This window comes from Maritalea mobilis, assembly GCF_019800885.1.
GTDB classification, from domain to species: domain Bacteria; phylum Pseudomonadota; class Alphaproteobacteria; order Rhodobacterales; family Rhodobacteraceae; genus Roseibacterium; species Roseibacterium beibuensis.
Genome location: NZ_JAHVKE010000002.1, coordinates 833084 through 946401, shown reverse-complemented (window position 1 = coordinate 946401; position 113318 = coordinate 833084). Strand labels below are relative to the sequence as shown.

The window sequence follows — 113318 nt, the reverse complement described above, 5'->3', positions numbered from 1 at the left end:
ATGAAGGCGCGCACACCGTCGGCGGCGATCTGGCCCCACATCTCGGGGTCGTAGGGCTCGCCCACCACCGGGTCGCGGTCGATCTTGAAATCGCCCGAATGCACCACGCGCCCCTCGGGCGTGTCGATCACCAGCGCCGAGGCTTCGGGGATCGAGTGGCTGACCGGCGCGAACTGCACCTTGAACGGCCCGGCCTCGATCACGGCGGGATAGGGGCCGGTGACATGCACCTGCAACGGGTCGTGGCCGGCCTCTTCCATCTTGCGCATGGCGTGAATGGCAGTGAATTTCCGCGCGTAGACCGGCGCGCGCAGACGGCCCCACAGATGCCCCAGCGCGCCGACATGATCTTCGTGAGCGTGGGTGATGAAGATCCCCTCGATCCGGTCGGCACGTTCTGCCAGCCAGTCGATATCGGGCAGGATCAGGTCCACACCGGGCTGTCCGTCCATGTCGGGAAAGGCCACGCCCGTATCGACGACGATCAAGCGTTCTGCGCCCTGCGGCCCGTAGCCGTAGACGTAGCAATTCATCCCGATCTCCCCCGCGCCGCCGAGGGGGAGGTAGATCAGCCTGTTGCGATCGGTCATTTCTGCGCGTGATCCTTGTTGTATTGATGGATGACCGTCAGGCCATGCATGGTCAGGTCATCTTCGATATCGTCAAATAGCACATCGCCCTGCGAGAACAACGAGGCCAGCCCCCCGGTGCCGACGATGCGCATGGGGCGCTCCACCTCTTCGCGGATGCGGTCGCAAATGCCGCGCACCAGCCCGACATAGCCCCAGAACACGCCCGATTGCATGCAGGCCACGGTGTTCGTGCCGACGACACGCTGCGGTTTCGTCACGTCCACATGCGGCAGGGCGGCGGCGGCATGGTGCAGCGCTTCGAGGCTGAGGTTCACGCCCGGCGCGATCACGCCACCGATATAGGCCCCGTCATGGTCGACCACGTCGAAGGTGGTGGCGGTGCCGAAATCGACCACGATCAGGTCTCCGCCATGGCGGTCGTAGGCCCCGGCGGTGTTGACCAGACGGTCAGGACCCACCTGCGTGCCCTCGTCCACGCGCGGGGGGTGCGGCAACAGGCAGTCCGGCTTGCCGACGACCAGCGGGCGCGTATCGAAATAGCGGTCGCAGAGAACGCGCAGGTTGAACACGACACGCGGCACGGTCGAAGACAGGATGACTTCGGTGATGTCGATATCGAGCTTGTTGTGCTCCATCAGGGTCGAGAACCAGACGTAATACTGGTCGGCTGTCCGCTGATGGTCTGTCGCGGTGCGCAGCGTGCACAGGAACCGCTCGCCGTCCCAGACGGAGAAGACGGTATTGGTGTTGCCGCAATCGATGCACAGAAGCATGGGCCGCGCCCTCCGTTGCCCGGGTCAGAAAAAGATGTCCGCCGCCGCGATGGTCCGCCGGCCTTTCAGCGTTTCCAACACGAGATTGCCGTCCATGTCCACGTCGGTGAAGGTGCCGGTGATCTCGTCGGTCGGCAGCCGCGCAGTTATGACCTCGCCCAAACGCGCGGCCTTCGAGAGCCACGCATTGCGGATCGGCGCGAAGCCGTAGGTCGTGAACTGCGCCTCCAGATCGGCATAAGCCGGCGCCAGGGCGTTCAGGACGTCCTCGGGGCCGACCTGCACCCCGGCATCGGCGGCAAGGCTGACCGGTGCAACAGCCGTCGCTTCCAGCGCCGATGGCTCGGGTGCGGCGGCCAGGTTCACGCCGATCCCGATCACCAGATGCGCCAGCCCCCCGCGCCCATCGCCCAGGCTTTCCAGCAGGATGCCCGCCAGCTTGCCGCCTTTGAGCAGCACGTCGTTCGGCCATTTCAGCGCCAGATCAGTTGCGGGCACCCCAAGCGCGACCAGTGCATCATGCAAGGCCAGAGCCGCCACGAAACTGCGCAGGGCCACCTGTTGCGGCGGTTCCTTGGGATGCAGGATCAGCGACGCGGCGAAATTGCCCGCGGGCATGGACCACGCCCGGCCCCGGCGACCGCGCCCTGCAGTCTGTTCAAACGCAAGCACCCATTCGGGGCCAAGCGCCGAGGGCGCGCGCCGGGCGGCCTCGGCCATGGTGCTGTCGGTGCTGGGCAGGACATGGCGCCCGACGCCTTCGGGCCAGGCCAAGGTCATTCAGCGCAGCAGGATTTCGGCAGCCTGCGCTGCGCTGGCTTCCAGACCGAACAGGTTGATCCCCGGAAGCCAAGCCAGCCCGATGATGGCCGCGCACGCGACGAGCGCGACATAGGGAACGAGGCTCATCTTGCCGTCGATATCCTCGCGGGTTTCGCCGAAATACATCAGGTAGACGATCCGCAGGTAGTAATAGGCGCCGATCACCGACGCGATCACACCGGCAATCGCAAGCCACGCCATGTCGGCCTCGATCGCGGCCAGAAGCACGGCGTATTTGCCGAAGAACCCGACCAGCGGCGGCACGCCTGCAAGGCTGAACATCAAGACCAGAAGCGCCAGCGCCTTGGCCGGTTCGCGGCTGGCGAAACTCGACAGCGCACTGATTTGCGTCACCGAGCGCCCGTCCTTGCCCATCGTCATGATGAAAGCGAAGGTGCCCATGTTCATGGTCACGTAGATCGCCATGTAGATCAGCATCGCCTCGACACCCTGCGCAGTGCCGGCCGCAAGGCCCATCAATGCAAAGCCCATGTGCGAGATCGAGGAGTAGGCCATCAGGCGCTTGATATCCGTCTGCCCGATGGCGGCGATGGCGCCCAGGAACATCGACAGCACGGCAAGGAAGGCCACGATCTGCTGCCATTGATCGACCACCCCACCGAAGGCGTCATGCACGACGCGGGCAAAGAGCGCCATGGCCGCCACCTTCGGCGCGGTCGAGAACAGCGCCGTGATCGCCGTGGGGGAGCCTTCGTACACGTCCGGCGTCCACATGTGGAACGGGGCGGCCGACACCTTGAAGGCCAGCGCCGAGATCACGAAGACCAGACCGAACAGAAGCCCAAGCGAGATGTCGTCGCCCGATGCCGCTGCAATGATGCCCTCGAAGGCCGTGGTGCCCGCGTAGCCATAGGTGAGCGATGCGCCATACAGGAACAGGCCCGAGGACAGCGCGCCTAGGACGAAATACTTCAGGCCCGCTTCGGTCGACCGCACGCTGTCGCGGCGCACGGCGGCCACCACGTAAAGGGCCAGCGATTGCAGCTCGAGCCCCATGTAAAGCGTGATCAGGTCGCCCGCCGAGACCATCACCATCATGCCCACGACGGCCAGAACCATCAGGATCGGGTATTCGAAACGCAGCAGGTCGTGTTTGACCATGTAGTCGAGGCCAATCAGCAGCACGGCTGCCGCGGCGAACAGGATCGTGACCTTGGCAAAGCGAGAGAAGGCGTCATCGACGAACATGCCGTCGAAGGCCGGGTTCTCCCCGCCCCCGGTCACGGCGATGTAGAAGCCCATGATCGCCAGGACCAGCGCCGTGGCCCAGGTCAGGGCCGGTGCCATCGCGTCCTTCGACGTGTAGACCGCCAGCATCATGGCCCCCATCGCGTAAAGCGACAGGACGATTTCGGGGATCAGGATGGAGAGATCGGCACCGATCATCGGATCACCTCAGTGGTTGGCGGCGACATGCGTGCCGGGGACGTGGTTGGCCACCGCGATGTCGTATTGCGTCAGGAGCGCCTCGACCGACGGTCCGATGATGTCGGTGACAAGGCTGGGATACACGCCGAGCAGGAGCGTCATGACCACGAGCGGCGCAAAGATCGCCTTCTCCCGGCGGGTCATGTCGGTGATCGACTTCAGGCTTTCCTTGATCAGGTCGCCAAAGACCACCCGGCGATAGAGCCAGAGCGCATAGGCTGCCGACAGGATCACGCCGGTCGTGGCGATCAGGCCCACCCAGGTGTTGACCTGGAACACACCCATCAGCGTCAGGAATTCACCGACGAAGCCCGAGGTGCCCGGCAGGCCGACATTGGCCATGGTGAAGAGCATGAAGATCAGCGCATAGGCCGGCATCCGCACGGCAAGCCCGCCATAGGCGTCGATCTCGCGCGTGTGCATCCGGTCGTAGATCACGCCGACGCACAGGAACAGCGCACCCGAAACGAAACCGTGGCTGATCATCTGGAAGATCGCGCCGTCCACGCCCTGCTGGTTGGCCGCGAAGATCCCCATCGTGACATAGCCCATATGGGCGACCGACGAATAGGCGATCAGCTTCTTCATGTCCTCCTGCACCATCGCGACAAGCGAGGTGTAGACGATGGCGATGACCGACAGCCACAGAACGAAGGGCGCCATCAGGTCCGAGGCGACGGGGAACATCGGCAGGCTGAAGCGCAGGAAGCCATAGCCCCCCATCTTCAGCAGGATCGCGGCCAGCACGACCGAGCCCGCCGTCGGCGCCTGCACGTGGGCGTCCGGCAACCAGGTGTGCACCGGCCACATCGGCATCTTGACCGCGAAGCTGGCGAAGAAGGCCACCCAAAGCAGTGTCTGCACACCGCCGGCCACCTGCCAGCCCATCACCGTGATCGGGCCCGCGTTGAACTGGTGGTTCAGCAAGCTCGGGATATCGGTCGTGCCCGCATCCACATACATCGCGATCATCGCGACCAGCATCAGGACCGAGCCGAGGAAGGTGTAGAGGAAGAACTTGAAGGCCGCGTAGATGCGGTCCTTGCCGCCCCAGATCCCGATGATCAGGAACATGGGGATCAGGCCGGCCTCGAAGAACAGGTAGAACAGCACAAGGTCCAGTGCCACGAACACGCCGAGCATCAGCGTTTCGAGCACCAGCATGGAGATCATGTATTCCTTCACGCGATGCGTCACGCCCCAGCAGGCCGCGATGGTCAGCGGCATCAGGAAGGTCGTCAGCATCACGAACAGGACCGAGATGCCATCGACCCCGACCTTGTAGGTCAGGCCGAACATCCACTCGGTTTCCTCGACCAGTTGGAAGCCGGTGTTCGAAGCATCGAACTGCACCAGGATGAAGATCGAGGTGATGAAGGTCGCCGTGGTCGCGGCCAGCGCCAGGCGCTTGGCGTTCAACTGCGCGGCCTCGTCCTCTCCGCGCAGGAACACGGCAAGGATCAGCGCCGCGACGAGCGGGAGGAAGGTGACGATGGAGAGAAGATTGTCCATGGATCCGACCTCAGCCTCCGACCGAAAGGGTGACCCAGGTGACCAGCACCACGATCCCCATCACCATCGCGAAGGCGTAGTGAAAGATGTAACCGGACTGCGCGCGGCCCGCGAGCCGGGTGAAGAAGGGGATGACCCCCATCGCAAGCCCGTTGATGCCGCCATCGATGATCTTGCCGTCCCCGCCCTTCCACAACAAGCGCCCAAGCGCGCGGGCGGGCCGGACGAAGAGGAAGTCGTAGATCTCGTCGAAATACCACTTGTTCAGCAGGAACTGGTAGAGCGGGCGCTGGCTCTGTGCCAGGCGGCGCGGCAGCGACGGGTTGACGATGTAGAACAGGAAGGCCGTCGCGAAGCCAAGCAGCATGGCGACGAAGGGCGAGACCTTGACCCATTTCGGCACTTCGTGGGCGTCATTGAGCACATGGTTGTCCGGGGCGTGGTGGATCGCCCCCTCGCCCGGTGCGCCGGTGAAGACGTAGTGATGCGTCTCACCATAGCCACCCTCGGCCCCGTGGGCCTCGTCCATCGCGACGGCGTCCTCGCCATGGGCTTCGTCGGCGGCGGTGTGCGTGTCTTCCTCGGCATGGGCCTCGTCGCCATGCTCGCCCTCCTCGGCATAGGGCACGCCGAAGAACCGGGCGACATCGTTGGTGTGCCCGAAGAAGGAGTTGTACCAGACCATCCCCGAGAACACGGCCCCGATGGCCAGAACCCCCAGCGGGATCAGCATGACCTTGGGGCTTTCATGGGCGTGGTCATGGGTGTGCTTGTTCCCGCGCGGCTCCCCCCAGAACGTCAGGAACATCAGACGCCAGCTGTAGAAACTGGTGAACAGCGCCGCGATGACCAGCGACCAGAAGGCGAACTGGCCGATATCGCCGCCAAAGGCAAAGGCGCTTTCGATGACCGCATCCTTGGAGGCGAAGCCGGCAAAGCCGATCCACCCGGTCAGCGGGATGCCGACACCGGTGATGGCCAATGTGCCGATCAGCATCGCGTAGAACGTGTAGGGCAGCTTCTTCCGCAGCCCGCCGTAGTTCCGCATATCCTGCTCGTGATGCATTCCGTGGATGACCGAACCGGCCCCGAGGAATAGCATCGCCTTGAAGAAAGCATGCGTCAGCAGGTGGAACATCGCGACCGAGTAGACGCCGACGCCAGCAGCCACGAACATGTAGCCCAGCTGTGAACAGGTCGAATAGGCGATGACGCGCTTGATGTCGTTTTGAACCAGGCCCACCGTCGCTGCGAAGAAGGCGGTGATCGCGCCAAGGATCACGACGAAATTCGTGGCGACCGGCGCATATTCCATGATCGGCGACATGCGGCAGACAAGGAACACGCCCGCCGTCACCATGGTGGCCGCGTGGATCAGGGCCGACACGGGCGTCGGGCCTTCCATCGCGTCCGGCAGCCAGGTGTGCAGCAGCAGTTGCGCCGATTTGCCCATCGCCCCGATGAACAGCAGGAAGGCGATGGTGTTCGCCGCATCCAGTTCCATCCCGAGGAAATTGATCGTCATCTCGGCGAATTCCGCACCCATGGGCAGGATCACGTCGAACTGGATCGAATCCGCCATCCAGAAGATCGCGAAGATCCCCAGCAGGAAGCCGAAATCGCCCACACGGTTGACGATGAAGGCCTTCATCGCGGCGGCCCCTGCCGACGGTTTGCGGTAATAGAACCCGATCAGAAGGTAGGAGGCGACGCCCACACCTTCCCAGCCGAAGAAGAGTTGCAGCAGGTTGTCGGCGGTCACCAGCATCAGCATGGTGAAGGTGAAGAACGACAGGTAGGCGAAGAAGCGCGGCTTGTAGCTTTCGCCTTCCTTGAAGTTGTCGTCATGGGCCATGTAGCCGAAGGAATACAGGTGCACGAGCGCCGAAACCGTCGTCACCACGATCAGCATGATGGTCGTCAGGCGGTCGACCCGGATGCCCCAGTCGGCAAAGAAGCTGCCGCTTTCGATCCAGGTGAACAGGCTGCGCGTCGTGGTCTCGCCGTCGAAGCCGAGGAAGACCACCCAGCTCAGCACGCAGGACAGAAACAGCAGCGCCGTCGCCGTGACGCAGGCCGCCTGTTCGCCGATCATCCGCCAGGTGAAGCCGCAGATCAGGGCGCCGACCAGGGGCGCGAATAGCAGGATCGTTTCCATCTGGTCAGCCCTTCATGTTCGAGACGTCTTCGACCGCGATGTCGCCGTGGTTCCGGAAGAAACACACGAGGATCGCAAGGCCGATCGCGGCCTCGGCCGCGGCCACGGTCAGGATGAACAGTGTGAAGATCTGCCCCGTCAGATCGCCCAGGTAGTGCGAAAAGGCGACGAGGTTGATGTTGACCGAAAGCAGTATCAATTCGATCGACATCAGGATGATGATGACGTTCTTCCGGTTCAGGAAGAGGCCAAAGATGCCGATGACGAACAACGCCGCGGCCACCGTCAGGTAGTGTTCAAGACCAATCGTCATGTCGTCCCTCCGCGAGGCCCCTGCCCCGCACCGTCAATCCACACATGCCACGTTCGCTCGTGGTCTTCGCATGTTCTCTGGGGATGCGCCCTACAGGCCCTGCCCCGGTTTCACGTCCTTCAGTTCCATCGCCTTGGCCGGGTCGCGGTACATCTGCGCCAGCACGTTCTGGCGCTTGACGTCGGCGCGGTGGCGCAGCGTCAGCACGATGGCGCCGATCATCGCCACCAGCAGCACCAGCCCCGAAAGCTGGAACGGCAGCATGTAGCGGTCATAGAGCAGCGCGCCGATTGCCTGCGTGTTATGGATCTCGTCAGGTGCCGGGGTCGGGTTGACCAGCCGGGCTTCCATCCCCTCGGAATAGGTCCAGGTGCCATAGGCCAGCACCAGCTGCATCAGCAAAACCACACCGATCAGCAAGGCGATCGGCAGGTATTTCGACATCTCCGCCCGAAGCTGGGCAAAGTCGACATCCAGCATCATGACCACGAACAGGAACAGCACCGCGACCGCGCCGATATAGACGATCACCAGCAGCATCGCGACGAACTCGGCACCAAGCAGGATGAACATGGTCGCCGCGCTGATGAAGCACAGGATCAGCCACAGCACCGAATGCACGGGGCTGCGCGACGTGACCGTCAACAGGCCCGCCACGATGATCGTGATCGAGTAGACATAGAAGGTGATATCAGCAACGTTCATCGCCCAGTCACTCCTTCTCTCCGTCGATGACCTCTTTCGCGAGGTCCATCGCCTTGTTCATCGCCGGAACACCGCCGAACAGCGCGGCCATCGCGATGGTTTCCGCGACTTCCTGGCTGGTCGCCCCGGCCTCGATCGCGTGGCGCACGGTCAGACGCACCTGCGCCTCGGCCTGCGCGCCCTGGATCGTCAGGCCCATCAGGGTCAGCAACAGGCGCGTCTTGGCGTCCAGCCCCTGCGGGTTGAACTGCTTGCCCATGAACATTTCCAGCATGTCGGCGGGCACGGTCGGCCAGGCCTTGTCAAAGCTGAGCGGGCTCATGTTGGCCAGCGCCGGGTTCACGGCCTTGACCCAGGTCTCGGCCATTTCCTGGGACTGGCGCATCATCGCTTCGAACGGGTTTGTGGGCTTGTCGGATGTCATCGGTAGGGCGCATCCATTTCAAGGTTGCGGGCGATCTCGGCTTCCCAGCGCTCCCCGTTCTCCAGAAGCTTGGCCTTGTCGTAGAACAGCTCTTCGCGGGTTTCGGTGGCGAACTCGAAATTCGGCCCTTCGACGATGGCATCGACCGGGCAGGCCTCCTGGCAGAAGCCGCAATAGATGCACTTGGTCATGTCGATGTCGTAGCGCGTCGTGCGGCGGCTGCCGTCGTCGCGCGGTTCGGCATCGATGGTGATCGCCTGCGCGGGGCACACGGCCTCGCACAGCTTGCAGGCGATGCAGCGTTCCTCGCCATTCGGGTAGCGGCGCAGGGCGTGCTCTCCGCGGAAACGAGGGGAAAGCGGCCCCTTTTCATGCGGGTAGTTCAGCGTGACCTTGGGCGCGAAGAAATACTTCAGGCCCAGCTTCATGCCTTTGAAGAAATCGGCCAGAAGGAAGTATTTCGCGGCGCGGGTATAGTCGATCTGGGTCATGTCAGCCCCCCACCATCCAGCGGGCATAGGCGCCGCCGAACATCTCGAATTTCGCGGCAAAGGCCACCAGCACCACCCACACCAGCGAGAAGGGCAGGAACACTTTCCAACCCAGCCGCATCAGCTGGTCATAGCGGTAGCGCGGCACGATCGCCTTCACCATCGCGAAGAGGAAGAAGAAGAAGGCCATCTTCGCCACCATCCACAACGGGCTGTCGGGAATGAAGGGGATGGGCGACAGCCAGCCGCCGAAGAACAGCAGCGTGATCAGCGCGCACATCAGGAAGATGGCGATGTATTCGCCCGCCATGAACAGCAGGAACGGCGTCGAGGAGTATTCCACCTGGTAGCCCGCGACCAGCTCCGATTCCGCCTCGGGCAGGTCGAAGGGCGGGCGGTTGGTCTCGGCCAGCGCCGAGATGAAGAACAGGAACACCATCGGCAGGTGCGGCAGCCAGTACCAGTTGAACAGGCCGAAATCCCCGTCCTGCGCGCGCACGATGTCACCGAAATTCATCGAGCCCGTGGAGATGATCACCCCGATTATGATCAGGCCGATCGACACCTCGTAGGAAATCATCTGCGCGGCCGAGCGCAGCGAGCCGAGGAACGGATATTTCGAGTTCGACGCCCAGCCCCCCATGATGACGCCATACACCTCCAGCGAGGAAACGGCGAAGACATAGAGGATGGCGACATTAATATCGGCCAGAACCCAGGTGTCGTTGAACGGAATCACCGCCCAGGCGATCAGCGCCAGTACGAAACTGGTGATCGGCGCGAGGATGAAGACGGGCCGGTCGGCACCCGCGGGCACCACGACCTCTTTCACCACGTATTTCAGGGCGTCGGCCACCGTCTGCAACAGGCCGAACGCGCCCACCACGTTCGGGCCCCGGCGCATCTGGACGGCAGCCCAGATCTTGCGGTCGCCGTAAACAAGGAACAACAGCGAGATCATCACGAACCCGACCACCAAGAGGCTTTGCGCCGCCATGATCAGGATCAGGCCCGGTGTCGTCGAAAAGAAGCCGTCCATTGGTCGTCCTCAAACCGTCGGTATGCCAAGCTCGGCGCAGTCGGCCGCCACGATCTCGGCGTCCAGTGTCTGCAACCCTCGCGGGAGCGCCGGCGAAACGGTGTAAACCGCATCTGCGACCCAAACGCCACCCTCTTCGTACACATTTGTGCGCAGATGTCGCGCGAATCCAAAACCCCGGATCAAAGTGTATTGCGCAGCGGCGCATCGGGCATAGGCGCTGAGGTCATCCCGCGTTGCCACACCTGTCATTTGCACCCTGAAATTCACCAGATCGTCATCCAGAAGCCGCGTCTCGACCCCGTCATAGGTCGCAGGCGGCTGCGTGCCGGGTTCCGGCCCTTCCGGCTGGCACGCAGCCAAGGCCAGTACGGCGGCCAACGCCGCCGAGGCCACGAACCCGGTCGTCTTGCTCAAGACCGGTTACTCCGCCGCCATCGGCGCGTTGGCGCGGGCCTTGGCGTTGGCGCTCAACTCGGCCATGACGGTCGAGGCCCGTGCGATCGGATTTACCAGGTAATGGTCGCTGATCGCGAGGACGAAATCCGCCTTGCCAAGCGGCTTGGCCGGAAGCGGAAGCCACTCGTTCTCGATCACTTCATCGACCAGTTCGAGGTAGGGCACGTCCGCGACCAGCTCGCGGCGGAGTTGCGCCAGCGTATTCCACGGCAGCGTCTTGCCGACCTCGGCCGAAAGGGCGCGCAGGATGGCCCAGTTCTCCTTGGCCTCGCCCGGCGGGAAACTGGCGCGGAAGGCCAGCTGCGGGCGGCCTTCGGTGTTCACGAACAGCCCCGCCTCTTCCGGGTAGGCGGCGGCAGGCAGAATCACGTCGGCGCGATGCGCCCCGCGATCGCCATGGCTGCCCTGGTAGATCACGAAGGCGCCCGGATCGATGTCGATCTCGTCCGCGCCCATGTTGTAGATCACGTCGGCCCCGTCGGTCGCGGCGGACATCCCGCCCTCGGTCACGGCATCGACATCCATGGCCCCGACGCGCCCGGCGGCGGTGTGCAGGATCAGCAGGCCCGAGCCGGTCTCCTCGGCCAGTTTCATCGCGGCGGCGAGAACCGCCTCGCCATCGGCCTCGCGCAGCGCGCCCTGGCCGACGATCACGATGGACGGCTTTTCGCGAATCTCGTCGCCATGCGACCCGCCCATAAGGCTTTCCAGCGCGGCGCGGTCGGTCCCGAGATGGTCGTAGTCATAGGTCAGGTCCACCGCCGGGCCGATCAGGCCGACCGAGGCGCCGGCCAACCATGCCTTGCGAATACGGGCGTTCAGAACCGGGGCCTCGACGCGCGGGTTGGTGCCGATCAGCATCACGGCCTTGGCGCTGTCGATATCCTCAATCGCCGCCGTCCCGACATAGCCCGAGCGGTTCCCGGCAGGCAGTTTCGCCCCATCGGTGCGGCATTCGACATTGCCGCCCTGGCCTTCGATCAGCTTCTTGAGGCTGAACGCCGCCTCGACCGGGGCCAGATCCCCGACCAAGCCCGCCAACTTGCTGGCACCGCGCATCGCGTCCGCGGCGGCCGACAGGGCCTCGGGCCAGCTGGCCGGGCGCAGTTTGCCGTTCTCGCGGATATAGGGGCGGTCGAGGCGCTGGCGGCGCAACCCGTCCCAGACATAGCGCGAGCGGTCGGCCAGCCATTCCTCGTTCACCCCGTCATTGTTGCGGGGCAGGATGCGCATGACCTCGCGGCCCTTGGTGTCGACGCGGATGTTCGACCCGAGCGCGTCCATCACGTCGATGGTTTCGGTCTTGGTCAGTTCCCAAGGCCGCGCGGTGAACGCGTAGGGCTTGTTCGTCAGCGCGCCGACCGGGCACAGGTCAACGATGTTGCCCTGCAATTCGCTGTCCAGCGTCTGGCCCAGGTAGCTGGTGATCTCGGCATCTTCGCCGCGACCGGTCTGGCCCATCTGGGTGATGCCCGCGACCTCGGTGGTGAAGCGGACGCAGCGCGTGCAGGAGATGCAGCGCGTCATGTGGGTTTCGACAAGCGGCCCGAGGTCCAGATCCTCGGTGGCGCGCTTGGGCTCGCGGTAGCGACTGAAATCAACGCCATAGGCCATGGCCTGGTCCTGTAGATCGCACTCTCCGCCCTGGTCGCAGATCGGGCAATCCAGCGGATGGTTGATGAGCAGGAACTCCATCACCCCTTCGCGCGCCTTCTTCACCATGGGCGAGTTCGTCTTGACGACGGGCGGCTGGCCTTCGGGCCCGGGGCGCAGGTCACGCACCTGCATGGCGCAGGACGCGGCGGGCTTGGGCGGGCCGCCGACCACCTCGACAAGGCACATGCGGCAGTTGCCAGCAATCGACAGGCGCTCGTGATAGCAGAAGCGGGGAATCTCGATCCCGGCCTCTTCACAGGCCTGAATCAGGGTCATGGCCGGATCGACCTCGATCTCGCGGTCGTCGATGATGATCTTGCGCAGGTCGCTCATGGGGTAGGTCCCTTCCTGGACCGCCGGGCGGGTGGTCTGGTCCTGTCCCGCCGACGGTATGCCACGATAGACCGCCTTCTAACCGCCTCGGAGCAGTCTGCCAATCTGCGAACCCGAAGAAATTTCGTCGCGCCCGACACGGCAGATCCCGTCATTGTCGCGCCAGTCCACGCCGCGTTCGGCGAAATAGGCGCGGGCGATCTCGGTATAGCGGTCCTGTTCGTCCTCGTCCTCGACGTAATCCTCGATTTCGTCGCGGGTGAAACCAAGGCCCTCGGCATGATTCACAAGGCCTTGAAGAAAGGCATAGGCCCGGATCGGGCGGGCCGAGATATCATCGCAGCGCCGGTCGATCCGGCGCCCCACGGCAAACACGGTCAGGCCGCTGCGCAGCGTCGGATCATCGCGCAGGACCTGCCAGCGATCCTCCTGGGCATGCCCGATCGTCGTGAAGAGGCCCGTCACCACCGCAAGGGCGCAGGCCATCATGATCTTCATTTCCGTCTTCATTCGTTCGCCTTAACTCGGGAAAAGCCCCGTTTCCGCGGTCGATCTGGACGCGGTCGGCCTTGTTATTCAATGACACGATGAAGTGAGCGCCCCACTGGGCGCGATTTCGCCGCCAGCGGCTGCGCGGTGCTCAGAGCCGCACTCCCCAGAAGGTGACGATCAGCCAGACCAGCGTAATCACGACCGCGATGGAGAGAAGCCCATAGACGGCCGCCTCCATCCGCTCGGGGGAATTCAGAATCAGCGCGACCGCGGCGGCCAGCATCGCACCCATCACGATCCCGAGGATCGATCCGCCCACGCCCCAGCCATAGCCGAGAATCATGCCCGTGACGCAGCACGACAAATAGATGAAGGTGAGCCCGTACCAGTAAAAACGAACCATGTTACCTGCCCTCGATTCAGCCTCGTGTCGGCGCTGTCGAGCTTGCCCCCGCGCCGAGCCTCTTTTTGTGGGCCAACCATAGGGAAACGCTGACAAATCGGCAACGCGCGGGGGCACGCGACAGCCAGCATTGCGCGAAAGCTGTGGCGCGAATGCCGCGGCAGACTGCAGGGGCGTCAGATACGGGCGCAGCGGCCGGTCACGACCAGGTCACCGTTTTCAAGGCGGCTGACCGCCCAGTCGCCGGTTGCCGGGTCAATCACCCAATCGATCTCGGAATTGCCGTAGCGGTCCACGCAGTGCGACGTGGCCGGATAACGCAGGCTTTCGCGCGCTTCGGCCAGAGAGGCGCCCGGTGCGCGGGCGGTGACGGTGAAATCGCGCGGCGTCTCGCCGGTTCTCAGCGACGCGGCAAAAGGCAGGTCGACCGATTGGTTCGAGCCTGTCCCGCCAACGAAGTTCGAAACCCGCTGGCCGATCCCGCAGCCCGCCAAGGGCACGGCGAGGCAAAAGACCAAACCGATGCGAAGCACTGACGACATGACCTTCCTCCGACGTCTTTTCATTCGTTGAACGGGTTTTGAGCCGTCGCCCCGTATCGGTAGCCAGCCGGCAGGGCCGCCCCTGCGCTCGGCAACGCCATCGCGATCAGGGCAGCAGCCCTCACCGGATCACTCGGCGGCGACCTGGACCGTGCCGTCCCGGCGCGTGCGGATCCGATCCTCGATCTCGTCGCGGAAATTGCGGATCAGGCCCTGGATCGGCCAGGCCGCCGCATCGCCGAGCGCGCAGATCGTGTGGCCCTCGACCTGCTTGGTCACCTCGAAGAGCATGTCGATTTCCTCGACCCGCGCCTCGCCGCGCACCAGGCGATCCATCACGCGCATCATCCAGCCCGTGCCTTCGCGACAGGGCGTGCACTGGCCGCAGCTTTCGTGCTTGTAGAATTTCGACAGGCGCCAGATCGCCTTGATGATGTCGGTCTGCTTGTCCATCACGATGACCGCCGCCGTGCCAAGGCCCGACTGCAACTCGCCGCGCAGGTAGTCGAAATCCATGATCGCGTCGCGCATGTTCTCGCCGCGCACGCAAGGCACCGACGAGCCGCCCGGGATCACCGCCTTGAGGTTGTCCCACCCGCCGCGAATCCCGCCGCAATGCCGGTCGATCAGTTCTTCGAAGGTGATCGACATCGCCTCTTCAACGACGCAGGGGTTGTTCACATGGCCCGAGATCGCGAACAGCTTGGTGCCCGCGTTGTTGGGGCGGCCAAAGCCCGCGAACCATTCCGCGCCCCGGCGCAGGATCGTCGGCACGACGGCAATCGATTCGACGTTGTTCACCGTGGTCGGGCAGCCATAAAGCCCCGCCCCCGCCGGAAACGGCGGCTTCATGCGCGGCATGCCCTTGCGCCCTTCGAGCGATTCGAGCAGCGCGGTTTCCTCGCCGCAGATATAGGCGCCCGCACCGTGATGCAGGTAGAGGTCGAAATCCCAGCCGGAATTCGCGGCGTTCTTGCCCAGCAGGCCCGCGTCATAGGCCTCGTCGATGGCGGCCTGAAGCGCCTCGCGCTCGCGGATGTATTCACCGCGGATGTAGATGTAGCAGGCATGGGCCTGCATCGCGAAAGACGCGATCAGGCAGCCCTCGATCAGCGCATGCGGATCATTGCGCATGATCTCGCGGTCCTTGCAGGTGCCCGGCTCGGATTCGTCGGCATTGACCACGAGGTAGCTGGGCCGACCGTCGGATTCCTTGGGCATGAAGGACCACTTGAGACCGGTCGGGAAGCCCGCGCCGCCCCGGCCGCGCAAGCCGCTGGCCTTCATGATCTCGATGATCTTGTCACGGCCAAGGCCGATCAAGTCCTTGGTGCCATCCCAATGGCCGCGCTTTTGCGCCCCGGCAAGGGTGCGCTCGTGCATGCCGTAGATATTGGTGAAGATCCGGTCTTTGTCCTGCAGCATATCCAGCTTTCCGTTCGCTCTTGTCCGTCGCGCGGGCCTTGGTCCGGTCAGGCCCCGGTGTCCTCCGGCCTACCCCCTGTCGGGATCGGACCGGCGCGCTTTCCATACCCAATACGTCACAACAAGCGCCCATACCAGTGCGGCAATCGCCGCAAGATCCATCAGGAAGGCATAGCGCAGCGGCCAGCCCATCTGCCCGCCGATGTATTGTCCGCCCATCCACAGCAGCATGGTCGCCGCGATCACCAGCGCCGCGCGCCGTCCCTGCCGGGCAAGCCGGCGGTCCCGGTCCATGACGGTGGTTTTCGATCGTGCGGGCATGGGCAGTGGTCTCGCGGTCCTTCGGGCCACGACCTAGCGTGCCGACAAGCGCGGAGCAATCCCCGCGCCTGTACGATCCTTTGCACCTCAGGCCGTCCGCGCCTGCGCCTGCGCGATCAGGTCATAGCGGGCGCAGGTCATCTTGAAGCCCGGCTGTTGATCGTTCAGCCACGCCACGCCGTCCTCGTCCAGGGTGGCAATCTGGTCGAAATGGAAAATGCCGAACTCGTTCAACGCCTCGGCCAGCTTGGCGCCGACACCCTTCAACTCGGTCAGGTCGTCAGCCGCACCGCCGCGTGGCCCGTCCAGCAGGTGCGGGCTTGGGCCAAGGGCCTCTTCCACGACCTCGGGCGTCTCGGCTACGGGCGCCGGGGCCTCATGCAACTGCACAACCGTCGCGACAGGTGAGGGATCGGATGTTTCGGACGCGAGATCGGCGCGGCCGACACGACCTATGGCCGACCAGAAGGTCGAGGGCGCCGTCAGCCCCAGTTCGATGGCCTGCACGGTCGCATTGCTCAGGAACGCGGCGTTATAGGCGGACAGTTCGAGAAAGGAACGCTGCGCGGCTTGACCGCGCAGCCAGATGTCTTCGGCAAGGTTCATGACCTACTCCTCGGGTTGTGTTCACACAGCCTCCCGAAGGTCAGTATACATCACCTTTATCGACTCGTTGCGAAAATTCCGTTTCTTCGCCAGAGGCGAGAAGCCGCGCCTGTTCGACCCAGTTGTCGCGGGTCACGCGCCCCTTGAACCCTTCGAGGTTCTGGTCGACCCAGGCGACCTCGTCTGCCGTCCAGTTGGCGATCTGGTCGAAATGGTAGAAGCCGAGGCTGTTGCACAGTTTCTCCAGTTTCGGACCGATCCCCTTGATACGCTTGAGGTCATCGGCGGCGCCACCGCGCGGAGCCGACAGCGCCTCGGGGCGGGTGCCCTCCCCCTCGACCGCCGCCGGGGCAGGCTCGGGTGCGGGGGCCGGTTCCGGAGCGGCGGGGGCGGGCGCGCTTGCCGCGGGCGCGGGTGCGGCGCTGGCCGGCGCAGGCGCTTTCGGAGCGGCAGCCGCGTCGATATCCCCCGGCGCGCGCCGCGCGGGCATCGGGCCGCACATCGTCACCATCAGCAGAACGCCGAGGACCAAGATCAAGATTACACCCACGTACAGCGCCTGGATCAGGGTCCAATCCCCCACGATCATCAGCATCGCCATGGCAATCAGCCCGACGAGGGCCGCAACCCCCCAGCTGACAGCCGCACAAATCAGACCTTGAACACTGTTCATGATCCACATCCCCCTGTCACTCGATTGTCAGTTCACCGATAGTTGTAACCCGAGAATTTCCGCCTGTCTGCAACGCTGTTAACCTGACGGAACAGTTCGTTGTCCGACGCGGCAGACACACAACAGGCCCGGACTGCAATGACCGGGCCTGTCACGCAAAGCAGGGATATGGCGCTCAGTCGTCTGCGACGTCGGCCTTGCGCGCGTCAAGGACGGCGTCGAAATCGGTCACCAGCGCAAATTGCAGCACCAGGCCGGTCGCAATGGCCGCGCCCACGGCGCCCACGACGCCCACGATCACCCAAAGGTGGAAAAAGCCCACAGCCACGAAGGCAACCGTGATCCCGACGATCGCGGCAATCGACCAGCTGGCAAGCGCGAGAAGGAATTGACGGCCGTTTCGGATCTTCAGCATTTTGGGCACCTTTCAAGATTATGCTACAAGCGCGAGGTCAAAGCGCGGGGCGATCCCCGCGCAGGAAAACTGGTGTTGGTCAGGGGAATGCCGTCGCCTGCACCTCAGCCTTCGGCGGCCAGGGCACGGGCCTGCGCGATCCAGTCGTCACGCTCGATCCGGCCCTTGAATTTCAGGCGATTGTCGACCCAGGCGATCTGTTCAGGCGTCCAGGCGGCGATCTGGTCGAAATGGTAAAAGCCCAGTTCGTTCAGCACGCCTTCCAGTTTCGGGCCGACCCCCGAAATCCGCTTCAGATCGTCGGCCCCACCTTCGCGCGGGCCGCTCAAAAGCTCCGGCTGTTCCTCGGGCCGATCCGCCACGCCTTCGGCCTCCGCTGCGGCGGCGGGCGCCCCGCTTGCGGGATGCGCCGTGCCCTGCACCGGGGCCTCGCGCTTGTCGATCCCGGTCTCGTCCGCCGGCACATCCTCGGCCAGCAAGGGTTTTTTCGGCGTCGGCTCCACATCCACGTCGCGGCCCGACTGCTTGCCCCAAGGCGCCAGCAGCGGCACCTCGGTGCCGTCGATCCGCTTGATCGTGTCCCCGATATCGGCCGCAAGACGCGCCGAAGCGTTCAGCGAGTCCCGCCCCGCCTCGTGCTCGGTCAGCGAGGTCAGCCCGTTCGCGGGCTCCGAGGCGTAGCGCCCGTTCTGCGGCCCCGGCGTGGGCACGCGACCGGCGGCCATCTCGTCGATGATCCAGGCCAGCTTCTCGGCGGTCAGATCCTCGTAGTAATCCTTGCCGATCTGCGCCATCGGCGCGTTGGCGCAGGCGCCGAGGCATTCCACCTCTTCCCAGCTGAACTTGCCATCGGCGGACAATTCATGCGCGTTGGCCGCGATCTTGTCCTTGCAGACGGCGACCAGGTCCTCGGCGCCGCAGATCATGCACGATGTCGTGCCGCAGATCTGCAGATGCGCCACCGATCCGACCGGCTGCAACTGGAACATGAAGTAGAAGGTCGCCACCTCCAGCGCCCGGATATAGGCCATGTCCAGCATATCGGCGACATATTCGATGGCCGGCCGCGTCAGCCAGCCTTCCTGTTCCTGGGCCCGCCACAACAGCGGAATGATCGCGCTGGCCTGCCGGCCCTCGGGATATTTCGTGATCTGCGCCTCGGCCCAGGCCCGGTTGGCGGGCGTGAAGGCGAAACTGTCAGGTTGGTCGGGGTGGAGGCGTCTGAGCATGGCGTCCTGTCCGTCGGTCGTCCGTTCGGGCGACGGGTTGCCACGTCGGGCCGGGAATGTCCATGCGCCGTTTTGTGCGCAGCCGCATACAGGCGCCGAAAATCCCGGCGACCGGGCTGCGGGCCCGCTGCTCAGTCCTGCGCCGCCGCCTCGCCTGCGCCCAGCAGCGCCGCCGCCTCTGCGCCGGTGCATGGCCCCCAGTTGACCAGTGTCAGCGTCCCGTTGCCCGTTGGGCGCAAGATGCCGTCCTGCATCAGCGCGATCGCCATGGGCGGGAAATCATCCGCCGTCAGCCCCGCTTCGAACAGGACCATGTTCGTCGCCTCTTCGTGCAGCACGCAGCCGAACTGCGCGATGGTTTCCGCCAAGGGAAAGCCGATATGCGCCTCGGGCGTTGGCGCATCCTCGGCCCAGGCGGGAACGGCAAGGCAGGCGCTGGCAAGAACCGGGGCAATCCGCATGGCAACACTCCTGTGATGGCGTCTGACACCATCGGTGCCAGAGGCCGCCGCGCTTGTCCATTGACGGAAAACCCCACCCGGGGCGGCCCATCCCCTCTTTATCCACTGAAAATGCCGGGGGAGCCGCGCAAAGCGCGGCGGGGGCAGAGCCCCCCGAACACGCGCCGAAGGCGCGCGGGTCGACGCGCGGCACGCGCGGCGAAGCCGACAACAAAAAAGGCCGCGCTCCGTCGCGGGCGCGGCCTTGATCAAATGCGGTGATGTCGGTGCTACCGGTCCACCTCGCCGAACACGATATCGAGCGAGCCGAGGATGGCCGACACATCCGCCAACTGGTGGCCGGTGCACATGTAATCCATCGCCTGCAGATGGGCGAAGCCAGGCGCGCGCAGCTTGGCGCGGTAGGGTTTGTTCGTGCCGTCCGCCACGAGGTAGACGCCGAACTCGCCCTTGGGCGCCTCGACCGCGGCATAGATCTCGCCCTCGGGGACGTGGAACCCCTCGGTATAAAGCTTGAAGTGATGGATGAGCGCTTCCATCGAGGTCTTCATGTCCGAGCGTTTCGGCGGCGTCAGCTTGCCCCGCGCCAACACATCGCCCTGGTTCTCCGGCATCCGCAGCTTCTCGATGGCCTGGTGGATGATGTGGATCGACTGGCGCATCTCCTCCATCCGGCAGAGATAGCGGTCATAGCAGTCGCCGTTCTTGCCGATGGGGATCTGGAACTCGAATTCGTCGTAGCATTCATAGGGCTGCGCGCGCCGCAGGTCCCAGGCAAAGCCCGACCCGCGCACCATCACGCCCGAGAACGCCCAGTTCTGGATGTCTTCCTCGGTGACGATGCCGATATCGACATTGCGCTGCTTGAAAATGCGGTTTTCCGTCAGCAGCCCATCGATGTCGTCGAGGACCTTGGGGAATTCCCTGGCCCATTCCTCGATATCGTCGATCAGCTTGGGCGGAAGGTCCTGGTGCACGCCGCCGGGACGGAAATAGGCAGCGTGCAGACGCGCGCCCGAGGCACGCTCGTAGAAGACCATCAGCTTCTCGCGTTCCTCGAACCCCCAGAGCGGCGGGGTCAGCGCGCCGACGTCCATCGCCTGGGTCGTCACGTTCAGCAGGTGGTTCAGGATGCGCCCGATCTCGCAATACAGCACGCGGATCAACTGCGCCCGGCGCGGCACCTCGACGCCGGTCAGCTTCTCGATGGCGAGGCACCAGGCATGTTCCTGGTTCATCGTGCCCACGTAATCGAGCCGGTCGAAATAGGGCAGGTTCTGCAGGTAGGTGCGGCTCTCCATCAGCTTTTCGGTGCCACGGTGCAGCAACCCGATATGCGGGTCGCAGCGCTCGCAGATCTCGCCGTCCAGCTCCAGCACAAGGCGCAACACGCCGTGGGCCGCCGGGTGCTGCGGCCCGAAGTTGATGTTGAAGTTCCGAATATGCTGTTCGTGCGTCTCCGCGTCGTGGAACCCGCGCGGATCGTCCATCGAGCCGTCCATCATGTCTCACATCTCATCGGTCGTTCGGCGCGCGACGGCGCCATTTCGGATGTAAGCCCCCTCTGCCATTGCCGGGCACTGGCATGCAAGGACTCGATTGCCGCAAGTATCGTCATGCGCCACCCCATCGGGCCGGAACGCGGTCTTTGAACCGATCATAGACCTGTTCGTAGCTGGAGGCAAAAACCTCGCGCGCTTGCGCGGCCAGATCCTCCGGCATCGCCACTTTGCCAAACCGGCTGGGGTTCGGATTCTCGACCGCGCCGATCGGCTCTCGCGCAAGGCCCGCGAAATCCAGCACCGCGTCGTAACTCTCCTGCGTGAACAGCGTCTCGAAGAAGGCGACATGCATCCGCCCCTTCCCCAACGCGGGCGCGGAGAGGAGCGCGGCATAGTCCGACCGGCGCCGGTGCGGATCATGCGGATCGGCGAGGGCGAGCCGCGCCAGGTGAACGAGGCTCTCCTCCGTCATCCCGTTGGCCAGTTGCACCCGGTGGGCGTGGCGAATCCCCGACCAGAACCGCGCCACGGGATCGCGCAGCAGCAACAGAAACCGCACATCAGCATGCAGGGCGCGCATCTCGTCGAAAACCTCTGGCGCCAGCAACCCGTAGGCGGGCGTGAACTCATGCAGCACTGGCTGCCCGCCATAGCCCCAGCGAAACATGTCGACATAGCCGGAGTGATCGCAGGGGTCAGGACGCACCATCAGGCTGGTGGACCATTTCTTGCGCCAGAAACGCTGCGGCAGGCTCCGCACGAATCGGTCGCGCCGATTGGTGATCGCGCTGCGCCAGCGTTTCGCGTCGTGGTACGGCGCGCGCACGCGGTCCCAGTAATGGACTTCCTTGATCGGGGCATGGACCTGCGGGTGAGCGGCCAGTTTCCGGGCGAGCCATGTGGTGCCCGCTTTCTGCGCCCCGATCCCGATCAGGAGCGTACGGCCAAAATCGAAGGCGGTATCGCCCGCGGGTGCCACGGGGATCAGGCCTTTTCCTCGGCTTTCTCGTCACCCGGCAGGATGTAATCCGCGCCTTCCCACGGGCTCATGAAGTCGAACTGGCGGTATTCCTGCACCAGCTTCACCGGCTCGTAGACCACGCGCTTCAATTCGTCGTCGAAGCGAACCTCGGTGTAGCCGGTGGTCGGGAAGTCCTTGCGCAGCGGGTGCCCGCGGAAGCCGTAATCGGTCAGGATGCGGCGCAGGTCCGGGTTGCCCGAGAAGATGATCCCGAACATGTCGTAGACCTCGCGCTCGTACCACCCGGCCGAGGGGTGCGTCTCGACGATCGAGGGGACGATATCATCCTCGCGCACGGCCGCTTTCACGCGGATGCGGTGGTTCTGGTACATCGACAGGAAATGCCAGACCACATCGAAGCGCCGGTCGCGCTCGGGCCAGTCGACGGCGGTGATGTCCACCAGCGTCGAGAAGGAGCAGCTGCGGTCCGATTTCAGGAACTCGATGAAGGTTGCGGCCTCGGACGCGCTGATCTCGACGGTCAACTCGCCATTGGTGATCGACGTCGCGCGCACGGCATCGGGCATCCGCTCCGAGACGTATTCGGCAAGCTCGCGCAGGGCCTCGTTGGTCATCTCTCGTCTCTCCCGTTCGGGTCTGTCGCCGCCCCGATCTCTGGTCGTTCAGCGCGTGATGGTGCCTTCGCGGCGGATCTTTCGCTGCAATTGCAGGATGCCGTAGAGCAGCGCCTCGGCCGTCGGCGGGCAGCCCGGCACGTAAAGGTCCACCGGCACGATCCGGTCACAGCCGCGCACCACCGAGTAGCTGTAGTGGTAATAGCCGCCGCCATTGGCACAGGACCCCATCGAGATCACGTAGCGCGGCTCGGGCATCTGGTCGTAGACCTTGCGCAGCGCGGGGGCCATCTTGTTGGTCAGCGTGCCCGCCACGATCATCACGTCCGACTGGCGCGGCGTGGCGCGCGGCGCGATGCCGAAGCGTTCCGCGTCGTAGCGCGGCATCGAGGTGTGCATCATCTCGACCGCGCAACAGGCAAGACCGAAGGTCATCCAGTGCAGCGACCCGGTGCGCGCCCAGTTGATCAGGTCCTCGGTCGAGGTGACGAGAAAGCCCTTGTCCTGCAATTGCCGGTTCAGCGCCTGCGTGGTGACCTCGCGGTCGGCCCCGGCGGTGTTCGGCCCTGTCATCACTCCCATTCCAGCGCCCCTTTCTTCCATTCATAGGCGAAGCCCACCGTCAGAACGGCGAGGAAGACCATCATCGACCAGAAGGCCGTCATCGACATGTCGGCAAAGCTGACCGCCCAGGGAAACAGGAACGCGATCTCGAGGTCGAAGATGATGAAGAGGATCGACACGAGGTAGAATCGCACATCGAACTTCATGCGCGCGTCGTCGAACGCGTTGAAGCCACATTCATAGGCCGACACCTTCTCGGGGTCCGGATTGCGCACCGCGATGATGACGGCGGCAAGGATCAGGACAAGGCCCAACCCGATCGCGATTCCCATGAAAATGAGAATCGGCGCGTAATTCGTCAGGAACTCTTGCACTCTAGGCCCTCCATGGCGGCGACTGCCTGTCCAAATGGGTCGCGTCCCGCTCGTGCGCACGGAACGGCTCCGGTCGTTTCTCGTGATCTACTCTCGACCCGCGGACGGGTCAACCGGGCCTCCTGCGTCAAACGGGCTTTTGGCACTGGCAGGAACACGCGTCACGCCCCCGGTCGCGGCCAGCGGTGGTGCATGTCGTCGATGACGTAGGCGTGGGCATGTCGCCCGTTCTGCAACGGGTGCCGATCGAGATGCGGGTGATCCGGCGGCAGGTCGTCATGGGCGTGCTCGACGCTTCGCGGGTCGCCAGCGGGCCAGAGGCGCAGGGCGGCAAGGCTGGCGACGGTCGCGCAGATCCCCAGTGCCAGCATCGCCTGCGGCAGCCCCAGCGCATCGCCGATCCAGCCCGCCATCGGGTAGGTCACCAGCCACCCCGCATGGCTGAGCGCGAATTGCGCAGTGAAGATCGCGGGCAGGTCTTCGGGGTGGACGGACCGGCGCAAAAGCCGCCCCGATGGCGTCAGGATCGCGGCGTAGAGCATCCCGAACAGCAGCCAGACCGCCAGCATCACGGGCCACTCCGGCAAGTCCGCGCGCAGCCAGTAAAGCGCGTAGCCCACGCTCGCCATCGACAGGGCGAAGGCCGCGCCGAGCATCACCGGCCTGTCCGGCACATGGTCGAGCAGGCGCGGCAAACCCAGCGCGGCCAGCATCGAGCCGCCCCCAAAGGCGGCCAGCGCGATGGCGACCGCGCTTTCGGCCCCGCCATACGCCGCACGCACCAGCACGACCGTGTTCACGATCACGAAGGCCCCGGCCGAGGCGGCCGCGAAGTTCAGCATCCATAGACCGCGCAGCCGCGGCGTGCGGACATAGATGCGCACGCCCCGCGTCACCCGGTCGAGAAACGGACGCGCGCGCGCCGCGCCCCGTGGCGGAACAGCCGCGATCCGCACAAGCATCGCCGATCCGACAAAGCCCAGCGCCGTGCCCGCGAACAGCCAGTGAAAACTGACCAGCGTCAGCAGCAGCCCCGCCAGCGCCGGGCTGACCAGGTTCTCCAACTCATAGGCCAGCCGCGATAGAGACAGCGCCCGCGTGTAATCACCCTCGTCGGGCAGGATGTCGGGGATCGTGGCCTGAAATGCAGGCGTGAAGGTGGCCGAGGCCGCCTGCAAGGCGAAGACGAGGGCATAGACCTGCCAGATCTGCGTGACGAAAGGCAGGGCCAGCACGATTGCCGCCCGCAGCAGGTCCGCCCCGATCAGGACCGCCTTGCGCGAGGCGCGTTCGACCAGAGCATTGGCGATCGGCGACAGGCCCACATAGGCCACCATCTTGATGGTCAGCGCCGTGCCAAGCACCGCGCCCGCGCTGTCGCCGGCCAGGTCATAGGCCAGCAGGCCAAGCGCCACGGTCATCAGGCCCGTGCCGATCAACGCGATGATCTGCGCCGCGAAGAGGCGCGCGAAAACCGGGTGGGACAGGACACTCAACATGCGCAGAGCCTAGCCTTGTCCGCCGCGTTGCGCGACCCGGCGCGTTATGTTCCGTCGGCCATCTGGTCCCGCAATTCCCGACGCAGGATCTTGCCGCTGGCCGATTTCGGGACACTCTCGACGAAGCGGTATTCGACCGGGTGCTTGTAATGGGCAAGGCAGCCCTCGCAATGGGCGCGCAACTCCTCCTCGCTCACCTCGCTCCCCGGCGCGCGCACGACGAAGGCCACGGGCGCCTCGCCCGCTTCCTCGTCCAGGCGTCCGATCACGGCGGCATCCACGACACCGGGATGGGCGATCAGGGCCGCCTCGACCTCGGCGGGGGCGACCTGGAAGCCCTTGAACTTGATCAGCTCTTTCAACCGGTCGCGGATCGACATGAAGCCGTCCTCGTCGATCACGGCCAGGTCGCCCGTGCGCAGCCAGCCGCCCTCGACCAGCGACTCGGCGGTGGCCTCGGGGTTGTTCAGGTAGCCCTTCATCACCTGCGGGCCGCGCACCCACAGCTCCCCCTCCTCGTTCGGCCCCAGGTTGCGCATCGTCACCGGGTCCACGATCCGGCAATCGGTCGAGGGCACGGCCTGCCCGCTGGAGCCGTGGCGGACGTTGCCGCCGATGGTCATGTGGCTGATGGGCGACATCTCGGTCATGCCATAGCCCTGCACCGACAGCGCGCCGAAGCGGTCGCCCACCGCCGCCTCGGTCTCCGGCCCCAGCGGGGCCGCGCCCGAGAAGACCTCCTCGACGCTGGACAGGTCGAACTCGTCCACCATCGGGTGCTTGGCCAGCGCCAGCGCCACGGGCGGCACGATATAGAGTCGCGTCGCACGATGCGTTTCGATCAGCTTCAGGAACAGTTCCAGATCGAAACGCGGCATCGTCACCAAACTGGCCTGCTGCGCGAGGAACAGGTTCATCAGCACCGTCATGCCGTAGATGTGGAAGAACGGCAGGAACGCGACCGCGGTGTCGGTCGGCTTGATCCCGGCCACCGCCCCGGACTGGGTGACATTTGCCACGAGGTTCGCATGGGTCAGCATCACCCCCTTGGGCTGACCTGTGGTGCCCGAGGAATAGGGCAGCACGACGATGTGTTCGTCGAGATCTACCGGCGCCTGCGCCTCAAGCGGCGCGCCCATCACATCGTCCAGCGACAGGCTCCCCTCGCCGCCACCGCCGATCACGACCAGGTCGCGCACGGCGGTGCCCTTCATCCCGGCGCGGGCAACCTCTTCGAACATGGGGATCGTCACCAGAACCGTCGCCCCGGCATCTTCCAACTGGTGCTGGATCTCGGGCGCGGTGTAGGTGGGGTTCAGCGTCGTCACCGTCCCGCCGCCGAAGGCCACGCCGTGAAAGACCACCGTGTATTCGGGAATGTTGGGGGCCAGCAGTGCGACCGTTCCACCGGGCAGGATGCCCCGCTCGGTCAGCCCCCCGGCCAGCCGCTTGATCCCCTCGATCAAGGCACCTGCCGTCACTTCGCGCCCGGTGGGGCCGTCGATCATCGCCACCTCGCCCACGCGCGGCGCGAGGCCTTCGAATAGCCGCTCGGTGATCGAGATGCGCGGCACCTCGACCGTGCCGTGAAGGCTCGGAAAAATCGTCATCTGGCTGTCCTCCCTCGCGCGCCCCGTTTCCTCCCGTGGGGCGTCCGAGGAAGGCTAGCAAGCCGGCATCAGATGTCCAGCACCACGGTGCCCAGCTTGTCGCCCGCGGCGACACGATCATGCGCCGCCGCGCACTCGGCCAGCCCGCCGCCCGGCACCACCGCATGGCTGAGCGCCCCCGCCTCCAGCCATTTGGTCAGTTGCGCCTCGCCCATGCGCCGCGCCTCTCCGGCAAGTTGATAGACGATCAGCATATGCAGGCGGATATTGCGGAACATGAACGGATAGAATTGCAGCACCGGCGCCATCTCGCTGGCCGAGGCATAGGCGGCGATGGTGCCGCCCGGTTTGAGCAGCGCAAGCGACGCGTCCTGGTTCGCGGCGAAATCGACGTCAACGATGCGGTCCACGCCCGCGCCGTCGGTCAGGTCCATCACCGCGTCGACCACATCGGCCTCGCGGTAATTCACCCACGTCTCGGCCCCGGAATGGGCCGCCTTTTCCTCGGAGGAGACCGTGGTGATGACCCGCGCCCCCGACAGCCGCGCCATCTGGCAGGCATAGCGCCCCACGGTTCCCGCGCCGCCCGTCACCAGCACGGTCTGCCCCGCCACCGGCCCGTCGCCGCAAACGGCGTACCACGCCGTCATTGCCGGGATGCCGAAACAGGCCCCTTCCGCGAAACTTGTCCCTTCAGGCAGCCGCACCGCTTGTTCCGAGGGCAGCGCGACATACTCCGCCGCCGTGCCAAAGGCGCGCTGCCAGCCTGCGTTCCAGATCCACACGCGCTCGCCCACGCGGGCGGTATCTACGCCTTCGCCGACGGCCTCGATCACGCCCGCGCCATCCGAATGCGGGATGACGCGCGGATAGGCCATCTCGGCCCCGGGTCGCGCGCCGGCCCGCAGCTTCACATCCGACGGGTTGATGCCCGAGGCATGCATGCGCACCAGAACCTCACCCGGTTCGGGCGTGGGCGTGTCCATCTCGCCAAGGGTCAGAACCTCTGCAGCCGGACCGAACCGCTCGTACCAAACCGCCTTCATGTCCCCGTCCTTCCCTTTGTCCCGGTCGCGCGCCTACTCCGCCCAACGCGGCTTGCGCTTGTCGAAGAACGCCCCGATCCCCTCGGCGCTTTCCTCGCCTTCCCAGCGCGCCACCAGCGCGTCGATCGACAGCGCGATCATTGCCTCGTCCACCGGGGCCACGAGGTCCGCGACCAGCTTCTTGCCCGCGGCCACCGCACCCGGCGCTGCCGACAGGTAGGGCGCAACCTCGGCCTCGACAGCCCCGTCCAGATCCTCTGCCGACACCGCGCGCGCCAGAAGGCCCAGTTCGACCGCTTCCGCCGCGCCAAAGATCCGACCCGAGAAGAACACCCGCCGCGCGTTCGCCGCGCCCATCCGGGCCACGACATAGGGCCCGATGGTGGCCGGGATCAGGCCAAGGCGCACCTCGGTCAGGCCGATCTCGGCCGTCTCGACACCGATGGCCACGTCGCACACGCTCATCAGGCCCACGCCGCCGCCGAAACTCTGCCCCTGCACGCGCCCGATCAGGGGTTTCGGCATCCGGTCGAGCGCGCCCAGCATCTCGGCAAGGCTGCGGGCCTCCCGCGCGCGGGTCGCGGCATCGGCCTGCATCTGGTCCTTCATCCAGCCCAGATCGCCCCCGGCGCAGAAGCTTTTGCCCTCACCGGTCAGCACGACCACCCGCACCGCCGGGTCGCGGCCCAACCGTTCGGCGGCCTCGGTCAGCGCGCCGATCATCTCGGCATTCATCGCGTTGTGCTTGTCGGGTCGCGCCAGCGTCAGGGTCGCGACCCCGCGCTCGTCCACGTCCACGCGGATCGTTTCGCTCATCTCTCGCCTCCGTTTTCCTGCGTCAGGCCGCGACGCCGCGCATCGCGCGGGCCATCCCCGCCGCCTCGTCGATCACCGACAGGTCAAGGCCGGTGTCATAGCCCAAATCCGCCAACCGCCGCGCCACGGCCTCGGTCGCTACATTGCCCGCAGCGCCCGGCGCATAGGGGCAGCCGCCCAAGCCCCCCACCGCCGCATCGAAGACGCGCAGGCCGCGCTCCAGCGCCGCCTCGATATTGTCGAGCGCGCGGCGGCCCGTGTCGTGGAAGTGGCCTGCCAGTTTCTCCGCCGGTACCTCCTCCAGCACGGCGGCCAGCATCGCGTCGACCGTTTCCGGCACGCCCTGCCCGATCGTGTCACCCAGCGAGATCTCGTAACACCCCATGTCGCGCAGCGCCGCGGCAACCCGCGCCACCGCCTCGGGCGCAACCGACCCGTCATAGGGGCAATCCGTGACGCAAGAGATATAGCCTCGCACCGGAACGCCATCGGCCTTGGCCGCCTCGGCCACGGGGCGGAACCGTTCGAGGCTTTCCTCGATGCTCGCGTTGATATTGGCCTTGCTGAACCCTTCCGTCGCCGCGCCAAAAATCGCGACCTCGTCGGCCCCGGCCTCCCTCGCGCGCTCATAGCCCTTCATGTTCGGCGTCAGCGCGGCATAGGAGACACCCGGCGCCCGCGTGATCCCGGCCAGCACCTCGCCCGAATCGGCCATCTGCGGCACCCATTTGGGGCTTACGAAACTCGCCACCTCGATACGGCGAAAGCCCGCGCGGCTCAGCAGATCGACCAGCGCGATCTTGTCCGCCGTCGGGATCTGGCGCTTTTCGTTCTGCAACCCGTCGCGCGGGCCGACCTCGAAAATCTCGACGAATTCCGCCATCTCACGCCTCCCATGCTTCGTAATAGTCCCGCGTATAGAGCCGCTCACTGTCCGAGATCGGCAAGCTCGCGATGAAGCCGGGCCGCGCGGTGATGCGCCCGTACCAATCTGCAAGACGCGCGTAAGGTTCGATCGGCGCGAAATGGCGCGCCATGTAGACCGCCTGCCCCACGCTCACATCCGCTGCCGAGAAGCCCCCGTCGAGCAGATAATCCCGCCCCTCCAGCCGCGCCTCGATCGCCTCGTAGCATTTCGCCGCCCGCTTGGCCTCGATCTGCATAACCACCGGGCTGCGCATCGCGTCGTCATAAAGCACGAGGTGCTGCTGGGTCAGCGCCGCGACATGCTGGCTGAGCGTCTCCGCGAAATGCACCCAGATCAGCCAGTCGATCCGTTCGTCATCGCCCGGCATCCGGCCCATGCCGGTCTCGGGAAAGCGCTCGCACAGAACCTCGGTGATCGCGCCGGTTTCCCAGATGCAGCGCCCGTCCATCTCCAGCGCGGGCACGCGGCCCGCCGGGTTCAGCTTCAGGTATTCCGGGCTGCGCAGGGTCTTGTCGAAGGGCCATTGCACCACCTCGAACTCGATACCCAATTCATGCAGCAGCCACAGCGTCCGCATCGAGCGGCTCTGCGGCACGTGATGCAGACGGATCATGCGGCCTCCTCCTCGGCCAGAACGATCAGCGCCGCCCCGGCCTCGACCTGCGCGCCCTCGGTCACCAGAACCTCGGCCACCACGCCGTCACGGCCCGCCGTCAGCGCATGTTCCATCTTCATCGCCTCCAGCACGGCCAGGCGGTCGCCCGCCGACACGGCCTGCCCCGGCGCGACCAGCACGGCCTTCACCAGCCCGGGCATCGGCGCCTCGATCCGGCCCGCCGCCGCCCCCGGCCCGGCGGCCACGTCCAGCGGATCGGGGATGGTGAAATGCGCAGCCTCCCCCCAGAAGATTGACAGCCCGGCGTCATGGTGCACCACCCGCGCCGGAACCGGCTGCCCGTCCAGGGACCAACGGCCACCCTCGCATGTGACCTCGGTCTCGCCGCCTTCTCGGATCAACCGCGCCCGGCCAGCGCCCAGAACCGCGACGCGTCCTGCGTGCAGCGTGTCCCCTTCCGCCACGCACACCGCCCGCTCCAAGGGCACCCACAGTGCGAAGCCCGGAGCTGCATCCGGCACACCGGCCCCAAGCGCCGCCCCCGCCAGCGCCAGTGCCACCGCGTCGGAGCCGGCCGCGACCTCCTCGGACAGGTCCGCCACGTCGCGGTCGATCAACCCGGTATCCACGTCGCCGGCCGCGAACCGCTCATGCGTCGCCAACCGCCGCAGGAAAGTCAGGTTTGTGACCGATCCCGCCACCTCGGTCTCGGCCAAGGCGCGGTCCAACTGCCGCAGCGCCACCGCGCGCGTGGGCCCATGCACGATCAGCTTGGCGATCATCGGGTCGTACCACGGGCTGATCTCATCGCCTGCCCGCACGCCGGTATCGGCCCGCACGCCATCGGGAAAGCGCAGATGCGCCAGGCGGCCCGTCGCGGGCAAGAAGCCTTTCGGCACGTCCTCGGCATAAAGCCGCGCCTCGAAGGCATGGCCGGTGATCGACAGATCCTCCTGCCGCGCGGGCAGGGCCTCGCCGGCGGCCACGCGCAACTGCCACTCCACCAGGTCCACGCCCGTGATCGCCTCGGTCACCGGGTGCTCGACCTGAAGCCGCGTGTTCATCTCCATGAAGTAGAACCGGTCAGGCCGCAGCCCGGCACTGGCATCGACGATGAACTCGACGGTCCCCGCCCCGCTATAGCCGATCGCCTCGGCCGCGCGCACGGCCGCTGCCCCCATCTCGGCGCGCATCTCCTCGGTCATGCCGGGGGCGGGCGCTTCCTCGATCACCTTCTGGTGGCGGCGCTGGAGCGAGCAATCCCGCTCGAAGAGATGCACCGCATGCGTCCCATCGCCAAAGACCTGCACCTCGATATGGCGCGGTTTCTCGACAAATTTCTCGATCAGCACCGCGTCATTGCCAAAGGCCGTCGCGGCCTCCCCCTTGGCCGAGGCCAGCGCCTCCAAGAAACCGGCGGGCGCATCCACCTTGCGCATCCCCTTGCCGCCGCCGCCCGCGACGGCCTTGATCAGCACCGGGTAGCCGATGGCATCCGCCGCGCCCGACAGATGCTCGGGGTCCTGGTTCGCGCCATGATAGCCCGGCACGACCGGCACCCCGGCCTCGTGCATCAGCGCCTTGGCGGCATCCTTCAGGCCCATGGCGCGGATCGCCTTGGCCGACGGCCCGATGAAGACAAGCCCCGCCGCCTCGACCGCGTCCACGAAATCGGGGTTCTCGCTCAGGAAGCCATAGCCCGGATGGATCGCCTGCGCCCCCGTTGCCTGCGCCGCCGCGATGATCGCGTCTCCCCGCAGGTAGCTGTCCGCCGGGCGCGGCCCGCCGATATGCACCGCCTCGTCGGCCATCGCCACGTGGCGCGCCTCCGCATCCGCGTCGGAATAGACCGCCACCGTGCCCACGCCCAGCTTGCGCGCGGTCTCGATCACCCGGCAGGCAATCTCGCCCCGGTTCGCAATCAGGATCTTGTGAAACATCATCCCTCCCTCGGACGCGCAGGGGTCCTCACCCGTCCCGCCCCTTCATCTTGGCCAAAAACCTCTCGGGGGAGCGCGAGGGGGCAGACAGCCCCCTCGCTCCCGCGGCCGGCACCAGCGGCACCGTTCGATCCTTGAAGGACCGGCCCGTCACAGACCCGCCGCCCCTTCAAACGCTTGCCTCCCCCAGGTCCTCGACCACCTCGAACCGCTCCCAGATCAGCTTCATGTCGGGGGCGAAAATCCCCTTGCGGCGGTAATAGCGTTCATGCCCCGCGCGCCAGCCGGCGAGGCTGTCATCCTCGCCCTCCATCAGCGCCATCTCCTCGGTCATGTCGCAAAAGCGCACGGGCACAAGGTCCAGTGTCCGCGTCACAAGCTGCGGCACGTCGTGGAAATCGACCGCGATATCGCAACGCCCGACGACCGGCGCGTCCTGCCCTGCCGCGATCTCTGCCTCGGAACTGCAGGTCGCCCGCTTCTTTCCCGCCCGAACAAGCGCGATCAACTCCGCGCACAGCTTCGGACCGTCACCGAAGCGGTAGGTCACGGCCCCGGGATAGCGCCGCCGCAGATCGTCCAGGCTCACCGTCACATCCGGAACACGCCAAAGCGCGTCTCCTCGATGGGCGCGTTCAGCGCCGCCGACAGGCTCAGCCCCAACACCTCGCGCGATTTGCGCGGGTCCACGATCCCGTCATCCCACAGCCGCGCCGAGGCATAGAGCGGGTGGCTCTGCCGCTCGAACATCTCGACGGTCGGGCGCTTGAACTCGGCCTCCGCCTCGGCGGACCACTCTTCGCCGGCTTTCTCCAGCGCGGCGCGTTTCACCGTCGCCAGAACACCCGCCGCCTGCGCGCCGCCCATCACCGAGATCCGCGAATTCGGCCAAGTCCACAGGAAGCGCGGCGAATAAGCCCGCCCGGCCATGCCGTAATTGCCCGCGCCAAAGGATCCGCCAACCAGCATCGTCACCTTCGGCACCGAGGTCGTGGCGACCGCCGTCACCATCTTGGCGCCGTGCCGCGCGATCCCCTCGTTCTCGTATTTGCGGCCCACCATGAAGCCGGTGATGTTCTGCAAGAAGACCAGCGGGATCTTCCGTTGCGAACACAGCTCCACAAAATGCGCAGCCTTCTGCGCGCTTTCGGAAAACAGCACGCCATTGTTGGCGATGATGCCCACGGGCAGGCCCATCACCTCGGCAAAGCCAGTCACGATCGTCTCGCCATAGCGCGGCTTGAACTCGTCGAACCAGCTGTCATCGACCAGCCGCGCGATCACCTCGCGGATGTCATAAGGCGTCGACAAGGACGCCGGCACCACGTCGAACAGCTCCTCCGGATCATAGGCCGGGGGCCGCCCCCGTAGGGCGGGCTTCAGCCCGCCATCCCCCACACCCTTCAACGACCCGACCGCCCGCCGCGCCAGCGCCAGCGCATGCGCGTCATCCTCGGCAAGGTAATCGGCCACACCCGACAGGCGCGTGTGCACATCGCCACCGCCCAGGTCCTCGGCGCTCACCACCTCGCCCGTCGCGGCCTTCACCAAAGGCGGCCCGGCCAGGAAGATCGTCCCCTGTTCCTTCACGATGATCGTCACGTCCGACATAGCGGGCACATAGGCGCCCCCGGCGGTGCAGGAGCCCATCACGACGGCGATCTGCGCGATCCCCTTCGCACTCATCCGCGCCTGGTTGTAGAAGATGCGCCCGAAATGGTCGCGGTCGGGGAAGACCTCGTCCTGCTGCGGCAGGTTCGCACCACCACTGTCCACCAGGTAGATGCAGGGCAGATGGCATTCCTCGGCGATCTCTTGCGCGCGCAGGTGCTTTTTCACCGTCATCGGGTAATAAGTGCCGCCCTTCACCGTGGCGTCGTTGCACACCACCATGACCTCGCGGCCCTGCACCCGGCCCACGCCCGCGATCACGCCCGCCGCCGGGGCCGCGCCGTCATACATGCCATGCGCCGCCGTCGCACCGACCTCAAGGAAAGGCGATCCGGGGTCGAGCAGGTTCGCCACCCGCTCGCGCGGCAGCATCTTGCCCCGCGACAGGTGCCGCTCCCGCGCGCGCGCGCCGCCACCGGCGGCGGCCAGCGCGGCGGCCTCCTCGATCACGCGCAGCGCGTCGAGATGCGCGGCCCGGTTCGCCCGCGCCTCCTCCGATCCCGTCACCAGAGCAGATTTCAATCTCATCTCACGCCTCCCCGCGCCTCATGTCCCAAGCTCCGCTTCCAGGGCGGCTGCATCAATCTCGACCGGCCGTCCGAGCCGGTCGACCGGATAGGCCCGCGCTGTGCCGCCCTCGGGCGCGCAGATCACCACCATGCGCACCTCCGGCAGGGCCGAGGGGCGGGCGAAGCAATCGGTGCGCGCGCCGCCGGTCTCGGCCACGTAACCCGCCGCCACCGCCTCGATGATCGCCGTCTCGCCGGGTGGCGCGGCCCGCAGACCCAGCAACACGCCCAGCGCCCCGCCAAAGGCCAGAAGCGCCGCAAGCGGCAGGATCAGGCCACGCCGCCCGCCCATCGCCTCAGCCCATCGCCGCCATCAATTCCCGCCCGATCAGCATCCGCCGGATCTCGGAGGTGCCTGCCCCGATCTCCATCAGCTTGGCGTCACGGAACATCCGGCTGACCGCGCTGTCATTCATGAAGCCCGCGCCCCCCATCGCCTGCACCGCCTGATGCGCGACCTTCATCCCTTCTTCCGAGGCATAAAGCACGCAGCCCGCCGCATCCTGCCGCGTGACCTCGCCGCGATCACAGGCGCGCGCGACCTCGTAGGCATAGGCGCGCGAGGTGTTCAGCGCGACATACATGTCGGCGATCTTGCCCTGCATCAGCTGGAAGTTTCCGACCGGCTGGCCGAACTGCTTGCGCTCGGCCATGTAGGGCATGATCTCGTCCATGCAGCCGGCCATGATGCCGATATTGACGCCCGACAGGACCACGCGCTCGTAATCGAGGCCCGACATCAGAACGCGCACGCCGCGCCCCTCTTCGCCAAGGACGTTCTCGAACGGCACCTCGACATCCTCGAACACCAGCTCGGCCGTGTTCGACCCGCGCATGCCCATCTTGTCGAAATGCCCGCTGGTCGAAAAACCCTTCATCGATTTCTCGACGATAAAGGCCGTGATGCCCTTCGATCCGGCCTCGGGGTCGGTCTTGGCATAGACCACCAGCGTGTCGGCATCGGGGCCGTTGGTGATCCAGTATTTCGTGCCGTTCAGCGTGTAATAGCCGTTCTTCTTCTCGGCGCGCAGCTTCATGCCCACCACGTCGGAGCCCGCGCCCGCCTCGGACATGGCCAGCGCGCCGACATGCTCGCCCGAGATCAGCTTGGGCAGGTATTTACTCTTCTGCTCCTCGGTCGCGTTCAGCTTGATCTGGTTGACGCAGAGGTTCGAATGCGCCCCGTAGCTCAGCCCGATCGAGGCCGAGACGCGGCTGATCTCCTCCACCGCGATGGTATGGGCGAGGTATCCCATCCCCGCGCCGCCATAGGCCTCGTCCACCGTGATTCCCAGAAGGCCCAACTCGCCCATCTCGGTCCACAGCTCGTTCGGAAACGCGTTGGTTTTGTCGGTCTCGGCAGCCAGCGGCTTCACCCGCTCCTGCGCCCAGCGGTGCACCATCTCGCGCAGCGCATTCACGTCTTCGCCGAGATCGAAGTTCATCGAGGCCATGAACATGCCCTCGCCCTCCCTTTAATTGAACACTTGTTCATTTAATACGGGCATGGGTGAGTCGAGTCAAAGGGGAACTGCGTTGACGGAATCTTAACCTTTCCGTGGCAGGGTCCCCGGTCATGGACATGTCCCGCCGGGCGCTGACACCGCCCGGCCCGCAAGATCAGGGTCCCAGCCGCCGCCCAAGACAGCCCCCAAAGGGCCAAGGCGGCGGGCCACCGAGCAAGCTCAAAGGCCCCGGACGATCCCGGGGTGTGGACACCGCCCCCTTGGCGGCGCCGCCATCCTTGCGACCTGACCAGAGGTGCGACGCGCCCCTCCCCCGAGATATCGCCAACCAGAAGGCCCCATCGGACATGGCCCCATGTCCGACCCGGAAAACGCGAGTTTTCCGCCGTTTTCCGTTGCGGAAAACGCCCCCCTTGCCATCCCGCGTGCCAGGCTGTTCCCTGCCGGCCGACCCGACGAAAGGCTCCGCCATGCTCAGCTACCACGTTTCAGACGTCTTCACCGACAGGCCGTTTTCCGGCAATCCGCTGGCCATCGTCGAGGGGGCCGACGGCCTGAGCGACGCGCAGATGCAGACCATCGCGCGGCAGTTCAACCTGTCCGAGACCATCTTCGTCCAGACACCCTACGACCCTGCCCATACCGCCAAGGTGCGCATCTTCACGCCCGCGGCCGAGATCCCCTTCGCAGGGCACCCCACCATCGGTTGCGCCCTGCATCTCGCGGGCGGACAGGACGGCACGATCACCCTCGAAGAGCGCGCGGGCCTCGTTCCCGTCGCGATCACCCGATCCGGCACGCTGGCCGAGTTCACCGCCCCGCGCATCCCGGCCCCCATCGGCACCGCGCCCGATGCCGCCACCATCGCCGCCGCCATCGGCCTTTCGCCTGCGCAGATCGGCCCCCACGCGCCCGGCGCGTTCGAGGGAGGCCCGGCCTTTCTCTACGCGCAGCTGACCGACCCTGCCGCGCTGGCCGCCGCCGCCCCGGCACAGCCCGGATGGGGGACCATGATTGCGACGGCGGGCATCGACGACACCGGCCGTTCCCCCGTGGGTCTCTACCTCTATACCGCTGGCGCGGGCTGCGACTGGCAGGCGCGGATGTTCGCCCCCGATGACGGCGTCCCGGAGGACCCGGCCACCGGCTCGGCCACCGCGCTTCTCGCCGGGCAACTCCTCGCCAATGGGGCGCTTTCCGATGGCACCACTACCCTCAGCCTCCACCAAGGGGTCGAGATGGGCCGTCCCTCCGCCCTGCGCCTCTCGGTCGACGTGGCAGATGGCGCACTCACCGCGATCCGTGTCGCGGGGTCCGCCGTGCCCGTCGCCTCGGGCCAGATCCGAATTCCGTGAGCGCGGCTTTCCCCCGGCCCGCGACCTGCCTATATCTGCCCCATGATCGCTGACATCCTCCGCCGCCTGACGGCCCCCGACCCCGATCCGCTCCCCTTCGACGACGCGCGCCTCGCGCTCGCCGCCCTTCTGGTGCGCATCGCCCGTTCCGACGATGACTACGCCGAGATCGAGAAGGACCGGATCGAAACCCTGCTCGCCAAACGCTACGGCCTCTCCGCCCAGGCGGCCACCGCCCTGCGCGTCGAAGCCGAAGCGATGGAGGCCGAGGCCCCCGACACCGTCCGCTTCACCCGCGCCATCAAGGATTCGGTCCCCTACGAGGCCCGCGAAAAGGTGGTCGAGGCGATGTGGGACATCGTGCTGGCCGATGGCGAACGCGACCACGAGGAAGACGCCCTCCTGCGCCTCGTTGCGCCGATGCTGGGGGTGAACGACCGCGATTCGAACCTCGCCCGCCAGAGGGTCGAAGCCGCGCGGAAATGATCGCCTCCCTGCCGATGTAGCCGCGGCCCGAGAACCGGGCCGCCCATGACGCATGGTAGGAGCTGATCCGCGACGGCCTGCGCGCCCGCGGCATGCACGCCATCACGCCGGCCGAACCGGCCCGCCACGCGGCCCTGCCGGTTCCACCAGCGCCGCCGGAATAGGCAAACGACGCTGAAATTGGCGAAAACCGACCCTTTCCTGTGCGTCACACTGCACAGGGACGTTGCATTTGCCGCCTTCATGGGCACAAATCGCGGGAAACTCGAAGGGACGCTGCCAAACGTGACCGACCAGACACCGCCTGTGATCCAGATCACCGGCCTGCACAAAAGCTTCGGCACACTGGACGTGCTGCGCGGGGTCGACCTGACCGCCCGCGCGGGCGATGTCGTGTCGCTGATCGGATCCTCCGGCTCGGGGAAATCCACGCTCCTGCGCTGCGCCAACCTGCTGGAAGACAGCCAGCAGGGCGAGATCCTGTTCGAGGGAGAGCCGGTCACATGGCGCGGCACGGGGCGCAATCGCCACCCCGGCGATGCCGCGCAGGTCCGGCGCATTCGCACCAACCTGTCGATGGTCTTTCAGCAGTTCAACCTGTGGTCCCACCTGACCATCCTGCAAAACGTCATGGAAGCGCCCGTGACGGTGCTGGGCGAGGACCGCGCCGTGGTCGAGGATCGCGCCCGCGCGCTTCTCGACAAGGTCGGCATCGGCGACAAGGCCGACGCCTGGCCCGCGCAGCTTTCCGGCGGGCAGCAGCAGCGCGCCGCCATCGCCCGCGCATTGTGCATGGAGCCGCGCGCGCTTCTGTTCGACGAGCCGACATCCGCTCTCGACCCCGAGCTCGAGCAGGAGGTCGTCCGCGTGATCCGCGCGCTGGCCGAGGAAGGCCGCACCATGGTCCTCGTGACCCATGACATGCGCATGGCGCGCGACCTCAGCGACCACGTGATTTTCCTGCACCAGGGCAAGATCGAGGAAGAGGGGGCGCCCGCCGACCTCTTCGCCAACCCGAAGTCCGAACGGCTTCGCCAATTTCTCAGCCACAGTCAGGCCGCCTGACCGAGGGCCGAGACCCTTCAAACCCAACCAGGGAGACTACCCGAATGAAAAAACTGATTCTTACCGCTGCGCTTGTCGGCCTGACCGCCGGTGCGGCCTTTGCCGAGGCGCATGGCAACGTCGTCCGCATGGGCACCGAGGGCGCCTACCCTCCGTACAACTTCATCAACGATGACGGCGAGATCGACGGCTTCGAGCGTGTCCTGGGCGACGAGCTGTGCGCCCGTGCCGAGCTGACCTGCGAGTGGGTTCTGAACGACTGGGATTCGATCATCCCGAACCTGACCTCGGGCAACTACGACACGATCATCGCCGGCATGAACTTCAACGCCGAGCGGGACGAGGTCATCGACTTCACCCAGGCCTACATCCCGCCGTCGGATTCGCTGTTCGTGGGTCTGTCCGATGATGTCGAGCTGGACGGCGCGGTGATCGCGGCCCAGACCAACACCATCCAGGCCAGCTACATCGCCTCGGAAACCGGCGCGACCCTGATCGAGTTCGCCACCCCCGATGAAACCGTCGCCGCCGTCCGCAACGGCGAGGCCGACGCGGTCTTCGCCGATGGCGACTACCTGCTGCCGATCGTGGCCGAAGATGCCGACCTGATGGTCATCCTCGACCCGGTGCAGGTCGGCGGCGGTGTTGCCATGGGCCTGCGCGAAGGTGACGAGCTGATCGCGGTCTTCGACGAGGCGATCACCTCGATGAAGGAAGACGGCACGCTGAACGCGCTGCTGCTCGAGTGGTTCGGCGAAGAGACCCCGACCTGGTAATCACGCCAAACACGCGGGGCGCGGCCAATCGCGCCCCGTGTTGCGTTTGCATAACCCGGTCTGTGGAAAGGCCCGCCTTCTCCACAGGCCAGCGGTGAGCCGATGTTCGAATACTGCTCAGATCCAGACACGCTCTCGACCCTGAACTGGTTCAGTTGCTACCTGACCAACGGGGCGCATTTCCGGTTCTACCAGAGCTTTCTGACCGTGTTCGCGCTGCTGGCCGTGACCGCGCCAATATCGCTGGCCTTCGGCTTTGCCGCCGCCGCCGCGTCGCGCAGCCATGTCGCCCCGTTTCGCTGGGTGGGCAAGGGCTATACCGCGATGGTGCGCGGTGTGCCCGACATCGTCTTTTTTCTTTTCTTCGTGCTCGTCCTCGACCAGGGGATCGAGTATCTGCGCCATATCGTGACCTGCCCCGACTGGGACGAGCCGATCCGGCAGGGCGCGAATTTCCTCGTCTGCGACGCGGCCCGCACGCCGCAATCGACCAGCCCGCAATGGGTGCACGAGGTCTACAATTTCGCGCTGGCGGTCTTCACCTACGCCATCGTCTTCGGCGCCTTCTGCGGCAATGTCCTGTTCGGCGCCATGCGCGCCGTGCCCCGCGCGCAGCTTGAGACCGCTGAGGCCTATGGCATGACGCGGCGCCAGACCTTCTGGCGCATCCTAGTTCCGCAGATGTGGATCTACGCGCTTCCGGGCCTGTCGAACATCTGGATGATCCTCATCAAGGCCACGCCGCTTCTGTTCCTGCTGGGGATCGAGGATGTCGTCTACTGGGCGCGCGAGCTGGGCGGCAGCCGCACCTCGGCCTACCAGTACCCGCATCCCGACTGGCGCTTCTGGTACTTCCTCGGGCTGCTGGTGTTCTACCTGTCCTTCACCCGTGTCTCGGAAATCGTGCTGGCGCGCCTGACCCGCAAGCTGAGCCACGGACAGGCGACGATGGCGGGCGAAGACATGCGAAAGGCGGCGGCATGATCTGCGGCGAAGCGCTCCAATCCTACGGCCTGCGCGCACTCGGCTTTGGCGAGCGCCTGCTGCCGCGCGGCGAGATCACGCTATGCGACCAGGTCGTTCTGATCGGCTCGGGCATGATCTGGAACGTCTATTTCGCGGTGCTGGCGCTGCTTTTCGGGTTCGCCTTCGCCGTGCTGCTGGCGGTGGCCAAGAACACGCCCTCGCGGCTGACGCGCAAACCGGCGGAATGGTTCATCTTCGTCTTCCGGGGCTCGCCCCTCTTCATCCAGTTCTTCATGGCTTACGAGGCCTTCGTGATGCTGCCCCGCGTGGGCGTCGAGTTCGAGCTGTTCGGCATCATGATCGAGGCCGAGACCCGCTGGTTTGCGCGCGCCTGGCTGGGGGCGCTGATCGTGCTCTTTCTCAACACCTCGGCCTACACCGCCGAGATCTTTTACGGCGCGCTGCGCGCTGTGCCGAAAGGCGACCTGGAGGCGGCGGATGCCTACGGCCTGTCCGGTTGGAAGAAGTTTCGCCGCATCACTTTCCCGACGATGCTGCGGCTGGCCTGGCCCGCCTACACGAACGAGGCGATCTTCCTGTTTCATGCCACGGCGCTGGTCTTCTTCGCCTCCTTCCCGGCCTTCCAGCAAAAGGGCGACGCGCTCTATTACGCCAGCTATTTCGCGGACCGGACGTTCAATCCGTTCATCCCCTACCCGATCGTGGCGGTCTATTTCGTGATCTTCACGCTGGTCATCATCGGTCTCTTCGGCGCGATGAACCGGCGGCTGAACCGCCACCTTCCCTCGGAACAGAGGCCGCGATTGCGCTTGCGTCCGACCCTGATCCGATAGCTATATCGGCGCATGGAAGCCTATCTTCACGACAATCCCCAGATCAAATCGATCCGCGTCGCCGCCGCCGATCTCAACGGCCAGCCGCGCGGCAAACGCATCGCCCGCCGCTACGCCGACAAGGCCATCACCGAGGGGACGCGCTTTCCCTATTCGGTGCTGAACCTCGACATCTGGGGCGAGGATATCGACGACAGCCCCCTGGTGTTCGAGGCGGGCGATCCCGATGGCATCCTGATGCCGACCGAGCGCGGCTTTGTCCCGATGCCGTGGCTGGATGCGCCGACCGCCCTTCTGCCGATCTGGATGTTTCACCATGACGGGCGCCCCTATGAGGGCGACCCGCGGCAGGCCTTGGCCCGCGTCGTCGCCCGCTATGCCGAGCGCGGCCTGAGCCCCGTGGTTGCCACCGAGATGGAGTTCTACCTGATCGACGACCGGGGCCGCGAATTGCGCGTGCCGCCCTCGCCCCGCTCCGGCAAGCGGCGGCACCAGGCGGAAATCCTCGCCATGCGGCAGCTCGATGCGTGGGACAACTTTTTCACCGCGCTCTACGACGCGTGCGAGGCGATGGATATTCCCGCCGATACTACGATCTCCGAGGCCGGGCCGGGCCAGTTCGAGATCAACCTGATGCACCAGGCCGACGCGCTGAAGGCCGCCGACGATGCGTGGTTGTTCAAGATCGCGGTCAAGGGGCTGGCGCGCCAGCACGGGTTCGCGGCCAGCTTCATGGCCAAACCCTACCCGGATTATTCCGGCAACGGGCTGCACACGCATTTCTCGGTGCTGGATGCCGAGGGCAACAACATCTTCGACGAACGCCGCGCGGGGGGCGAGGCGCGGCTTGGCCATGCCATCGCGGGCTGCATGGCGGCGATGCCAGGCTCGATGCTGGTCTTTGCGCCGCACGCCAGCAGCTATGATCGCCTTGTGCCCGGCGCCCATGCGCCGACCGGCATCGCCTGGGCGCATGAGAACCGCACGACCGCCCTGCGCGTGCCCTCGGGCGGCCCTGCGGCGCGGCGGATCGAACATCGCGTCGCGGGCGGTGACATCAACCCCTACCTGTTCCTCGCCGCCGTGCTGGGCGCTGCGCTGAACGGGCTGGAGGACGAGGCGACGCCGCCGCCCCCGATCACCGGCAACGCCTATGACAAGGATCTTGCGCAACTGCCCGGCTCCTGGGCCGAGGCGATTGAGGCCTTCGACCAAAGCCCCGAGATCGCGCGGATTTTCCCCGAGGAAATCCGCCGCAACTTCCTCGCCACCAAGCGGCAGGAGCTGCACTACATGGCCGAGTTGTCCGAGGACGAGCAGCAGGAACTCTACCTCGACACCGTTTGACGCGGCGCGTCAGGTCGCGATCTGCTCGACAAGGTTTTTCAGCAATTCGGCCGAGGCGCGAAGCCCCTCGGTCTCGTCGCGGCTCAATTCCGGCATCAGGGTCGCCGACACGCCCTCGCGCCCCACCAGCCGCGGCAGGGACAGCGCCACGTCGGGCACCCCCAAAACCTCGCCCTCGACGGTCGAGACCGACAGCACCGCCTGTTCATCCCCGGCGATGGCGCCGACGATCCGGGCCAGCCCGCCGCCGATCCCGTACCACGTGGCCCCCTTGCCCTCGATGATCGTGTAGGCGGCGTTGCGTACGCCCTTATCGATCTGCTCCCGCACATCCGCCGTCAGGGGGGCGCTGATCTGGGCGGCGAAATCGGTCAGCGCGACCGAACCGGCCCGCGCGTTCGACCAGGCCAGAACCTCGCTGTCACCGTGTTCGCCCAGCACATAGGCATGGACCGAGCGCGGCGAGATCCCGAGGTGCCGTCCGACCAGCCAGCGGAACCGCGCGGTATCGAGGATCGTGCCCGACCCGATCACGCGCCCCGGCGGCAGGCCCGAGATTCGCGCGGTGACCTGCCCCATGATATCGACAGGGTTCGAGGCGACCAGCAGGATCGCACTGGGGCAAACGGCCATGACCTCGCCCACCACGGCGCGAAACACGGCGGCGTTGCGCTCCAGCAGGGCCAGCCGCGTCTCGCCCGGTTTCTGCGACACGCCGCAGGACAGGATGACCACATCCGCCCCGTCCAGATCGGCGTAATCGCCATGGCGCACCAGGGCCGGCGCGGCGAAGGGCACGGCATGGGCGATATCCTCGGCCTCGGCCCGGGCGCGCGCGGTGTCGATATCGATGAACACGATCTCGCGCGCATGGCCGCGCTGGATCAGGGCAAACCCCGCTGCCGATCCGACCATGCCTGCGCCTACGATTCCGACTTTCATGCCTTACCTCCCGAGGTTTCGCAGCTGCAGCACAACATGGAACGGCGGCGCATGGCAAACCCCGATGCGCGCCCACTTGTGCCGGATCGCGGGCAGGCATAGCTTCGCGCCATACCCTTTTGACGGATTACCCCCATGCGTATCGGCATCCTGCAAACCGGCCATGTCCCGGATGAGATCAAGGCCACGGACGGCGAATATGCCGACATGTTCGCCCGCCTCTTCGAAGGGCGCGAGTTCACCTATGACGTCTATAACGTCGTGGACATGGAGTTTCCCGACGGCGCCGCGGCGGCGGAGGGCTGGCTGATCACGGGCTCCAAGCATGGCGCCTACGAAGATCACCCGTGGATCCCCCCGCTGGAGGAGCTGATCCGCGCCATCCGCGATGCGGGCGCGCCTCTGGTGGGCATCTGTTTCGGCCACCAGATCATCGCGCAGGCGCTTGGCGGCACGGTCGAGAAATTCGCCGGCGGCTGGTCCGTCGGGCGGCGCAGCTACCAGGTGGGCGACCGGACGCTTTACCTCAACGCGTGGCACCAGGACCAGGTGGTCGCCCTGCCCGAGGGGACGACCGTTCTGGGCCATAACGATTTCTGCGCCAACGCGGTGCTGGCCTTCGGCCCGCGCATCCTGACGGTGCAACCCCATCCCGAATTCGGCGCCTCCGTCGTGCAGGGCCTGATCGAGCACCGCTCGGCCACCGTGCCCGACCCGCTGGTCGACGCCGCGCGCGAGGGGCTGTCGCGGCCCACCGACAACCCGCCCGTCGCCGATTGGCTGGCCGATGTGCTGGAAGGGGCGGACGCCACCGTCCTGCCCGGCAATTTCACGCGAAAGGTCAGCGCATGAGCGCGATGAGCAATCTTGTCGAACGCCTGCCCGAGGTGGCGCAAGTCTATCTCGAAGGGCGCAGCATCGACGAAGTGGAGTGCATCGTCGCCGACCTCGCCGGGGTCGCGCGGGGCAAGGCGATGCCGGGCGGCAAATTCGCCCAGCAGACACATTTCTACCTGCCCAACTCGATCTTCTTCCAGACGATCACCGGCGATTGGGCCGACAACCCGCTGGACGTGGGCTTTACCGAGCCGGACATGGTCCTGACCCCGGATTTCACCACCGCCCTGCCCGCGCCCTGGACCGCCGACTGGACGCTGCAGGTGATCCACGACATCGACGATCAGCAGGGCCAGCCGGTGCCCTTCGCCCCGCGCAACGTCCTCAAACGGGTGGTGGCGCTTTACAACGCGCGCGGCTGGACCCCCATCGTCGCGCCCGAGATGGAATTCTACCTCGTCGCGCCCAACACCGACCCCGCCCGCGCGATCGAACCGCCGATGGGCCGGTCGGGGCGGCGCGCCGCCGCGCGGCAGGCCTATTCCATGTCGGCGGTCGATGAATACGGCCCCGTCATCGACGACATCTACGATTTCGCCGAGGCGATGGGCCTGGAAATCGACGGCATCCTGCAAGAGGGCGGCGCGGGCCAGGTGGAGTTGAACCTGCGCCATGGCGACCCGGTGCGGCTGGCCGACGAGATGTTCTATTTCAAGCGCATGATCCGCGAGGCCGCGCTGAAGCATGACTGCTACGCGACCTTCATGGCCAAGCCGATCGAGGGCGAGCCGGGCAGCGCCATGCATATCCACCACTCGGTGGTCGACATGGAAACCGGGCAGAACATCTTTTCCGATGCCGAGGGGGACGAGACCCCGGCCTTCGGTCATTTCATCGGCGGGATGCAGCGGCACCTGCCCTCGGTCATCGCGCTGCTGGCGCCTTACGTGAACAGCTACCGCCGCTACGTCCCGGATTTCGCCGCGCCCATCAACCTCGAATGGGCGCGCGACAACCGCACCACGGGGCTGCGCGTGCCGATCTCGGATGCCGCAGGGCGTCGCGTGGAAAACCGCCTGCCGGGGATGGATTGCAACCCCTATCTCGGGATCGCGGCCTCGCTCGCCTGTGGCTACCTGGGGCTGGTGAACGCCATCGCGCCGGGTGAGCCATGGGTGGGCGATGCCTATACCGGCGACGACAATATCCCGCGCGGCCTTGGCGCGGCGCTCGACCTGCTGCGCGAGGACACGGCCATTCGCGAGGTGCTCGGCACCGAGTTCTGCGACGTCTATGCCGCTGTCAAAGACCTCGAATACAACGAGTTCCTGCAAGTGATCAGCCCGTGGGAGCGGGAGCATCTGCTCCTGAACGTGTGACGCCCGTCATGAGCGCGCTTTACCGCAACGACCGCCCCGGCAGCCATGCGCCGTCCTGGTATGCCTCGGCCCTGCCCGCGCCGCCGACGCGCCCCGCCCTGCTGGGCGAGGTCAGGGCGGATGTGGCGATCCTGGGGGCCGGGTTCACCGGGCTGTGGGCCGCGCTGGTGCTGGCCCGCGCCGGGCGGCAAGTGGTGGTGCTGGATGCGCATCGCGTGGGCTTCGGCGCCTCGGGGCGGAATGGCGGGCAGGTCCATTCGGGATACAACAAGCCGCTGGATTGGCTAGAGTCGAAACTGGGCGACACGCGCGCCCGCGCGCTGTGGGACCTGTCCGAAGGGGCGAAGGACCAGCTGCGCGATTTCTGCGCCGCCCATGCCCCCGAGGCCGCCTTTCGACCCGGCATCGCCCACGGTGTCTACAGCTCCGCCGAGTTGGACGAGGCCCGCGCCGAGGCCGATCATATCGCCGCCAGGACCGGCCAGACCGCCGAGGTGATGGACGCGGACACGTTCGGCGCGCTGGTCAAATCCCCCCTCTACCAGGGCGGCATTCTCGACCACAGCGGCGGGCACCTGAACCCGCTGGCCTATGCGCGCGCCCTGGCGCGCGAGGCCGAGGCGGCGGGCGCGGTGATCTACGAGCAAAGCGAAGTCACGGGGATCGAGGACGGCGCGCAGGTGGTGCTGACCACCGCCGGGGGCCGCGTCACCGCCGATCACGCCATCATCGCGGGCAATGGCTATTTGCCGAACATCCTGCCGCAGGTGAATGCGCGGGTGATGCCGATCAACTCCTTCATCGCCGCGACCGAGCCGCTGCCCGACACCTGGCGCGACGTGCTGGCCGAGGATATCGCCGTGGCCGATTCCCGCTTCGTCGTGAATTACTATCGTTTCTCCGAGGATCGACGGTTCCTCTTTGGCGGGCGCGAGAGCTATTCCATCGGCTTCCCCTCGGACATTTCGACGGCATTGGTGGCCCGCATGACGCGGCTGTTCCCGCAACTGAAGGGCGTCGAGGTCACCCATGTCTGGGGCGGCTCGCTGGGGATCACGGTGCCGCGCCTGCCCTACCTTGCCCGCCTCAGCCCCCGGATGCTGTCGGCGGCCGGGTTCTCGGGGCATGGCGTGGCACTTTCGGGTATGGCGGGGCGGATCATGGCCGAGGCCGTGATGGGGCAGGAGGACGACCTCACCGCCTTCGAGGCCCTGCCGATCCCGCGTTTTCCGGGTGGCACGGCGCTGCGTGCGCCGATCCTGACGCTGGCGATGACGTGGTTCTCGCTGCGCGACCGCCTGGGCATCTGACCTGCTGGCAGCGTCATCTTTCTTTCACTGGCCCTTTTCGCGCGTTTGGGAGTATAAGAATTTCGAAAAGGGACATTTCGAAAAGGTGAAACCATGGCGCCCACGCAGACCGGCCTCGCCCCCAATGTCTATGATGCCGAACCGATCCCCGAGGCGGCCCGGGCCGAGATCGACCGGCTGATGCAATCGGGCGACCTGTTCCGCTACACCGCGCCTGCGGATGCGCCCGTGGCCCTGCTGGAACGCGAATTCGCCGACCTGATGGGCGTGAAATACGCGCTGGCCGTGTCGTCGTGTTCCGCCGCGATCTTCATCTCGCTAGAGGCGTTGGGGCTGGAACCGGGCGCGCGCGTGCTGATCCCCGCCTTCACCTTCGCGGCGGTCCCCTCGGCCATCGTGCATGCGCGGATGCAGCCCGTGCTGGTCGAGGTGGGCGAGAATTACCGCATCGACATCGAGGATTTCAAAGCCAAGCTCGATGACAGCATCAGCGCCGTCATCATCAGCCACATGCGCGGCCATACCTCGGACATGGACGCGATCATGGCGCTGTGCGACGCGGCCGGCATCCCCGTGATCGAGGACGCGGCCCATTCGCTGGGCACCACGTGGCACGGCAAGAAGATCGGCACGATCGGCGCGGTCGGATGTTTCTCGTTCCAGTCCTACAAGATGCTGAACGCGGGCGAAGGCGGCATCCTGATCTCGAACGACGCCGACGTGATCGCGCGCGCCGTGATCCTGTCGGGCGCCTACGAGCACAACTGGAAAAAGCACAAGGGCCCCGAGGGGCAGAACGACCCGGAACTGGCGATGGCCTTTGCCCGCTGGCAGAACAAGCTGCCGCTCTACAACATGCGGTTGCAGAACCTCAGCGCCGCCGTGATCCGCCCGCAGATCCCCGAGCTGGCCCGCCGCGTCCGCGATGGCCGCGCGAACCACGACTATGTGGCGGGGCTGCTGAACGCCTCGCCCTGGCTGAACGTGCCCGACCCGCTTGGCCCGGAAGAGCGCGCGCCCGACTCGATCCAGTTCAACCTCGTGGGCGTCGAGACCGACGACCAGGCCAAGGCCTTTGCCGCGGCCGCCGAAGCGCGCGGCGTGAAGGTGCAGGTTTTCGGCCTGTCGACCGACAATGCCCGCGCCTATTGGAACTGGCAGTTCATCCCCGGCGACATGCCCGACCTGCCGCAGACCCGCGCGATGCTGATGCGCGCCTGCGACGTGCGCCTGCCCGCCCGGCTGACAAAGCCCGAACTGGATTTCGTGGCGGGTGCGCTCCTGGCCGCTGCCGAGGACGTGATGGGCGAGGCGCGCGCCTACGGCACCTGAGCCGAAAAATCTTCTCGAAGATTTTTCGGGTGGGAAGAGTTTTCGTGAAAACTCTTCCCGTCGCGTTTCTGCCAAACGCATCGGCAGATCGTCATGGGTGATGGACAGTCTGACGGGCCGTGGATAGCGTGCCCGCAATCGTCGCGCGATATCCATGAGGACGCCATGAAAGACCATGCCCCCAATTCCTGGGAAGCCCGGGCCGAGGAATACTCGCTCTATGGCTTTACCGATCTGCCCTCGGTCCGCGAACGCGGCACCGTCGTCGTCACCCATGGCGAGGGGCCCTATATCGTCGACACCAACGGCACCCGTTATCTCGACAGCAACTCGGGCCTTTGGAACATGGTCGCGGGCTTCGATCACAAGGGTTTGGCCGAGGCCGCCAAGGCGCAATACGACCGCTTTCCGGGCTATCACGCGTTTTTCGGGCGGATGTCGGACCAGACCGTCGCCCTGTCGGAACGCCTGATCGAGGTGTCCCCCTTCGAGCGGGGCAAGGTGTTCTACACCAACTCGGGCTCCGAGGCGAACGACACCATGGTCAAGATGCTGTGGTTCCTGAACCGCGCCACGGGCCGGCCGCAGGCGCGCAAGATCCTGACGCGCTGGAACGCCTATCACGGGGTCACGGCGATCTCGGCCTCGATGACGGGCAAGCCCTATAACGAGGTGTTCGGCCTGCCGCTGGACGGGTTCATCCACCTGACCTGCCCGCATTACTGGCGCTTCGGCGCGGAGGGCGAAACGGAGGAACAGTTCACCGCGCGGTTGGCGGCGGAGTTGGAAGAGGTGATCGCGCGCGAAGGCGCCGACACGATCGCGGGCTTCTTCGCCGAACCGGTCATGGGCGCAGGCGGGGTCATCCCGCCGTCGGCGGGCTATTTCCAGGCGATCCAGCCGATCCTGAAAAAGCACGGCATCCCGCTGATCTCGGACGAGGTGATCTGCGGCTTTGGCCGGACGGGCGAGGTCTGGGGCTGCGAGACCTACGGGTTCGTCCCCGACGCCATCATCTCGTCCAAGGCGCTGACGGCGGGGTATTTCCCGATGGGCGCGGTGATCCTCGGCCCCGAGATGACCGACAAGCTGCAGGCGGCCATCGACGCGATCGAGGAGTTCCCGCACGGCTTCACCGCCTCGGGCCACCCGGTCGGCTGCGCCGTGGCGCTGAAAGCGATCGACGTGGTCCTCGAAGAAGGGCTGCTGGACATGGTGCGCGCGGGCGCGGGCCGGATGGAGGCGGGCCTGGCCGAGATCGCCAAGCACCCCAATATCGGGGAGTTGCGCGGCATCGGCTACATGTGGGCGCTGGAGGCGGTGAAGGACCGCGAGGGCAAGGTGCCCTTCGACGGGTCGCTGTCGGTCAGCGAGCGGATCGCCAATGCCTGCACCGATCACGGGCTGATCTGCCGCCCGCTGGGGCAGTCGGTGGTGCTTTGCCCGCCCTTCATCCTGACCGACGCGCAGATGGACGAGATGTTCGAAAAGCTGGACGCCTCTCTGAAACAGGTCTTCGCCGAAGTCGCCTGAGCCCTCCCCCATCACACGAGAAAGGGCGCCGCGCGGCGCCCTTTTGCATGGCGGATCCGGCGATCGCTACATCTTGCTGAGTTTCGATTGCAGGTCGGCAAGCTGCTTCTTGATGTCGGCCAGTTCCTCGTCCGAGCTTTGGCCGCCGCTGCCGGCTTCCGCAGTCTCGGCGCTGTCATCGCCGGACGGGCCGGACCAGCTGTTGCCCATGCCGCCCATCATCGCCTTCATGAAGGCCTCTTGCTGCGCGCGCATTGCCTCGAAGCCGGGCATGTTCGCCATCGGGTTCATCGCGGTCATGTTCTCGACCATCTTCGACTGCCCCTCTTTCAGCATGTCGAAACTCATGGCGAGGAAATCGGGCACGACCGATTGCGCCTGCGTGGTGTAGCTGCGCACAAGGTCGGTCAGCACGGCAATGGGCAGGACGCTTTCGCCGCGACTTTCATGTTCGGCAATGATTTGAAGAAGATACTGGCGGGTCAGGTCATCACCGGATTTCAGGTCGACGATCTTGACCTCGCGGCCCGCGCGGATGAAACCCGCGATATCCTCCAAGGTGACATAGTCCGAGGTCTCGGTGTTGTAGAGACGCCGGCTGGCGTAACGCTTGATCAGCAGCGGCTCGGTCGGCTCGGCCATGCTCTTCTCCCTTCCTGCGATGCAGCATCGGTCAGCCTAAGCCTATCTTAGGGAAAAGCAATCAACCATTTCACGTGATCTTATAGAGGAAAGGGCGGACCGAACCGGCCCGCCCTTCTTGTGTTTCGCGGCGGCGGGGAGGACGCCGGGCGCGAAATCAGGCTTGCTGGCGCCGGGTGGCGCCGCGCAATTACTTCGCCGATGCCTTCTTGGCAGCGGTGGTCACCTCGGCGGTGGCTTTCTTGACGGCGGCGGTGGCTTCTTCGGAAGCTTCCTTGCCGGCGGCCATCATCAGCTCGACGGTTTCCATCTGCACCTTCTTCGCGATCTCGGCGAAGGCGGCCATGGATTCGGCGGTCATCTCGGCCTGGGCCGATGCGAAATCGGTCATGGCTTTGGTGTAGTCGGTCGGCTCTTCCTTGACGGCGGCGACGTCACCCATCTTGGCGATGGTGTCTTTCGTCCACTTCGAGGAGATCTCGGTCGACTTTTCGGCGGCGTCGAGAACGACTTTCGACATCTTCTCGCTCATCGCGGCCGAGCTTTTGAAAGCGTCCGTGTAGGCCGTCATGTCCATCGGAAACGCGTTCATCATTTCGGTCATGTATTTCGTGAAATCGGTGTTAGCCATCTGCTTGCTCCTTGTTCCGCCGGGTGAGCGGGCTTTGCTGCATCTGCACAAAATATGGATGCTGCACTGCAGAAAGTCAAGATTATTCTGCAGTGCAGCATTACCGGAGCGTGTGCGAAACTTCCCTTAGGGAATTCAGCCGTTTACCTTTTCAAGAACATAGGTTCCGGGGGCCGGGGCCAGCACTTTGTAGCCGCCCTCTCCCGGCACGCGGGCCTCGACCTGCTTGCCGGAGCGACTCGCCAGCCACTTGCCCCAACGCGGCCACCACGAGCCTTCGTGGTAGTCGCCGGTGGATTGCCACTCCTCGGGCGAGAGGCTTGGATCGTCATTCGTGTAATGGCCGTATTTCTTCTTGGAGGGCGGGTTGATGATACCGGCGATATGCCCCGACTCCGACAGGATGAAGGTCTTGTTCTTCGACCCCAGTTGCTGGAACCCGCGATAGCTGTCCTTCCAGGCGGCGATATGGTCGGTCTCGCAAGCCACGGCACAGACGGGCACGGTGACGTCCTTGACGCTGAGCGTCTCGCCCAGCAGGTCGAACCCGTCATGGGTCAGCGCGTTCGCCTGGCACAGGCCGCGCAGGTATTGCACCGTCATCTTGCCCGGCAGGTTGGTCGAGTCACCGTTCCAGAACAGCAGGTCGAAGGCCGGGGGCGACTCTCCCATCATGTAGCTGCGGATGGCAGGCTGATAGACAAGGTCCTGCGCGCGCAGGAACGAGAAGGTCTTGGACATGTAGTAGCTGTCCAGATAGCCGGCGGCATCGACCTGCCGCTCGATCGCATCGACAAAATCGTCCTGCAGGAAGACGGTGAATTCCCCCTGCTCGGAGAAATCCACGAGCGTGGTGAAGAAGGTGGCCGACTTGATCGACTTGTCGCCCCGCTTTTTCAGAAGCGAAAGCGTCAGGGCCAGCGTGGTGCCCGCCACGCAATAGCCCACCGCGTTCACCTGCGACTCGCCGGTGATCTCCTTGGCGACGCGGATCGCTTCGAGATAGCCCTCCTCGATATAGGTATCGAGCCCGGCATCGGCGTAGGTTTCATCGGGGTTTTTCCAGCTGACCACGAAGAGGGTAAAGCCCTGCTCGACGATCCACTTGATCAGGCTGTTCTGCGGCTTGAGATCAAGGATGTAGAACTTGTTGATCCAGGGCGGAAAGATCACCAGCGGCGTGCGATGCACCGTCTCGGTCTTGGGGGCGTATTGGATCACCTCCATCATCCGGTTGCGGAACACCACTGATCCTTCCGAGACGCCAAGGTTCTCGCCCACCTTGAACGCGTCGGGGTCGGCCAGCGTCGGCAGCAGGTCGCCGCGTCGCGCCTCGATGTCCCGCACGAGGTTTTCCAACCCCTGCACCAGGCTTGCGCCCTCGGTCTCGACCGCGCGTTCCAGCGCATCGGGGTTGGTGGCGAGGTAGTTGGTGGGCGAAAACAGGTCGATCACCTGACGGGCAAAGAACTCCACCCGCTGCTTGTCGCGCGGCTCCAACCCGTCGAGATCGGCCAGTGCGTCCTCGATGGCCTTGGCGCCCAGCTCGTATTGTTGGCGGACGAAGGCGAAATAGGGATGCGTGCGCCACAGCGGGTTGGCGAACCGCTTGTCCCTGGGTGCCTCGCCATTCTCGGGCAGGGTGAACTGGCCCTGCGCCATGGCATTCTGCATTTCGATGAACTGGGCCATGGTCTTGCCCCAGTATTCCACCTGCGTCTCGATCAGCTTGGTGGGATTGGTCATCATGTCCGACCAATAGGCCGTGCTCGCCTTCAGGTAGAGGTCCTGCCCCGGCCCTTCGAGGCCGACATCGCCCGGCGATTTCTCGGCCAATGCCGCGACGAGACGCTTGGAGAGCGTCTCGATCTTTTGCAGGTTCTCGCTGATGCGATCCAGGTTCTCTCCCATCGCGGCTCCTCCCAAGTCGCTTTGTCCCACCTTGATTTCATCCCTTTTATGCGGCATTTCCAAGTATGGCGATGCCTTGGTGAGGGGGCAAAGCACCGAATTCAACCGGGTGGGGCATGAAATATTGCCCCTGTGGCCTTTGTCCGGCGACGTGGCCCCGCGGCAGGAGACAGTGATGCGTTACCTTCTCACCTATGATTTCATGGAATCCATGCGCGTAACCAACCAGTGGTTGGGCTCGACCGCGCGTGCGATGTGCTCCTACCCGCAGCTTGGGCTGGCGGCGAATCCCTTCATCAACCTGACCGCCGCCTGGGGCGAAGTGACCGAGCGCAGCTTCGCGCGGATGGTCGCGAAACCCGACTGGGGCATCTACTCGATCCCCGGCGATGATGGGCGCGATCACATCATCTCGGTCGAGACGGTCCTGCCCCGCCCCTTCGGCGACCTGATCCGATTCAAGGTGCATGGCCGCGAGCCGACGGGCCGCAAGGTTCTGCTGGTGGCGCCGATGTCGGGCCATTACGCGACGCTGCTGCGCTCGACCGTGCTCAGCCTGCTGCCCGATTGCGACGTCTACATCACCGACTGGCACAATGCCCGCGACATCCCCGTCAGCGAGGGCAAGTTCGATGTCGAGGATTACACGCTCTACCTCGTCGATTTCCTGAAAGAGATGGGGCCAGATACCCACGTGATCGCCGTCTGCCAGCCCGCGCCCCTGGCGCTGGCCGCGACCGCCTACCTGGCCGAGGAAGACCCCGACGCGCAGCCACGCACCCTGACCCTGATCGGCGGCCCGATCGACCCCGACGCGGCGGCGACCGACGTCACCGATTTCGGCAACCGCGTCACCATGGGCCAGTTGGAGCGTCACGTGATCCAGCGCGTCGGCTTCAAGTATCGCGGCGCGGGGCGGCTGGTCTATCCGGGGCTGCAACAGCTGACCAGTTTCATGGCGATGAATGCCGAGAAGCACGCCAAGGCCTTCACCGACCAGATCATGCGCGTCGCCAAGGGCGAGGCGGGCGATCACGACAAGCACAACAAGTTCTACGACGAATACCTCGCCGTGATGGACATGACGGCCGAGTTCTACCTCTCGACGGTCGAGCGGATCTTCAAGGGGCTCGAAATCGCGCAGAACAAGTTCGTGGTGGACGGCAAGCAGGTCGATATCGGCAAGATCACCACCGTCGCGGTCAAGACCGTCGAGGGCGGCAAGGATGACATCTCGGCCCCCGGCCAATGCGTCGCCGCGCTGAACCTGTGCACCGGCTTGCCGCCCGAGAAGAAGGCCAATTACCTCGAACCGAACGCGGGCCATTACGGCATCTTCGCGGGCAAGAGCTGGCGCAACAACATCCGGCCGCTGGTGCTCGATTTCATCGACGCCAATTGCGACGTGCCGAAAACGCCGGTGAAAGAGACCGCGACCGCCGCCGAGTGACGCGCACGGCGGGCTAGCCCGCCGTCCAGCCCCCGTCGACCAGGATCGAGGTGCCTGTCACCATCGCCGCGGCATCCGAGGCGAGGAACAGCACCGCGCCCATGACATCCTCGACCCGCCCCACGCGGCCCAGCTTGATCTTGCTTTCGATCCAGGCACGTTTCTCGGGATCGGCAAAGGTGGCTTCGGTCAGGGGCGTGCGGATGAAGGTCGGGCAGACCGTGTTCACCCGGATGCCCCGCGCGCCCCATTCGATCGCCATCGCCTTGGTCATCCCCTCCACCGCGTGCTTCGAGGCGCAATAGACCGCCCGGTCGATGCCGCCGACATGGCCCATCTGGCTGGAGATCTGGATGATCACGCCGCCCGCGTCCCCCATGCGCCGCGCGCCCTCCTGCGCAAGGTGATAGGCGGCCTTCACGTTGACCGCCATCACCGCGTCATAGTCGCCCTCTTCCGTCTCAAGCGCCGGTGTGTGCCGCGCCAGTCCGGCCGAGTTGACCAGCACATCCAACGGCCCGATCCCATCCATCGCGGCCACAACCGCGCCCCGGTCGGTCACGTCGAGGACCAGCGCCTCGGCCGACAGGCCCGCGGCCAGCATCTCTGCCACCGCTCGATCCAGCTCCGCTTCCCCGCGCGCGGCCACGATCACATGCGCCCCCGCTTCGGCCAGCGCCATCGCGCAGCCCAGCCCGATCCCGCGCGATCCACCGGCCACAAGGGCGCGGCGGCCGTCCAATCGAAAGCTCGGGGTGCGGGGAAGGGTCATCTCGGCTCCTGTGGATTGTTCCGGTGTCTCTGCATCAGTTCTGTGGATAAATCTCTGCACAAGCTGTGGAAACGAAGAAAACCCACCACCCCATCTTTATCCCGAAAAATATGCAAAGCGGGGGCAAGGGGGCGCAGCCCCCAAAAGGGGTGGGCGGGCGGGCCCGCCCACCCCCGATCTCATTCCGCCGCGTCGCGATAAGGCGCGCCCTCGCCATAGGGCACGTTCCGCCCCCCGTAGCGGCGCACCCGGATGTTGCATTGCTCGGCATGGCCAACGAACCCTTCCAGCATGCACAGCCGCGAGCCATATTCGCCCACCAGGGTCGCCGCCTCGTCGGTCAGCACCTTCTGGTAGGAATGCGTCTTGAGGAACTTGCCCACCCAGAGACCGCCCGTGTAGCGCCCGGCGCGCTTGGTCGGCAGGGTGTGGTTCGTGCCGATCACCTTGTCGCCATTGGCCACGTTGGTGCGCGGCCCAAGGAACAGCGCCCCGTAATTGGTCATCTTCTCCAGGTACCAGTCATCGCGGTCGGTCATCACCTGCACATGCTCATAGGCCATCTCATCGGCCACGCGCAGCATCTCGTCGTGCCCCTCGCACAGGATCACGTCGCCGTAATCCTGCCAGCTGGCCGAGGCGGTCTCTGCCGTGGGCAAAATTCCCAGCAGACGGTCCACCTCGGCCAGCGTGGCCTCCGCGAGTGTGCGTGAATTCGTGATCAGGCAGGCGGGGGAGTTGTAACCATGCTCGGCCTGGCCCAGCAGGTCGGTCGCCACCAGTTCCGCGTCCACCGTGTCATCGGCAATGACCATGGTCTCGGTCGGCCCGGCGAACAGGTCGATCCCCACGCGCCCGAAAAGCTGCCGCTTGGCCTCGGCCACGAAGGCGTTGCCGGGTCCCACCAGCATGTCGACCGGCGCGATGCTCTCGGTTCCCAGCGCCATGGCGCCCACGGCCTGCACGCCGCCAAGGCACAGGATCTCGTCCGCGCCGCCCTCGTGCATCGCGGCCACGATGGCCGGATGCGGTTTGCCCCCCACCGGCGGCGCGCTGGCCACGATCCGCCCCACGCCCGCGACCTTGGCGGTCAGCACCGACATATGCGCCGAGGCGACCATGGGGAACTTGCCGCCCGGCACGTAGCAGCCGACCGAGTTCACCGGGATGTTGCGATGGCCCAAGATCACGCCGGGTAGGGTCTCGACCTCGATATCGCGCATCGAGTCCTTCTGCGCCTCGGCGAAGCGGCGGATCTGGTCCTGCGCGAAGCGGATATCCTCCATCTCGCGGGTCGAGACCTGGCTCATCGCCGCCTCGATCTCGGACCGGGTCAGGCGGAACGCCTCGGGCGTGTAGCCGTCGAATTTCGTGGACAGCTCGCGCACGGCGGCATCGCCGCGCGTCTCGATATCCGACAGGATGCCTTCGACCACCGTTCGCGTTTTCGCGTCATCCTCGGCCCGTTCGGCCTCGGGCTTGCCGCGCTTGAGATACTCCGCCATCGCTGATCCTCCCCCGGATGTGTCGGGCGCAGGATTCCGCAATTTGCATACGAATGCAACACGGAACGGTCAGTCGGGGCAGACTGCGGCCCGGTAGGCCGCGATGGCCTGTGCAAGCTCCTCGGCCCGCCCGGGCAGGACGTTGAGGTAGAGCGTCTCGTCGATATAGATCGAAAGACCCACATCCGCCTCACCGCTGCCATCCATGCGTGGAAAGACATCCTCGCGCAGGAAATTGACCCGTGCCGCCAAGGGGCCGTATGCGCCTGCCTGCACCCGCTGGAACAACGCGCGGAGGGCGCTGTTCAAACCCTCCTGCGGCAGGCCGCGGGCGAATTCCTCTTCCATCGTGTCGAGGATGGTGTTGGCTGCGGCCTGCAACTCGTGCAGATGCGCGGCATCCACCGGAAATTCGGCAATGCTGAAGGCGGGGACGCTGTCATCTTGCGTCACGATCATCGACTCGACGACCGGCGCCAACAGCGACAGGTCGAAGCGCATCTCGTCCCGCCCGGCGGGGACCTCGTAGCGCTGCCCATCAGGCGCGTCGATCCAGACGGGCGACGGCGTGAAGGTCTCGATCCGCAGTGCGCAGCCTTCCAGCGTGACGGTCATCTCGCGATGGAGCGTCTCGTTATCGGCCACGTCCACGATCAGGGCGGCGAGCGCGGCCGGGTCGCCCGCCTGCGCCGATAATGGGGACGCGGCGCATAGCGCGAGGGCAAGCGCCGTGGCGGCACGAACGGGGCGGATGGGCATGAGGCACTCCGGTCAATCTGCAACTGACCGCAGGCTAGACCGGTTTTCGCCCCGCGCCCAAGCCCTTAGCGAATGGCCTGCCCCTCGGGGTCGAAGAAATGCAGCTTGCCGGAGGCGAAGCTCAGGCCGACCTGTTCGCCATTGCGATGCTCGGCCTCGCCATCCACGCGGACGGTCAGCTTGCCTGCCCCGCCGCAATCCACGATCAGGAACGTATCGGCGCCCAAGTATTCCACCAGGTCGATCCGCCCGTCCAGATCACCCGTGCCGGGGGCCACGATCTCGATCGCCTCGGGCCGGATGCCCAGCTTGACCGCGCCATCCTTGCCCGGCGCAGCACCGCTGCGCCCGTCTTCGAGGTGGTACTCCCCGCCCGAGACGGAACAGGGCAGGATGTTCATCTTGGGGCTGCCGATGAACTCGGCCACGAAGAGGTTGCCGGGGTTTTCATAAAGCTCCTTCGGCGTGCCCACCTGCGCGATGGTGCCGAAATCCAGCACCACGATGCGGTCGGCCAGCGTCATCGCTTCGACCTGGTCGTGGGTCACGTAGATCATGGTCGAGTCGAGATGCTCGTGCAGCTTGGCGATCTCGTAGCGCATCTCGACGCGCAGCGCGGCGTCGAGGTTCGACAGCGGCTCGTCGAACAGGAAGGCCGTGGGGTCGCGCACGATGGACCGCCCGATGGCGACGCGCTGTCGTTGCCCGCCCGAAAGGTCCTTGGGGCGTCGTTCAAGATAGGGTTCCAGCCGCAGGACGCGGGCGGCCTCGGCCACCTTGGCCTGTTGTTCCTCTTTCGGGGCGCCGGCGGTTTTCAGCGAGAAGCCCATGTTCTCGGCCACCGACATATGGGGGTAAAGCGCGTAGGACTGGAACACCATGGCAAGGCCCCGCTTGCTGGGCGGCTCGGCCGTGGCGTCGCGCCCGTCGATCATGATCTGGCCGCGGCTGGTTTCCTCCAGCCCCGCGATCATGCGCAGAAGCGTGGATTTCCCGCAGCCCGAGGGGCCGACGAAGATGACGAACTCGCCATCGCCGATGGACAGGTCCACGCCCTTGATGACCTGCACATCGCCGAACCATTTCTCGACGGATTTCAGCTCGATCGATCCCATCGCTCAGTCCTTTCCCTGCCCGGAGGGGGCCGAGGGGCTGGCCCATGCCAGCCACACCGCCGCCGTCCAGGTGAACGTGGCCCCACCGGCGGGCGTGCCGTCGATCGGGCTGAAATACTCGGCAAAGCCGTTCTCGGCGATCAGCCGCGCGGTGTCGCGGCGCACGCGGTCGGCTTGCGCGGTCAGCCCCGCCTCGGCCATGCCGTTCCCGGCGAGGTAGTTCATCACCCCCCAGACCGGCCCGCGCCAGTAGCGCAGGTGGTCGAATTTCGGCCCCTCGGGGTCATAGCTGGGCAGCGCATAGGGGCTGCGCGCCAGAAGGGCGTCGAGCGCGGGCACGGCGCGGTCGTCCCGCAGACCGCCCCACCAGCACAGGAAGGACGCGTTCGACAGCGACCCGGCGAAGTTGCCCGTGCGCAGGTTCTTGGCGTCATAGGCCCCGGTTTCGGGGTTCCACAGGGTCTCGGCCCCCACTTCCAGCGTGGCGACCCAATCGCGGATCTCGCCCGCATCCTCGCCCAGCAGATCCGCCATCGCGGCCAGGTCGCGGGTCGAGCGCAGGGTGGTGAAGGTCATCGTCGGGTCGGCCACGCGGAACGGGCTTTCCGCGGCAATCGCGGCCTCGTCCCATTTGCGGTCGCGCCCGAACTGCACCAGCCAGATGTAGCGGTCGTAATCCTCTTTCGTGGGGCGCATGCGCGGGTCCACATGACCCGTGTCGCGGCGCGTGTAGGGCTGCACGCCCACCGGATCGACGCCGGCCATCGCCTCGTCCCAATCGGGGGCGTTGTCGCGCCCGGCTTCCCACGGGTGGGTGATGACCACGGCCCCGGTCTCGGCCCGCGCCGCCATGATCCAGCGGTGATAGGCCAGCAGTTTCGGAAACAGCGCGCGCAAGCGATCTGCGCCCGCAGCCGGGTTGGCCTGGTAGATGCGCCACGCCAGCGAGGCCGCAACGGGCGGCTGGCTGATGCCAGAGGAGGCGACAGCGCACGCCCCCCGGCCCACTGCATCCTCGGTCCCCCAGACATCGGGGCCGGGGAAATAGCCCGGATCGGGGCGGTGGAACAGGATATGGGGCACCATGCCGTTGTCCCACTGGCCCGAGAACAGCGTCTCGATCTCGGCCCAGGCGCGGTCGATATTGACCGCGGCGAACCCCAGCCCCGCAAAGGCCGAGTCCCAGTTCCACTGGTAGGGGTAAAGACCATCAGTCGGCACCGTGTAGCCGCCACGGTCGTTCAACTCCAGAATGCGCCGCGCCTCGGCATCGAGGGGGGCCACGTCGATTTCGGTCAAGATATCTGTCATCCTTTAACACTCCCCGCGGTCAGGCCGCGCGTCATGAATTTCTCCAGCCCCAGGAACAGGGCCATCACGGGAACGGTGGCGATCACCGCGCCCGCCATCAGGTGCTGACGGGGAATCTCGGAACTGTTGAGCGAGGCGATCCCCCGCGTCAGCGTGAATTTCGACGGATCGTCCAGCAGCATGAAGGCCAGCAGGAACTCGTTCCATGCGATCATGAAGACGTAGAGCGACACGCTCGCCAGCGCCGGAAGCGACAGGGGCAGCGTGATCTTCCAGATCACCTGCAACCGGTTCAGCCCGTCCATCAGCCCGGCTTCCTCCACCTCGCCGGGCAGGCCGCGGAAATAGCCCTGCAGCATGTAGAGCGCGACGGGGATGGTCGTGACCGGGTAGATCATGACGATCCCGAGGATCGAGTTGCGCAAGCCCGTCATCGAGAAGACGATGTAGATCGGCAGCGCCAGAACGATCATCGGCACCATGTAAATCAGCAGGATCGACCGGCTGAGCGCCTTCTGCCCGCGGAATTTAAGCCGCGCCACCGCGTAGGCCCCGGGGATCGAGAAGGCCAAGGTGATGAAGACGGTCAGCACCGAGACGTAGAAGGACGTCCACATGTAGCTGCCGAAATTGAAGTCGCGGAACAGCTCGGAATAGCTGCGGAACAGCCCCCAGCCCTGGCTGAGATCGATCGAGAAATCGAGCGGGTTGGCGATGAGTTCGCCTTGCGTCTTCAGGCTGGTCATCACCATGACGTAGAAGGGGATCGCCACGATCGCGGTGAAGAAGATGTAGCCGAACCCGGTCAGGAAGCGGATCACCGCCTCTTCCCACTCATGGCGGTTCAGCGCCCCGCGCGGGGCCCCGGCCATCATCACCGTGACGGGCCAGGCCAGGCCGATGCCAAAGCCGATCCCGGCCGACAGGTGCCCGCCCATCCCGACGGTCTCGGCCACGTGGATCGGGCTGAACGGCGTGTAGCTGAGCGCGACACCCAGCACCGCCGCCCCCAAAGCCAAGAGCCAGCCCATCCGGTTTTCCGGCGCGGCCAGCCCGACCAGCGCACCCAGCAGGATGCAACCCCACAGGCCGGGGCGGAACGCCTCGCCGGTGGTGAAGCTGAGCAACACCGCCAGCGTCGTTGCCATGATGAAGGCCCACAAGACCCCAAGGATCGGGCCGGTGACATATCCGTACCAGAAGGCGCGCATCACAGGCCCTCCTCTCTCGAGATGAAGCGGAAGAAGGCCCAGCTGAAGATCAGAAGGCAGATCAGGATGACCACGGCCACCGCCGCGCCCGCGCCGATATTGCTGACCGCGAAGGCCTGTTCATAGACGTTCACCGTCAGCGTCCGCGTGCCCGCGTTCCCGCCCGTCAGCAGGAAGATGTCGTCGAACTTGTTAAAGGTCCAGATGAAGCGCAGCAGGAACAGGACCGACAGGATGCCCATCAGCATCGGCAGCGACAGGTAGCGGAATTTCTGGAAAGGGCTGGCCCCGTCCACATCCGCCGCCTCGTACATGTCGTGGTCGATCGACTGCATCCGCGCGAGGATGAACAGGAAGGACAGCGGGAAGTAGCGCCAGATCTCGAACACCGTCACCATGATCAGCGCCAGCGGGCGTTCCCCGAAGAAATTGATCGTGTCGTCGGTCACGCCCATCTGCACCAGAAGCGCGTTCACACTGCCCGAGAACGGGTCGAGCAGGATCACCCAGGTAAAGGCCACCGCGATCACGGGGGCGACGTAGGGAAACAGATACAGCCCCCGCAGCACGCCCTGCCCCTTGAACGACTTGTTCAGCAGCATCGCCGCAAACAGGCCCACGACCAGCGCACCGATCGTGCCCACCACGGTATAGAACAGGGTGGCATAGATCACGGTCCAGAATTCGCGCGCGTCGAACACGTCGCGGAAATTCTCCAGCGTGAATTCGAAATTGGCGAGGATATTGTCCGCCTCGCCGGTGATCTCGACCGGGGTCGCGTCCTCGATCGCGTCCTCCAGCGCATCCGGGTCGCCGTCGAGCAGGGCGGGGATTTCCAGCGTCAGGCGTCCGCCCGGCTCCAACTCGCCGATGTCGCAGCGCAGGGCCGCTCCCTCCAGCGTACAGATCTCGGGCAAGGCCTGCACCGTGACACCCGCGGGCAGCGTATCGGTCAGCACCGTGTTGCGGATCGGCTCGTCCTGGCTGGAATTGCGGATGCGGTAGCGCAGCGTCGCCACCTCTTCATCGGCATCGCGCAGATCCTCGCGCACCACTGGCGCGGGCGGGCGCAGGTCGGCCAACCCCACCGGCTTGAAGGAGATCCAGAAGATCGCCAGCAAGGGCAGGATGACCACCAGCATCACGCTGGTCAGCGTCGGAAGAAGGAGGCTCCAGGCCAGCCGCGCCTCGCGGCGGGCCAGCGGGCCCCGTCCTTTCGGTGGGGTCGCGGTCGTCATGGGTCAGGCTCCGGCAGCTACGGGTCCGGGTGGGTGCGGGGCCGCACATCGGCGGCCCCGGCAGGTCTCGCGCAGGATCATTCGATCCCCGAGAGTTCCTCGTTCATCAGCGCGACGGTTTCTTCGGCGCTGCGCACGCCGTCGATGTATTCCCGCACGAGGCGGTTGATGACCTGGCTGTTGATCATGTTCGAGGCCAGCGCCAGCTGTCCCTCGGCCACGCCCCAGCGCTGCGCCACGTCCAGGCCGCCGACGATCTCGTCGATCATCTCCGCGGCATAGAGGTCGCCCAAGGGCGCGCGGCGGTCGACACCCACGTCCAGCTGCGCCCATGCCTCGGTGAAGGCGGTCGGGTTCTCACCATCGCCCTGGCGCACGGGGAACTTGCCCTCGGGCGCGATGGCGAGCGTGGCGGTATAGCCGTCCGACAGCGAATACTCGATGAAGGCCTGCGCGGCCTCGGTATCGGCATCGGCCGTCACGCCGAAATAGCGGATATCGGCCCAGGCCGCGCCATCGGGGTTCGACGGACCGGCGAAGTTGGTGACGATCCCGGTCATGCTGGCCAGTTCGGTGCTGGTCGGATCATCGTTGATGGTCGGCGGCGCGCTGTCGCGCAGGCCGGCCAGTTCGTCGAGGATGAAGGGCGACCAGATGATCATCGCCGCGCGGCCCGCGAAATAGAGCTCGCGCGACTGCTGCCAGAACAGCTCTCCTTCGGGGCTGGCCTCGACGATGGCGCGGTAGAATTCCAGCACCTCGATCGTGGCGGCCTCGTCGAGCGGGGCAAAGCCGTTCTCATCCACCGGCGAGACGCCGTTGGCGAGGAAGACATGCTCCAGCACCTGGCTCATGAAGTTCTCGTCCACCTTGGTGGCGGCGACGAAGCCGAACATCTCGGGCGGATTGTGCAGTGCCTCGATGGCGGCCAGCACGTTTTCATAGGTGGTCGGCGGCTCCAGCCCGTTCTCTTCGAACAGGTCGGCGCGGTAGACGATCATCTGCGTCCAGCCATCGACCGGCACGCTGGCATAGCCTTCTTCCACGGCAGCCATTTCCATCGCCCCCGAGGCGAAAGTGTCAGCCCCGAGGTTTTCGATCACCTCGGTCGCGGCATCGGCATCGAGGATGCCCGCCTCGTACCAGGGCAGCGCGTATTGCAGCGTGTGGTAGATCACGTCGGGCAGGTCACCGGCGGCGAAGGCGGCCGTGGCGCGCGTGCCAAGGTCGCTTTCGGTAACCGGGATGACCTCGACCTCGATGCCGGTCTCGGCTGTGAAGTCCGCGGCCATCGCCTCCTGCCGGGCAAGGCGCTCGGGCTGTTCCTCGGTCGTCCAGAAGCGGATCGTGTCCGCCCCGGCCACCGTGGTCAGCGCCAGCACCGAGGCCGCCGCCAAAAGGGCCGCGCGGCCCGTGGGGTTCATCATTGCCATGTCATAACCTCCCATTGGTTTTCTTCAGGCAAAAGGTTGGGGTTTGGATGCACGCGTTTCCTGCGCGTCTTGTCGTGTCGTGCCGGGGCTGACCGGATCGGGTCGTGCCCTGTCGGGGCGCGCGTCGCTCCAGATCCGGTCCGATCCGCGCGGGATCAGGCGGGCGGGAACAATCTCGCGCAACGTTTCGGGGGCCGCGCCGCGAATACGCGCCAAGAGCATCTGCGCCAGCCGCCGCCCCGCCGCGCGGGTATCGACGACATAGGTGGTCAGCGGCGGGTCCAGCGTGGCCGCCTCGGGGATGCCGTCATAGGAGATGACCGCCAGGTCGCGCCCGATCTGCCGCCCGGCCCGGAGCGCGGCGCGGTAAAGCCCCAGCGCGGCAAGGTCGAGGGCACAGACGATGGCACTGGGGGCGTCGGGCAGGTCCAGCAGGTCCAGCGCCGCCACCTCGCCCTCGGGCACGGTGAAGATCCCCTCGCGGATCAAGGCCGGATCATGGGGCAGCCCGGCGGCCTCCAGCCCGGCGAGGTACCCATCGCGACGCAGGTGCGAAAAGTTGAAATCCGGATGCCCCCCGAGAAACCCGATGCGTCGATGCCCCTGCTTTGCCAGCCGCGCCACCGCGCCCGCCATGGCGTCTTCGCCCGAGATGTCGAACCAGGCACAGCCCTCCGGGTCGCCGGTGCGGCCATAAAGCACGAAGGGCACCGCGCGCCGCCGCAAAAGTCCGATGCGCGGATCGTGCAGCTTGGTGCGCGGCAAGATGAACCCGTCCACCTTGTGCTCGTCCACCAGCCGGTCGAGCGTCGCCACCTCGTCGGCCTCGTCCAGGGCGGTCGCGACGGTCAGCGTCCAGTTCTCTTCCGACGCGGCCCGGCTGATCCCATCGAGGAAATCGGTCAGGAAGGGCTTGTGCGCATCCGACCGCCCGGCATTCAGGACAAGCCCCAGCGACCGCGCCCGCCCGGTACGGATCGCCTGCGCCTGCGCCAGCGGGCGATAGCCCATGCGCTCGGCCGCCTTCGCCACGCGCAGCCGCGTCGCCTCGGCGATGTCCGGGTAGCCGTTCAACGCACGGCTCACCGTGCCCTTGGCCAGCCCCAGCTCGGCTGCCAGATCGTTGATGGTGACCCGCGCGCGGCGCGGTCCGTTTTCGCCAGGTGGCGTCATGGAAACCTCTCTCCCGAGTCGGGAGGCTCACTTCCGAAACCGGTTTCGGCAAGGGCTTTCTTTTTCAATCTTCGACCGCCACCCGCCAGGCGCCCGATCCTGCCCCATCTTTATCCTGCAAATATGCCCGCCGGAGGCGTCAGCCGCGCAAGGGGCTCGATGCCCCTTGCGCGGCTTTCCCCGGGCGACGCCAAAGGCGGCGCAACCCCTCTGGGTCAGTCCGGCACCCCGCCCGCGAAATCGAGGATTTCCTCCACCACGCGATCCGTCATCACCGGGCTCAGGATATCCCCCGCGATCACATGGGCATACGGGTCCACCCCCTCGTCCGGCAGGGTCACCGGGCGCAGCGTGACCGGACCGCCCCAGCGCTCCGCCGCCGCGTGGGTGGCGCGCGGATCGACCACGGCGTCGGCATCCGAGAACAGGAACAACGCCGGCACCGTGACCGCCGACAGGTCCCGCCCCCGCAGCTCGCGCAGCAGCGCCCCGAGGGACGCCAGAACCGGCGACGGGTAGGCCGTGGTCCAATAGGCCGCCTGCGCCTCGTTCACGGGTTCGAACCCGCGCTCGGGGCCGGTGATCCACGGCACCCAGACCCCGGCCAGCGGCCATCCCAGTACCATCCCTGCCGGATCGGCCACGCGGAAATTGGGCGAGATCAGAACCATGCCCGCCACGTCCACCGCCATGTCGCGCTCGGTCGCCGCATAGGCGGCCAGCGTCGCGCCGGTCGAGGTGCCGATCACCAGCACCCGGTCGCCCACGGCCCGCGCGACATCCAGCATCAGGTCGGTGTCGTCGACCCAGTCGCTCGCCCGCGCCTCGGCCATGGCGGTCCCCGTCCGGCCATGCCCGGGAAGCCGCGCGAAGACAAGGTTCGCGCCCAGCGCCTCGGCCACACGGTCGGGCACGGGGCGAAGCTCTTCCGATGTCGCGGAAAACCCGTGCAGGTAGAGGACGGCCCAGCGCGTCACCGCGCCCTCATCCCCCGCCCAGACGACGCGCGCCTCGGTCCCCGGCACGATATCGTCGAACCCGGCCTCGCGCGCGGCCAGAAGGCCCGGGTCGGCCTCAAACACAGCCGATCCCGTGGCCGAACGCACGACCTGTTCGCGCGGGGCGAGAAACCAGAACGCCGCGCCAAGCACGACCAGCGCCAGCAGGAACCGGCCCAGCCAGCGCCCGACGTCACGCACGCGCCAGCACCTCTTCGACGGCACGGGCGATGGTGGCAAGGCAGGGCTCATCCGAGAAGCGGTGATCGGCCCCATTCACCAGCTCCAGCCGGATATCGTCACCGTCGAGATGGTCGAGCAACCGCAGCGCGACGGACATGGGCACATCCGCATCCGCCGTGCCCTGCAACATCCGCACGGGGATGGGCAAGGGCAGCGGGTCGCGCAGGACCAGGTGCGTGCGCCCATCCTCGATCATGCGCCGCGTGATGATCATGTCCTCACCGTATTCGGAGGGCAGCGCCACCTGCCCCTCTTCCATGCAGGCGGTGCGCTGCTCCTCGCTCCAGTCGGCCCACATGCCGTCCTCGGTGAAATCCGGCGCGGCGGCGATGGTCACCAGCCCCGCCACCCGCTCGGGCATCCGCTTGGCCATCAACAGGCTGATCCAGCCCCCCATCGAGGACCCCACCAGGATCACCGGCCCCTCGGTCAGCCCCTCGATCGCGGCCTGCGCATCCTCGGCCCAGTCGCCGATGCACCCTTCGGTAAAGTCGCCCGAACTTTCGCCATGCCCCGAATAGTCGAACCGCAGAAAGGCGCGGCCCGTGCGGCGCGCCCAATCCTCCAGATGCACGGCCTTGGTGCCCGTCATGTCCGAGCGCAGACCGCCCAGGAACACCACCCCCGGTTCGCGCCCCGAAAAGCGGTGATAAGCCAGCCGCCGCCCCTGGGCGGTGTCGAGATAGGATGCAGACATGCGTACTCCCCTGAACATTTTGCCGCCTTTCTGGGACAGCGGCGCCAAAGGGGCAAGCGATCAGCCGCGGTCGATCTCCTCGACCTCGGGCAATCCGCGGGCCACCGCCGCCGCGGCAAGGCTCATCAGGCAGAAACCCGCCACCGCCCATTCCGACCCGAGAAGGCTCGCCACCCCGCCGAATGCCCCCGAGATCAGCAACAGCGTGCCGATCACCGTGTTGGCCACCGCAGAATAGCCGGCCCGCGCCTCTTCCGGGGCCATGTCGGTCAGGTAGGTGGACCGCCCCTGCCGCACGCCGTGATAGGCGATCATCACCAGGAACAGCACGCCCGAGGCGACCCAGACCTGCGCGAAGACCCCGGCAAGGTAGAGGCCCACGGCCAGCGCCAAGGCGACCGCGCCCAGCAGGCCCGAGCGCATCAGGACCTGCCGCGAGGACCGGTCGGCCAGCCGCCCCCAGACATAGGAGGACGCGAAAGAGGCGAGCGCCGAGGCCAGCACCAGCGCCCCCAACTGCCCCAGGCCGGACCCCTCTTCGCCACCGGCCATCAGGACGAGGAAGGGCGGGGCCAGCGCCGTCGCCGTGAGCAAACCGCGCGTGAGGATGAACCGAACGAGGATGCTGTCTTCCTTCAGATAGGAGAGCGCCGCGAACGGCCCCTCCTCGCCCGCATCCGCGGTCTCGGCCGGTTGCTCGTCGAGGGTCGAGAACAGCAGGCTCGCCGCGATCCAGAGCGCCGCCGCCATGCCTATGGCGACAAGGATCACGGTCATCTCGGCCCCCGGCCCGACCATCAGGTAAAGCGCGAAGCCGATCACCCCGACCGACGCGACCGATCCCGCCAGCCCCGTCACCGTGCCGCGGCGCGTCTGGCCCACGGTGCGGCCCAGGATGTCCTTGTAGCTGACCGAGCAGAAGGACCGCCCCACGGCCAAAACCGCCAGAAGCGCGCAGATCGCGGCGCCAGCAGCCCAGCCGTTCAGCAAGAGCCCCGCCACAACGATCCCCGCCGCCGCCAGCCCCTGCACGAGGCTGCCCGCCGCCCAGATCCATTTGCGTCGCGCCTGCGCCTGCACCCAGCCTGCCGAGAAGAGTTGCGGCAAGAGCGCCCCGGCCTCGCGGATCGGCACCAGAAGCCCCGCGAAAACGGCAGGTGCCCCCAACGCGCCGACCAGCCATGACAGGACCAGCTTGGGGTTGATGAACCCGTCCGCCAGCTTGGTCATCGACAGGCTGGCGACATGGCGCAGCGCGTTGCCTTCCTCGGCCTCGGCGGCCTTGTCCTTCAACGTCTCCGCACCGTCCTGTTCCGTGTCGAACAGCAACTCGAACGTCGCATCCTGCAGGTCCCGGCCCATACCGTGCCTTCCACCGTTGACTTCACTATCAGGGAGGGTCACATAGCGCGCATCACATAACCCGCAACCGGGCGTTCCGTGGGCGCCAAACTGACGAGGAAGCCAAGATGGCCCAGATTTCCCTCACCTTTCCCGATGGCAATTCGCGTGACTTCGACGCTGGCATCACGCCTGCTGAGGTCGCCGCCGGCATTTCCAACTCGCTCGCGAAAAAGGCGATTTCCGCCTCGGTGAACGGCGCGCATTGGGACCTGCAATGGCCCATCGAGGCCGACGCGCAGATCGCCATTCACACGATGAAGGACGACGCCCCGGCGCTGGAGCTCATCCGCCACGACCTCGCCCATGTCATGGCCCGCGCCGTGCAGGAGATCTGGCCCGACGTGAAGGTCACCATCGGCCCCGTGATCGAGAACGGCTGGTATTACGATTTCGACCGGCAAGAGCCCTTTACCCCCGAAGACCTCGGCCAGATCGAGGCGAAGATGAAAGAGATCATCAACCGCCGCGATCCGGTCACGACCGAGGTTTGGGACCGCGACCGCGCCGTGGCCTTCTACGAGGCCAATAACGAGCCCTACAAGGTGGAGCTGGTCGGCATGATCCCCGAGGGGCAGCCGATCCGCATGTATTGGCACGGCCATTGGCAGGACCTGTGCCGCGGCCCGCATTTGCAGCACACCGGGCAACTGCCCGCCGACGCCTTCAAGCTGATGAGCGTCGCGGGCGCCTATTGGCGCGGCGACAGCGACCGCCCCATGCTGCAACGCATCTACGGCGTCGCCTTCAAGAACCGCGACGATCTGAAAAAGCACCTGACCATGCTGGAAGAGGCCGCCAAGCGCGACCACCGCAAGCTGGGCCGCGAGATGGACCTGTTCCATATGCAGGAGGAAGCGCCCGGCCAGATCTTCTGGCACCCCAATGGCTGGCGCATCTATACCGAGTTGCAGAACTACATGCGCCGCCGCCAGGAAGAGGGCGGCTATGTCGAGGTGAACACGCCGCAGGTCGTCGACCGCCGCCTGTGGGAGGCCTCGGGCCACTGGGAGAAATACCAGGAACACATGTTCATCGTCGAAGTGGACGAGGAACACGCGCGCGAAAAGACCATCAACGCGCTGAAACCGATGAACTGCCCGGGTCACGTGCAGATCTTCAACCAGGGCCTCAAATCCTATCGCGACCTGCCCCTGCGCATGGCCGAATTCGGCTCTTGCAACCGGTACGAGCCCTCGGGCGCGCTGCATGGCATCATGCGCGTGCGCGGCTTTACCCAAGACGACGCGCATATCTTCTGCCGCGAGGAACAGATCGAGGCGGAAACCAAGAAATTCATCGACCTTCTGGCCTCGGTCTACACCGATCTGGGGTTCGAGAGCTTCAAGGTGAAATTCTCGGACCGCCCGGAAAAGCGCGCGGGCTCGGACGAGGTGTGGGACAAGGCCGAAGGCGCGCTGAAGGCCGCGACCGAGGCCGCCGGCTACGATTTCGAGCTGAACCCCGGCGAAGGCGCTTTCTACGGGCCCAAGCTGGAATTCGTGCTGACCGACGCCATCGGGCGCGACTGGCAATGCGGGACGTTGCAGGTGGATTTCGTGCTGCCCGACCGTCTGGACGCCGATTTCGTGGCCGAGGATGGGGCCAAGCATCGCCCGGTTATGCTGCACCGCGCGATCCTGGGATCGTTCGAGCGTTTCATCGGCATCCTGATCGAAAGCTTCGCGGGCAAGCTGCCCTTCTGGCTGGCCCCGCGGCAGGTGGTCGTCGCCTCGATCGTGTCCGAGGCGGATGATTACGTGCACGAGGTGGTCGCAGCCCTGCGAGCCAAGGGCATCCGCGCCGAGGCCGACATCCGCAACGAAAAGATCAACTACAAGGTGCGCGAACACTCGGTCGGCAAGGTGCCCGTCATCCTCGCCATAGGCCGCAAGGAGGTCGAGGATCGCACCGTCACCCTGCGGCGGCTGGGCGAAAAGCAGACCTCGGTCGAGGCGCTGGACGATGTCGTGGCTGCGCTGGCCGCCGAGGCCGTGGCCCCGGACGTCAAGCGCAAGGGCTGAAACCGGGCATACCAACGAACGGGGCGATGTGGCTGACGCTGCATCGCCCTTTTTTGTTGCTCCGTCCCCTGCCATGCTGCGCACGGATAAGGGAGGGGTTTCATGCGCTACTGGTCGTTCGAGGCGGGCTTCGGCTACGACAATCTGGTTCTGCGGGCGGGCGACAGCCCCACCCCCGGCCCGCATGAGGTGCTTGTGGGGATGCGTGCGGCCTCGCTCAATTTCCGCGACCTCGTCGTGCTGCGTGGCCAGCACGGGCGCGCGGTGCAGCCGCCGTTGATCCCGCTCTCGGATGGCGTGGGCGCGGTGTTGGCCGTGGGCGGGGCGGTGACCGGGTTCGCCGTGGGCGACCGGGTCTCGCCCGTCTTCTTCCAGAATTGGGAGGGCGGCGCCCCGCCCCGTGACCTGGAGATCGGGCGTTTGGGCGGGCCGCTCGACGGGGTGCTTGCGACGGACCGGGTATTCCCGGCCAGCGGCCTTGTCCATGTGCCAAGCCACCTGAGCGACGCCGAGGCCGCGACACTGCCCTGCGCCGGTCTGACCGCGTGGAGCGCACTTTTCGGCGAGGCCCCGATGCGGGTGGGCGAGACGCTCCTGATCCTTGGAACCGGGGGCGTCGCGCTGATGGCGCTGCAACTGGCCAAGTCGGCGGGGATACGGACCATCGTCACCACCTCCTCGGATGAGAAGGCCGCGCGGGTCAGCGCCATGGGTGCGGACCTCGTGATCGACCGCTCGGTGACCGAGGATTGGGCGAAAGCCGCGCGCGCAGCCAGCGACGGTGGCGTGGACCGGGTGCTGGAATTGGGCGGGGCGGCGACGCTGCCACATTCGATCAAGGCCACGCGCGTCGGTGGGCAGATCATCCTTGTGGGCAACGTCACCGGCAACATGGCCGAGCTGTTCCTGCCCGCGATCCTGACCCGTCAAATGACGCTGCGCTCGGTCACCGTCGGCTCGAAACAGGGGTTCGAGGCGCTGAACCGCGCGCTGGCCGCCCATGAGCTCCACCCCGTCGTGGGGCAGACCGTCGCCTTCGACGACGCGCCCGAGGCGTTCCGTGCACTGGAAGCGCAAGCCACCTTCGGCAATATCTGCGTGCAGATCGGCGACTGACCGGGCCGCGCGGCCTCAGAAATGGGCCTTTTCCTCGTCCGGCTTGCCAGCCGCGATGGCGAGCAGCCCGGCAAGCCCGCACATGGCGATGGAGAACATGGTGAACACGCCGAAGCCGAAGGCATGCCAGATCCCCGCCGTGGCGATCAGCAACAACACCCCGCCCCAGAGCGCGCGCACCTTGGCCATGGCCGCGCCCGCGATGGCGAGGACGGGCGACAGGATCGACACCGTGCGGAACAGCGCCGGGTCCTCGACCTGACGGGCCAGATCCGGCACCTCGCCGAACCAGTCAATGAACTCGATATATCCATAGACGAAGAATCCGACGATCATCGCCCAGATCCCTCCGATCAGCCCGAGCACAAGGGCGGCGTTGCGCATGGTCACACTCCTGTCAGTTCGACGCGTATCTAGCAGATATGGGCGTTACCCGTCTCCCCCAAGAGGCGCGCCGCTCAACCGTACGGTGAAACAATTGCCCGCCTTCCCCCTTCCGCAACGGAAACATTCTGGTTGACCGGGCCAAGTTTTCAGCCACAAGAACGCCGCCAACAACCTGAAATTCCATCATTTTCGGGAAATCACACGTCTCACGCCCTACTCGCCGTCCGTCACGCGAGCGTGCTGCACACCCCTGTGACTGGCCTGTGATGGCGCGCTGCGAGCAGTCTTTCCTCAGCGGTCGAGCAACAGGCCGCGCTGTCACGTACCATTCGGGAACCATGAGGAAACCCATGACCAACGTCACCAAGTCCATCGCCCTTCTGGGCGCCGCCACCGCCGCCGTCAGCGCCTATGCCACGACCGAGGCCGCCGCGCAGGAAAACGAGAAATGCTACGGCGTCAGCCTCGCCGGGGAAAACAGCTGTGCCGCCGGGCCGGGCACGACCTGCGCCGGCTCCTCCACCGTCGACTACCAGGGCAATGCCTGGACGCTCGTGCCCGCCGGTACCTGCGGCGATATCGAGCTGCCCGACGGCCGCATGGGCATGACCGAGGCCGAGCTGGAAGAGGGCGGCTATATCGGCATCGCCCGCGACCTGCCCGAGGGTCTGTCCGAGAATGTCGTGGCGCAATACATGCCCGTCGACATGATGATGGACGGCTGAGCCGACCAATCGGCGCGCCGCCCCCGACCGGGCGGCGCGCGCTTCGCCATACGAGGCCGCCCATGTTCGACCCCCCCCCCAACACAGCCCTGCCCGCGACCGTTGGCGTCGGCTACAAGCCCGCGCATTTCACCGGGCTGACGGACGCCCCCGGCCCGGTCGGCTGGATCGAGATCCACGCCGAGAACTACCTCGGAGAGGGCGGCCGCCCGCTGGCGCAACTGCGCGCCTTGGCCGAACGCTTCCCTGCCTCCGTGCACGGGGTGGGCCTGTCGATCGGCGGCGAACGCCCCCTGGACCCTGCCCACCTCGCCCGGCTGCGCCACCTGTGCGACTGGCTGCACCCGGCCAGTTTCTCGGAACATCTGGCATGGTCGACCCATGACACGGGGTTCCTCAACGACCTGCTGCCCCTGCCCTATACCGAGGCGACGCTCGCCCGCGTCTGCGCCCATATCGACCAGGTGCAAGAGGCGCTGGGCCGCCGCATCCTGCTGGAAAACCCCTCGACCTACCTCGCCTTCGCCGAGACCGAGATGGACGAGGTCACCTTCCTGTCCGAAATCGCGCGGCGCACCGGCTGCGGGTTGCTGCTGGACGTGAACAACCTTTTCGTTTCGGCCACCAACCAGGATTGGGACGCCCGCGCCTATATCGACGCCTTCCCGCTGGACGCGGTGGGCGAGATCCATCTCGGCGGCCATGACGAGGATGAGGATGACCACGGCGCGCCGCTGTTGATCGACAGCCATGGGCGCGAAGTGGTCGATCCGGTCTGGACGCTCTACGCCCACACCCTCGCGCGCGGCGGCCCACGCCCCACGCTGATCGAATGGGACACGGAGGTGCCCGACTGGCCGACGCTCCGCGCCGAGGCGGCGCGCGCCGACGCCATCCTGTCGCCGGTGGAGGTGGGCGCATGACACAAGATGCCTTCGCCGCGGCCCTGCTGGACGCGGACGCCCCCGTACCCCCCGGCCTGACGGACCCCGCAGGCCGCCCCGCGCCCAAGCGCTTCGCCGTCTACCGCAACAACGTCGCGGCCTCGCTGATCGCGGCGCTGGGCGACGGGTTCCCGGTCATCAAGCGGCTGGTGGGGGCAGAGTTCTTCGACGCCATGGCAGGGGTCTTCTTCCGCGCCTGCCCGCCCGAGGACCCGCGCCTGCCGCTTTGGGGCGGGAAGTTTCCCGGCTTCCTGTCAGCATTTCCGCCCGTCGCGCACCTGCCCTACCTGCCCGACATGGCGCGGCTGGAGCTTGGCCTGCGCCAAAGCTACCACGCCGCCGATGCGCGCCCGCTGGACGTCTCGCACCACGATGCGGGCAGCGTCCTGTCCCTGCGCCCCCGGCTTGCGCCCGCCACGCTGGTCCTGTCCTCGCCCCACCCGGTCCTGTCGATCTGGCGTTTCAACAGCAGCGGCGGGCCGAAACCCGCCCCCGGCCCCGAAGACATCCTGATTGCCCGCGCGCGGTTCGACCCAGCCCCCCATGCCCTGCCCAAGGGCGGGCTGACGCTGGCCCGTCACCTGAAGGGCAAGCTGACGCTGGCCGAGGCGCTGACCGCCACGCAAGCCGCCCATCCCGGCGCCGACATGGCCGCGCTGCTGACCGTTGTCCTGACCTCGGGCGCGCTGACGCTCGACTTCCCCCTGCCGGAGGCCTAGCCGATGCACGCATTGATCCAGTTGCACACCCGTCTCTTTGCCGCGCTGGAAGAGGCCGTGGCCCCGTGGCTCATCCCCACCGCAGCGCGGCTGATCTTCGCGGGCACCCTTCTCGTCTATTACTGGAACTCGGGGCTGACGAAGCTGTCGGGCGGGCCGTTCTCGTTGGAGTTGGGCGCCTATATCCAGATCCTGCCGCGCCAGTTCGAGGCCGCGGGATATGACCCCTCGGGCCTCGGGCCGCTGGCCGCGCCCATAGTCCTGTTCGGCACATGGGCTGAATTCCTCCTGCCCGCGCTGATCGTGCTGGGGATGTTCACCCGGCTCGCGGCGCTCGGCATGATCGGCTTCGTCGCGGTGCAGACCTGGGTGGACATCGTGGGCCACGGCGTCGGCGGCGCGGATCTCGGCGCGTGGTTCGACAATGACGCCTCCAGCCTCATCGCCGACCAGCGCGCCTACTGGGTGTTCCTGCTTGCAGTGATCGTCCTGCGCGGGGCCGGGCCGGTCTCGGTCGACGCGATGCTGGGCCGTCAGGTCAGCGCATCGCGCACGCCCGCATCCCAGCCGAGATAAAGCGTCTCGCCCGCCTCGATCACCGGGCGTTTCATCACCGACGGATGCGCGGCGATGATCTCGGCCTCGGGCAGCGCGCGATCCTCCTCGGACAGACCCCGCCACGTGGTCGAGCGGCGATTGACGATCTTGTCGCCAAAAGCCGCGACGAAGGCCTCGATCTGCGCCGCCGTCAACGGCTCGGCCCGCACATCGACCAGCCGCACCTCATGGCCCGCCCCCTGCAACGCCTTCACCGCCTTGCGGCAGGTATCGCACGCTTTCAGCCCGTAAACGATCATCAAAGCCCCCTTTTCCAGCACCGTCATGTCACGGGTGCGCAAATTAACGCCAATCGCGGCGGGGGCCAGCACTTCCCCCTTGTTTTGCCCCGGCGCTGCGCCATCCTTTTTCGCGTGACGACAGGTTTCCCGGTGAACCGCCCCTCTCAAGAAGGCAGCAAATCGGTCACGGAGACGGCTGCTGCACCATCCCGCCGCATGACGCGGGCGGGCGAGAACGTGAGACTTGAGAAGGAAAGACCGATGCCCACCGGCACCGTGAAATGGTTCAACACCACCAAAGGCTATGGCTTCATCGCACCCGACGACGGCGGCAAGGACGTGTTCGTGCACATCTCCGCCGTGGAGCGCGCGGGCATGACCGGCCTCGCCGATGACACCAAGATCCAGTACGAGTTGAAAGAGGGGCGCGACGGCCGCGCCTCGGCGGTGGATCTCGTCAAGCTCTGACCGGCAAACGGGTCGCCCCGGCGGCCCCTGATAGCGTCAGCCCTCAGCCCCCGCGCCGGTTGCGGCGCGGCATGGGGCCCTGCGCCGCCGTAGGGCGGGCTTCAGCCCGCCACCGCCCCGGCGCGGGGATCACCCCACCAGCGCCCGCGCAATGACCACCCCACCCCAGGCCGACAGGCCCGTCACCGCCGTGCCCCAGGCGAGGTCGGCGGCCACCATCTGCGGATGCCAGTCGCGCATCACGGCCCAGGACGTGAATTCATAGGTGCCGTAGGCGACGAAGCCCAGCGCCGCCCCGTTCACGAGCGCCTGCACCGGCACCCCGTCGCGCAGCGCGGGCCAGCCGGCGAAATACAGCACGCCGAACATGTAGGTGAAATAGAACAACACCGCCGGAGCCAAGCGAAACCCGCCCTCGTAGAGCCCGTCGCCCAGATGCCGCGCAAAGATCGGCTGGATCACCCCGCGCAACATGACCGCATCGGCGATCAGGAAGATAAGCGAGGTCGCGACGAACAGGATGACGAGGGACATGGGCGCTCCGGCGGTTGGGGTGGAGCGGAGGTAGGGTGAAGGGGGGAGGTGTCGAGAAAGACGGGAGTTAGAACCGGCGTCACCTTACAGTTGGAACCGCAGAACGGTTAGCTATAGTCTGGTCGCGCCAAAAAGGCGCTTATGGCCTGCTTCGCAGACCACACTACAGTCTGATGCACCATGGAAGCGTACTGCAACAGTCGTTCATCGGCGATGTTAGTTCATCCCTTCACAAGGGCTTTCTGGTGCTGCTCGGAGTCAATCAAAAAGTCACAAAAAGCCATCGCAAGTGAAATAACAAGTTTTGCGTGATGCCGATCTGCGCGGTACTTTGCAGCGTGCCTATCACTCGCCTTATTTGCGACTTCGTAGAATCCTGTCACCATTGACGAAAGGCCACTCAACAGAGGCTTCAATGCCTCTGAAGTTTCATCGGTAACACGCAGGCCACTTTCACCAGCTAGAAGCCGGTAGAGCTTCTTGATGTCACCCTCAGTTTCAGAAAATTTCACGTTCCTAGCCCGGAGCGATAGCTTTATGAACTCTTCAACAATCGTGTAGGCCAAAGTGATGGCACCCGAGTAATCAGCACTTTCGATTCTCTCATGACAACGCCGAACATGCACCGCAAGGCTTTCATGGGAAAGAAAAAAGTCTGGTGTTTCGATCTTCAATATTTTGTTTTCAACCACCTCAAACATTAACAGACCCGGGATATAATCATCCCCAGACATAAAACCGCGGCCATACTCCTTCTTCAATTTGTAGCCGCCATTCGAAATAATCCTCGAAAACTGAAAAGCATTGTCTTCGGCGGCCTTTTCGTCTTCAACAGACCAGTTAAAGGCAGCTTCAACTACCTTTTTCATTCTCTCTGTTCCATTAACCTCCAAGATGTTCTGGCGAACGTAACTATGACGCGCCGGAAATCCACTGCCATAGAGATCCTCGAAGCCTAGCTCATTGAAGAAATCGACAAGCTTTGGGCCGCTACGGTACGGAGTTCGGTTCGTATCGCCTGTAATAATGCCAACAAGATACTCTATTGCGGTTTCCGATAGTTTCACCCAAACACCTCTTCAAACTCCCGCCACTCGCCCTTGCTCATCCCGCTATTCTCCTGCGTCACGGCCTCCCCCGCCAGACGCCGCTTCAAAACCTCGACCCCTTTCGCGCTCAGCGCCACGCCGCCCACGCGGTAATCCTCGAAGGCGCCATAGGCCGCGGGCACCCAGTCCTTCACCATCTCGGCAATCGCCTGCGCATAGACGCGGATCTCGTATTGCGCGTGCTCGTCCGCGCGCAGCCGCAGGAAGTGGAACAGGTTGTGCAGGTCCACCTTCCAGTACCATTGCGTATAGATATTGGCGGGCAGGTTCATCCGCGCCAATTCGCGGGCCAGCCCCTGCTGCCCCTCCTGTGACAGCATTTCCTCGTAATGGTCATAGGCGCGGCCCGCGTCGGATTTCAGGATCTCCAGCACCCGCGCGGCCTCGGCCCCCTGCAACAACTCGCCTCGGCCCTGGTTGTTGACCGTGGATTGCGCGGCCAGTGCGTCGGGTTCGGGGATGTAGAATTCGCGGTCGAGGATCGAGTAGCGCGCCGAGTATTCGTTCACGTTCGCCGTGCGGTGGCGGATCCACTGCCGCGCCACGAAGACGGGCAGTTTGACGTGCAGCTTGATCTCGCACATCTCGAACGGGGTCGAGTGCCAGTGCCGCATAAGGTAGCGGATCAAGCCACTGTCATCGCGCGCCTTTTTCGTCCCCGCGCCATAGCTGACCCGCGCCGCCTGCACGATGGCCGCGTCGTCGCCCATGTAGTCGATCACCCGGACAAAGCCGTGGTCCAGCACCGGCACCGCGGTGTAGAGATGCTGCTCCATGCCTGGGGCAACGGCGCGCAGCGTGGGCTGGGGGTTCGCGCGGGCGGCCTCGATCTCGGCCAGTTGGTCTTCGGTCAGGGGCATGGGATCGGGCCTTTCCTTGGCATGGGATTCGCAGGGGCGCGTTCACAACATTTTGCATCACGCAAAGGGCGGGCCGCAAGATAAAGGGGGCTGCTCCTGCGGGGTGCGGTGTCGCATCGCGCTACGGCGCGGGCAGCCACGTGAAATTTACCGCCCTGCCGGGCTGTGTTCGCGCCCATCCCGCGCTAGAGTTGCCCCGAACGCTATCCAACCAAAAGAGGAGCGGTATGGGTCTGAAATACCTGCACACGATGGTCCGCGTGAAGGATCTCGAAAAATCCATGGCTTTCTACGAATTGCTCGGCCTGCGCGAGACGCGCCGGATGGAGAACGAACAGGGCCGCTTTTCGCTGATCTTCATGGCCCCCCCGGGGCAGGAGGAGTGCCCGGTCGAGCTGACCTACAACTGGGACGGCGACGAGGGGCTGCCCTCGGACAGCCGCCATTTCGGCCATCTCGCCTACTCGGTCGACAATATCTACGAGACCTGCCAGCACCTGATGGACAATGGCGTGACCATCAACCGCCCGCCGCGCGATGGCCGCATGGCCTTCGTCCGCTCGCCCGACAACATCTCGGTCGAACTGCTGCAGGCCGGCGAAGCGCTGGCCCCGGCCGAGCCCTGGGCCTCGATGGAAAACACTGGGCATTGGTGATCCGCCGCGCCCTTCTGGCCCTTGCGGTGGCGACGGGCCTCGCCGCGCCCGCCACCGCACAGGAGCAGTGCCGCCTCGCGCTGCTCCTCGGCCTCGACGTGTCGGCCTCGGTCGATGCCGGGGAATACGCCCAGCAGATCGAGGGGCTGGCCGCCGCCCTGATCGACCCCAACGTGGTCGAGGCGGCACTCTCGGGCAACGGCCCCGTGGCGCTCTCGATCTACGAATGGTCCGGGCGCTTCCAGCAGGACATCCTCGTCGACTGGACCCTGATCCGCTCCGAAGAAGACCTGACCACCGTGGCCGAGCGCGTGCTGCGCGCCACCCGCCGGACCGAGGATTTCCCCACGGCGCTCGGCTACGCGCTTGGCTTCGCCGCGTCCCATTTCGCCGACGCGCCCCCCTGCCTGTTCCAGACCCTCGACATCTCGGGCGACGGGCAGAACAATGACGGCTTTCCCCCCGATGCCGCCTATGCCCATTTCCCGCTGGCGGGCGTCACCGTGAACGGGCTCGCCATCGGCGGCGCCTCGCGCGAGATCGAGCAGTATTACCGCGATGAGGTCATCCAGGGCCCCGGCGCCTTCGTCGAATTCGCCCGCAGCCATGACGACTTCGCCGAGGCCATGCGCCGCAAGCTCGAACGCGAATTGCGCGTGGTGATCCTCGGCCAACTCGACGCCGACTGACCCAGCGCGCGCCCCGCCCCCATCTTTATCCTTCAAATATGCACCGCGCGGCACGCGCGCGCCGTGCAAGGGGCTCAATGCCCCTTGCACGGCGCCACCGGGCGACGCGTGAAACGCGGCGCAATCCCTCGGGTCTCAGACCGGCAGCAGGGCCGCGCCCACCCGACGCCCCTCGGCGATCAACACGTTATAGGTGCGGCAGGCGGCGGGGCTGGCCATCACCTCGACCCCGATACCCGCCTCTTCCAGGACGGCCCGCAAATCAGCCGGCAGATGCGCGATTTCCGGCCCCGTGCCCACCAGCAGGACGTCGATCTCGCCCGCCCGGTCGAGGATCGGCTGCGCCTCGCCGTAGCCCAGCCAGGCCCGCACCCCCGAGGGCATCAGCAGCACCGCGCCCTCGACCCGCTCGCCGCCCAGCCGGAAGAAGCCGGGGCCATAGCCGTCCACGGGCACGCTGTCGTCATAGGTGATCTCGGTGATGCGCATGGGGTGCCTCCCCTCGGGTTGCTCGCGTGTCGTGTCTCAGGTCCAGAACGGCAGGCCCGCCAGCCCCGCCGCCCCGATCAACAGGTAGGCCGCGCCGCGATAAAATCCCGCCCAATCGGGCCGGAACAGCCGCGCGCCCGTCCACGTCCCCACGCCATAGGGGATCAGCAGAAGGACGCCAAGGGCCAGCGCGCGGGGCGGCAACAGCCCCTGCAACCAAAGCTGCGGCAGAAAGCTCAGCGAGGTCAGCGTCAGGAACAGCGCAAGGTTGCCGCGCGTGACTGCCACCGCCTGCCCCGCCGTGCCAAGGTTGAACAGGATCACCGGCGGCCCGTTCAGCCCGGTCGACCCGCCCGTCAGACCGGCCAACGCCCCGATCCCCGCGCGCGTCGCGACCCCGGGCGTCACCGGCATCCGCCAGCCCGCCAGAAGGGCGGCCAAGGTCAACAGCGTCAGGGCGCAGACCCCGGTGCGGATCGCGTCTTCGGGCGCCAGCCGCAGCGCCGCCACCCCCAACGGGGTCGTCACAAGGCACGCCGCGATCATCACCGCCGTCGCACGGCGGTCGGCCACCTTCCACGCGCCGGGAACGACCGTGAAGAGTGAGGCCAGCGCCGACAGGGAAAACGCCGCCACGGCGATGGGCGGCGGCAGAAAGATCGTTGCCAGCGGCATGAAGACCAGCGCCGAGCCGAACCCGGCAAAGCCATAGATCAGCCCCGCCAGAAGCGAGGCCCCGCAGACCCAGATCAGCCCCGGCTCACTCAGCGCCGGGACCAGCCAGTCAGGCATCGATATTGGCGAATTGCGTGCCCCCGCCCGAGGACGGCTTGGACCAGTCGCGCTTGACGCCGATCATCAGCACCACGTTCTTGGCCACATAGATCGAGGAATAGGTCCCCACGATCACACCCCAGAAGATGGCGAAGACGAAGCCGCGGATCACGTCGCCGCCCAGCACCAGCAGGGCGATCAGCGCGATCAGCGTGGTTCCGCTCGTCATCAGGGTCCGGCTGAGTGTCTCGTTGGCCGACAGGTTCATCACGTCGCGCAAGGCGCGCTGCTTGTACTTGATCAGGTTCTCGCGCAGCCGGTCGAAGATCACCACCGTGTCGTTGATCGAATAGCCGATGATCGTCAGCAGCGCCGCGATGGTCGCCAGGTCGAACCGGATTTGCAGCAGGCTGAACAACCCGATGGTCAGCACGATGTCATGCACCAGTGCCGCAATGGCACCGACCGAGAACTGCCATTCGAAGCGCAGCCAGATATAGACCAGCAGCGCGGCCAGCGCCGCGCACACAGCCAGAAGTGCTGTCTGGATCAACTCGCCCGAGACTTTCGGCCCCACCGACTCGACCGAGGGGAAGGTCATAGCCGGGTCCAATCCGCGCAACGCCTCTTCCACCGCCAGAATGGTTTCGGGCGTAACCGACTCGGCCCCTTCCTGCGCCTGGATGCGCACCATGGCCACGTTTTGATCGGCGGCGAATGTGGGGTCGAACACCTCGGTGATCGTCACATCCCCAAGGCCCAGGGGTTCAAGAACCGCGCGATACTCGCCGACATCGATGCTCTGCGCGGATTCGGTGCGGATCGTGGTGCCACCAAGGAAATCGATGCCGAAATTCAGCCCCATGGTCAGCCAGATGCCGATGGACAGGACCATGGCCACCACCGAGGCACCGAAGGTCAACTTGGCATGTTTGAAGAAGTCGAAATTCGTATCCTGCGGAACCAGTTTCAGGCGCATGGCTCAGACCTCGATTTTCTTGGGACGGGCCCGGTCGAACCAGGTCACGATCAGCAGGCGGGTGACGTAGATGGCGGTGAAGACCGAGGTCAGGATACCGATCCCCAGCGTCACCGAGAAGCCGCGCACGGGGCCCGAGCCCAGCGCGAAAAGGATCACCGCGATGATGAAGGTCGTCAGGTTGGCGTCGATGATGGCGCTCAGCGCGCGTTCATAGCCCAGCTCGATGGCGCGGGCGGGGCCGCGCGCGGTTTTCAACTCTTCGCGGATGCGTTCGAAGACCAGCACGTTCGCGTCGACCGCCATACCGATGGTCAGCACGATCCCCGCGATACCGGGCAGGGTCAGGGTCGCCCCGATCAGGCTGAGCACGCCAAAGATCAGGCCCACGTTCAGGACCAGAGCGATGGAGGCGAAGACGCCGAACAAGCCGTAACTCAGGATCATGAAGACCAGCACGGCGGCGAAGGCCACCAGCGCGGCCATCTCCCCCGCCGCGATACTGTCCGCGCCCAGTTCCGGCCCGATGGTCCGTTCTTCGAGGAAGGTCATCTCGGCCGGTAGCGCGCCCGCACGCAGCAGAACCGCCAGTTCGGTCGAGCTTTCCACGGTGAAGTTGCCGCTGATCTGCCCCGAGCCGCCGGTGATGGCCTGCCGGATCACGGGGGCCGAGATCACCTCTTCGTCCAGCACGATGGCGAAAGGCGCGCCCACATTGGCCGAGGTGTATTCGCCAAAGGCCCGCGCCCCGGTCGAGTTGAACCGGAACGTCACCACCGGCAAACCCGATTGCTGCTCAAAGCTCGGCTGGCTGTCGACAAGGTCGTCGCCGGTGACGACCGGCGTCTGTTCGAGGATGTAGAACACCCCCTCCTCGTCCATCGAGGGCAGCAGGATCTGGCGGCTTTCCACATCCGCGTCGGCATCGTCGGTGCGGCCCACGACGGGATGGAAGGTCAGCCGCGCGGTGGTGCCGATCAGGTCCTTGAGTTCCTGCGCGCTGCCGATGCCCGGCACCTGGATCAGGATGCGGTCGGAACCCTGGCGCTGGATCGTCGGCTCGCGCGTGCCGGCCTCGTCGACGCGGCGGCGCACGATTTCCACCGATTGCTGCATGGTGCGATCGTCGGTGGCCTCGCGCTCGGCCTCCGACAGGGTCACGATCAGCAGATCGCCCTCCCCCCGCACATCAAGCGTCGAGGCGCCGACGCCGGTCAGACTCGCCACCGGCTGACCCAGCCCGCGCACGGCGGCCACGGCCTCGGCCAACCCCTCGGGCTGGCTCACGCGGACATGCAACTCGCCCAAGGGCGCGTCCTGGCGGCGGATCGTGCCCACCGTGTCGCGCAGATCGCGTAGCGTGTCCCGCACCTCGGGCCAGAGCGCGTCCATCCGCGCCTCGTAGACATCCTCGACCTCGACCTCGGCGAGCAGATGCGCGCCCCCCCGCAGGTCGAGCCCGAGATTCACCAACGTCGACGGCAGGAAGGACGGCCAGCCCGACAGCGCCTCGGCCGCGGCCTCGCTCGTCACGCCGGTGTCTTCGACCTCTGCGACCGCGTCGTTATACTGCTCGACCCGCTCGTAGAACAGGTTGGGCATGGCAAAGGCCAGCCCGGCCAGCACCACGGCGATGATGAACAGCCGGTTCCATAGGGGGATTTGCAGCATCTGGGGCCTGTCTGTCTTGGCGCGGGGCCGTCAGGCCCCGGGGCGCGAGGGGCTCAGTCGTTGGCGGCGGGCTCGGTCTTGGAGCGGACCTGCGCGATGGTCGGGCGCAGCACGCGCACCTTCACACCCTGGCTCAGCTCGACCTCGACCTCGTTGTCGTCCTTGACCTTGGTGATCTTGCCGATCAGCCCGCCCTGCGTGACGATCTCGTCCCCCCGGCGCAGCGCCGCGACCATGGCCTGATGCTCCTTCACCTTCTTCTGCTGCGGGCGGATCAGGAGGAGATACATGATCGCGAAGATCAGGATCAGCGGGACGAACTGGGCGAAGGCTTCCATCGGGGTCCTCTGTCATGTCTGTCGGGGGCGGATCGGTCCCCCCCGGTCAAAAGTCGCGGCACCCTAATTCCGGGGCGCTGCCTTGGCAAGGCAGCCCCGGCGGGTGGTCCGGGTCACATGGGCGCAGAGGGGCACGGCGGCAAGGGCGTCGCCTGACAAACCCGCCCCTTTTCCCCCGCCCCGGGCTCTGGCATACCCGCGCGCGACCGCATTCGCTGAGCCGAGGCCCCCATGCACGACATCCGCGCCATCCGCGAGACCCCCGACGCCTTCGACGCCGCGCTGGCCCGCCGGGGCCTTGCGCCCCAATCGCCCGCGATCCTCGCTCTCGACGAGGCCCGCCGCGCCTGCATCCAGAAGGCCGAGGCCGCGCAGGCCGAGCGCAACGCTGCCTCCAAGGAAGTCGGGAAGGCAAAGGCCAGCGGGGACGAGGCCGAGTTCGAACGCCTCCGCGCGCTTGTCTCTGAAAAGAAAGAGGAAATCGCAAGACTGGAGGACGAGGCCAAGGAGAAGGACGCGGCCCTCCGCGACCTGCTGTCGGGCATCCCGAACCTGCCCTATGACGACGTGCCCGAGGGCGCGGACGAGGCCGACAATGTCGAGATCCACCGCTGGGGCACCCCGCGCGAATTCGACTTCCAACCCAAGGAACATTACGAGCTGGCCGCCGTTCAGGACGGCATGGATTTCGAGACGGCGGCCAAGCTTTCCGGCTCGCGTTTCGTGCTGATGTCGGGCGCCGTCGCCCGCCTGCACCGCGCGCTGGCGCAGTTCATGCTCGACACCCACACGCTGGAAAACGGCCTGACCGAGGTCAACGCCCCCGTCCTCGTCCGCGACGACATCATGTACGGCACGGGGCAACTGCCCAAGTTCGGCGAGGACAGCTACCAGACGACCAATGGCTGGTGGCTGATCCCGACCTCGGAGGTGTCGCTGACCAATATCGTCAACGACACGATCGTCGAGGAAAGCTATCTGCCGCGCCGCTACACCGCGCATTCGCTGTGCTTCCGGTCCGAGGCGGGCTCGGCGGGGCGCGACACGGCGGGCATGCTACGCCAGCACCAGTTCGAGAAGGTCGAGATGGTCTCGATCACCCATCCCGACCATTCGGACGAGGAACAAAAGCGCATGCTGCGCTGCGCCGAGGGCATCCTCGAAGCGCTGAACATCCCTTACCGCACGGTCGTGCTGTGCACCGGCGACATGGGCTTTGGCGCGCGGCGGACCTATGACATCGAGGCATGGCTGCCGGGCCAGAACACCTATCGCGAGATTTCCTCGGTCTCGACCTGCGGCGATTTCCAGGCGCGGCGGATGAACGCGCGCTTCCGTCCGACAAGCGGCGGCAAGCCCGAGTTCGTCCATACGCTGAACGGATCGGGCCTGGCCGTGGGGCGCTGCCTGATCGCGGTTCTGGAAAACGGGCAGCAGGAAGACGGCTCGGTCCTGTTGCCGGAGGTGCTGCATCCCTACATGGGGGGGAGAACCCGCATCACCGCCGAGGGAACCCTTGACTGAAATCAACCCAAACGACCCGCCGCCCGAAAACCCCGACGACCCGCGCGACACGGCGCGGATGAAGGCCGTCTTCGTCGTGATCGCTGCGGTGGCGTTTTTCGTCTCGCCCTTCCTGAACGAGCCTTTCACCGGGTTCGAGCCGGGGCAGATGCCGGTCGAGGTGTTGGAGCCACCGGTCACGCCCGCGGGCTATGCCTTCGCGATCTGGGGCGTCATCTACATCTGGCTGGTCGCCTCGGCCCTGTTCGGCCTGATCAAGCGCGACAGCGCGCCCGACTGGGACGCGATACGCTGGCCGCTGTTCCTGTCCTTCGCGGTGGGGGCGGCGTGGATCCCGATCGCGCTGAGCTCGCCGGTTATGGCCACGGTGCTGATCTGGGTGATGTGGGCCGGGGCCGTCTGGGCGCTCTTGCGCGCGCCCGTGCGGGACCGGGGGTGGCTGGCCTGGCCGATCGGGCTCTATGCCGGGTGGCTGACGGCGGCCAGTTCGGTCGCGACGGCAACGGTGGTCATGGGCTTTGGGCTATTGGAACCGATGACCGCCAGTTGGGCGGGGCTGGCGCTGGCCCTTCTGATCGCCCTGCCGCTGAGCCAGCGGCTGCGCGCGCCGACCTATGCCTTCGCCGCCGGCTGGGCCGCCGTGGGCATCGCGGTGGCGAACTGGCCCACGCTCTATGGGTTTGCGGCGGTGGCGGGGGCTGTGCTTCTGCTGGGACAGGCCACGCGGCAAGGGGTGGCCTTGCGCGCCTGATCCGAGGGGGGCGCCGCGGCCTTGCCGCGTCGCCCGGGCAAGCGCGACAAGGGGCATCGAGCCCCTTGCCGCGCTGACGCCTCCGGCGGGCATATTTTTCGGGATAAAGATGCAATGGGCCGGGCTCTGCTGCCCGCGGGGCGTGACCACAGGCTCACGGCGCAGGGGTGCGCTGCGGTGGCCCCCTTGTTCGCCCAAGGTCCACGGGCTACACGCGAAAGCGGCCCTTTTGCGCCACCCACGCCTGACCTTCCGGAGTTTCCATGCGCATTCTCATCACCAATGACGACGGCATCAACGCCCCGGGCCTGACGGTGCTGGAGGCCATCGCCGCCGAGGTGGCTGGCCCCTCGGGCGAGGTCTGGACCGTCGCGCCGGCCTTCGAGCAATCGGGCGTGGCGCATTGCATTTCCTACGTCCACCCCACGATGATCGCCGAGCTGGGCCCGCGCCGGTTCGCCGCCGAGGGCACGCCGGCCGATTGCGTGCTGGCGGGGCTGAGCGACGTGCTGGCCGACACGCCGCCCGACCTTGTCCTGTCGGGGGTGAACCGGGGCAACAACGCCGCCGAGAACGTGCTGTATTCCGGCACCATCGGCGGCGCGATGGAAGCCGCGCTTCAGGGCCTGCCCGCGATTGCGCTGAGCCAGTATCTCGGGCCGAAGAACATCGGCCTCGACGATCCGTTCGAGGCCGCCGTCGCCCATGGCGCGGCGCTGGTTCGCACGCTTTGGGAGCAGGGGCATTGGGACCGCGAGGATTACCGCGTGTTCTACAACGTGAATTTCCCGCCCCTGCCCGCCTCGGAGGTGAAGGGCACCCGCGTGACCGCGCAGGGGTTCCGGCGCGGCACGGGGTTCGGCATGTCGCCGCAGGTCGCCCCCAATGGCCGGCGCTTCCTTTGGATCCGGGGCGGGCCGCAGGATGTGCCGACCCAGCCGGGCACCGACGCGCACGCCAATCTCGACGGCTACATCTCGGTCACGCCGCTGCGGGCGGACCTGACCGCGCACGAGGCGCTGGACGGTCTGAGGTCTGCGCTGGAATGATAGACGACGCCGAACGCAAGATGCAGTTCCTGTTCCAGTTGCGCCAGAAGGGCGTAACGGATGCGCGCGTCTTGTCGGCGATGGAAAAGGTCGATCGGGGGCAATTCGTCCGCGGGCATTTCGCCGATCGCGCCTATGACGACATGCCCCTGCCGATTTCCTGCGGCCAGACCATCAGCCAGCCCTCGGTCGTCGGGCTCATGACGCAGGCCTTGCAGGTGCAGCCGCGCGACACGGTGCTGGAGGTCGGCACCGGCTCGGGCTACCAGGCGGCGGTGCTGAGCCACCTGGCGCGGCGCGTCTACACCGTCGACCGCCACCGCAGCCTGACCCGCGCAGCGGAGCTGATCTTTACCCGTGGCGGCTATTCCAACATCACGGTGCTGACCTCGGATGGCTGTTTCGGGCTGCCGGACCAGGGGCCGTTCGACCGCATCCTGGTGACCGCAGCGGCCGAGGACCCGCCGGGCCCGCTGCTGGCGCAGTTGAAGGAGGGCGGGATCATGGTTCTGCCGGTCGGACAGTCCGATCACGTGCAAAGCCTCATCAAGGTGACGCGCAGGGCCGACGGGTTCGACTACGAGGAACTGATGCCCGTGCGCTTCGTGCCGCTGGTCGAAGGGCTGGCGCGGGACTGAGCGGCGCGGGGGCTGGAAACCGGACCGCGCTTCGGTGTAGAACCCTTGCAAAACAGGGGGCGATGCCCCTGATGACGAGTGACGAGCACCTCCGGCCCATGTTCCGGCCGGCCCGAGCACAGGACCGCACCATGCCCCGATTGACCCCGATCCTCGCCCTCGGCCTCTCCGTCCCTTTGCTGGCCGGCTGCGTCGGGGCCGTGCCGGAGCTCGATTTCGATTTTCGCGGCGGGCCGATCTCGTCCGGTGTCGGGTCCGAAACAGCACCGCGCCCCGAGCCCGATGCCAACGGTCTGATCACCTATGAAAGCTACCAGATGGTCGTGGCCCGCCGCGGCGATACCGTGGCCGATGTGGCCACGCGCGTGGGGCTGAGCCCCGAGGAACTGGCGCGGTTCAACGGGCGCAATGCAACGGACACGCTGCGCGCCGACGAGGTCCTGGCGATGCCGCGCCGCGTGGCGCCGGGCGCCGGAGCGGGCACCGATATCGCCGCGCTCGCCCGCGGGGCGATCGACGAGGCCGAGGCACGGGGGCCCTCGGCGTCCGGTCCGGCGCTCCAGCCCGGGCAGGAACCGGTGCAGCACCGCGTCGGACGCGGCGAAACGGCCTATTCCATCGCGCGGCTCTACGGCGTGTCGGTGCGGTCGCTGGCCGAATGGAACGGGCTCGGCCCCGACCTGGCCGTGCGCGAGGGGCAGTACCTGATTATCCCGATCGTGATCGAGCAGGCCGCCGCCGATACCGAGGCACAGCGTCCGGGCGCCTCGATCGCGCCGCCGCCGCCCTCGGCGGCCAACCCGCTTCCCGACGCGATCGAGGCCGCCCCCCTGCCGCCGGCAACGGGCGGCGGGCCGGCCGCCCCCGCCCCGGCGCCGCAGCCCGAGACCAACGCGCGCTTCGTGCGGCCCGTCGACGGGTCGGTCCTGCGCGATTTCTCGGCCGGAACCGACGGGATCGACTATGCCGCCCCGGCCGGCACCGCCGTGCGCGCCGCCGCCAACGGCACCGTCGCCGCGATCACGCAGGACACCGACCAGATCCCGATCCTCGTGATCCGACACGAGGACGGGTTGCTGACCGTCTATGCCAATATCCAGAACATCCGCGTGTCGCGCGGAGACAGCGTCAGCCGCGGTCAGAGCGTGGCCGAGGTGGGCGCAGGCGACCCGTCCTTCCTGCATTTCGAAGTCCGTCGCGGGTTCGAATCGGTCGATCCGGCGCAATTCCTGCCCTGACGGGCGGTTGTGCGGCCTGTCTCAAGCTTCCCAGGGGAAGCCATCGACAGCCCGCCCGGCCGCAAGCGGCCGGGGGCGCCAGGATTTCGACCTCGGCCTGAGATCGTGACCCGCGAGCCGGCATATTTTTCTGGATAAAGATGGGAAGGGCGCGAAAGGCGACGCCCTGCCCCGCTATCCGAACCGGCTTCACGAGGCAGGGCGTGCATCTTCATCCACGGTCATCGGCATGCCTGCCTGTACCGTGCCTCGAATATGGAGCGCCAAGGTAAAGAAGGCGTTAAACGCACCCATCTTTATCCTTCAAATATGCAGGGGCGTCCCACGCCCCGCTGCGCCCGAGTGGCCCCCGGAGGGGGTCCGAGGGCACAGCCCACCGGGCGACGCGGCAACGCCGCGGCGCAATACCCCGGATCACCGCACGCGGGCCATCTCGAAGCGGCACGCCTCGGCCCCTTGGGCGCAGCAGGCGACCTCTTCGCAGCTCCAGCCAGGCCCGCAGAGTTCCGAGAACAACCGCTCGAACACCGCCGCGTGCCAATGGCACAGCGGCACATCCGAACGTTCCCCTCGCACCACCGGGTTGTCGCCGATCTCGAACACCACGGGCCATGTCGAAACCAGCCGGAAATCGCCCGACCCGCAAAAGGTCCAGGCATGTTTCGCGACGGCCTTGGCCAGGATCGGCGCGGCAAGGCGTGCCGGCAAGAGCCGCAGGATGGCTTGCGCCTTGGAGGGGATCCGGTGGGCGAGGATGTAGTCCCCGGTCCGTTTCCCCGCTTCCTTGGCCAGGCGCGGGGCGGCATCGGGCATCTCTGCCCGCATGGCCTGGTGCAGCCGCGCGGCGGGCCCCTCGTCGATCAGCCCCTCGGCCGGATTGGGAATTTCGATCACCCCCGCCATGGCCATCAGATGGGCCGTGACCTCGGGGCCGGCCTCGTCCTCCAGAACGGGGACAAGTTGCAGAATGGCGTTCGGTCCGATCCGGCCCGTTTGTGCGTTCATGTCCCACCTCCATCGGGTCGCCGGCCAGATCCTCGGAGGGCGGCGCAGCTGCGCGACTCTCCGGCCCGGCGTCGGCTTACAAGACCACGAAACACGTCGGATCAGGTTGACGCAGATCAAGCTTTTCCCAAGAAAGACAGGCGTTTCAACGCGCCTCTTGAAAAATTGTCGCAATCCGGCAGACTGATTGTCGCAGGAAGGGAAGCACCGACACCCGCGAGGAGAGCCGCGATGTGGGACCGTATCCTCGACCGTATGCTGCGGGATCTGTTCGTGATCGGCGCAGTCGAAATTACCTATCCCGATGGCACCACGCGGCGCTACGGCGAGGAGGGGGCAGAGCCCGTTCGCGTCACCATGACCGACCCCAGCCTGCCGCGAAAGCTGGTTTTGAACACCGAGATCGCCTTGGGCGAAGCCTATATGGATGGCCGCCTGAGCGTGGCGCAGGACGATGTCGAGGGGCTGCTGGCCCTCGCCGTTCAGAACTCCAACCGCAAGCAGAAGGTCTTGTGGCGCGAGATCGGGCAGACGGCCCGCCGCGCGCGCCGCCGCTTCGACCAGTGGAACCCGGCCTACAAGGCGCGCCAGAACGTGGCGCATCACTACGACCTGTCGGGCGAGCTATACGATCTCTTCCTCGATGCCGACCGGCAGTATTCCTGCGCCTATTTCGCCGATCCCGAGATGTCGCTCGAGGCCGCGCAGGAGGCCAAGAAGCATCACATCGCGGGCAAGCTTCTGCTGGAACCGGGCATGGAGGTGTTCGAGATCGGCTGCGGCTGGGGCGGCATGGCGCTGACGCTGGCGCGCGATTACGGGGTCAAGGTGCTGGGCGTCACCCTCAGCGAGGAACAGCACAAGATCGCGACCGAGCGCGCCGCCGCGGCGGGCCTCTCGGACAGGGTGCGGTTCGAGTTGCGGGACTATCGCTCAGTCACCGGGCAGTTCGACCGGATCGTCTCCATCGGCATGTTCGAACATGTCGGCGTGCCCCATTACCGCGAGTATTTCGAGACGGTCCATGACCGGCTCAAGGACGACGGCGTGGCCCTGATCCACACCATCGGGCGCTCCACTCCGCCCGGCGCCACCAGCCCTTGGATCACGAAATACATCTTCCCCGGCGGCTATGTGCCCGCCCTGTCGGAAATGGCGGCGGCGGTGGAAAAGGCCGGGCTTTACCCGACCGATATCGAGGTCTGGCGCCTGCATTACGCCGAGACGCTGCGCCATTGGTTCGACCGCTTCGTCGCGAACGAGGACAAGGCCCGCGCGCTCTATGACGAGCGCTTCTGCCGGATGTGGCGTTATTACCTGAAGGCCTGCGAGGTGACCTTCCGCCACCATGGGCAATGCGTCTTCCAGTACCAGATGACCCGCCGGCAAGAGGCCGTGCCGCTGACCCGCGACTACCTCTACCCCGCCGACCGCCCGCGCCGGATGGCGGCGGAATAGACGGCACGCGCGCCTACGTTTTCGCCGGCGAAAACGGGCTGGAAACCTCGAGTTTTCCGGCGCCTCAATGCGGCGTCGTGCCGGAAAACAGGTTCAGCACCAGCACCCCCGCCACGATCAGCCCGATCCCCATCATCGCCGCGCCGTCCAGCCGCTGGTCATAGACCAGCCAGCCGATCAGCGTGACCAGCGCCACGCCAAGGCCCGACCAGATCGCGTAGGTCACCCCAAGGGGCAGGCTGCGCAGCACAAGCGCGAGGAAGTAGAAGGCCACGCCATACCCCACCACGACGATGGCCACGGGGCCCGCGCGGGTGAACCCGTCGCTGGCCTTCAGCGCGGTCGTGGCGATCACCTCGCCCGCGATGGCGATGACAAGATAAAGCCAGATCATCCGAAGACCCCCATGCAATCCGCGACCGGCCTAGACCGGCGCGCGCGCGCGGGCAAGCCTCAGGCGGCGAGCGGGGTTTTCAGCAGGTCCACCGAGAGCGTGTCCACCACCACGCATCCTTCGGGGAAGGCCCGCGCGCGCGCCGCCTCGCCCGGGAAGGCCACGCAGCGCAGCCCTGCGGCCAGGGCCGCCTCGGCGCTTTCGGGCGTATCCTCGATGGCCAGCGCCTCGGTGGCCGCAACGCCCGTCTGCGCCAGCGCATCGAGGTAGATGTCGGGTGCGGGTTTGCGCGCCGCGACCCGCGCGCCGTCTCCGATATAATCGAATCGATCCCGCGGGATGGAGCCCGCCAGCCCCTCCAGCATCAACTCGACCGTGTCAGGATAGGTCGAGGTGGCCCAGCCGATCTTCACACCGGCCGCGCGCGCGGCCTCGATCACCTCGACCACGCCGGGGCGCGGGGTGATCCCGCGATCCAGCACCAGCGCGCGGAAATTGGCGACCTTGCGCGAATAGATGGCCGGGGCGTCCACCACCTCGTCCATCATGCGGGCGAAATCGGCGATGCGCCGCGCGCCGCCCGGCACCTCCAGCATCCGGACATAGCTGGCTCGGTCCCACACCCAGTCGAGGCCAGATTGCTTGAAGGCAAGGTTGAAGGCCTCGCGCTGCACTTCCGAGGTTTCGGCCAGCGTTCCGATGGCGCCGAAGAAAATGGCCTTGATGGGCATGGCTGACCTCCACGTGTCACGTTTCCTTTACAGGTATACGCTCAAAACCGCCGCACGGTTCATTTGGAATGCGTCGCGGTGTCCCCCCGGCCCGTCTGCACCCCGGATCGCCCCTTGCGCGCAACGCTTGCCTGTCTATAACGCCAGCAATTTGCGCGCCGCCCGGCCCGGTCCCTCGACCGGTGCCTGCTGACCCTGGGGAATGACATGCCGAAAAGAACCGATATCCAGTCGATCATGATCATCGGAGCGGGCCCCATCGTCATCGGCCAGGCCTGCGAGTTCGACTATTCTGGCGCCCAGGCCTGCAAGGCCCTGCGCGAGGAAGGCTACCGCGTCATCCTGGTCAACTCGAACCCGGCCACGATCATGACCGACCCGGAACTGGCCGACGCCACCTATATCGAGCCGATCACCCCCGAGGTCGTCGCCAAGATCATCGAAAAGGAACGCCCCGACGCGCTCTTGCCGACGATGGGCGGGCAGACGGGGCTGAACACCTCGCTCGCGCTGGAAGAGATGGGCGTGCTGGAAAAATTCGGCGTCGAGATGATCGGCGCCAAGCGCGACGCCATCGAGATGGCCGAGGACCGCAAGCTGTTCCGCGAAGCGATGGACCGGATCGGGCTGGAAAACCCCAAGGCCACCATCGTCAGCGCGCCCAAGGGCGCGGATGGCAAATACGACATCGCCGCCGGCATGAAGAACGCCATCGAGGCCATCGAATATGTCGGCCTGCCCGCCATCATCCGGCCCGCCTTCACGCTCGGCGGAACGGGCGGCGGCGTGGCCTACAACCGCGAGGAATACGAGTATTACTGCCGCACGGGGATGGAGGCCTCTCCGGTCGCGCAGATCCTCGTCGATGAAAGCCTGCTGGGCTGGAAGGAATACGAGATGGAGGTCGTCCGCGACAAGGCGGACAACGCGATCATCGTCTGTTCCATCGAGAACGTGGACCCGATGGGCGTGCACACGGGCGACTCGATCACCGTCGCCCCCGCCCTGACGCTGACCGACAAGGAATACCAGATCATGCGCAACGGCTCGATCGCCGTGCTGCGCGAGATCGGGGTGGAGACCGGCGGGTCCAACGTGCAATGGGCCGTGAACCCCGAAGACGGCCGCATGGTCGTGATCGAGATGAACCCGCGCGTCTCGCGCTCCTCGGCGCTGGCCTCCAAGGCCACGGGCTTTCCCATCGCCAAGATCGCCGCGAAACTGGCCGTGGGCTACACGCTGGACGAGTTGGACAACGACATCACCAAGGTCACGCCGGCCAGCTTCGAGCCGACCATCGACTATGTCGTCACCAAGATCCCGCGCTTCGCGTTCGAGAAATTTCCGGGCTCCGAACCCACCCTGACCACCGCGATGAAATCGGTGGGCGAGGCCATGGCCATCGGCCGCACCTTCCACGAATCCGTGCAAAAGGCGCTGGCCTCGATGGAAACCGGCCTGACCGGCTTCGACGAGATCGAGATCGAGGGCGCCCCGGACGAGGCCGCCATCATCAAGGCCCTCAGCAAGCAGACCCCGGACCGACTGCGCGTCATCGCGCAGGCCATGCGTCACGGCCTCTCCAACGACACGATCCAGGCGGTCACCCATTTCGACCCGTGGTTCCTGTCGCGCATCCGCGAGATCGTCGAGACCGAGGACGATATCCGCCGCGACGGCCTGCCGGTGACCGAGGAAGGCCTGCGCGCGCTCAAGATGATGGGCTTCACCGATGCCCGCCTCGCCAAGCTGACCGGCCGGACCGAGACGAACATCGCCCGCGCCCGCAAGAACCTCGGCGTCACCGCCCAGTTCAAGCGCATCGACACCTGCGCCGCCGAGTTCGAGGCGCAGACGCCTTACATGTATTCCACCTACGAGACCCCCGTCATGGGCGAAACGGAATGCGAGGCGCGCCCCAGCGACCGCAAGAAGGTCGTCATCCTCGGCGGCGGCCCCAACCGTATCGGGCAAGGGATCGAGTTCGACTATTGCTGCTGTCACGCCTGTTTCGCGCTCAGCGACGCGGGCTATGAGACCATCATGGTCAACTGCAACCCCGAGACGGTCTCGACCGATTACGACACCTCAGACCGCCTCTATTTCGAGCCGCTGACCTACGAACACGTCATGGAGATCCTGCGCGTCGAGCAGGAGCGCGGCACGCTGCACGGCGTCATCGTCCAGTTCGGCGGCCAGACGCCCCTGAAACTGGCCAATGCGCTGCATGACGCGGGCATCCCCATCCTCGGCACCACGCCGGACGCCATCGACCTGGCCGAGGACCGCGAGCGTTTCCAGCAGCTCGTCCAGAAGCTCGGCCTGAAACAGCCCGAGAATGCCATCGCCACCACCGATGCCGAGGCCAAATCCGCGGCCGAGCAACTCGGCTACCCGCTGGTGATCCGCCCCTCCTACGTCTTGGGCGGCCGCGCGATGGAGATCGTGCGCGACAGCGCCCAGCTCGACCGTTACATCCGCGACGCCGTTGTCGTCTCGGGCGACAGCCCGGTGCTCCTCGACAGCTATCTCGACGGCGCGACCGAGGTCGATGTCGACGCCCTCTGCGATGGCGAGGCCGTCCATGTCGCGGGCATCATGCAGCATATCGAAGAGGCGGGCGTCCATTCCGGCGACAGCGCCTGTTCGCTCCCGCCGCACACCCTCTCGCCCGAGATCCAGGACCGCATCATCGAACAGACTCACGCGCTCGCCCGGGCGCTGAACGTGGTCGGCCTGATGAACGTCCAGTTCGCGGTGAAGGACGACGAGATCTACCTGATCGAGGTCAACCCCCGCGCCTCGCGCACCGTGCCCTTCGTCGCCAAGGCCACCGATAGCGCCATCGCCTCCATCGCAGCGCGCCTCATGGCGGGCGAAAAGCTCTCCGATTTCCCGATGGCCGAGCCGCACCAGCCCGTCGATGACGACACCCCGATCATCCCCGGCGACCCCATGGCGCTGGCCGATTTCCGCACGCCCTGGTTCTCGGTGAAAGAGGCCGTGCTGCCCTTCGCCCGCTTCCCCGGCGTCGACACGCTGCTGGGGCCGGAAATGCGCTCGACCGGCGAGGTCATGGGCTGGGACCGCACCTTCCCCCGCGCCTTCCTCAAGGCGCAGCTTGGCGCGGGCACGCATTTGCCCGAGGCCGGGACCGTCTTCATCTCGATCAAGGACGCCGACAAGGGCCCGCTCCTGATCGAGGCCGCCGAGATGCTGAAAACCCTCGGCTTCGACATCATCGCGACCCGTGGCACCGCGGCCTACCTGGCCGAGCACGGCATCGCGAGCCACGTGGTCAACAAGGCCTACGAGGGCGGACGCAGCATCGTCGACATCATCAAGGATGGCGGCGTGCAACTGGTCCTGAACACGACCGAGGGCGCACAGGCGGTGGAAGACAGCCGCTCCATGCGCGCGGTCACGCTGGCCGACAAGATCCCCTATTTCACGACGCTGGCAGGCAGCCACGCCGCCGCCCAAGCCATGGTCGCCGCCAGGGACGGCAAGCTGGGCGTGCGGTCACTGCAGGCGTAGGGCGGGATTTATCCCGCCGCGCCCTCTGCCGAATAAGGGCCGTCAGACGACGCGGCGGGCGGCGCCCGTCATGTGTGACCTACGCCAGCGATCCGCGTGTCGAAACGGCGTCTGCGCTTACTGCTGGATCGACTGCAGGTAAGTGACGAGAGAAAGAATTCTGCCTCTCACGACCATGTCCGCGGTCTCGCCTCGTTCGCTGCTCGCCGAAATCTGGAAGCGCTCGCCCCAGACAGGCATCGCGCTGCCATGCGCCCGCATGCCGTCCCGGCCATCGATCGTTGCCAGGACAGCTTCAAACGGAAAGGTACCCCCGTTCGCCTGCGAAAGCTGAAGAAGCCCGGGGGTTTCTATGTTCAGCAAACCGGCCAGCGGGCCATCCCCCAATGCGCTTTCTCCGTGACACCCGGCGCATGCGACGAAGTACTCCCGCTCCCCCACGACGTCGGCAACGGTCGGGCTTGCGAACAAGATCAATACGGCGACGAGGCGCGTTCCGATAATCCACTTCATCGATTTATGTCCTCCCATAAATTCCTAAGGACCAACACTAATCTCGTTCCACGACGGGAGACTTGCGATAGATCAATGCGAATGCAACAAACCAGTGTGCATCGCGCGGTCTTGCATGAGCAGGCGCTTGGCTTTTCCCTGCGAATGGCGACGTCCCGGAGGTCTGACCGAAGCGGATTTCAAAGGTGACCGCGACGAGGGCAACAAGGCCTGCGAGGGTGGGCGCAGCATCGTCGACATCATCAAGGATGGCGGCGTGCAACTGGTGCTGAACACGACCGAGGGCGCACAGCCCGTGGACAACAGCCGCTCCATGCGCGCGGTCACGCTGGCCGACAAGATCCCCTATTTCACGACGCTGGCAGGGTCACATGCCGCCGCCCAAGCCATGGTCGCCGCCAAGGACGGCAAGCTGGGCGTGCGGTCACTGCAGGCGTAGGGCGGGGAGCTAAAGTTCACCGCAGGATGCATTTATTGACGGTTTGCGCGAGGGATCGAGGCTTCCTTTTCTGACTGAATATCGGCAGAAGTTATTTCACAGTTGGAACACATCGAGGGTTTCGGCGATTACACTACGGAGAATTTCTCGCGGGTTGCGATCTGGAAAAAAGCTGACAACCGCTTGATCCAAGTAGTTGGGAAGGGAATCGAGATCTTGGCTGGTCGTCAGCCGCCATATGACATGATGCTCATACCGCTGATCGCGAGTATCCGTGGACCGGCGCTCAAGTTCGAAAACACGGAAAAACTCGTCGCCAGTGAGTTTTCCTTGGCGGGCGCTTTCAACCGCGCTCGGAGACAATACCTGCAGCACCAAAAGTCCAATATAAAAGTGGGGTGATGCCGGCGAATCTAGGGATGGCTCGGGTGTCACCATCGCCAGCGTGGCAATCTTCTCGACATCACGCAAACTCAGCCTTGCGTGGTGGTCAACGTACTGCAAGTACTCCTCCAACCAATTGTACTTCCAATCGCCAAACAAACCGATCCCTTCGGAGACGTTTTGGAAGTGGCGCATCTGGGTGCGGTTGGAGGTGTATCGCCCACGGCGCGGTACCAAGGGCATGGAAAGGGTCACGAATTTCTGCAGGTAGCGGTCCGCCTGAACGCCGACACCGTAGCGAGCACGGACGCTGTTCGCTAACTCTTTAAGATTGACCCCAAGGACAAAATGCACGTTTGGAACGTCAAAAAAATGCTTGATGACCTCCAGCAGGTTTAAGGCGTAGTCAGGCCGGCATCGGTCTAGTTCATCGACCACAATCACTAGCTTGTTTTCTGCGGCTAACTCCTCCAGCGCTTCCCGAAAACTCTGCATGGCCGCACGTCTGCCATCCTCTTTCTTCCAGAAAGCCTCGGACGCTTTCTCCAACTCATCCGATCCAGCGTTTAGCCCGGCATCGCCGACCACTCCTGCGACTTCAGTCGCACCCGCAGTCGCGAGCGCCAAGCCGATCTTGAGAGCCGGTCGCGCGAGTTTAAATGCTGCCTTTTTTACATTTTCCCAATGCCGCTTGGTAGCGCCGGTTGTCTCTATCCTTTCAGAGATTGTGCCGGTCAGGCCGATCAAGGGATCGTCCATGAAGTCGTTTTTGAAGGCATCAAAATAGACCGTTTTGGCGGTTCCATTGTTTTCCTTGGCGTGGGCGCCAACCCAACACTTCAAAAAAACGGACTTCCCGGCTCCCCACGGCGCATCTACAGCAATGACCATCGGTTCAGATATAGCTTCCACTAAGTTCGAGAGCTTTTTGCCCTCACTTGCTCTGTCCAGTTGGCAAACCCCGTCGAACCCATCTTGATAAAGATCGATTTCCGGTTCGGGCAGGGTCAATCGGGCATTGGTCATTTACAAACACCTTTGGACAATGGTGGCTCGACTATATTTGGGCCGACTACGGTGGCCAAGATGGCGAGAGAGCAGTTGATCAATCTCCGTTGTGGGCCATATCCCCCCTCACTCCTCCTCCCCCATCACCCTTGCCGCCTCGCCCCATTGCGGCGGGGCCGTCTGGCTGGTCGTCGACTCCTTGAACGGCTCGATCGTGTCGCGGCCCCGGATCAGCCCGCCCAGGCGCGCATGCATGAAGGCGCGCAGCACGTCGTTCATGCGCGGCTGATAGCCCGGCCCCATCGAGCGGAACCATTTCACCACGTCCTCGTCCAGCCGCACGGTGATCCGTGTCTTGGCGCTTTCGCGGCGGGTGGCGATTTCGCGCCATTCCATCGGGATGCGCTGGTCCATGAAGATGGCCGAGTGCATGTCCCATTCGAACCGCCGCAGCGCGTCGGCGAGGTAGAAATGGTGTTTGCGCTGCGCCATGGTCAGCGGCTTGCCGTGCATGGCCTCGTCCAGAGTCGTCATCTCCGGGCCCCCTTGTCGCTCTGATGTGGAAGGCGGCCAGTCTGGCGTGGAAGGGTTAAGAAATCGTTGAGGGGGCGTGTATGTACGGGGTGTGTACAGGGTGTGTACGGGGTGTGACGTGTCGTTTTCGGCCCAGGGGCGGCGTCCGCGATCGCGGGTTTTTCCCCGCAGAGGAGCGTGGACAGGTCCGTGCCCGGCCCCTACCCTGAGCGTCGCACACCCCGCCCCATGACGTTTTCGGGAGTATTCGATGCAAGTCTTTTCCCCTCGCGCGCAGGTCGCCGCGGCCCTTGTTTTCGGCTGCGTGGCCTCTGCTAACCCCTTGATTGCGCAGGATTGGTCGCTGCCCTCGACCTTCGGCGAGATCTCGATCACCGGCGGGTTCCAGCCCGATCCGAACTGGATTCACGTCCTTGCGGGCGGCGAGATCCGACGCGAGTTTCCCGATGCCGTGACGGGCAATCGCTGCACCGGCCATTTCGCCGACGCCCCCGATTTCCGCCTGTTCTACGACCCGTCCGAGGGCGAACCCCTCTCCATCTACGTCGAATCCCGCGACGACACCGTCCTCCTCGTCAACACCCCCGACGCGCAGTGGCATTGCAACGATGACAGCTCGGGCCTGAACCCGGGCCTGAGCTTCGAGGAACCGCTGGCGGGGCAATACGACATCTGGGTGGGCACCTATCAGCCCAGCAACGGCGACTACCCCTCGGCCATCCTGTCGATGTCGGGCGAGGCGCCCTTCGCCGCCACCTTCGCCCGCGCCTTCTTCGGCGAGGATGACCGCATCGTGGTCGACCCGTCGCAGGCACCGTGGAACATGATCGGCTTCGTGGACCTGTCCTCGGCCAGTTGTACGGGCGTCCTGATCGGGCCGGCGACAGTGCTGACGGCGGGTCATTGCCTGGCCGACGAGGGCCAGATCACCACCCTGCCGGTGGAATTCATCGCGGGCTTCGACCGGGGCGATTTCGTCGCCCGCTCACCTATCAGCGGCTACCACGTGCCTGCGAACTGGATGGCGGGCGAGCAGGAGGGGTATGACTTCGCCTTCCTCTATCTGACCAACCCGATCGGCGACCAGGTCGGCTGGATGGACGTGACGGTCATGAGCGACGCGGAGATCGCCGCCGCCCGCACAGGCGATGGCCCCGACATCATGCAGGCCGGGTATTCCTACGACCAGCAGGGGCTGATGACCGGCAACCTGGATTGCCCCTTCGTCGAGATCGGCAGCCAGAACCGCCTGATCCACCAATGCGATACGTTGCAGGGCGACTCGGGCTCGCCGCTCTTTATCGAGACGGACGGGCGCTATCGGATCATCGGGATCGAGTCCCACACCAACGCCATGCCGCGCGAGGAGTTCGACCAGAACGTCGCGATGTATTCCGAGTATATCGTCAACGAGATGTGGGCGATGGCGGGCCAGGGCGGCAGCACCGGCACGGTGGGATCCGGCGCGATGGTCCCCGCCACGAAGTAAGGCCCCGACCGGGAAACAAGACCGCCCGGACCATCAGGTCCGGGCGTTTTCGTGTTCGGAGGCTAAGGCCGGCCGCGCGGCTCAACCCGCGATCAGCGGCAGGTGCGGCGCATAGATCTCGGCCACGCGGGCGATTGCGGCTTCGGGCGTCATCTCTTCGCTTTCGCCGGTGCGGCGGCTGGTCAGTTCGACCATGCCGTTCTTGAGGCCCCGCGGGCCGACCGTGATCCGCCAGGGCAGACCGATCAGGTCCATCGTGGCGAATTTTGCACCGGCGCGTTCCTCGCGGTCATCGTAAAGCGGCTCCAGCCCCTTGGCGGTGAAGGCCTTGTAAAGATCCTCGCAGGCCGCGTCACAGCTGGCGTCGCCCTGTTTCAGGTTCACGATCCCGACATGGTAAGGCGTGACCCCCTCGGGCCAGATGATGCCGTTCTCGTCATGGCTCGCCTCGATGATCGCGCCGACAAGGCGGCTGACGCCGATCCCGTGAGAGCCCATGTGCACCGGCACGCGGTTGCCTTCGCGATCGGTCACGACGGCGCCCATCGGCTCGGAATACTTGGTGCCGAAATAGAAGATCTGTCCCACCTCGATTCCGCGGGCGACGCGGCGGCGATCCTCGGGGACGTCGGCCCAGACGGCCTCGTCATGGGTCTCGTCGGTGCGGGCGTAGCGGCTGGTGAATTCCTCCAGCACGGCGCGGCACTGCTCGACGCTGTCATAGTCGATCTCGCGGTCGCCGAATTTCAGGTCGGTGATCTCGCTGTCGTAGAACACCTCGGATTCGCCCGTCTCGGCCAGCACGAGGAATTCATGTGTGTCGTCGCCGCCGATGGGGCCGCTGTCGGCACGCATCGGGATGGCCTGCAGGCCCATGCGCTCGTAGGTGCGCAGGTAGCTGACGAGGTGACGGTTATAGGCGTGCAGCGCGTCCTCTTTCGTCAGGTCGAAATTGTAGCCGTCCTTCATCAGGAATTCGCGGCCGCGCATCACGCCGAAGCGGGGGCGGATCTCGTCGCGGAACTTCCACTGGATGTGATACAGCGTCAGCGGCAGGTCCTTGTAGCTGGTCACGTGGCTGCGGAAGATGTCGGTGATCAGCTCTTCGTTGGTGGGACCATAGAGCATGTCGCGATCATGGCGGTCGCGGATGCGGAGCATCTCGGGGCCATAGGCATCGTAGCGCCCCGACTCTTTCCAGAGGTCGGCCGATTGCAGGGTCGGCATCAGCATGGGGATATGGCCGGCGCGGACCTGTTCCTCGTGCACGATCTGCTCGATCCGGCGCAGCACCTTGAAGCCAAGCGGCAGCCAGGAATAGATCCCGGCGCTGGCCTGCTTGATCATGCCGGCGCGCAGCATGTAGCGGTGACTGACGATCTGCGCCTCGGCGGGCGTCTCTTTCAGAACGGGAAGGAAGTAACGGGAAAGGCGCATCTGGCGGACCCTTTGGACTCTGGTTGTCCCGTCGGGTCTAAGCCAAGGCGAAACCGCTCACAAGCGGTGCTCAGACATTCGGCGATCCGCCGGCCGAAGATGCGAACCCGCCACCCCGCGGGCCGGGGGCCGGGGCGGGCGCCGGGGCGTCGATCCCCCAGCCGCCCGTGGGCGTGCCGAATACGCCGGCCGAAGCAGGGCGCATCCCGATCCAGAGCGCGGCGGCCATCACGACCAGAAGCGCGATCAGGGTCAGCGAAAGCTTGTTCAGAAGGGACATGGCAGCCTCCCATCACTTGGATGGGCGGCACTCTACCCGCTTGGCCGTCGCGGCGGCAGTCAGGCTTTCCCTACCCCGCCCGCAAAAAAGCGGCCCCACGCGGGGGCCGCAGTCTTGGAAAGGGGCGCCGGGGCTGGCCAGGGGAAAAGGGACAAGACGCCAGCCCCGGCAGGGGCGCGCCTAGACCGGCATCGCCGAAACGGCGGTCGGGCCGAATACCAGGACCGAAAACATCACGACGATCACGAAGACGAGGGAAACCGCGAGGTAGTTCAGCAAGGTCATGGCAGGTACTCCGGCACTGGGGCAGATCCAAGCGCTGAGCCAACGGTAGGACAACGCTTCTGCGCAGACTATGCAGGAAATCCCTACCAGCCGGTTAAGCCGCGCCCTCGACGATCGGTTCGGCCCCGAGCGCCGTGGCCAGCGCCCTGAACCGTGCCTCGGCGACCTCGCCGAAGAGCGCCCTGCCCTGGTCGGTTTTCAGCGTCAGGATCAACTCGTGCCGCTGCGGGCGGTAGCGCAGCGCGCCGTGATCCGAGGGCTTTTCGACGGTGAACATCGCGCCGAACCGCATGGCGCGGCCAAGGATCTCGGCCTCTTTCACCTTGTCCTCGGGGAGCAGCTGAAGCAGAGCCTCGTCGAAATTGGTGGCCGCGCGGTTGCCTTTGTAGCGGTGCAGCAGCGCCAGACCCAGGAAGACCCGCTCGCCATGGGTCAACCCGCCGAGATTGGCGCGGGTGGCGTTGTCGAAACAGACCTCGGCGCGGTAGTCGGGATGGGCGCGCCAACTGACGTCATGCAGCAGGCAGGCGGCGCGGATCAGGCGGCGCTTCTCGGGGCGGGCACGGGGGAAGAGCGGCTCGACGAAGTAATAGAGCGCGCGGCCAAAGCCCGGCATCCGGGCCGAGGACGCCTCGGCATGGCGAGCGGCTTCGATCAGCGGGTCGCGCTGGCGCAGCGCAGGCGTCATCTGTTCGTAGAGCAGCCCTTCGCGGATCCCGTAAGAGGAAATCGCGACCTCCTGCGGCTGGAGTTCCCGCACGAGGCGCTTCAGCACTTCGGAGGCCAGCGGCACAAGTTTCATCCGTTCCGCCGAGGTGCCGGTGCGGGCGCGCAACTCTTCTAGGTCGGACTTGGCGATGTACTTGATCGTGTCGAGGATCGCCTTGGGCTTCATCCGGTATTCGTGCAGCACCTTGAGAGGGTAGCCGCGCCGCTCCATGTCGACCCGCGCAATGGCCCGCCAGCTTCCGCCGACCAGGAACAGGCGCTTTGGCTTCGTCTCGAAATGGGACACCAACTCGGTTACGCGCGACTTGATATGCGCGCGGATGGCTTTCTTGCCGCCCTTGATCCCCATGAGCTTGAGCGGCCCGAGGCTGGAGGTCTGGCGCATTCCCACCTGCCCGTCGCCGGTCAGTTGCGCCAGTTCCATGGACGATCCGCCGATATCGCAGATCAGCCCCTCGGCCCCGGGCCAGCCGACCAGAACGCCCTGCGCCGACAGCCGCGCCTCTTCCGCGCCGTCGACGATCTGGATGGCAAGGCCCGTCTCGGCCATCACCTCGGCGCGGAACTCGGGCCCATCCTCGGCGTCGCGCACGGCCGCCGTCGCCACGGTCAACAGCGGCGCGACGCCCATGCCCTTGGTCAGCGCGGCAAACCGGCGAAGCGCGGCCAGCGCGCGGACGCGCCCCTCGGGGTTCAGACGCCCCGTCTGCGAGAAGCCGGCGCCAAGGCCGCACAGGATCTTTTCGTTGTAGAAATAGGCGGGGCTGCGCGCGGCCCCGTCGAACACCACCAGCCGGACCGAGTTCGACCCGATATCGATCACGCCCACACGTTTGAGCGCCTGCGCCTCGGGGGCGTCGAACAAGGGCACCCCGAAGGGTCCCCATTCGGGATGCAGTTCAACCGGGCTCATCGGGCCCGAAGCGGTCGCGCGCTGCGTCATGGATCGAGTGTTCGCACGGGGCCATGGACGGCGTCAATCGTCACGGGCGGTCGCCTCAATCGTCGCCGTGGGTCAGTTCCGGCACATCCTTGGCCCCGGCCGACCCCCGCCCAGAGAGCGAGGGGTTCTCCATGAAGAAGCGGTGGCAGGAGAACGGGTTCTCCAACTCGGACAGGTCCGGGCGCAGGAAACTCCCGTCGGGTTGCAGCACCCAGGTCTGCGCCACATCGGCGAGGTTGGCCGCCATGATCTGGCTGACGATCTGCGCCTTCACCGTGTTGTTGGTGCATTCGACCAGCGTTTCGACACGCCGGTTCAGGTTGCGGCCCATCCAGTCGGCGGAACTGATATAGACCCGCGCCTTTTTCGAGGGCAGGCCCGCACCATTGCCGAAGCACACGATACGGGAATGTTCGAGGAACCGGCCCACGATGGATTTCACGCGGATGTTTTCCGACAGGCCCTTCACACCGGGGCGAATGCCACAGATGCCCCGGATCACGAGGTCGATCTTCACCCCCGCCTGGCTCGCCTCGTAGAGCGCGTCGATCACGTCGGGCTCGATCAGGCTGTTCATCTTGGCCCAGACCATCGCGGGCTTTCCGGCGCGGGCATGCTCGGCCTCGGCGCGCAGGTTCTCGATGATCGTGGATTTCAGCGAAAGGGGCGAGATCGACAGGTTCTCCAGCCCCTCGGGTTCGGCATAACCGCCGACATAGTTGAACACCTTGGTGGCGTCCCGCCCCAAGGCGTCGTCGCAGGTGAAAAGGCTGAGGTCGGTGTAGATACGCGCGGTGATCGGGTGGTAGTTGCCGGTGCCGAAATGGGTATAGGTCACCAGCCTGTCGCCCTCGCGCCGGACAACGGTGCTGATCTTGGCGTGGGTCTTGTAGGTGATGAACCCGTAGATCACATGCGCGCCCGAACGTTCCAGCTTGCGCGACTGGCGGATATTGGCGGCCTCGTCGAAGCGGGCCTTCAACTCGACCAGCGCGGTGACGGATTTGCCGTTCTCGGCGGCCTCGCACAGCGCCTCGACGATGGGGGACTCGTTCGAGGTCCGGTAAAGCGTCTGCTTGATCGCCACCACGTTGGGGTCCCGCGCGGCCTGCGCCAGGAAGCGGATGACCATGTCGAAGGTCTCGTACGGGTGGTGCAGCAGCATGTCCTTCTGACGGATCGCCGCGAACATGTCGCCGTCATGGTCCTGCACCCGTTCCGGCACGCGCGGCGTGAAGGATTTCCACAGCAGGTCGGGCCGCGTGTCGATCACCAACTCCTTCAGGCTGACCAGGCCGATCATGCCCTTGACCTGCACCACCTCGTCGCCGGTGACGTGCATCTGGTCCACGATCTCGGCCATCAGATCCTCGGGCGCGCCCGCGCTGATCTGAAGGCGCACCACCTCGCCCCGGCGGCGGCGTTTCAGCGCGGTCTCGAATTCGCGCACGAGGTCCTCGGCCTCTTCCTCGACCTCAAGATCGCTGTCGCGCAGCACGCGGAAGGCGCAATGCCCGGCGAGCTTGTAGCCCGGAAACAGCGCGCCGATATGGGTCAGCAACAGCTCTTCCAGCGGCAGGAAGCGCGCCTCGCCCTCGGGCGCGGGCAGGCGCAGGAAGCGGTCGATTTGGCTGGGGATCGGCAGAAGCGCCTGCAACTCGCGCCCGTCGCGTTCCCGCTTCATGTGCAGCGCCAGCGCGATCCCCTCGTTCGGGATGAAGGGGAACGGATGCGCCGGGTCGATGGCCAGCGGCGACAACACCGGGAAGACCTGCGTCAGGAACACCTCTTCGAGGTACCGTTTATCCGCGGGTTTGAGGCCCGAGCGGGTGACGACGGTGATGCCTTCGGCCTCCAGCTCCTTGCGGAGGTTGACCCAGGCCGCCTGCTGGTGCTGCATCAGGCTGCGGGCGTCGGCATTGATCAGCTTGAGCTGTTCGGCGGGCGTACGGCCATCGTCGGAGGGGGTCGTGTTGCCCTCCTGCGCCAGTTCGCGCAGGCCCGCGACACGCACGGTGTAAAATTCGTCGAGGTTACCCGCCGAGATCGACACGAAGCGCACCCGTTCCAACAGCGGCACGCGCGGGTTCTCGGCCTCTTCCAGCACGCGCCAGTTGAAGGCGAGCCAGCTCAGTTCACGGTTGAAGAAACGGCGCGGCCCGCTGATCTGCGCCTCGGGCAGATCGACGGGCTCGGGGATCGGGGCGGAGAGGAAATCGGCAAAGCTCATGATGCTGACCTAGGTGGGGCCTGTGACATCAGCGTGACACGGGCTGTTGCATCTCGGCAAGGACCGCCTTGGCATCCTTGAACCGGGGCGGGCGTTTCGCCGCAAGCGCGCGCGCGTCCAGCGCATCGACGAAGGTGCGCACCGCGGCAAAGGACCGCTCGATGCGCGCCGCGACATGGGTCAGCATCGACGGCGTCAGGCGCAAGGCGCGGTCATGGGCCAGTTTCATCATCACCGCCATCAAGAGCGCGTCGTCCGGCGGCGCCACCCGCGCCAGCCCGGCCTGCCGCATGCGGCTGTCGAGGTCGGGCAGCGTCAGGCCCCAGCGTTCGGGCCCGTCCGTCGCGGTGAACAGGATCGGCGCACCCCGCAGGACTAGCGCGTTGTGCAGGTGAAACAACGCGGCTTCGGCGGCGGCGTGACCGGCGATGCGGTGGACATTCTCGACGACAAGGGCGGGCGCAGCGGCCTGCTGTTCCGCCGCGGCTTCATCGAGGTCACTCGCCTCGACGAATGCTGCGCCACTCATCCCGGCCCAGACATGCGCAAGATGCGTCTTGCCCGCGCCTTCGGGGCCGGCCAGCACCAGCTTGCCATGGGGCCAGTCCCGCCAGGCGTCGATCTGGGCGACGGCACCAGCGTTGGCGGTGGAGACGAAGAAATCCTCTCGCCCCATCGCGGGGCGAAGGGCGAGGTTGAAAACGAGTTGTTCGGCCATCAGATCTGCGCCCCGTCCTCGTCCGGGTCATCACGGTATTCCTCGGGGATCGGCCGCCCCTCGAGCCCGCGATAAAGCAGGCTGTCGGTATATTGCTCGATCCCGAAGCGGACCAGCACGCCAAGCGCGGCGGCGACCGGCACGGCCACCAGCATGCCGACGAAGCCGAAGAGCGTTCCAAAGGCCGAGAGCGCGAAGATCAGCCAGACCGGGTGCAGACCGACCGACGAGCCGACCAGCTTGGGCGTCAGGATGTTGCCCTCGACCATCTGGCCCACCTGGAAAACGGCGGCCACGGCGACGATCATCCACCAGTCGCCCCAGAACTGGAACAGCGCCAGCCCGATGGACAGCGCCCCGCCCACCAGCGCGCCGACATAGGGGATGAAGGTCAAAAGCCCCGCCAACAGCCCGACGACCAGGCCGAATTGCAACCCGATCACCATCAGCGCCACGGCGTAGAAGGTGCCGAGGATCAGGCAGACCGTCCCCTGCCCGCGCACGAAACCGGCCAGCGTGCGGTCGATCTGCGACGCCAGTCGCCGGATCGTCGGCGCGTGGTCCCGCGGCAACAGGTCGTCGATGCGCTCGACCATGTTGTCCCAGTCCAGAAGCAGGTAGAAGGCCACGACCGGTGCGACAACCATGAAGACCAGCACATTCACCACGCCCGCCGCCGAACTCAGCACGCTTTGCAACAACTCTCCGCCGCGCGACTGGATCGTCTCGCCGATGGAACTCAGCGATTGGCGAAGGGGCGAAGTGTCGTCCATGAACTCGGGGAAGCGCTCGGTCAGCCAACTGCGCAACTGGTTGAACAGATCCGGCGCGGACTGGATCAGGTCGGTCGTCTGCTGGATCAGCAGCGGCACGACGACCAGCATCGCCAGTACGACGACCAGAACGAGGATCACGAAGATGATGGCGGTCGACAGCACGCGGCTGAAGCCCATCTTCTCCAGCCGGTCGGCGACGGGATCGAGGAAGTAGGAAATCGCCCCGCCCACGAGGAAGGGCAGGATCACGTCGCCCAGCAACCACAGCAGCGCGAAGAACACCGCAAGGGCGATCCCCCAGTAGAGCAGCTGTTTGCGGACAGGCAGGGCCATGGCGTCTCCTTTGTCGCGATAGATGCGGCAGGGAGGGCCATGGGGCAAGGGGAAAGCGGGGGAACAAACCCGTTTTCCCCAAGGAAAACGGGCAGGAAATCTCGAGATTTCCTGCCCGGAAAACCCGGGTTTTCCGGGCCCGCCCTGCGGGCGGTCCGCTCAGGCCCGCGTGGCGCGGATCAGGTCGAGGATGTCGCGCGCCGCCGAGGGGATGTTCGTACCCGGCCCGAAGATCGCCTTGACCCCGGCCTTCTGCAGGAACTCGTAATCCTGGTGCGGAATGACGCCGCCGCAGATCACGATGATGTCGCCCGCGCCCTCGGCCTTCAGCGCCTCGATCAGCTTGGGCGCCAGCGTCTTGTGACCGGCGGCCTGCGACGAGATGCCGATCACGTGCACGTCGTTGTCGATGGCGTCCTGCGCAGCCTCTTCCGGGGTCTGGAACAGCGGGCCCACATCCACGTCGAAGCCGATATCGGCAAAGGCCGTGGCGATCACCTTGGCGCCGCGGTCATGGCCGTCCTGGCCCATCTTGACCACCAGCATGCGCGGGCGGCGGCCTTCTTCCTCGGCGAAGGCGTCCACGTCGCGCTGGATCTGGGCAAAGCCCTCGTCGCCCTCGTAGGCCGAGCCATAGACGCCGGCCAGCGTCTTCACCTCGGCCCTGTGGCGGCCGAACACCTTTTCCATCGCCATGCTGATTTCCCCCACGCTGGCCCGGTGACGTGCGGCCTCGACCGCCGCTTCGAGCAGGTTGCCGCCCTCGTTCGCGCGCCGCTCCAACTCGGCCAGCGCCGCGTCGCAGGCCGCCGCATCGCGCGTGGCGCGGATCTTCTCCAGCCGCGCGATCTGGCTTTCCCGCACCTTCTCGTTGTCGATCTCGAGGATGTCGATCGGGTCTTCCTTGTCCTTGCGGTACTTGTTGACGCCGACGATCACCTCTTCGCCGCGGTCGATCATGGCCTGCCGCCGCGCCGCCGATTCCTCGATCCGCAGCTTGGGCAGGCCCGAGGCGACAGCCTTGGTCATGCCCCCCATCTCTTCGACCTCGGCCATCAGGACGCGGGCCTGTTCGATCAGCTCGTTGGTGAGGCTTTCGACGTAGTAGGAGCCCGCCAGCGGATCGACGACATTGGTCACGCCCGTCTCTTCCTGCAGGATCAACTGGGTGTTGCGCGCGATCCGGGCCGAGAACTCGGTCGGCAGCGCGATGGCCTCGTCCAGCGCGTTGGTGTGCAACGACTGCGTGCCGCCCAGAACCGCCGACATCGCCTCGTAGGCCGTGCGCACGACGTTGTTGTAGGGGTCCTGCTCCTGCAGGCTGACGCCCGAGGTCTGGCAATGCGTGCGCAGCATCTTGGAGCGGTCGGATTTCGCGCCGAACCCCTCCATGATCTCGTACCACAGCGTGCGCGCGGCGCGCAGCTTGGCGATCTCCATGAAGAAATTCATGCCGATGGCGAAGAAGAAGCTCAGCCGCCCGGCGAACTTGTCCACGTCCATTCCAGCGTCGATCGCGGCGCGCACGTATTCGCGCCCGTCGGCCAGCGTGTAGGCCAGCTCCTGCACAAGGTTCGCGCCCGCCTCCTGCATGTGGTAGCCGGAGATCGAGATCGAGTTGAATTTCGGCATGTTTTCCGACGTGTAGCCGATGATGTCCGAAATGATCCGCATGCTCGGCTCGGGCGGGTAGATATAGGTGTTGCGGACCATGAACTCCTTGAGGATGTCGTTCTGGATGGTCCCCGACAGCAGCGACTTGTCATGGCCCTGCTCTTCGCCGGCGACGATGAAATTGGCGAGGATCGGGATCACCGCGCCGTTCATCGTCATCGAGACGCTGACCTGATCCAGCGGGATACCGTCGAACAGGATCTTCATGTCCTCGACGCTGTCGATGGCGACGCCCGCCTTGCCCACGTCGCCCAGAACGCGGGGGTGGTCGCTGTCATAGCCGCGATGCGTGGCAAGGTCGAAGGCGACCGAGACCCCCTGCTGACCGGCGGCCAGGTTGCGGCGGTAGAAGGCGTTGGACTCCTCCGCCGTCGAAAAGCCCGCGTATTGGCGGATGGTCCAGGGCCGGCCGGCATACATCGTCGCCTTGGGGCCGCGGGTGAACGGGGCGAAGCCCGGCAGGCTGCCCATGTGGCCAAGCCCTTGCGTATCGGCCTCGGTGTAAAGCGGTTTGACGCGGATACCTTCCAGGGTTTCCCAGGTCAGGCTGTCGGGGTCGCGTCCCTTCAGTTCCTTCTCGGCGCGCTCACGCCAGGCGTCGATGCCGGGGGTCTCGGGGCCGGGGGTCTCGGGGGTCTGGGTCATCGGGGGTTCCTCTTCCTACGTCTGTCCTGGCCCGCATCTGCAGCGCGGGCTCATCTAGGTAGTCGGCAAGGCCCCCGGCCCCGGCGCGCAGCCAGGCGAGGTCCTCGGCATATTGGGCGCGCAGGATGGCGCGCTGATGGGGGTCGAAGGGCATGTAGCGGCCCGCGACGATGCCAAGCGACGACGCATCGTCGCCCGCATCGGCCAGAAGCCTGGCAAGCGACACAGCACCCGGCGCCGCGTTCAGGTGTTCATGGCGACGACCGAAGGCCAGGCGTCGGTGCGTCAGGCGGCGCAACAGGATATCAGGGCGCCCGGCCATCGCCTCGTGGCTCCAGACCGCGATGCGGGCACCGGGCAGGGCATGGGCGAGATCGGCGATCACGTGACGCCACCGGCGCGGCTGGGTGATGAGCCGGTCGCAAATGTCGGACCCCGGCGCCGTGCCGCCCCGCGCGATCTGCATCGCGAGCGCCGAGGCCCACCATGCATCGTAAGAGCGGATGGCCAAGGCGATCTTCACCTTGGCCGGGTCGATCCCGCCCGCGATCCGGCTCAGGCGCGTGGCGACGCGAGGATAAAGGCGGGTCTCGGCGATGACCTCGGCCAGCGACCCGATCATGTCGGGGTCGCTCACGATCAGCAGGGCCGCCCCCTTCTCCTGTGCCTGCCGCACGCGCAGCGCCATGCGACCGGTCAGACGCTCTCCGCCCTCTCCGGTGATCCCCTGGAACAAGCCCGCGCGCGTCACCTCCGGGTCCCAGACGGTGATGCCCTTGGCGACCATGGCCGCGCGCCCCTGCCGCATGACGTGGTGCAGCGTGGCGGTTGCGGTGCGGTGGGCGCCCGCGTGCAGGATAACCTCCATCTTGCGATCTCCCGCGGCTGTGAGGACGGAATACCGCCCAGACTGCCCCGAAAGCGATGAAGATCGGGTGAATGCGCCGGACCGCAGGGGCCGATTGCCGCGGCGAAAGCTGCGGAAAGGCTTCGCAATTCCCGGGACCCTGCCTATATCTGGCAGGACTGGAGGAGTGATGCGACCGACCCCCCTTGCCCTTGCTGCCGCCCTGATGCTGGCCCCTGCCGCGATCCCCGCGCAGGAGGCCGATGATGCACTCGCGATGGCCGCCTCGGAGTCCGGCGACACCGAGATCGAGGCCGTCGACCCGATGGCCCCGCGCGACGCCGCCGACGTGACGCTGGAGGAATTCCTGTGGACCGCGCGGCCCATCATCGTCTTTGCCGACACGCCCGCCGATCCGCGCTTCATCGAGCAGATGCAATTGCTGGCCGCGCGGCCCGATCCGCTGATCGAACGGGACGCGGTCATCATCGTCGATACCGACCCCGCCGCCCGCTCGGCCATCCGCACCGAGTTGCGCCCGCGCGGGTTCTCGCTGGTCGTGATGCAGAAAGACGGCAGCGTCGGGTTCCGCCGACCCAGCCCCCGCGACGTGCGAGAGATCATCCGCGGCATCGACAATTTCTCGTTCCGGCAGGAAGAGTTGCGCAGCGGCGGGCAGTGACCCGCCGCCATGGCTGCGTGATATGAAACGCAGCCGCGCATGGCCTTATTCGAACTCCATGATCACTTCGTCCACGGCGAGGCTGTCGCCGGGGCCCGCGTTGATCTTGGACACCACGCCCTTGCGCTCGGCGCGCAGGATGTTCTCCATCTTCATCGCCTCGACGGTGCAGAGCGCCTGTCCCTCCTGCACCTCCTGCCCTTCCTCGACATCTATCTTCACGATCAGGCCGGGCATGGGGCAAAGCAGCATCTTGGAGGTGTCGGGCGGCAGCTTTTCAGGCATCAGGCGGGCAAGCTCGGCCTGGCGCGGGCTGCGCACATGGACCTTCAACTCGGCCCCGCGGGTCCGGATGCGGAAACCGCCGGGGATCTTGCCGACCTTCAGAACCAGGGTCTCACCGTCGACGCTGAGCGTTGCCAAGGCATCGCCCGGCGTCCAGTCCGAGGTGATCCGCATCGCGTGCCCATCCTCGAAAGTCACGGTGGACCCGTTCGGATCGGCGGCGATGGTGACCGGGAACGCCTCGCCCTGAAGGCTGACCACCCAATCGGTGCCGACGCGGCGTTCGTGGTTGTCCATCCGTCCCGAGACGCGGGTGCGCCGGATCTCGGCCACGCGGTGCATCGCGGCGGCGGCGGCGGCCACGCGGCGCAGCGCGTCGTCCCCCAGCGTCACGCCCTCGAAACCGTCGGGATATTCCTCGGCGATGAAGGCGGTGGTGATGTTGCCGCTGGTGAAGCGGTCATGGTCCATCACGGCCGACAGGAACGGCAGGTTGTGGCCGATCCCCTCGACCTCGAAACTGTCGAGCGCCACGCGCATCGCCTCGATCGCGCCCGCACGGTCCGGCGCCCAGGTGCAGAGCTTGGCGATCATCGGGTCGTAATACATCGAGATCTCGCCGCCCTCGTAGACGCCGGTATCGTTGCGCACCGCCGTGTCGCCATGGGGTGCCTCGCCTTGCCATTTCCCGGTGTCGTTCAGGGGGCCGGCCTGCACCTCCTGCGGGGGGCGGTAGCGGGTCAGACGCCCGATCGACGGCAGGAAATTGCGATACGGGTCCTCGGCATAGAGGCGGCTTTCCATCGCCCAACCGGTCAGCGTCACATCTTCCTGCGTGATCGACAGCGGCTCGCCGCTGGCGACGCGGATCATCTGTTCGACGAGGTCCACGCCCGTGATCAGCTCGGTCACCGGGTGTTCCACCTGCAGGCGGGTGTTCATTTCGAGGAAGTAGAAATTCTTGTCGGCGTCGACGATGAATTCCACCGTGCCCGCGCTGGAATAGCCTACGGCCTTGGCCAAGGCCACGGCCTGTTCGCCCATCGCCTTGCGCGTCGCCTCGTCGAGGAAGGGGCTCGGCGCCTCTTCGATGACCTTCTGGTTGCGGCGCTGGATCGAACATTCCCGCTCGCCCAGGTAGATCGCGTTGCCATGCTGGTCGGCCAGCACCTGGATCTCGATATGGCGCGGCTGGGTGACGAATTTCTCGATGAACATGCGGTCATCGCCGAAACTGCTGGCCGCCTCGTTCTTCGACGCCTGGAAGCCTTCGCGGAC

At 66.0% G+C, this 113318-nt stretch carries 112 protein-coding genes (2 of these 112 running past the window's edge); 32 read left to right on the top strand and 80 right to left on the bottom strand.

Annotated features, from left to right (window positions below):
• The 39 genes from KUV65_RS13585 to KUV65_RS13395 form a co-directional block, all read right to left on the bottom strand.
• Window positions 1-590: the start of a ribonuclease J gene (locus tag KUV65_RS13585; RefSeq protein WP_222191219.1), read on the bottom strand. Its footprint begins 1087 nt before the window's first position; 590 of the gene's 1677 nt are visible here — the first part of the coding sequence; the start codon lies at window positions 588-590; its stop codon lies off the left edge, out of view.
• Entirely contained in the window at window positions 587-1366 is a 780-nt protein-coding gene (locus KUV65_RS13580) for a type III pantothenate kinase (protein WP_222191218.1), read from the bottom strand. Before KUV65_RS13580 ends, KUV65_RS13585 begins: the two co-directional genes overlap by 4 nt.
• Before the next feature lie 24 nt (window positions 1367-1390).
• Complete coding sequence (locus tag KUV65_RS13575; protein WP_222191217.1) at window positions 1391-2146, bottom strand: biotin--[acetyl-CoA-carboxylase] ligase; 756 nt, start codon at window positions 2144-2146, stop codon at window positions 1391-1393.
• A complete protein-coding gene (nuoN, locus tag KUV65_RS13570) occupies window positions 2147-3595 on the bottom strand; it encodes an NADH-quinone oxidoreductase subunit NuoN (RefSeq protein ID WP_222191216.1) in 1449 nt (482 codons plus the stop codon).
• 9 nt (window positions 3596-3604) lie between these two features.
• A complete protein-coding gene (locus KUV65_RS13565; RefSeq protein WP_222191215.1) occupies window positions 3605-5149 on the bottom strand; it encodes an NADH-quinone oxidoreductase subunit M in 1545 nt (514 codons plus the stop codon).
• Between the two features lie 10 nt (window positions 5150-5159).
• Window positions 5160-7307, bottom strand: coding sequence for an NADH-quinone oxidoreductase subunit L (nuoL, locus tag KUV65_RS13560; protein ID WP_222191214.1), 2148 nt, complete (start codon window positions 7305-7307; stop codon window positions 5160-5162).
• A 4-nt stretch (window positions 7308-7311) separates the two neighbouring features.
• Window positions 7312-7620, bottom strand: a complete 309-nt coding sequence (gene nuoK / locus KUV65_RS13555) for an NADH-quinone oxidoreductase subunit NuoK (protein WP_222191213.1) — start codon at window positions 7618-7620, stop codon at window positions 7312-7314.
• Window positions 7621-7710: 90 nt separating this feature from the next.
• Window positions 7711-8325, bottom strand: coding sequence for an NADH-quinone oxidoreductase subunit J (locus KUV65_RS13550; RefSeq protein WP_222191212.1), 615 nt, complete (start codon window positions 8323-8325; stop codon window positions 7711-7713).
• 7 nt (window positions 8326-8332) lie between these two features.
• The gene (locus tag KUV65_RS13545) at window positions 8333-8749 is read right to left on the bottom strand and encodes a carboxymuconolactone decarboxylase family protein (RefSeq protein ID WP_222191211.1); all 417 of its coding nucleotides are present in this window, start codon (window positions 8747-8749) and stop codon (window positions 8333-8335) included.
• Window positions 8746-9177 carry an NADH-quinone oxidoreductase subunit NuoI gene (gene nuoI, locus KUV65_RS13540; RefSeq protein WP_261331804.1) on the bottom strand — a complete coding sequence of 144 codons (432 nt, stop codon included), beginning with the start codon at window positions 9175-9177 and terminating at the stop codon, window positions 8746-8748. Before nuoI ends, KUV65_RS13545 begins: the two co-directional genes overlap by 4 nt.
• A 64-nt stretch (window positions 9178-9241) precedes the next feature.
• Window positions 9242-10279: an NADH-quinone oxidoreductase subunit NuoH gene (gene nuoH, locus KUV65_RS13535; RefSeq protein ID WP_222191209.1), complete on the bottom strand. Its 1038-nt coding sequence runs from the start codon at window positions 10277-10279 to the stop codon at window positions 9242-9244.
• Window positions 10280-10288: 9 nt separating this feature from the next.
• Window positions 10289-10696, bottom strand: coding sequence for a hypothetical protein (locus KUV65_RS13530; protein ID WP_222191208.1), 408 nt, complete (start codon window positions 10694-10696; stop codon window positions 10289-10291).
• A 6-nt stretch (window positions 10697-10702) separates the two neighbouring features.
• Window positions 10703-12718: an NADH-quinone oxidoreductase subunit NuoG gene (gene nuoG / locus KUV65_RS13525; RefSeq protein ID WP_222191291.1), complete on the bottom strand. Its 2016-nt coding sequence runs from the start codon at window positions 12716-12718 to the stop codon at window positions 10703-10705.
• Between the two features lie 87 nt (window positions 12719-12805).
• Entirely contained in the window at window positions 12806-13237 is a 432-nt protein-coding gene (locus KUV65_RS13520) for a DUF5333 domain-containing protein (RefSeq protein WP_222191207.1), read from the bottom strand.
• A 130-nt stretch (window positions 13238-13367) separates the two neighbouring features.
• Complete coding sequence (locus KUV65_RS13515) at window positions 13368-13622, bottom strand: hypothetical protein (RefSeq protein ID WP_222191206.1); 255 nt, start codon at window positions 13620-13622, stop codon at window positions 13368-13370.
• A 176-nt stretch (window positions 13623-13798) separates the two neighbouring features.
• The gene (locus KUV65_RS13510) at window positions 13799-14164 is read right to left on the bottom strand and encodes a hypothetical protein (RefSeq protein ID WP_222191205.1); all 366 of its coding nucleotides are present in this window, start codon (window positions 14162-14164) and stop codon (window positions 13799-13801) included.
• Between the two features lie 129 nt (window positions 14165-14293).
• Window positions 14294-15589, bottom strand: coding sequence for an NADH-quinone oxidoreductase subunit NuoF (gene nuoF / locus KUV65_RS13505; protein ID WP_222191204.1), 1296 nt, complete (start codon window positions 15587-15589; stop codon window positions 14294-14296).
• A gap of 69 nt (window positions 15590-15658) precedes the next feature.
• On the bottom strand, window positions 15659-15910 hold the full coding sequence (locus KUV65_RS13500) for a DUF5337 domain-containing protein (RefSeq protein WP_222191203.1): 252 nt from the start codon (window positions 15908-15910) through the stop codon (window positions 15659-15661).
• 87 nt (window positions 15911-15997) lie between these two features.
• Entirely contained in the window at window positions 15998-16516 is a 519-nt protein-coding gene (locus KUV65_RS13495; protein WP_222191202.1) for a hypothetical protein, read from the bottom strand.
• Between the two features lie 40 nt (window positions 16517-16556).
• The gene (locus KUV65_RS13490; protein ID WP_222191201.1) at window positions 16557-17189 is read right to left on the bottom strand and encodes a hypothetical protein; all 633 of its coding nucleotides are present in this window, start codon (window positions 17187-17189) and stop codon (window positions 16557-16559) included.
• Window positions 17190-17364: 175 nt separating this feature from the next.
• Window positions 17365-17604: a hypothetical protein gene (locus tag KUV65_RS13485; protein ID WP_222191200.1), complete on the bottom strand. Its 240-nt coding sequence runs from the start codon at window positions 17602-17604 to the stop codon at window positions 17365-17367.
• A gap of 104 nt (window positions 17605-17708) precedes the next feature.
• Entirely contained in the window at window positions 17709-18833 is a 1125-nt protein-coding gene (locus KUV65_RS13480; protein ID WP_222191199.1) for an NADH-quinone oxidoreductase subunit E, read from the bottom strand.
• 131 nt (window positions 18834-18964) lie between these two features.
• Window positions 18965-19294, bottom strand: a complete 330-nt coding sequence (locus KUV65_RS13475) for a hypothetical protein (RefSeq protein ID WP_222191198.1) — start codon at window positions 19292-19294, stop codon at window positions 18965-18967.
• A gap of 269 nt (window positions 19295-19563) precedes the next feature.
• Window positions 19564-20784, bottom strand: a complete 1221-nt coding sequence (locus tag KUV65_RS13470; RefSeq protein ID WP_222191290.1) for an NADH-quinone oxidoreductase subunit D — start codon at window positions 20782-20784, stop codon at window positions 19564-19566.
• A gap of 124 nt (window positions 20785-20908) precedes the next feature.
• Window positions 20909-21775, bottom strand: a complete 867-nt coding sequence (locus tag KUV65_RS13465) for a sulfotransferase (protein WP_222191197.1) — start codon at window positions 21773-21775, stop codon at window positions 20909-20911.
• A 5-nt stretch (window positions 21776-21780) separates the two neighbouring features.
• On the bottom strand, window positions 21781-22392 hold the full coding sequence (locus KUV65_RS13460) for an NADH-quinone oxidoreductase subunit C (RefSeq protein WP_222191196.1): 612 nt from the start codon (window positions 22390-22392) through the stop codon (window positions 21781-21783).
• A 48-nt stretch (window positions 22393-22440) separates the two neighbouring features.
• Window positions 22441-22965: a NuoB/complex I 20 kDa subunit family protein gene (locus KUV65_RS13455; RefSeq protein ID WP_259550555.1), complete on the bottom strand. Its 525-nt coding sequence runs from the start codon at window positions 22963-22965 to the stop codon at window positions 22441-22443.
• Window positions 22965-23330, bottom strand: a complete 366-nt coding sequence (locus KUV65_RS13450; protein ID WP_222191194.1) for an NADH-quinone oxidoreductase subunit A — start codon at window positions 23328-23330, stop codon at window positions 22965-22967. The genes KUV65_RS13455 and KUV65_RS13450 overlap by 1 nt, the downstream gene beginning before the upstream one ends.
• A 161-nt stretch (window positions 23331-23491) precedes the next feature.
• A complete protein-coding gene (locus KUV65_RS13445; protein WP_222191193.1) occupies window positions 23492-24829 on the bottom strand; it encodes an MFS transporter in 1338 nt (445 codons plus the stop codon).
• Window positions 24830-24873: 44 nt separating this feature from the next.
• Complete coding sequence (locus KUV65_RS13440) at window positions 24874-26439, bottom strand: AMP-binding protein (protein ID WP_222191192.1); 1566 nt, start codon at window positions 26437-26439, stop codon at window positions 24874-24876.
• A 68-nt stretch (window positions 26440-26507) separates the two neighbouring features.
• Window positions 26508-27485, bottom strand: coding sequence for an NADPH:quinone reductase (locus KUV65_RS13435; protein WP_222191191.1), 978 nt, complete (start codon window positions 27483-27485; stop codon window positions 26508-26510).
• Window positions 27486-27518: 33 nt separating this feature from the next.
• Window positions 27519-28301, bottom strand: a complete 783-nt coding sequence (locus KUV65_RS13430) for a crotonase/enoyl-CoA hydratase family protein (protein ID WP_222191190.1) — start codon at window positions 28299-28301, stop codon at window positions 27519-27521.
• Between the two features lie 22 nt (window positions 28302-28323).
• Complete coding sequence (locus KUV65_RS13425; protein ID WP_222191189.1) at window positions 28324-29184, bottom strand: hydroxymethylglutaryl-CoA lyase; 861 nt, start codon at window positions 29182-29184, stop codon at window positions 28324-28326.
• Window position 29185: 1 nt separating this feature from the next.
• Window positions 29186-29842 (bottom strand): glutathione S-transferase family protein, encoded by a 657-nt coding sequence (locus KUV65_RS13420; protein WP_222191188.1) that lies wholly within the window; start codon window positions 29840-29842, stop codon window positions 29186-29188.
• Window positions 29839-31785: an acetyl-CoA carboxylase biotin carboxylase subunit gene (locus KUV65_RS13415; protein ID WP_222191289.1), complete on the bottom strand. Its 1947-nt coding sequence runs from the start codon at window positions 31783-31785 to the stop codon at window positions 29839-29841. The genes KUV65_RS13420 and KUV65_RS13415 overlap by 4 nt, the downstream gene beginning before the upstream one ends.
• 169 nt (window positions 31786-31954) lie before the next feature.
• A complete protein-coding gene (locus KUV65_RS13410) occupies window positions 31955-32374 on the bottom strand; it encodes an ASCH domain-containing protein (RefSeq protein WP_222191187.1) in 420 nt (139 codons plus the stop codon).
• A gap of 2 nt (window positions 32375-32376) precedes the next feature.
• Window positions 32377-33984 (bottom strand): carboxyl transferase domain-containing protein, encoded by a 1608-nt coding sequence (locus KUV65_RS13405; RefSeq protein WP_222191186.1) that lies wholly within the window; start codon window positions 33982-33984, stop codon window positions 32377-32379.
• An 18-nt stretch (window positions 33985-34002) separates the two neighbouring features.
• Window positions 34003-34317 (bottom strand): hypothetical protein, encoded by a 315-nt coding sequence (locus KUV65_RS13400; RefSeq protein WP_222191185.1) that lies wholly within the window; start codon window positions 34315-34317, stop codon window positions 34003-34005.
• Between the two features lie 4 nt (window positions 34318-34321).
• Window positions 34322-35485: an isovaleryl-CoA dehydrogenase gene (locus tag KUV65_RS13395; protein ID WP_222191184.1), complete on the bottom strand. Its 1164-nt coding sequence runs from the start codon at window positions 35483-35485 to the stop codon at window positions 34322-34324.
• Window positions 35486-35916: 431 nt separating this feature from the next.
• On the opposite strand from KUV65_RS13395, the gene KUV65_RS13390 reads away from it, so the two are divergent.
• From KUV65_RS13390 to KUV65_RS13360, 7 genes are all read left to right on the top strand, one after another.
• Window positions 35917-36846, top strand: coding sequence for a PhzF family phenazine biosynthesis protein (locus tag KUV65_RS13390; RefSeq protein ID WP_308124680.1), 930 nt, complete (start codon window positions 35917-35919; stop codon window positions 36844-36846).
• Window positions 36847-36888: 42 nt separating this feature from the next.
• On the top strand, window positions 36889-37332 hold the full coding sequence (locus KUV65_RS13385) for a tellurite resistance TerB family protein (protein ID WP_222191183.1): 444 nt from the start codon (window positions 36889-36891) through the stop codon (window positions 37330-37332).
• A 243-nt stretch (window positions 37333-37575) separates the two neighbouring features.
• Window positions 37576-38397, top strand: coding sequence for an ABC transporter ATP-binding protein (locus tag KUV65_RS13380; protein WP_222191182.1), 822 nt, complete (start codon window positions 37576-37578; stop codon window positions 38395-38397).
• A gap of 44 nt (window positions 38398-38441) precedes the next feature.
• Window positions 38442-39173, top strand: a complete 732-nt coding sequence (locus tag KUV65_RS13375; RefSeq protein WP_222191181.1) for a transporter substrate-binding domain-containing protein — start codon at window positions 38442-38444, stop codon at window positions 39171-39173.
• Between the two features lie 102 nt (window positions 39174-39275).
• Window positions 39276-40157, top strand: coding sequence for an ABC transporter permease (locus KUV65_RS13370; protein ID WP_222191180.1), 882 nt, complete (start codon window positions 39276-39278; stop codon window positions 40155-40157).
• Window positions 40154-40993 (top strand): ABC transporter permease, encoded by an 840-nt coding sequence (locus tag KUV65_RS13365; RefSeq protein WP_222191179.1) that lies wholly within the window; start codon window positions 40154-40156, stop codon window positions 40991-40993. Before KUV65_RS13370 ends, KUV65_RS13365 begins: the two co-directional genes overlap by 4 nt.
• Window positions 40994-41005: 12 nt before the next feature.
• A complete protein-coding gene (locus KUV65_RS13360) occupies window positions 41006-42340 on the top strand; it encodes a glutamine synthetase family protein (protein ID WP_222191178.1) in 1335 nt (444 codons plus the stop codon).
• Window positions 42341-42349: 9 nt separating this feature from the next.
• On the opposite strand, the gene KUV65_RS13355 is transcribed toward KUV65_RS13360, so the two are convergent.
• A complete protein-coding gene (locus KUV65_RS13355) occupies window positions 42350-43282 on the bottom strand; it encodes an L-lactate dehydrogenase (RefSeq protein WP_222191177.1) in 933 nt (310 codons plus the stop codon).
• Between the two features lie 135 nt (window positions 43283-43417).
• On the opposite strand from KUV65_RS13355, the gene KUV65_RS13350 reads away from it, so the two are divergent.
• The 5 genes from KUV65_RS13350 to KUV65_RS13330 all read left to right on the top strand — a co-directional run bounded on the left by KUV65_RS13350 (window position 43418) and on the right by KUV65_RS13330 (window position 49673).
• Window positions 43418-44134: a type 1 glutamine amidotransferase gene (locus tag KUV65_RS13350; protein WP_222191176.1), complete on the top strand. Its 717-nt coding sequence runs from the start codon at window positions 43418-43420 to the stop codon at window positions 44132-44134.
• Window positions 44131-45498 (top strand): glutamine synthetase family protein, encoded by a 1368-nt coding sequence (locus KUV65_RS13345; RefSeq protein WP_222191175.1) that lies wholly within the window; start codon window positions 44131-44133, stop codon window positions 45496-45498. Before KUV65_RS13350 ends, KUV65_RS13345 begins: the two co-directional genes overlap by 4 nt.
• Window positions 45499-45506: 8 nt before the next feature.
• On the top strand, window positions 45507-46808 hold the full coding sequence (locus KUV65_RS13340) for an NAD(P)/FAD-dependent oxidoreductase (protein ID WP_222191174.1): 1302 nt from the start codon (window positions 45507-45509) through the stop codon (window positions 46806-46808).
• 93 nt (window positions 46809-46901) lie between these two features.
• Entirely contained in the window at window positions 46902-48140 is a 1239-nt protein-coding gene (locus tag KUV65_RS13335) for a DegT/DnrJ/EryC1/StrS family aminotransferase (protein WP_222191173.1), read from the top strand.
• Window positions 48141-48305: 165 nt separating this feature from the next.
• On the top strand, window positions 48306-49673 hold the full coding sequence (locus tag KUV65_RS13330) for an aminotransferase (protein ID WP_222191172.1): 1368 nt from the start codon (window positions 48306-48308) through the stop codon (window positions 49671-49673).
• Between the two features lie 66 nt (window positions 49674-49739).
• On the opposite strand, the gene phaR is transcribed toward KUV65_RS13330, so the two are convergent.
• The 3 genes from phaR to phaC form a co-directional block, all read right to left on the bottom strand.
• Window positions 49740-50315: a polyhydroxyalkanoate synthesis repressor PhaR gene (gene phaR, locus KUV65_RS13325; RefSeq protein WP_222191171.1), complete on the bottom strand. Its 576-nt coding sequence runs from the start codon at window positions 50313-50315 to the stop codon at window positions 49740-49742.
• 190 nt (window positions 50316-50505) lie between these two features.
• On the bottom strand, window positions 50506-50946 hold the full coding sequence (locus KUV65_RS13320) for a phasin family protein (protein WP_222191170.1): 441 nt from the start codon (window positions 50944-50946) through the stop codon (window positions 50506-50508).
• Window positions 50947-51081: 135 nt separating this feature from the next.
• Window positions 51082-52857 carry a class I poly(R)-hydroxyalkanoic acid synthase gene (gene phaC / locus KUV65_RS13315; protein ID WP_222191169.1) on the bottom strand — a complete coding sequence of 592 codons (1776 nt, stop codon included), beginning with the start codon at window positions 52855-52857 and terminating at the stop codon, window positions 51082-51084.
• A gap of 175 nt (window positions 52858-53032) precedes the next feature.
• Here phaC and phaZ point away from each other — a divergent pair, with 175 nt between their 5' ends.
• On the top strand, window positions 53033-54307 hold the full coding sequence (gene phaZ / locus KUV65_RS13310) for a polyhydroxyalkanoate depolymerase (RefSeq protein ID WP_222191168.1): 1275 nt from the start codon (window positions 53033-53035) through the stop codon (window positions 54305-54307).
• 13 nt (window positions 54308-54320) lie between these two features.
• Here the strand turns inward: phaZ and KUV65_RS13305 are convergent, their stop codons facing one another.
• The 12 genes from KUV65_RS13305 to KUV65_RS13250 form a co-directional block, all read right to left on the bottom strand.
• Window positions 54321-55079, bottom strand: coding sequence for an SDR family NAD(P)-dependent oxidoreductase (locus KUV65_RS13305; protein WP_222191167.1), 759 nt, complete (start codon window positions 55077-55079; stop codon window positions 54321-54323).
• Between the two features lie 179 nt (window positions 55080-55258).
• Window positions 55259-56584, bottom strand: a complete 1326-nt coding sequence (hisD, locus tag KUV65_RS13300) for a histidinol dehydrogenase (protein ID WP_222191166.1) — start codon at window positions 56582-56584, stop codon at window positions 55259-55261.
• Between the two features lie 69 nt (window positions 56585-56653).
• Window positions 56654-57343, bottom strand: a complete 690-nt coding sequence (locus KUV65_RS13295) for a hypothetical protein (RefSeq protein ID WP_222191165.1) — start codon at window positions 57341-57343, stop codon at window positions 56654-56656.
• A 65-nt stretch (window positions 57344-57408) separates the two neighbouring features.
• Window positions 57409-58458, bottom strand: a complete 1050-nt coding sequence (locus tag KUV65_RS13290) for an ABC transporter ATP-binding protein (RefSeq protein ID WP_222191164.1) — start codon at window positions 58456-58458, stop codon at window positions 57409-57411.
• 3 nt (window positions 58459-58461) lie between these two features.
• Window positions 58462-59769 (bottom strand): MGH1-like glycoside hydrolase domain-containing protein, encoded by a 1308-nt coding sequence (locus KUV65_RS13285; RefSeq protein ID WP_222191163.1) that lies wholly within the window; start codon window positions 59767-59769, stop codon window positions 58462-58464.
• Complete coding sequence (locus tag KUV65_RS13280; protein ID WP_222191162.1) at window positions 59766-60980, bottom strand: carbohydrate ABC transporter permease; 1215 nt, start codon at window positions 60978-60980, stop codon at window positions 59766-59768. Before KUV65_RS13280 ends, KUV65_RS13285 begins: the two co-directional genes overlap by 4 nt.
• Entirely contained in the window at window positions 60980-62218 is a 1239-nt protein-coding gene (locus tag KUV65_RS13275; RefSeq protein WP_222191161.1) for a sugar ABC transporter permease, read from the bottom strand. The genes KUV65_RS13280 and KUV65_RS13275 overlap by 1 nt, the downstream gene beginning before the upstream one ends.
• 77 nt (window positions 62219-62295) lie before the next feature.
• On the bottom strand, window positions 62296-63651 hold the full coding sequence (locus KUV65_RS13270; RefSeq protein ID WP_222191160.1) for an ABC transporter substrate-binding protein: 1356 nt from the start codon (window positions 63649-63651) through the stop codon (window positions 62296-62298).
• 24 nt (window positions 63652-63675) lie between these two features.
• Window positions 63676-64824 carry a LacI family DNA-binding transcriptional regulator gene (locus KUV65_RS13265; RefSeq protein WP_222191159.1) on the bottom strand — a complete coding sequence of 383 codons (1149 nt, stop codon included), beginning with the start codon at window positions 64822-64824 and terminating at the stop codon, window positions 63676-63678.
• A 215-nt stretch (window positions 64825-65039) separates the two neighbouring features.
• Entirely contained in the window at window positions 65040-66023 is a 984-nt protein-coding gene (locus KUV65_RS13260) for an alpha/beta hydrolase (protein WP_222191158.1), read from the bottom strand.
• Entirely contained in the window at window positions 66016-66762 is a 747-nt protein-coding gene (locus tag KUV65_RS13255; protein WP_261331750.1) for an alpha/beta hydrolase, read from the bottom strand. Before KUV65_RS13255 ends, KUV65_RS13260 begins: the two co-directional genes overlap by 8 nt.
• A gap of 60 nt (window positions 66763-66822) precedes the next feature.
• Window positions 66823-68124, bottom strand: a complete 1302-nt coding sequence (locus KUV65_RS13250) for an MFS transporter (RefSeq protein WP_222191156.1) — start codon at window positions 68122-68124, stop codon at window positions 66823-66825.
• Window positions 68125-68231: 107 nt separating this feature from the next.
• Between KUV65_RS13250 and thrS the strand changes: the two genes are divergently transcribed.
• Complete coding sequence (gene thrS, locus KUV65_RS13245; protein WP_222191155.1) at window positions 68232-70187, top strand: threonine--tRNA ligase; 1956 nt, start codon at window positions 68232-68234, stop codon at window positions 70185-70187.
• A 102-nt stretch (window positions 70188-70289) separates the two neighbouring features.
• Entirely contained in the window at window positions 70290-71303 is a 1014-nt protein-coding gene (locus KUV65_RS13240; protein ID WP_222191154.1) for a zinc-dependent alcohol dehydrogenase family protein, read from the top strand.
• Window positions 71304-71318: 15 nt separating this feature from the next.
• Here KUV65_RS13240 and KUV65_RS13235 read toward each other — a convergent pair whose 3' ends face one another.
• Window positions 71319-71687 (bottom strand): hypothetical protein, encoded by a 369-nt coding sequence (locus KUV65_RS13235; protein WP_025310620.1) that lies wholly within the window; start codon window positions 71685-71687, stop codon window positions 71319-71321.
• A 353-nt stretch (window positions 71688-72040) separates the two neighbouring features.
• Here KUV65_RS13235 and KUV65_RS13230 point away from each other — a divergent pair, with 353 nt between their 5' ends.
• The 4 genes from KUV65_RS13230 to KUV65_RS13215 all read left to right on the top strand — a co-directional run bounded on the left by KUV65_RS13230 (window position 72041) and on the right by KUV65_RS13215 (window position 74654).
• Window positions 72041-72415 (top strand): BufA1 family periplasmic bufferin-type metallophore, encoded by a 375-nt coding sequence (locus tag KUV65_RS13230; RefSeq protein WP_222191153.1) that lies wholly within the window; start codon window positions 72041-72043, stop codon window positions 72413-72415.
• Between the two features lie 62 nt (window positions 72416-72477).
• Window positions 72478-73338: an MNIO family bufferin maturase gene (gene bufB, locus KUV65_RS13225; protein WP_222191152.1), complete on the top strand. Its 861-nt coding sequence runs from the start codon at window positions 72478-72480 to the stop codon at window positions 73336-73338.
• Window positions 73335-74078 (top strand): HvfC/BufC N-terminal domain-containing protein, encoded by a 744-nt coding sequence (locus tag KUV65_RS13220; RefSeq protein WP_222191151.1) that lies wholly within the window; start codon window positions 73335-73337, stop codon window positions 74076-74078. Before bufB ends, KUV65_RS13220 begins: the two co-directional genes overlap by 4 nt.
• 3 nt (window positions 74079-74081) lie before the next feature.
• Window positions 74082-74654, top strand: a complete 573-nt coding sequence (locus KUV65_RS13215) for a DoxX family protein (protein ID WP_222191150.1) — start codon at window positions 74082-74084, stop codon at window positions 74652-74654.
• On the opposite strand, the gene KUV65_RS13210 is transcribed toward KUV65_RS13215, so the two are convergent.
• Entirely contained in the window at window positions 74612-74962 is a 351-nt protein-coding gene (locus KUV65_RS13210; protein WP_222191149.1) for an arsenate reductase family protein, read from the bottom strand. The two genes, KUV65_RS13215 and KUV65_RS13210, sit on opposite strands and share 43 nt — an antisense overlap.
• A gap of 216 nt (window positions 74963-75178) precedes the next feature.
• On the opposite strand from KUV65_RS13210, the gene KUV65_RS13205 reads away from it, so the two are divergent.
• A complete protein-coding gene (locus KUV65_RS13205; RefSeq protein WP_222191148.1) occupies window positions 75179-75385 on the top strand; it encodes a cold-shock protein in 207 nt (68 codons plus the stop codon).
• Window positions 75386-75514: 129 nt separating this feature from the next.
• Here KUV65_RS13205 and KUV65_RS13200 read toward each other — a convergent pair whose 3' ends face one another.
• The 3 genes from KUV65_RS13200 to thyX form a co-directional block, all read right to left on the bottom strand.
• Window positions 75515-75919: a DUF2177 family protein gene (locus KUV65_RS13200; protein ID WP_222191147.1), complete on the bottom strand. Its 405-nt coding sequence runs from the start codon at window positions 75917-75919 to the stop codon at window positions 75515-75517.
• 221 nt (window positions 75920-76140) lie between these two features.
• Window positions 76141-76986, bottom strand: a complete 846-nt coding sequence (locus KUV65_RS18220) for an abortive infection family protein (protein WP_222191146.1) — start codon at window positions 76984-76986, stop codon at window positions 76141-76143.
• A complete protein-coding gene (thyX, locus tag KUV65_RS13190) occupies window positions 76983-77888 on the bottom strand; it encodes an FAD-dependent thymidylate synthase (protein WP_222191145.1) in 906 nt (301 codons plus the stop codon). Before thyX ends, KUV65_RS18220 begins: the two co-directional genes overlap by 4 nt.
• Before the next feature lie 233 nt (window positions 77889-78121).
• On the opposite strand from thyX, the gene KUV65_RS13185 reads away from it, so the two are divergent.
• Entirely contained in the window at window positions 78122-78544 is a 423-nt protein-coding gene (locus KUV65_RS13185) for a VOC family protein (RefSeq protein ID WP_222191287.1), read from the top strand.
• Window positions 78541-79233 (top strand): DUF1194 domain-containing protein, encoded by a 693-nt coding sequence (locus tag KUV65_RS13180; protein WP_308124678.1) that lies wholly within the window; start codon window positions 78541-78543, stop codon window positions 79231-79233. Before KUV65_RS13185 ends, KUV65_RS13180 begins: the two co-directional genes overlap by 4 nt.
• Window positions 79234-79368: 135 nt before the next feature.
• Here the strand turns inward: KUV65_RS13180 and KUV65_RS13175 are convergent, their stop codons facing one another.
• Genes KUV65_RS13175 through yajC form a run of 5 tightly spaced genes read right to left on the bottom strand, consistent with a single transcriptional unit; the run spans window position 79369 to window position 83484 of the window.
• Window positions 79369-79722: an Mth938-like domain-containing protein gene (locus KUV65_RS13175; RefSeq protein ID WP_222191144.1), complete on the bottom strand. Its 354-nt coding sequence runs from the start codon at window positions 79720-79722 to the stop codon at window positions 79369-79371.
• Window positions 79723-79758: 36 nt separating this feature from the next.
• Window positions 79759-80514 (bottom strand): sulfite exporter TauE/SafE family protein, encoded by a 756-nt coding sequence (locus KUV65_RS13170; protein ID WP_222191143.1) that lies wholly within the window; start codon window positions 80512-80514, stop codon window positions 79759-79761.
• Complete coding sequence (gene secF / locus KUV65_RS13165) at window positions 80507-81475, bottom strand: protein translocase subunit SecF (protein ID WP_222191142.1); 969 nt, start codon at window positions 81473-81475, stop codon at window positions 80507-80509. The genes KUV65_RS13170 and secF overlap by 8 nt, the downstream gene beginning before the upstream one ends.
• A 3-nt stretch (window positions 81476-81478) precedes the next feature.
• Window positions 81479-83146 (bottom strand): protein translocase subunit SecD, encoded by a 1668-nt coding sequence (secD, locus tag KUV65_RS13160; protein WP_222191141.1) that lies wholly within the window; start codon window positions 83144-83146, stop codon window positions 81479-81481.
• A 53-nt stretch (window positions 83147-83199) separates the two neighbouring features.
• On the bottom strand, window positions 83200-83484 hold the full coding sequence (yajC, locus tag KUV65_RS13155; protein WP_222191140.1) for a preprotein translocase subunit YajC: 285 nt from the start codon (window positions 83482-83484) through the stop codon (window positions 83200-83202).
• 231 nt (window positions 83485-83715) lie between these two features.
• Here yajC and serS point away from each other — a divergent pair, with 231 nt between their 5' ends.
• The 5 genes from serS (at window position 83716) to KUV65_RS13130 (ending at window position 88684) form a co-directional block, all read left to right on the top strand.
• On the top strand, window positions 83716-85008 hold the full coding sequence (gene serS, locus KUV65_RS13150; protein WP_222191139.1) for a serine--tRNA ligase: 1293 nt from the start codon (window positions 83716-83718) through the stop codon (window positions 85006-85008).
• Complete coding sequence (locus KUV65_RS13145) at window positions 85001-85759, top strand: hypothetical protein (protein WP_222191138.1); 759 nt, start codon at window positions 85001-85003, stop codon at window positions 85757-85759. Before serS ends, KUV65_RS13145 begins: the two co-directional genes overlap by 8 nt.
• A 263-nt stretch (window positions 85760-86022) precedes the next feature.
• Complete coding sequence (surE, locus tag KUV65_RS13140; protein WP_222191137.1) at window positions 86023-86808, top strand: 5'/3'-nucleotidase SurE; 786 nt, start codon at window positions 86023-86025, stop codon at window positions 86806-86808.
• On the top strand, window positions 86805-87446 hold the full coding sequence (locus tag KUV65_RS13135; protein ID WP_222191136.1) for a protein-L-isoaspartate(D-aspartate) O-methyltransferase: 642 nt from the start codon (window positions 86805-86807) through the stop codon (window positions 87444-87446). The genes surE and KUV65_RS13135 overlap by 4 nt, the downstream gene beginning before the upstream one ends.
• A gap of 131 nt (window positions 87447-87577) precedes the next feature.
• Complete coding sequence (locus tag KUV65_RS13130; RefSeq protein WP_222191135.1) at window positions 87578-88684, top strand: M23 family metallopeptidase; 1107 nt, start codon at window positions 87578-87580, stop codon at window positions 88682-88684.
• 414 nt (window positions 88685-89098) lie between these two features.
• Here the strand turns inward: KUV65_RS13130 and bchJ are convergent, their stop codons facing one another.
• Window positions 89099-89689 (bottom strand): bacteriochlorophyll 4-vinyl reductase, encoded by a 591-nt coding sequence (bchJ, locus tag KUV65_RS13125; RefSeq protein ID WP_222191134.1) that lies wholly within the window; start codon window positions 89687-89689, stop codon window positions 89099-89101.
• Between the two features lie 231 nt (window positions 89690-89920).
• On the opposite strand from bchJ, the gene KUV65_RS13120 reads away from it, so the two are divergent.
• Window positions 89921-91147, top strand: coding sequence for an SAM-dependent methyltransferase (locus KUV65_RS13120; protein ID WP_261331749.1), 1227 nt, complete (start codon window positions 89921-89923; stop codon window positions 91145-91147).
• A 64-nt stretch (window positions 91148-91211) separates the two neighbouring features.
• Here the strand turns inward: KUV65_RS13120 and KUV65_RS13115 are convergent, their stop codons facing one another.
• Together KUV65_RS13115 and KUV65_RS13110 are read right to left on the bottom strand one after the other, a co-directional pair.
• Window positions 91212-91541, bottom strand: a complete 330-nt coding sequence (locus KUV65_RS13115; RefSeq protein ID WP_222191133.1) for a DMT family transporter — start codon at window positions 91539-91541, stop codon at window positions 91212-91214.
• 59 nt (window positions 91542-91600) lie between these two features.
• Window positions 91601-92272, bottom strand: coding sequence for an HAD family hydrolase (locus KUV65_RS13110; RefSeq protein WP_222191132.1), 672 nt, complete (start codon window positions 92270-92272; stop codon window positions 91601-91603).
• 207 nt (window positions 92273-92479) lie between these two features.
• On the opposite strand from KUV65_RS13110, the gene carB reads away from it, so the two are divergent.
• A complete protein-coding gene (gene carB / locus KUV65_RS13105) occupies window positions 92480-95809 on the top strand; it encodes a carbamoyl-phosphate synthase large subunit (protein ID WP_222191131.1) in 3330 nt (1109 codons plus the stop codon).
• A 117-nt stretch (window positions 95810-95926) separates the two neighbouring features.
• Here carB and KUV65_RS13100 read toward each other — a convergent pair whose 3' ends face one another.
• Window positions 95927-96322, bottom strand: a complete 396-nt coding sequence (locus KUV65_RS13100) for a cytochrome C (protein ID WP_222191130.1) — start codon at window positions 96320-96322, stop codon at window positions 95927-95929.
• Between the two features lie 115 nt (window positions 96323-96437).
• Here KUV65_RS13100 and KUV65_RS13095 point away from each other — a divergent pair, with 115 nt between their 5' ends.
• Window positions 96438-96761: a hypothetical protein gene (locus tag KUV65_RS13095; RefSeq protein ID WP_222191129.1), complete on the top strand. Its 324-nt coding sequence runs from the start codon at window positions 96438-96440 to the stop codon at window positions 96759-96761.
• 96 nt (window positions 96762-96857) lie between these two features.
• Here KUV65_RS13095 and KUV65_RS13090 read toward each other — a convergent pair whose 3' ends face one another.
• Both KUV65_RS13090 and KUV65_RS13085 read right to left on the bottom strand, forming a co-directional pair.
• Window positions 96858-98171 carry a KAP family P-loop NTPase fold protein gene (locus KUV65_RS13090; RefSeq protein WP_222191128.1) on the bottom strand — a complete coding sequence of 438 codons (1314 nt, stop codon included), beginning with the start codon at window positions 98169-98171 and terminating at the stop codon, window positions 96858-96860.
• A gap of 108 nt (window positions 98172-98279) precedes the next feature.
• Complete coding sequence (locus tag KUV65_RS13085) at window positions 98280-98687, bottom strand: BrnA antitoxin family protein (protein WP_222191127.1); 408 nt, start codon at window positions 98685-98687, stop codon at window positions 98280-98282.
• 250 nt (window positions 98688-98937) lie between these two features.
• On the opposite strand from KUV65_RS13085, the gene KUV65_RS13080 reads away from it, so the two are divergent.
• Window positions 98938-100176: a trypsin-like serine peptidase gene (locus KUV65_RS13080; RefSeq protein ID WP_222191126.1), complete on the top strand. Its 1239-nt coding sequence runs from the start codon at window positions 98938-98940 to the stop codon at window positions 100174-100176.
• Between the two features lie 81 nt (window positions 100177-100257).
• Here KUV65_RS13080 and proS read toward each other — a convergent pair whose 3' ends face one another.
• The 8 genes from proS to KUV65_RS13040 form a co-directional block, all read right to left on the bottom strand.
• Window positions 100258-101613: a proline--tRNA ligase gene (gene proS, locus KUV65_RS13075; RefSeq protein ID WP_222191125.1), complete on the bottom strand. Its 1356-nt coding sequence runs from the start codon at window positions 101611-101613 to the stop codon at window positions 100258-100260.
• Between the two features lie 70 nt (window positions 101614-101683).
• Window positions 101684-101893: a hypothetical protein gene (locus tag KUV65_RS13070; RefSeq protein WP_222191124.1), complete on the bottom strand. Its 210-nt coding sequence runs from the start codon at window positions 101891-101893 to the stop codon at window positions 101684-101686.
• 379 nt (window positions 101894-102272) lie between these two features.
• The gene (locus KUV65_RS13065) at window positions 102273-103850 is read right to left on the bottom strand and encodes a Ppx/GppA family phosphatase (RefSeq protein WP_222191123.1); all 1578 of its coding nucleotides are present in this window, start codon (window positions 103848-103850) and stop codon (window positions 102273-102275) included.
• A gap of 55 nt (window positions 103851-103905) precedes the next feature.
• Window positions 103906-106080: an RNA degradosome polyphosphate kinase gene (locus KUV65_RS13060; protein WP_222191122.1), complete on the bottom strand. Its 2175-nt coding sequence runs from the start codon at window positions 106078-106080 to the stop codon at window positions 103906-103908.
• A gap of 28 nt (window positions 106081-106108) precedes the next feature.
• Window positions 106109-106798 carry a DnaA ATPase domain-containing protein gene (locus KUV65_RS13055; protein ID WP_222191121.1) on the bottom strand — a complete coding sequence of 230 codons (690 nt, stop codon included), beginning with the start codon at window positions 106796-106798 and terminating at the stop codon, window positions 106109-106111.
• The gene (locus KUV65_RS13050) at window positions 106798-107907 is read right to left on the bottom strand and encodes an AI-2E family transporter (RefSeq protein WP_222191120.1); all 1110 of its coding nucleotides are present in this window, start codon (window positions 107905-107907) and stop codon (window positions 106798-106800) included. The genes KUV65_RS13055 and KUV65_RS13050 overlap by 1 nt, the downstream gene beginning before the upstream one ends.
• Before the next feature lie 159 nt (window positions 107908-108066).
• A complete protein-coding gene (gene scpA, locus KUV65_RS13045) occupies window positions 108067-110226 on the bottom strand; it encodes a methylmalonyl-CoA mutase (protein ID WP_222191119.1) in 2160 nt (719 codons plus the stop codon).
• Window positions 110168-111094, bottom strand: coding sequence for a hypothetical protein (locus tag KUV65_RS13040; RefSeq protein WP_222191118.1), 927 nt, complete (start codon window positions 111092-111094; stop codon window positions 110168-110170). The genes scpA and KUV65_RS13040 overlap by 59 nt, the downstream gene beginning before the upstream one ends.
• Window positions 111095-111263: 169 nt before the next feature.
• Here KUV65_RS13040 and KUV65_RS13035 point away from each other — a divergent pair, with 169 nt between their 5' ends.
• Entirely contained in the window at window positions 111264-111755 is a 492-nt protein-coding gene (locus KUV65_RS13035; protein ID WP_222191117.1) for a DUF4174 domain-containing protein, read from the top strand.
• Between the two features lie 45 nt (window positions 111756-111800).
• Here the strand turns inward: KUV65_RS13035 and KUV65_RS13030 are convergent, their stop codons facing one another.
• Window positions 111801-113318 carry the 3' portion of an acetyl-CoA carboxylase biotin carboxylase subunit gene (locus KUV65_RS13030; protein ID WP_222191116.1) on the bottom strand. Its footprint extends 528 nt past the window's final position, so the window shows 1518 of its 2046 coding nt (coding positions 529-2046); the start codon falls outside the window, past its right edge; the stop codon is at window positions 111801-111803.

Bases quoted from the DNA above. Each gene is read 5' to 3' on its own strand.
- KUV65_RS13085 (WP_222191127.1), bottom strand. From the start codon at position 98,687: ATGACGACTCTGGACGAGGCCATGCACGGCAAGCCGCTGACCATGGCG.
- nuoF (WP_222191204.1), bottom strand. From the start codon at position 15,589: ATGCTGCAGGACAAAGACCGGATCTTCACCAATATCTACGGCATGCAC.
- secD (WP_222191141.1), bottom strand. From the start codon at position 83,146: ATGCTGCAAATCCCCCTATGGAACCGGCTGTTCATCATCGCCGTGGTG.
- KUV65_RS13270 (WP_222191160.1), bottom strand. From the start codon at position 63,651: ATGGCAATGATGAACCCCACGGGCCGCGCGGCCCTTTTGGCGGCGGCC.
- KUV65_RS13500 (WP_222191203.1), bottom strand. From the start codon at position 15,910: ATGCCCGCACGATCGAAAACCACCGTCATGGACCGGGACCGCCGGCTT.
- surE (WP_222191137.1), top strand. From the start codon at position 86,023: ATGCGCATTCTCATCACCAATGACGACGGCATCAACGCCCCGGGCCTG.
- KUV65_RS13495 (WP_222191202.1), bottom strand. From the start codon at position 16,516: ATGAACCTTGCCGAAGACATCTGGCTGCGCGGTCAAGCCGCGCAGCGT.
- KUV65_RS13290 (WP_222191164.1), bottom strand. From the start codon at position 58,458: ATGGGATCGATCGAGCTGAAATCCGTCGAGAAATGGTTCGGCGATGTG.
- KUV65_RS13430 (WP_222191190.1), bottom strand. From the start codon at position 28,301: ATGAGCGAAACGATCCGCGTGGACGTGGACGAGCGCGGGGTCGCGACC.
- KUV65_RS13035 (WP_222191117.1), top strand. From the start codon at position 111,264: ATGCGACCGACCCCCCTTGCCCTTGCTGCCGCCCTGATGCTGGCCCCT.
- KUV65_RS13210 (WP_222191149.1), bottom strand. From the start codon at position 74,962: ATGACGGTGCTGGAAAAGGGGGCTTTGATGATCGTTTACGGGCTGAAA.
- KUV65_RS13240 (WP_222191154.1), top strand. From the start codon at position 70,290: ATGCGCTACTGGTCGTTCGAGGCGGGCTTCGGCTACGACAATCTGGTT.
- KUV65_RS13095 (WP_222191129.1), top strand. From the start codon at position 96,438: ATGAGCAGGCGCTTGGCTTTTCCCTGCGAATGGCGACGTCCCGGAGGT.
- KUV65_RS13305 (WP_222191167.1), bottom strand. From the start codon at position 55,079: ATGACCCTTCCCCGCACCCCGAGCTTTCGATTGGACGGCCGCCGCGCC.
- proS (WP_222191125.1), bottom strand. From the start codon at position 101,613: ATGCGCCTTTCCCGTTACTTCCTTCCCGTTCTGAAAGAGACGCCCGCC.
- secF (WP_222191142.1), bottom strand. From the start codon at position 81,475: ATGCGCCTGAAACTGGTTCCGCAGGATACGAATTTCGACTTCTTCAAA.
- KUV65_RS13175 (WP_222191144.1), bottom strand. From the start codon at position 79,722: ATGCGCATCACCGAGATCACCTATGACGACAGCGTGCCCGTGGACGGC.
- KUV65_RS13365 (WP_222191179.1), top strand. From the start codon at position 40,154: ATGATCTGCGGCGAAGCGCTCCAATCCTACGGCCTGCGCGCACTCGGC.
- KUV65_RS13485 (WP_222191200.1), bottom strand. From the start codon at position 17,604: ATGCTGAAGATCCGAAACGGCCGTCAATTCCTTCTCGCGCTTGCCAGC.
- KUV65_RS13115 (WP_222191133.1), bottom strand. From the start codon at position 91,541: ATGATCTGGCTTTATCTTGTCATCGCCATCGCGGGCGAGGTGATCGCC.
- KUV65_RS13580 (WP_222191218.1), bottom strand. From the start codon at position 1,366: ATGCTTCTGTGCATCGATTGCGGCAACACCAATACCGTCTTCTCCGTC.
- KUV65_RS13475 (WP_222191198.1), bottom strand. From the start codon at position 19,294: ATGCGGATTGCCCCGGTTCTTGCCAGCGCCTGCCTTGCCGTTCCCGCC.
- KUV65_RS13335 (WP_222191173.1), top strand. From the start codon at position 46,902: ATGGCGCCCACGCAGACCGGCCTCGCCCCCAATGTCTATGATGCCGAA.
- KUV65_RS13170 (WP_222191143.1), bottom strand. From the start codon at position 80,514: ATGCCTGACTGGCTGGTCCCGGCGCTGAGTGAGCCGGGGCTGATCTGG.
- KUV65_RS13135 (WP_222191136.1), top strand. From the start codon at position 86,805: ATGATAGACGACGCCGAACGCAAGATGCAGTTCCTGTTCCAGTTGCGC.
- KUV65_RS13520 (WP_222191207.1), bottom strand. From the start codon at position 13,237: ATGAAGACGGAAATGAAGATCATGATGGCCTGCGCCCTTGCGGTGGTG.
- KUV65_RS13295 (WP_222191165.1), bottom strand. From the start codon at position 57,343: ATGCCCATCCGCCCCGTTCGTGCCGCCACGGCGCTTGCCCTCGCGCTA.
- KUV65_RS13275 (WP_222191161.1), bottom strand. From the start codon at position 62,218: ATGACGACCGCGACCCCACCGAAAGGACGGGGCCCGCTGGCCCGCCGC.
- KUV65_RS13425 (WP_222191189.1), bottom strand. From the start codon at position 29,184: ATGGCGGAATTCGTCGAGATTTTCGAGGTCGGCCCGCGCGACGGGTTG.
- KUV65_RS13110 (WP_222191132.1), bottom strand. From the start codon at position 92,272: ATGCCCATCAAGGCCATTTTCTTCGGCGCCATCGGAACGCTGGCCGAA.
- KUV65_RS13230 (WP_222191153.1), top strand. From the start codon at position 72,041: ATGACCAACGTCACCAAGTCCATCGCCCTTCTGGGCGCCGCCACCGCC.
- KUV65_RS13470 (WP_222191290.1), bottom strand. From the start codon at position 20,784: ATGGACGATCCGCGCGGGTTCCACGACGCGGAGACGCACGAACAGCAT.
- KUV65_RS13565 (WP_222191215.1), bottom strand. From the start codon at position 5,149: ATGGACAATCTTCTCTCCATCGTCACCTTCCTCCCGCTCGTCGCGGCG.
- nuoI (WP_261331804.1), bottom strand. From the start codon at position 9,177: ATGAAGCTGGGCCTGAAGTATTTCTTCGCGCCCAAGGTCACGCTGAAC.
- KUV65_RS13220 (WP_222191151.1), top strand. From the start codon at position 73,335: ATGACACAAGATGCCTTCGCCGCGGCCCTGCTGGACGCGGACGCCCCC.
- KUV65_RS13545 (WP_222191211.1), bottom strand. From the start codon at position 8,749: ATGACATCCGACAAGCCCACAAACCCGTTCGAAGCGATGATGCGCCAG.
- KUV65_RS13330 (WP_222191172.1), top strand. From the start codon at position 48,306: ATGAAAGACCATGCCCCCAATTCCTGGGAAGCCCGGGCCGAGGAATAC.
- bchJ (WP_222191134.1), bottom strand. From the start codon at position 89,689: ATGAACGCACAAACGGGCCGGATCGGACCGAACGCCATTCTGCAACTT.
- scpA (WP_222191119.1), bottom strand. From the start codon at position 110,226: ATGACCCAGACCCCCGAGACCCCCGGCCCCGAGACCCCCGGCATCGAC.
- KUV65_RS13050 (WP_222191120.1), bottom strand. From the start codon at position 107,907: ATGGCCCTGCCTGTCCGCAAACAGCTGCTCTACTGGGGGATCGCCCTT.
- KUV65_RS13215 (WP_222191150.1), top strand. From the start codon at position 74,082: ATGCACGCATTGATCCAGTTGCACACCCGTCTCTTTGCCGCGCTGGAA.
- KUV65_RS13445 (WP_222191193.1), bottom strand. From the start codon at position 24,829: ATGTTGAGTGTCCTGTCCCACCCGGTTTTCGCGCGCCTCTTCGCGGCG.
- nuoK (WP_222191213.1), bottom strand. From the start codon at position 7,620: ATGACGATTGGTCTTGAACACTACCTGACGGTGGCCGCGGCGTTGTTC.
- KUV65_RS13400 (WP_222191185.1), bottom strand. From the start codon at position 34,317: ATGGGCGGGCGGCGTGGCCTGATCCTGCCGCTTGCGGCGCTTCTGGCC.
- KUV65_RS13065 (WP_222191123.1), bottom strand. From the start codon at position 103,850: ATGACGCAGCGCGCGACCGCTTCGGGCCCGATGAGCCCGGTTGAACTG.
- KUV65_RS13205 (WP_222191148.1), top strand. From the start codon at position 75,179: ATGCCCACCGGCACCGTGAAATGGTTCAACACCACCAAAGGCTATGGC.
- KUV65_RS13235 (WP_025310620.1), bottom strand. From the start codon at position 71,687: ATGCGCAACGCCGCCCTTGTGCTCGGGCTGATCGGAGGGATCTGGGCG.
- KUV65_RS13480 (WP_222191199.1), bottom strand. From the start codon at position 18,833: ATGCTCAGACGCCTCCACCCCGACCAACCTGACAGTTTCGCCTTCACG.
- KUV65_RS13420 (WP_222191188.1), bottom strand. From the start codon at position 29,842: ATGATCCGTCTGCATCACGTGCCGCAGAGCCGCTCGATGCGGACGCTG.
- KUV65_RS13350 (WP_222191176.1), top strand. From the start codon at position 43,418: ATGCGTATCGGCATCCTGCAAACCGGCCATGTCCCGGATGAGATCAAG.
- thyX (WP_222191145.1), bottom strand. From the start codon at position 77,888: ATGCCCCTGACCGAAGACCAACTGGCCGAGATCGAGGCCGCCCGCGCG.
- phaR (WP_222191171.1), bottom strand. From the start codon at position 50,315: ATGGCCGAGCCGACCGAGCCGCTGCTGATCAAGCGTTACGCCAGCCGG.
- KUV65_RS13285 (WP_222191163.1), bottom strand. From the start codon at position 59,769: ATGACAGATATCTTGACCGAAATCGACGTGGCCCCCCTCGATGCCGAG.
- KUV65_RS13440 (WP_222191192.1), bottom strand. From the start codon at position 26,439: ATGACGATTTTTCCGAGCCTTCACGGCACGGTCGAGGTGCCGCGCATC.
- KUV65_RS13510 (WP_222191205.1), bottom strand. From the start codon at position 14,164: ATGTCGTCAGTGCTTCGCATCGGTTTGGTCTTTTGCCTCGCCGTGCCC.
- KUV65_RS13130 (WP_222191135.1), top strand. From the start codon at position 87,578: ATGCCCCGATTGACCCCGATCCTCGCCCTCGGCCTCTCCGTCCCTTTG.
- KUV65_RS13490 (WP_222191201.1), bottom strand. From the start codon at position 17,189: ATGAACAGTGTTCAAGGTCTGATTTGTGCGGCTGTCAGCTGGGGGGTT.
- KUV65_RS13375 (WP_222191181.1), top strand. From the start codon at position 38,442: ATGAAAAAACTGATTCTTACCGCTGCGCTTGTCGGCCTGACCGCCGGT.
- KUV65_RS13090 (WP_222191128.1), bottom strand. From the start codon at position 98,171: ATGACCAATGCCCGATTGACCCTGCCCGAACCGGAAATCGATCTTTAT.
- carB (WP_222191131.1), top strand. From the start codon at position 92,480: ATGCCGAAAAGAACCGATATCCAGTCGATCATGATCATCGGAGCGGGC.
- KUV65_RS13360 (WP_222191178.1), top strand. From the start codon at position 41,006: ATGGAAGCCTATCTTCACGACAATCCCCAGATCAAATCGATCCGCGTC.
- KUV65_RS13100 (WP_222191130.1), bottom strand. From the start codon at position 96,322: ATGAAGTGGATTATCGGAACGCGCCTCGTCGCCGTATTGATCTTGTTC.
- KUV65_RS13200 (WP_222191147.1), bottom strand. From the start codon at position 75,919: ATGTCCCTCGTCATCCTGTTCGTCGCGACCTCGCTTATCTTCCTGATC.
- KUV65_RS13040 (WP_222191118.1), bottom strand. From the start codon at position 111,094: ATGGAGGTTATCCTGCACGCGGGCGCCCACCGCACCGCAACCGCCACG.
- KUV65_RS13070 (WP_222191124.1), bottom strand. From the start codon at position 101,893: ATGTCCCTTCTGAACAAGCTTTCGCTGACCCTGATCGCGCTTCTGGTC.
- nuoL (WP_222191214.1), bottom strand. From the start codon at position 7,307: ATGGAAACGATCCTGCTATTCGCGCCCCTGGTCGGCGCCCTGATCTGC.
- KUV65_RS13455 (WP_259550555.1), bottom strand. From the start codon at position 22,965: ATGACAGGGCCGAACACCGCCGGGGCCGACCGCGAGGTCACCACGCAG.
- KUV65_RS13515 (WP_222191206.1), bottom strand. From the start codon at position 13,622: ATGGTTCGTTTTTACTGGTACGGGCTCACCTTCATCTATTTGTCGTGC.
- KUV65_RS13370 (WP_222191180.1), top strand. From the start codon at position 39,276: ATGTTCGAATACTGCTCAGATCCAGACACGCTCTCGACCCTGAACTGG.
- phaZ (WP_222191168.1), top strand. From the start codon at position 53,033: ATGCGTTACCTTCTCACCTATGATTTCATGGAATCCATGCGCGTAACC.
- KUV65_RS13255 (WP_261331750.1), bottom strand. From the start codon at position 66,762: ATGTCTGCATCCTATCTCGACACCGCCCAGGGGCGGCGGCTGGCTTAT.
- KUV65_RS13435 (WP_222191191.1), bottom strand. From the start codon at position 27,485: ATGAAGGCGGTTTGGTACGAGCGGTTCGGTCCGGCTGCAGAGGTTCTG.
- KUV65_RS13345 (WP_222191175.1), top strand. From the start codon at position 44,131: ATGAGCGCGATGAGCAATCTTGTCGAACGCCTGCCCGAGGTGGCGCAA.
- yajC (WP_222191140.1), bottom strand. From the start codon at position 83,484: ATGGAAGCCTTCGCCCAGTTCGTCCCGCTGATCCTGATCTTCGCGATC.
- KUV65_RS13355 (WP_222191177.1), bottom strand. From the start codon at position 43,282: ATGAAAGTCGGAATCGTAGGCGCAGGCATGGTCGGATCGGCAGCGGGG.
- nuoH (WP_222191209.1), bottom strand. From the start codon at position 10,279: ATGGACGGCTTCTTTTCGACGACACCGGGCCTGATCCTGATCATGGCG.
- KUV65_RS13080 (WP_222191126.1), top strand. From the start codon at position 98,938: ATGCAAGTCTTTTCCCCTCGCGCGCAGGTCGCCGCGGCCCTTGTTTTC.
- phaC (WP_222191169.1), bottom strand. From the start codon at position 52,857: ATGGGAGAGAACCTGGATCGCATCAGCGAGAACCTGCAAAAGATCGAG.
- KUV65_RS13120 (WP_261331749.1), top strand. From the start codon at position 89,921: ATGTGGGACCGTATCCTCGACCGTATGCTGCGGGATCTGTTCGTGATC.
- nuoN (WP_222191216.1), bottom strand. From the start codon at position 3,595: ATGATCGGTGCCGATCTCTCCATCCTGATCCCCGAAATCGTCCTGTCG.
- KUV65_RS13385 (WP_222191183.1), top strand. From the start codon at position 36,889: ATGATCGCTGACATCCTCCGCCGCCTGACGGCCCCCGACCCCGATCCG.
- KUV65_RS13280 (WP_222191162.1), bottom strand. From the start codon at position 60,980: ATGCGCGCCTTCTGGTACGGATATGTCACCGGCCCGATCCTTGGGGTC.
- serS (WP_222191139.1), top strand. From the start codon at position 83,716: ATGCACGACATCCGCGCCATCCGCGAGACCCCCGACGCCTTCGACGCC.
- hisD (WP_222191166.1), bottom strand. From the start codon at position 56,584: ATGGCGGAGTATCTCAAGCGCGGCAAGCCCGAGGCCGAACGGGCCGAG.
- KUV65_RS13340 (WP_222191174.1), top strand. From the start codon at position 45,507: ATGAGCGCGCTTTACCGCAACGACCGCCCCGGCAGCCATGCGCCGTCC.
- KUV65_RS13405 (WP_222191186.1), bottom strand. From the start codon at position 33,984: ATGAGATTGAAATCTGCTCTGGTGACGGGATCGGAGGAGGCGCGGGCG.
- KUV65_RS13380 (WP_222191182.1), top strand. From the start codon at position 37,576: ATGGGCACAAATCGCGGGAAACTCGAAGGGACGCTGCCAAACGTGACC.
- KUV65_RS13060 (WP_222191122.1), bottom strand. From the start codon at position 106,080: ATGAGCTTTGCCGATTTCCTCTCCGCCCCGATCCCCGAGCCCGTCGAT.
- KUV65_RS13055 (WP_222191121.1), bottom strand. From the start codon at position 106,798: ATGGCCGAACAACTCGTTTTCAACCTCGCCCTTCGCCCCGCGATGGGG.
- KUV65_RS13395 (WP_222191184.1), bottom strand. From the start codon at position 35,485: ATGTTCATGGCCTCGATGAACTTCGATCTCGGCGAAGACGTGAATGCG.
- KUV65_RS13320 (WP_222191170.1), bottom strand. From the start codon at position 50,946: ATGGCTAACACCGATTTCACGAAATACATGACCGAAATGATGAACGCG.
- KUV65_RS13250 (WP_222191156.1), bottom strand. From the start codon at position 68,124: ATGGGCCGGGACCTGCAGGATGCGACGTTCGAGTTGCTGTTCGACACG.
- thrS (WP_222191155.1), top strand. From the start codon at position 68,232: ATGGCCCAGATTTCCCTCACCTTTCCCGATGGCAATTCGCGTGACTTC.
- KUV65_RS13460 (WP_222191196.1), bottom strand. From the start codon at position 22,392: ATGACCAACGAGGCCCTGCGCGAGCTTGCCGAATACGTCTCGGAGCGG.
- KUV65_RS13550 (WP_222191212.1), bottom strand. From the start codon at position 8,325: ATGAACGTTGCTGATATCACCTTCTATGTCTACTCGATCACGATCATC.
- bufB (WP_222191152.1), top strand. From the start codon at position 72,478: ATGTTCGACCCCCCCCCCAACACAGCCCTGCCCGCGACCGTTGGCGTC.
- KUV65_RS13575 (WP_222191217.1), bottom strand. From the start codon at position 2,146: ATGACCTTGGCCTGGCCCGAAGGCGTCGGGCGCCATGTCCTGCCCAGC.
- KUV65_RS13265 (WP_222191159.1), bottom strand. From the start codon at position 64,824: ATGACGCCACCTGGCGAAAACGGACCGCGCCGCGCGCGGGTCACCATC.
- KUV65_RS13415 (WP_222191289.1), bottom strand. From the start codon at position 31,785: ATGTTTCACAAGATCCTGATTGCGAACCGGGGCGAGATTGCCTGCCGG.